The 115,343-nt window shown below is 69.7% G+C and carries 98 protein-coding genes, 1 tRNA gene and 1 other RNA gene (1 of these 100 cut by a window edge); 63 read left to right on the plus strand and 37 right to left on the minus strand.

All coding sequences use genetic code 11. The annotated features are described in order from the left end of the window. Nucleotides 1-1,416 carry the end of a preprotein translocase subunit SecA gene (secA, locus tag AB0J90_RS05205; RefSeq protein ID WP_363592359.1) on the plus strand. Its footprint begins 1,440 nt before the window's first position, so the window shows 1,416 of its 2,856 coding nt (coding positions 1,441-2,856); the start codon falls outside the window, past its left edge; the stop codon is at nucleotides 1,414-1,416. Between the two features lie 171 nt (nucleotides 1,417-1,587). Here the strand turns inward: secA and AB0J90_RS05210 are convergent, their stop codons facing one another. Both AB0J90_RS05210 and AB0J90_RS05215 read right to left on the minus strand, forming a co-directional pair. After that, nucleotides 1,588-2,205 carry an Rv3235 family protein gene (locus AB0J90_RS05210; protein WP_363592361.1) on the minus strand — a complete coding sequence of 206 codons (618 nt, stop codon included), beginning with the start codon at nucleotides 2,203-2,205 and terminating at the stop codon, nucleotides 1,588-1,590. 145 nt (nucleotides 2,206-2,350) lie between these two features. Continuing rightward, nucleotides 2,351-2,620 (minus strand): helix-turn-helix domain-containing protein, encoded by a 270-nt coding sequence (locus AB0J90_RS05215; RefSeq protein WP_363592363.1) that lies wholly within the window; start codon nucleotides 2,618-2,620, stop codon nucleotides 2,351-2,353. Between the two features lie 204 nt (nucleotides 2,621-2,824). Between AB0J90_RS05215 and AB0J90_RS05220 the strand changes: the two genes are divergently transcribed. Continuing rightward, entirely contained in the window at nucleotides 2,825-3,325 is a 501-nt protein-coding gene (locus tag AB0J90_RS05220; protein ID WP_363592365.1) for a hypothetical protein, read from the plus strand. Between the two features lie 111 nt (nucleotides 3,326-3,436). Here the strand turns inward: AB0J90_RS05220 and AB0J90_RS05225 are convergent, their stop codons facing one another. After that, nucleotides 3,437-4,621 carry a hypothetical protein gene (locus AB0J90_RS05225; protein ID WP_363592367.1) on the minus strand — a complete coding sequence of 395 codons (1,185 nt, stop codon included), beginning with the start codon at nucleotides 4,619-4,621 and terminating at the stop codon, nucleotides 3,437-3,439. A 317-nt stretch (nucleotides 4,622-4,938) separates the two neighbouring features. Here AB0J90_RS05225 and pruA point away from each other — a divergent pair, with 317 nt between their 5' ends. From pruA to AB0J90_RS05270, 9 genes are all read left to right on the plus strand, one after another. After that, a complete protein-coding gene (pruA, locus tag AB0J90_RS05230) occupies nucleotides 4,939-6,567 on the plus strand; it encodes an L-glutamate gamma-semialdehyde dehydrogenase (RefSeq protein WP_363592369.1) in 1,629 nt (542 codons plus the stop codon). Between the two features lie 436 nt (nucleotides 6,568-7,003). Continuing rightward, nucleotides 7,004-7,519 carry a PadR family transcriptional regulator gene (locus tag AB0J90_RS05235; RefSeq protein WP_326560839.1) on the plus strand — a complete coding sequence of 172 codons (516 nt, stop codon included), beginning with the start codon at nucleotides 7,004-7,006 and terminating at the stop codon, nucleotides 7,517-7,519. 67 nt (nucleotides 7,520-7,586) lie between these two features. Then, nucleotides 7,587-8,708: a peptide chain release factor 2 gene (gene prfB / locus AB0J90_RS05240; protein ID WP_363592371.1), complete on the plus strand. Its 1,122-nt coding sequence runs from the start codon at nucleotides 7,587-7,589 to the stop codon at nucleotides 8,706-8,708. A 119-nt stretch (nucleotides 8,709-8,827) separates the two neighbouring features. Continuing rightward, complete coding sequence (gene ftsE / locus AB0J90_RS05245; protein WP_326560837.1) at nucleotides 8,828-9,508, plus strand: cell division ATP-binding protein FtsE; 681 nt, start codon at nucleotides 8,828-8,830, stop codon at nucleotides 9,506-9,508. 78 nt (nucleotides 9,509-9,586) lie between these two features. Further along, nucleotides 9,587-10,462: a permease-like cell division protein FtsX gene (ftsX, locus tag AB0J90_RS05250; protein WP_326560836.1), complete on the plus strand. Its 876-nt coding sequence runs from the start codon at nucleotides 9,587-9,589 to the stop codon at nucleotides 10,460-10,462. Between the two features lie 161 nt (nucleotides 10,463-10,623). Next, on the plus strand, nucleotides 10,624-11,100 hold the full coding sequence (gene smpB, locus AB0J90_RS05255; RefSeq protein ID WP_326560835.1) for an SsrA-binding protein SmpB: 477 nt from the start codon (nucleotides 10,624-10,626) through the stop codon (nucleotides 11,098-11,100). A 99-nt stretch (nucleotides 11,101-11,199) separates the two neighbouring features. Next, nucleotides 11,200-11,575, plus strand: a transfer-messenger RNA (tmRNA) gene (ssrA, locus tag AB0J90_RS05260). Nucleotides 11,576-11,740: 165 nt separating this feature from the next. Beyond that, entirely contained in the window at nucleotides 11,741-12,220 is a 480-nt protein-coding gene (locus AB0J90_RS05265; RefSeq protein ID WP_363592373.1) for a hypothetical protein, read from the plus strand. Between the two features lie 83 nt (nucleotides 12,221-12,303). Further along, a complete protein-coding gene (locus AB0J90_RS05270) occupies nucleotides 12,304-13,251 on the plus strand; it encodes a hypothetical protein (protein WP_363592375.1) in 948 nt (315 codons plus the stop codon). An 81-nt stretch (nucleotides 13,252-13,332) separates the two neighbouring features. Here AB0J90_RS05270 and AB0J90_RS05275 read toward each other — a convergent pair whose 3' ends face one another. Beyond that, complete coding sequence (locus AB0J90_RS05275) at nucleotides 13,333-14,136, minus strand: S-methyl-5'-thioadenosine phosphorylase (RefSeq protein ID WP_363592377.1); 804 nt, start codon at nucleotides 14,134-14,136, stop codon at nucleotides 13,333-13,335. A gap of 285 nt (nucleotides 14,137-14,421) precedes the next feature. Between AB0J90_RS05275 and AB0J90_RS05280 the strand changes: the two genes are divergently transcribed. From AB0J90_RS05280 to AB0J90_RS05340, 13 genes are all read left to right on the plus strand, one after another. Next, nucleotides 14,422-15,021 carry a YqgE/AlgH family protein gene (locus tag AB0J90_RS05280; RefSeq protein ID WP_326560831.1) on the plus strand — a complete coding sequence of 200 codons (600 nt, stop codon included), beginning with the start codon at nucleotides 14,422-14,424 and terminating at the stop codon, nucleotides 15,019-15,021. Nucleotides 15,022-15,124: 103 nt separating this feature from the next. Continuing rightward, nucleotides 15,125-15,197 (plus strand) — tRNA-Ala (locus tag AB0J90_RS05285). An 803-nt stretch (nucleotides 15,198-16,000) separates the two neighbouring features. Further along, the gene (locus AB0J90_RS05290; RefSeq protein ID WP_363592379.1) at nucleotides 16,001-18,355 is read left to right on the plus strand and encodes a tetratricopeptide repeat protein; all 2,355 of its coding nucleotides are present in this window, start codon (nucleotides 16,001-16,003) and stop codon (nucleotides 18,353-18,355) included. Nucleotides 18,356-18,423: 68 nt separating this feature from the next. Then, the gene (locus AB0J90_RS05295) at nucleotides 18,424-20,280 is read left to right on the plus strand and encodes an MFS transporter (protein WP_363592381.1); all 1,857 of its coding nucleotides are present in this window, start codon (nucleotides 18,424-18,426) and stop codon (nucleotides 20,278-20,280) included. Next, a complete protein-coding gene (locus tag AB0J90_RS05300) occupies nucleotides 20,277-22,358 on the plus strand; it encodes a prolyl oligopeptidase family serine peptidase (RefSeq protein WP_363592383.1) in 2,082 nt (693 codons plus the stop codon). Before AB0J90_RS05295 ends, AB0J90_RS05300 begins: the two co-directional genes overlap by 4 nt. Nucleotides 22,359-22,415: 57 nt before the next feature. Next, on the plus strand, nucleotides 22,416-23,675 hold the full coding sequence (locus tag AB0J90_RS05305) for an ATP-grasp domain-containing protein (RefSeq protein WP_363592385.1): 1,260 nt from the start codon (nucleotides 22,416-22,418) through the stop codon (nucleotides 23,673-23,675). 626 nt (nucleotides 23,676-24,301) lie between these two features. Continuing rightward, nucleotides 24,302-24,760: an SRPBCC family protein gene (locus AB0J90_RS05310; RefSeq protein ID WP_363592387.1), complete on the plus strand. Its 459-nt coding sequence runs from the start codon at nucleotides 24,302-24,304 to the stop codon at nucleotides 24,758-24,760. After that, nucleotides 24,757-26,043, plus strand: coding sequence for an aspartate aminotransferase family protein (locus tag AB0J90_RS05315; RefSeq protein WP_363592389.1), 1,287 nt, complete (start codon nucleotides 24,757-24,759; stop codon nucleotides 26,041-26,043). Before AB0J90_RS05310 ends, AB0J90_RS05315 begins: the two co-directional genes overlap by 4 nt. After that, nucleotides 26,040-27,314 carry an acyl-CoA dehydrogenase family protein gene (locus tag AB0J90_RS05320; RefSeq protein ID WP_363592391.1) on the plus strand — a complete coding sequence of 425 codons (1,275 nt, stop codon included), beginning with the start codon at nucleotides 26,040-26,042 and terminating at the stop codon, nucleotides 27,312-27,314. The genes AB0J90_RS05315 and AB0J90_RS05320 overlap by 4 nt, the downstream gene beginning before the upstream one ends. A 7-nt stretch (nucleotides 27,315-27,321) precedes the next feature. Next, nucleotides 27,322-27,573 carry an acyl carrier protein gene (locus tag AB0J90_RS05325; RefSeq protein WP_363592393.1) on the plus strand — a complete coding sequence of 84 codons (252 nt, stop codon included), beginning with the start codon at nucleotides 27,322-27,324 and terminating at the stop codon, nucleotides 27,571-27,573. After that, nucleotides 27,570-28,796 carry a beta-ketoacyl-[acyl-carrier-protein] synthase family protein gene (locus AB0J90_RS05330; protein WP_363592395.1) on the plus strand — a complete coding sequence of 409 codons (1,227 nt, stop codon included), beginning with the start codon at nucleotides 27,570-27,572 and terminating at the stop codon, nucleotides 28,794-28,796. The genes AB0J90_RS05325 and AB0J90_RS05330 overlap by 4 nt, the downstream gene beginning before the upstream one ends. A 28-nt stretch (nucleotides 28,797-28,824) precedes the next feature. Then, nucleotides 28,825-29,844 carry an SDR family oxidoreductase gene (locus AB0J90_RS05335; RefSeq protein ID WP_363592397.1) on the plus strand — a complete coding sequence of 340 codons (1,020 nt, stop codon included), beginning with the start codon at nucleotides 28,825-28,827 and terminating at the stop codon, nucleotides 29,842-29,844. Nucleotides 29,845-29,856: 12 nt separating this feature from the next. Next, nucleotides 29,857-30,924, plus strand: coding sequence for an LLM class flavin-dependent oxidoreductase (locus AB0J90_RS05340; protein ID WP_363592399.1), 1,068 nt, complete (start codon nucleotides 29,857-29,859; stop codon nucleotides 30,922-30,924). Nucleotides 30,925-30,938: 14 nt separating this feature from the next. Here the strand turns inward: AB0J90_RS05340 and purF are convergent, their stop codons facing one another. From purF to AB0J90_RS05370, 6 genes are all read right to left on the minus strand, one after another. Continuing rightward, on the minus strand, nucleotides 30,939-32,390 hold the full coding sequence (gene purF / locus AB0J90_RS05345) for an amidophosphoribosyltransferase (RefSeq protein WP_363592401.1): 1,452 nt from the start codon (nucleotides 32,388-32,390) through the stop codon (nucleotides 30,939-30,941). Nucleotides 32,391-32,485: 95 nt separating this feature from the next. After that, nucleotides 32,486-33,331: a class I SAM-dependent methyltransferase gene (locus AB0J90_RS05350; protein ID WP_363592403.1), complete on the minus strand. Its 846-nt coding sequence runs from the start codon at nucleotides 33,329-33,331 to the stop codon at nucleotides 32,486-32,488. A 30-nt stretch (nucleotides 33,332-33,361) separates the two neighbouring features. Beyond that, nucleotides 33,362-34,333, minus strand: a complete 972-nt coding sequence (locus AB0J90_RS05355) for a hypothetical protein (protein ID WP_363592405.1) — start codon at nucleotides 34,331-34,333, stop codon at nucleotides 33,362-33,364. After that, nucleotides 34,330-35,334: a histidinol-phosphate transaminase gene (locus AB0J90_RS05360; RefSeq protein WP_363592407.1), complete on the minus strand. Its 1,005-nt coding sequence runs from the start codon at nucleotides 35,332-35,334 to the stop codon at nucleotides 34,330-34,332. Before AB0J90_RS05360 ends, AB0J90_RS05355 begins: the two co-directional genes overlap by 4 nt. Nucleotide 35,335: 1 nt before the next feature. Further along, nucleotides 35,336-36,430 (minus strand): radical SAM protein, encoded by a 1,095-nt coding sequence (locus AB0J90_RS05365; protein ID WP_363592409.1) that lies wholly within the window; start codon nucleotides 36,428-36,430, stop codon nucleotides 35,336-35,338. A gap of 3 nt (nucleotides 36,431-36,433) precedes the next feature. Further along, a complete protein-coding gene (locus tag AB0J90_RS05370) occupies nucleotides 36,434-38,011 on the minus strand; it encodes a radical SAM protein (RefSeq protein WP_363592411.1) in 1,578 nt (525 codons plus the stop codon). A gap of 131 nt (nucleotides 38,012-38,142) precedes the next feature. Here AB0J90_RS05370 and AB0J90_RS05375 point away from each other — a divergent pair, with 131 nt between their 5' ends. Genes AB0J90_RS05375 through AB0J90_RS05395 form a run of 5 tightly spaced genes read left to right on the plus strand, consistent with a single transcriptional unit; the run spans nucleotide 38,143 to nucleotide 42,238 of the window. Further along, on the plus strand, nucleotides 38,143-39,093 hold the full coding sequence (locus AB0J90_RS05375) for an NAD(P)-dependent oxidoreductase (protein ID WP_363592413.1): 951 nt from the start codon (nucleotides 38,143-38,145) through the stop codon (nucleotides 39,091-39,093). Further along, nucleotides 39,080-40,000 (plus strand): ABC transporter ATP-binding protein, encoded by a 921-nt coding sequence (locus AB0J90_RS05380; protein WP_363592415.1) that lies wholly within the window; start codon nucleotides 39,080-39,082, stop codon nucleotides 39,998-40,000. The genes AB0J90_RS05375 and AB0J90_RS05380 overlap by 14 nt, the downstream gene beginning before the upstream one ends. Nucleotides 40,001-40,029: 29 nt before the next feature. Beyond that, nucleotides 40,030-40,776 carry an ABC transporter permease gene (locus AB0J90_RS05385; RefSeq protein WP_363592943.1) on the plus strand — a complete coding sequence of 249 codons (747 nt, stop codon included), beginning with the start codon at nucleotides 40,030-40,032 and terminating at the stop codon, nucleotides 40,774-40,776. Beyond that, the gene (locus AB0J90_RS05390) at nucleotides 40,773-41,747 is read left to right on the plus strand and encodes a hypothetical protein (RefSeq protein WP_363592417.1); all 975 of its coding nucleotides are present in this window, start codon (nucleotides 40,773-40,775) and stop codon (nucleotides 41,745-41,747) included. The genes AB0J90_RS05385 and AB0J90_RS05390 overlap by 4 nt, the downstream gene beginning before the upstream one ends. Continuing rightward, the gene (locus AB0J90_RS05395) at nucleotides 41,738-42,238 is read left to right on the plus strand and encodes a hypothetical protein (RefSeq protein ID WP_363592419.1); all 501 of its coding nucleotides are present in this window, start codon (nucleotides 41,738-41,740) and stop codon (nucleotides 42,236-42,238) included. The genes AB0J90_RS05390 and AB0J90_RS05395 overlap by 10 nt, the downstream gene beginning before the upstream one ends. Here the strand turns inward: AB0J90_RS05395 and AB0J90_RS05400 are convergent. Both AB0J90_RS05400 and AB0J90_RS05405 read right to left on the minus strand, forming a co-directional pair. Further along, complete coding sequence (locus AB0J90_RS05400) at nucleotides 42,223-43,071, minus strand: hypothetical protein (protein ID WP_363592421.1); 849 nt, start codon at nucleotides 43,069-43,071, stop codon at nucleotides 42,223-42,225. The two genes, AB0J90_RS05395 and AB0J90_RS05400, sit on opposite strands and share 16 nt — an antisense overlap. 166 nt (nucleotides 43,072-43,237) lie before the next feature. After that, entirely contained in the window at nucleotides 43,238-43,816 is a 579-nt protein-coding gene (locus AB0J90_RS05405) for a thymidine kinase (protein WP_363592423.1), read from the minus strand. 115 nt (nucleotides 43,817-43,931) lie between these two features. Between AB0J90_RS05405 and AB0J90_RS05410 the strand changes: the two genes are divergently transcribed. After that, on the plus strand, nucleotides 43,932-45,212 hold the full coding sequence (locus AB0J90_RS05410) for a serine hydrolase domain-containing protein (RefSeq protein WP_363592425.1): 1,281 nt from the start codon (nucleotides 43,932-43,934) through the stop codon (nucleotides 45,210-45,212). Between the two features lie 102 nt (nucleotides 45,213-45,314). Here AB0J90_RS05410 and AB0J90_RS05415 read toward each other — a convergent pair whose 3' ends face one another. After that, a complete protein-coding gene (locus AB0J90_RS05415) occupies nucleotides 45,315-46,115 on the minus strand; it encodes a trypsin-like serine protease (RefSeq protein WP_363592427.1) in 801 nt (266 codons plus the stop codon). Nucleotides 46,116-46,540: 425 nt separating this feature from the next. Here AB0J90_RS05415 and mdlC point away from each other — a divergent pair, with 425 nt between their 5' ends. After that, nucleotides 46,541-48,136: a benzoylformate decarboxylase gene (mdlC, locus tag AB0J90_RS05420; protein WP_363592429.1), complete on the plus strand. Its 1,596-nt coding sequence runs from the start codon at nucleotides 46,541-46,543 to the stop codon at nucleotides 48,134-48,136. Nucleotides 48,137-48,154: 18 nt separating this feature from the next. Here mdlC and AB0J90_RS05425 read toward each other — a convergent pair whose 3' ends face one another. After that, the gene (locus AB0J90_RS05425; RefSeq protein ID WP_363592431.1) at nucleotides 48,155-48,673 is read right to left on the minus strand and encodes a DinB family protein; all 519 of its coding nucleotides are present in this window, start codon (nucleotides 48,671-48,673) and stop codon (nucleotides 48,155-48,157) included. A gap of 150 nt (nucleotides 48,674-48,823) precedes the next feature. Between AB0J90_RS05425 and AB0J90_RS05430 the strand changes: the two genes are divergently transcribed. The 5 genes from AB0J90_RS05430 to AB0J90_RS05450 all read left to right on the plus strand — a co-directional run bounded on the left by AB0J90_RS05430 (nucleotide 48,824) and on the right by AB0J90_RS05450 (nucleotide 54,254). Beyond that, nucleotides 48,824-49,432: an NAD(P)H-dependent oxidoreductase gene (locus tag AB0J90_RS05430; RefSeq protein WP_363592433.1), complete on the plus strand. Its 609-nt coding sequence runs from the start codon at nucleotides 48,824-48,826 to the stop codon at nucleotides 49,430-49,432. A 113-nt stretch (nucleotides 49,433-49,545) separates the two neighbouring features. Then, nucleotides 49,546-50,091: a hemerythrin domain-containing protein gene (locus AB0J90_RS05435; protein ID WP_363592435.1), complete on the plus strand. Its 546-nt coding sequence runs from the start codon at nucleotides 49,546-49,548 to the stop codon at nucleotides 50,089-50,091. Between the two features lie 81 nt (nucleotides 50,092-50,172). After that, on the plus strand, nucleotides 50,173-51,678 hold the full coding sequence (locus tag AB0J90_RS05440; protein WP_363592437.1) for a sigma 54-interacting transcriptional regulator: 1,506 nt from the start codon (nucleotides 50,173-50,175) through the stop codon (nucleotides 51,676-51,678). Nucleotides 51,679-51,681: 3 nt separating this feature from the next. Further along, a complete protein-coding gene (locus tag AB0J90_RS05445; protein ID WP_363592439.1) occupies nucleotides 51,682-53,658 on the plus strand; it encodes a hypothetical protein in 1,977 nt (658 codons plus the stop codon). Nucleotides 53,659-53,777: 119 nt separating this feature from the next. Further along, entirely contained in the window at nucleotides 53,778-54,254 is a 477-nt protein-coding gene (locus AB0J90_RS05450; RefSeq protein WP_363592945.1) for a hypothetical protein, read from the plus strand. 24 nt (nucleotides 54,255-54,278) lie between these two features. Here AB0J90_RS05450 and AB0J90_RS05455 read toward each other — a convergent pair whose 3' ends face one another. From AB0J90_RS05455 to AB0J90_RS05465, 3 genes are read right to left on the minus strand one after another with little or no spacing between them, the layout of a single operon-like run. Beyond that, a complete protein-coding gene (locus AB0J90_RS05455; protein ID WP_363592441.1) occupies nucleotides 54,279-54,683 on the minus strand; it encodes a hypothetical protein in 405 nt (134 codons plus the stop codon). After that, nucleotides 54,680-54,940, minus strand: a complete 261-nt coding sequence (locus AB0J90_RS05460) for a hypothetical protein (RefSeq protein ID WP_326560793.1) — start codon at nucleotides 54,938-54,940, stop codon at nucleotides 54,680-54,682. Before AB0J90_RS05460 ends, AB0J90_RS05455 begins: the two co-directional genes overlap by 4 nt. A gap of 15 nt (nucleotides 54,941-54,955) precedes the next feature. Continuing rightward, entirely contained in the window at nucleotides 54,956-55,666 is a 711-nt protein-coding gene (locus tag AB0J90_RS05465; RefSeq protein WP_363592443.1) for a hypothetical protein, read from the minus strand. A gap of 326 nt (nucleotides 55,667-55,992) precedes the next feature. Between AB0J90_RS05465 and AB0J90_RS05470 the strand changes: the two genes are divergently transcribed. Beyond that, entirely contained in the window at nucleotides 55,993-57,576 is a 1,584-nt protein-coding gene (locus tag AB0J90_RS05470; RefSeq protein WP_363592445.1) for a PQQ-dependent sugar dehydrogenase, read from the plus strand. A 45-nt stretch (nucleotides 57,577-57,621) separates the two neighbouring features. Here AB0J90_RS05470 and AB0J90_RS05475 read toward each other — a convergent pair whose 3' ends face one another. Continuing rightward, nucleotides 57,622-58,665 (minus strand): DJ-1/PfpI family protein, encoded by a 1,044-nt coding sequence (locus AB0J90_RS05475; RefSeq protein ID WP_363592447.1) that lies wholly within the window; start codon nucleotides 58,663-58,665, stop codon nucleotides 57,622-57,624. A 19-nt stretch (nucleotides 58,666-58,684) separates the two neighbouring features. On the opposite strand from AB0J90_RS05475, the gene AB0J90_RS05480 reads away from it, so the two are divergent. After that, the gene (locus tag AB0J90_RS05480; RefSeq protein ID WP_363592947.1) at nucleotides 58,685-60,061 is read left to right on the plus strand and encodes an MFS transporter; all 1,377 of its coding nucleotides are present in this window, start codon (nucleotides 58,685-58,687) and stop codon (nucleotides 60,059-60,061) included. A gap of 13 nt (nucleotides 60,062-60,074) precedes the next feature. On the opposite strand, the gene AB0J90_RS05485 is transcribed toward AB0J90_RS05480, so the two are convergent. Together AB0J90_RS05485 and AB0J90_RS05490 are read right to left on the minus strand one after the other, a co-directional pair. Continuing rightward, nucleotides 60,075-60,785: an RICIN domain-containing protein gene (locus AB0J90_RS05485; RefSeq protein WP_363592449.1), complete on the minus strand. Its 711-nt coding sequence runs from the start codon at nucleotides 60,783-60,785 to the stop codon at nucleotides 60,075-60,077. A gap of 158 nt (nucleotides 60,786-60,943) precedes the next feature. Continuing rightward, nucleotides 60,944-61,228: a DUF427 domain-containing protein gene (locus tag AB0J90_RS05490; RefSeq protein WP_363592451.1), complete on the minus strand. Its 285-nt coding sequence runs from the start codon at nucleotides 61,226-61,228 to the stop codon at nucleotides 60,944-60,946. Between the two features lie 112 nt (nucleotides 61,229-61,340). Here AB0J90_RS05490 and AB0J90_RS05495 point away from each other — a divergent pair, with 112 nt between their 5' ends. After that, a complete protein-coding gene (locus tag AB0J90_RS05495; RefSeq protein WP_363592453.1) occupies nucleotides 61,341-61,934 on the plus strand; it encodes a hypothetical protein in 594 nt (197 codons plus the stop codon). Then, nucleotides 61,924-64,377: a chaperonin GroEL gene (groEL, locus tag AB0J90_RS05500; RefSeq protein WP_363592455.1), complete on the plus strand. Its 2,454-nt coding sequence runs from the start codon at nucleotides 61,924-61,926 to the stop codon at nucleotides 64,375-64,377. The genes AB0J90_RS05495 and groEL overlap by 11 nt, the downstream gene beginning before the upstream one ends. Before the next feature lie 373 nt (nucleotides 64,378-64,750). Here the strand turns inward: groEL and AB0J90_RS05505 are convergent, their stop codons facing one another. Next, entirely contained in the window at nucleotides 64,751-65,506 is a 756-nt protein-coding gene (locus AB0J90_RS05505) for a class I SAM-dependent methyltransferase (RefSeq protein ID WP_363592457.1), read from the minus strand. Nucleotides 65,507-65,837: 331 nt separating this feature from the next. On the opposite strand from AB0J90_RS05505, the gene AB0J90_RS05510 reads away from it, so the two are divergent. After that, nucleotides 65,838-66,623: a hypothetical protein gene (locus tag AB0J90_RS05510; protein WP_363592459.1), complete on the plus strand. Its 786-nt coding sequence runs from the start codon at nucleotides 65,838-65,840 to the stop codon at nucleotides 66,621-66,623. Between the two features lie 107 nt (nucleotides 66,624-66,730). Here the strand turns inward: AB0J90_RS05510 and AB0J90_RS05515 are convergent, their stop codons facing one another. Continuing rightward, nucleotides 66,731-67,426, minus strand: coding sequence for a DUF4232 domain-containing protein (locus AB0J90_RS05515; protein WP_363592461.1), 696 nt, complete (start codon nucleotides 67,424-67,426; stop codon nucleotides 66,731-66,733). 129 nt (nucleotides 67,427-67,555) lie between these two features. On the opposite strand from AB0J90_RS05515, the gene AB0J90_RS05520 reads away from it, so the two are divergent. Continuing rightward, entirely contained in the window at nucleotides 67,556-68,746 is a 1,191-nt protein-coding gene (locus AB0J90_RS05520) for a hypothetical protein (protein WP_363592463.1), read from the plus strand. Continuing rightward, a complete protein-coding gene (locus tag AB0J90_RS05525; protein ID WP_363592465.1) occupies nucleotides 68,743-70,230 on the plus strand; it encodes a hypothetical protein in 1,488 nt (495 codons plus the stop codon). The genes AB0J90_RS05520 and AB0J90_RS05525 overlap by 4 nt, the downstream gene beginning before the upstream one ends. A 7-nt stretch (nucleotides 70,231-70,237) precedes the next feature. Here the strand turns inward: AB0J90_RS05525 and AB0J90_RS05530 are convergent, their stop codons facing one another. From AB0J90_RS05530 to AB0J90_RS05540, 3 genes are all read right to left on the minus strand, one after another. Then, complete coding sequence (locus AB0J90_RS05530) at nucleotides 70,238-71,314, minus strand: macro domain-containing protein (protein ID WP_363592467.1); 1,077 nt, start codon at nucleotides 71,312-71,314, stop codon at nucleotides 70,238-70,240. Further along, complete coding sequence (locus tag AB0J90_RS05535; protein ID WP_363592469.1) at nucleotides 71,311-72,000, minus strand: DUF4433 domain-containing protein; 690 nt, start codon at nucleotides 71,998-72,000, stop codon at nucleotides 71,311-71,313. Before AB0J90_RS05535 ends, AB0J90_RS05530 begins: the two co-directional genes overlap by 4 nt. Nucleotides 72,001-72,256: 256 nt before the next feature. Continuing rightward, nucleotides 72,257-73,597 carry an ice-binding family protein gene (locus AB0J90_RS05540; protein WP_363592471.1) on the minus strand — a complete coding sequence of 447 codons (1,341 nt, stop codon included), beginning with the start codon at nucleotides 73,595-73,597 and terminating at the stop codon, nucleotides 72,257-72,259. Between the two features lie 663 nt (nucleotides 73,598-74,260). Here AB0J90_RS05540 and AB0J90_RS05545 point away from each other — a divergent pair. From AB0J90_RS05545 to AB0J90_RS05560, 4 genes are all read left to right on the plus strand, one after another. Then, nucleotides 74,261-75,019 carry a MerR family transcriptional regulator gene (locus AB0J90_RS05545; protein ID WP_363592473.1) on the plus strand — a complete coding sequence of 253 codons (759 nt, stop codon included), beginning with the start codon at nucleotides 74,261-74,263 and terminating at the stop codon, nucleotides 75,017-75,019. Between the two features lie 207 nt (nucleotides 75,020-75,226). Then, nucleotides 75,227-76,186 carry a trypsin-like serine protease gene (locus AB0J90_RS05550; RefSeq protein ID WP_363592475.1) on the plus strand — a complete coding sequence of 320 codons (960 nt, stop codon included), beginning with the start codon at nucleotides 75,227-75,229 and terminating at the stop codon, nucleotides 76,184-76,186. A gap of 67 nt (nucleotides 76,187-76,253) precedes the next feature. After that, entirely contained in the window at nucleotides 76,254-76,652 is a 399-nt protein-coding gene (locus AB0J90_RS05555; protein WP_363592477.1) for a carboxypeptidase-like regulatory domain-containing protein, read from the plus strand. An 86-nt stretch (nucleotides 76,653-76,738) separates the two neighbouring features. Beyond that, nucleotides 76,739-77,404, plus strand: coding sequence for a GPP34 family phosphoprotein (locus tag AB0J90_RS05560; protein WP_363592479.1), 666 nt, complete (start codon nucleotides 76,739-76,741; stop codon nucleotides 77,402-77,404). Between the two features lie 79 nt (nucleotides 77,405-77,483). Here AB0J90_RS05560 and AB0J90_RS05565 read toward each other — a convergent pair whose 3' ends face one another. Further along, on the minus strand, nucleotides 77,484-78,236 hold the full coding sequence (locus AB0J90_RS05565) for a GNAT family N-acetyltransferase (RefSeq protein WP_363592481.1): 753 nt from the start codon (nucleotides 78,234-78,236) through the stop codon (nucleotides 77,484-77,486). Nucleotides 78,237-78,672: 436 nt separating this feature from the next. Here AB0J90_RS05565 and AB0J90_RS05570 point away from each other — a divergent pair, with 436 nt between their 5' ends. Then, nucleotides 78,673-79,647: a methyltransferase gene (locus tag AB0J90_RS05570; protein ID WP_363592483.1), complete on the plus strand. Its 975-nt coding sequence runs from the start codon at nucleotides 78,673-78,675 to the stop codon at nucleotides 79,645-79,647. Between the two features lie 187 nt (nucleotides 79,648-79,834). On the opposite strand, the gene AB0J90_RS05575 is transcribed toward AB0J90_RS05570, so the two are convergent. After that, the gene (locus AB0J90_RS05575; RefSeq protein ID WP_363592485.1) at nucleotides 79,835-81,001 is read right to left on the minus strand and encodes an epoxide hydrolase family protein; all 1,167 of its coding nucleotides are present in this window, start codon (nucleotides 80,999-81,001) and stop codon (nucleotides 79,835-79,837) included. 272 nt (nucleotides 81,002-81,273) lie between these two features. Between AB0J90_RS05575 and AB0J90_RS05580 the strand changes: the two genes are divergently transcribed. Continuing rightward, complete coding sequence (locus AB0J90_RS05580) at nucleotides 81,274-82,599, plus strand: FAD-binding monooxygenase (RefSeq protein ID WP_363592949.1); 1,326 nt, start codon at nucleotides 81,274-81,276, stop codon at nucleotides 82,597-82,599. A 330-nt stretch (nucleotides 82,600-82,929) separates the two neighbouring features. On the opposite strand, the gene AB0J90_RS05585 is transcribed toward AB0J90_RS05580, so the two are convergent. Then, on the minus strand, nucleotides 82,930-83,673 hold the full coding sequence (locus AB0J90_RS05585) for a methyltransferase domain-containing protein (RefSeq protein WP_363592487.1): 744 nt from the start codon (nucleotides 83,671-83,673) through the stop codon (nucleotides 82,930-82,932). A 298-nt stretch (nucleotides 83,674-83,971) separates the two neighbouring features. Between AB0J90_RS05585 and AB0J90_RS05590 the strand changes: the two genes are divergently transcribed. Further along, nucleotides 83,972-85,153: a bifunctional glycosyltransferase family 2/GtrA family protein gene (locus AB0J90_RS05590; RefSeq protein WP_363592489.1), complete on the plus strand. Its 1,182-nt coding sequence runs from the start codon at nucleotides 83,972-83,974 to the stop codon at nucleotides 85,151-85,153. Continuing rightward, nucleotides 85,150-85,998, plus strand: a complete 849-nt coding sequence (locus tag AB0J90_RS05595) for a ChbG/HpnK family deacetylase (protein WP_363592491.1) — start codon at nucleotides 85,150-85,152, stop codon at nucleotides 85,996-85,998. Before AB0J90_RS05590 ends, AB0J90_RS05595 begins: the two co-directional genes overlap by 4 nt. 93 nt (nucleotides 85,999-86,091) lie before the next feature. Here the strand turns inward: AB0J90_RS05595 and AB0J90_RS05600 are convergent, their stop codons facing one another. From AB0J90_RS05600 to AB0J90_RS05610, 3 genes are all read right to left on the minus strand, one after another. After that, entirely contained in the window at nucleotides 86,092-86,526 is a 435-nt protein-coding gene (locus tag AB0J90_RS05600) for an enediyne antibiotic chromoprotein (protein ID WP_363592493.1), read from the minus strand. Between the two features lie 232 nt (nucleotides 86,527-86,758). Further along, nucleotides 86,759-87,391 (minus strand): TetR/AcrR family transcriptional regulator, encoded by a 633-nt coding sequence (locus tag AB0J90_RS05605; RefSeq protein ID WP_363592495.1) that lies wholly within the window; start codon nucleotides 87,389-87,391, stop codon nucleotides 86,759-86,761. A gap of 116 nt (nucleotides 87,392-87,507) precedes the next feature. After that, on the minus strand, nucleotides 87,508-88,665 hold the full coding sequence (locus AB0J90_RS05610; protein WP_363592497.1) for an acyltransferase: 1,158 nt from the start codon (nucleotides 88,663-88,665) through the stop codon (nucleotides 87,508-87,510). 574 nt (nucleotides 88,666-89,239) lie between these two features. Here AB0J90_RS05610 and AB0J90_RS05615 point away from each other — a divergent pair. The 3 genes from AB0J90_RS05615 (at nucleotide 89,240) to AB0J90_RS05625 (ending at nucleotide 91,834) form a co-directional block, all read left to right on the plus strand. After that, nucleotides 89,240-89,626: a VOC family protein gene (locus AB0J90_RS05615; RefSeq protein WP_363592499.1), complete on the plus strand. Its 387-nt coding sequence runs from the start codon at nucleotides 89,240-89,242 to the stop codon at nucleotides 89,624-89,626. Between the two features lie 209 nt (nucleotides 89,627-89,835). After that, on the plus strand, nucleotides 89,836-91,344 hold the full coding sequence (locus AB0J90_RS05620; RefSeq protein ID WP_363592501.1) for an MFS transporter: 1,509 nt from the start codon (nucleotides 89,836-89,838) through the stop codon (nucleotides 91,342-91,344). A gap of 199 nt (nucleotides 91,345-91,543) precedes the next feature. Then, nucleotides 91,544-91,834, plus strand: coding sequence for a DUF1905 domain-containing protein (locus AB0J90_RS05625; RefSeq protein WP_363592503.1), 291 nt, complete (start codon nucleotides 91,544-91,546; stop codon nucleotides 91,832-91,834). A 116-nt stretch (nucleotides 91,835-91,950) separates the two neighbouring features. Here AB0J90_RS05625 and AB0J90_RS05630 read toward each other — a convergent pair whose 3' ends face one another. From AB0J90_RS05630 to AB0J90_RS05640, 3 genes are all read right to left on the minus strand, one after another. Continuing rightward, complete coding sequence (locus AB0J90_RS05630; RefSeq protein WP_363592505.1) at nucleotides 91,951-93,225, minus strand: cytochrome P450; 1,275 nt, start codon at nucleotides 93,223-93,225, stop codon at nucleotides 91,951-91,953. Between the two features lie 183 nt (nucleotides 93,226-93,408). Then, a complete protein-coding gene (locus AB0J90_RS05635; protein ID WP_363592507.1) occupies nucleotides 93,409-94,278 on the minus strand; it encodes an alpha/beta hydrolase in 870 nt (289 codons plus the stop codon). A 206-nt stretch (nucleotides 94,279-94,484) separates the two neighbouring features. Then, entirely contained in the window at nucleotides 94,485-95,726 is a 1,242-nt protein-coding gene (locus AB0J90_RS05640; RefSeq protein ID WP_363592509.1) for a cytochrome P450, read from the minus strand. A gap of 320 nt (nucleotides 95,727-96,046) precedes the next feature. Here AB0J90_RS05640 and AB0J90_RS05645 point away from each other — a divergent pair, with 320 nt between their 5' ends. The 9 genes from AB0J90_RS05645 to AB0J90_RS05685 all read left to right on the plus strand — a co-directional run bounded on the left by AB0J90_RS05645 (nucleotide 96,047) and on the right by AB0J90_RS05685 (nucleotide 111,176). Next, nucleotides 96,047-97,042 carry an SDR family NAD(P)-dependent oxidoreductase gene (locus AB0J90_RS05645; protein WP_363592511.1) on the plus strand — a complete coding sequence of 332 codons (996 nt, stop codon included), beginning with the start codon at nucleotides 96,047-96,049 and terminating at the stop codon, nucleotides 97,040-97,042. A gap of 13 nt (nucleotides 97,043-97,055) precedes the next feature. Then, nucleotides 97,056-97,769, plus strand: a complete 714-nt coding sequence (locus tag AB0J90_RS05650; RefSeq protein ID WP_363592513.1) for a sugar phosphate nucleotidyltransferase — start codon at nucleotides 97,056-97,058, stop codon at nucleotides 97,767-97,769. Further along, nucleotides 97,769-98,674 (plus strand): NAD(P)-dependent oxidoreductase, encoded by a 906-nt coding sequence (locus AB0J90_RS05655; protein ID WP_363592515.1) that lies wholly within the window; start codon nucleotides 97,769-97,771, stop codon nucleotides 98,672-98,674. The genes AB0J90_RS05650 and AB0J90_RS05655 overlap by 1 nt, the downstream gene beginning before the upstream one ends. A gap of 301 nt (nucleotides 98,675-98,975) precedes the next feature. Next, nucleotides 98,976-101,072, plus strand: a complete 2,097-nt coding sequence (locus tag AB0J90_RS05660) for a glycosyltransferase family 39 protein (RefSeq protein WP_363592516.1) — start codon at nucleotides 98,976-98,978, stop codon at nucleotides 101,070-101,072. Nucleotides 101,073-101,233: 161 nt separating this feature from the next. Continuing rightward, nucleotides 101,234-101,506 (plus strand): hypothetical protein, encoded by a 273-nt coding sequence (locus AB0J90_RS05665; protein ID WP_363592517.1) that lies wholly within the window; start codon nucleotides 101,234-101,236, stop codon nucleotides 101,504-101,506. Continuing rightward, nucleotides 101,503-102,855: an FAD-binding protein gene (locus tag AB0J90_RS05670; protein ID WP_363592519.1), complete on the plus strand. Its 1,353-nt coding sequence runs from the start codon at nucleotides 101,503-101,505 to the stop codon at nucleotides 102,853-102,855. The genes AB0J90_RS05665 and AB0J90_RS05670 overlap by 4 nt, the downstream gene beginning before the upstream one ends. Before the next feature lie 391 nt (nucleotides 102,856-103,246). Further along, complete coding sequence (locus tag AB0J90_RS05675; protein WP_363592521.1) at nucleotides 103,247-104,932, plus strand: AMP-binding protein; 1,686 nt, start codon at nucleotides 103,247-103,249, stop codon at nucleotides 104,930-104,932. A 415-nt stretch (nucleotides 104,933-105,347) separates the two neighbouring features. Then, nucleotides 105,348-110,621: a beta-ketoacyl synthase N-terminal-like domain-containing protein gene (locus tag AB0J90_RS05680; RefSeq protein WP_363592523.1), complete on the plus strand. Its 5,274-nt coding sequence runs from the start codon at nucleotides 105,348-105,350 to the stop codon at nucleotides 110,619-110,621. Nucleotides 110,622-110,756: 135 nt separating this feature from the next. Next, nucleotides 110,757-111,176, plus strand: a complete 420-nt coding sequence (locus AB0J90_RS05685; RefSeq protein WP_363592525.1) for an SgcJ/EcaC family oxidoreductase — start codon at nucleotides 110,757-110,759, stop codon at nucleotides 111,174-111,176. A gap of 87 nt (nucleotides 111,177-111,263) precedes the next feature. On the opposite strand, the gene AB0J90_RS05690 is transcribed toward AB0J90_RS05685, so the two are convergent. The 3 genes from AB0J90_RS05690 to AB0J90_RS05700 form a co-directional block, all read right to left on the minus strand. Further along, entirely contained in the window at nucleotides 111,264-112,199 is a 936-nt protein-coding gene (locus AB0J90_RS05690) for a hypothetical protein (protein ID WP_363592527.1), read from the minus strand. Between the two features lie 130 nt (nucleotides 112,200-112,329). Further along, nucleotides 112,330-113,367: an enediyne biosynthesis protein gene (locus AB0J90_RS05695; RefSeq protein WP_363592529.1), complete on the minus strand. Its 1,038-nt coding sequence runs from the start codon at nucleotides 113,365-113,367 to the stop codon at nucleotides 112,330-112,332. Continuing rightward, on the minus strand, nucleotides 113,364-115,337 hold the full coding sequence (locus tag AB0J90_RS05700; protein ID WP_363592531.1) for a CRTAC1 family protein: 1,974 nt from the start codon (nucleotides 115,335-115,337) through the stop codon (nucleotides 113,364-113,366). The genes AB0J90_RS05695 and AB0J90_RS05700 overlap by 4 nt, the downstream gene beginning before the upstream one ends. Between the last annotated feature and the right edge of the window lie 6 nt (nucleotides 115,338-115,343).

Here is a 115,343-nt window from a genome sequence, read left to right on the forward strand (position 1 = left end):
AAGGGCGGGGTCACCGTCGCGACCAACATGGCCGGCCGTGGTACGGACATCCTGCTCGGCGGTAACCCGGAATACCTCGCCGCGAACGAGCTGCGCCAGCGCGGTCTCGACCCGGTGGAGCACGAGGAGGAGTACGCCAAGGCGATGGAGGAGATCCTCCCGCGCTGGAAGCAGGCGTGCGACGACGAGGCCGACGAGGTCACCGACGCCGGTGGCCTCTACGTGCTCGGCACCGAGCGGCACGAGTCCCGCCGGATCGACAACCAGCTGCGTGGTCGTGCCGGCCGGCAGGGTGACCCGGGTGAGTCGCGCTTCTACCTCTCCCTCCAGGACGAGCTGATGCGGCGATTCCGGGCCGGTGCGGTCGAGGCGGTGATGGAGCGCTTCAACATCCCCGAGGACGTGCCGATCGAGTCGAAGATGGTCACCCGGCAGATCAAGAGCGCGCAGGCCCAGATCGAGGGTCAGAACGCCGAGGTCCGCAAGGACGTCCTGAAGTACGACGACGTGATGAACAAGCAGCGCCAGGTGGTCTACGCCGAGCGGCTGCGGGTGCTCAACGGCGAGGACCTGAGCGACCAGGTCCAGCACATGATCGAGGACACCGTCACCGCGTACGTGACCGGTGCGACCGCCGACGGCTACGCCGAGGACTGGGACCTCGACCAGCTCTGGTCCAGCCTCAAGCAGCTCTACCCGGTCGGCGTCACCATCGACGACCTGATCGACGAGGCCGGTGGCGAGCGCAACAACCTCGACGCCGACTTCCTGCTCTCCAAGGTCCGGGAGGACGCGCAGGCCGCGTACGCCCGGCGCGAGGAGGAGTTGGGCAGCGAGGCGATGCGCCAGCTCGAGCGGATGGTGCTGCTGCAGGTCATCGACCGGAAGTGGCGCGAGCACCTCTACGAGATGGACTACCTGCGCGAGGGCATCAACCTGCGGGCCTACGCCCAGCGTGACCCGGTGGTGGAGTACCAGCGCGAGGGCTTCGACATGTTCGCCACCATGATGGACGGCATCAAGGAGGAGACGGTCGGCTTCCTGTTCAACCTGGAGGTCCAGGTCGAGCAGGAAACCCCGCCGGCCGCCGCCGAGGTCGTACTCGACCAGGCGCCGGTGGAGATCCGGGCCAAGGGCCTGGCTCGCGCGCCGCGCCGGCAGGGGCTGCAATACTCCGCGCCGACCATCGACGGTGAGGCGGGCGCGGGCGGTGTGGTCCTGGAACGTCAGGAACCGCAGCCGCAGGCCCCGGCACTCGGTGTCGGGCGTCAGGGACCGCCTCCGCCCTCGGTCGCGCGGCGCACGCCGGCACCGGGTCAGGCGGTCGGCGGCGAGGGTCCGTCCCGTAACGCGCCCTGCCCGTGCGGCTCCGGCCGCAAGTACAAGCGCTGCCACGGCTCTCCGACGGGTTCCTGACCGACTCGGCCAGCACGCTCCGACTCGTAAGAGGCGCCGGCAGGCGACAGTCGATCCGGGTCCGGTTCCGACCACCGACAAAGGTGGCCGGGCCCGGACCCGGTTTGCGTTCCCGGTTGCTTCAGCGCGCCCCGTTCCCGGTTGCTTCAGCGCGCCCCGTTCCCGGCTGGTTCAGAGCACCCGGGCGTGGGTGCCGAGCCAGGCGCCGCGCCGTCGTTCCAGCCGGAACGCCATCGCCCAGCTCCGCTCGTCCGACCCGAGTACGGCGGCGGCCTCTGCGATCCCCTGTTGCGGCTCGCAGACCCGCAGCAGCCGCAGGCGTACGGTTGCGCGCCCCGCGTTCGCTCCGCGTGAGCGTACGACCGGTCGCTGGGCGCGTTGTTCGGCGAGTCGCCGGGTGGCGGCGACGAGCTGCTCGGTGATCGCGGTCGCCTCTGCGCCGACCGACAGCGGCCGGACGTGCGCGGCCGGTCGGTAGCCGTTCAGGATCTCCAGGGCGGTGCCCAGGAACCGGTAGGCCGCCTGTCGTGCCTCCGCGGAGGCCGTGGCCAGCGCCTCCGGTGGCAGGGCCGCTGGACCGGGTGCCACGGGTGTGGCGGGGGCCCGGTCGGTGGCCCCGGATCCACCGACCCTCGGCACCGGGACGGCCAGGGGCAGGGCGAGCTGCCCTTCGAGCCCGGCGACCCAGCCCGGCCCGGCCAGCTCGTCGTCGAACGGAGGGTCGAGCGGCGGCACCGGGCGCAGTCGTACGGCGGGGCGGGCGAGTGGCCTGGTCCGTACGGCGGGCATGAGGTTCCTTCCTTGATCTTGCGTTTGCTTTCGTTTGCCTCCGGCTGATCACATTTGTAGCGAACGATGGATTGCTCGTCAAGGCTTTCCGGGTAGCGCGAAGCGGGGTGCCACCCGCTGGTGACACCCCGCTCGATACGTTCGGCTACTCCGGGTCGCGCTCGATCAGCGGGTTGCTGCGTACCCAGTCCGCGGTTTCGGCGTACTTGTGCTGGATGTACTGTTCGAGCTGGGCCCGTTCGACCCGCCACTGGCCCCGGCCACCGATCTTGATCGCGGGCAGCTCTCCACTTCGCACCATGTGGTAGACCTGCGAGTCCGAGACGTTCAGTTCGGCGGCGACGTCGGACAGCAGCAGGAACCTGGGCTCCACGAGTGACTCCCGATGGTGGTCGTGTTTGCTTAAGTTTGCCATCGACTGCCGTTCTCGTCCGACCGCGGTTCCGTCCCGTCCGGGTACCCGCCGAGACGGCCCGGCCGGGTTGCTGATCGGCCACAGCCGGGAGGGGCACGCTTCCGGTTCGGTCCGGCGGGGTGTATGACAGGGACGGCGCCGGACGAGTCGGCGTCGTGGGGGCCAGCGCCGCCGGTGGCGTTGTCGAGTGGGGAGACGAGAACGGTGCGCGCAGAACTGGTCCGGGTGTACCTGCCGGCTACCGTGCCGATGCTGGCCGCCCTGCGCAAGCAGGGCGAGCTGCCCGCCACCGAGGCGCACGCGGTGACACCGATGCTGCGCGAGTGGTACGCCGAGGGCGACGAGGAGGAACTGGAGTACGTCGCCTTCACCCGCGCCGCCCAGGACGCGCTGCGGTTGCTCCGGGAGGATCCCGAGGCCCCTCGCCGCCGGGTGGTGGTCTCCGCCGACCTGCCGGCCGAGGCGGTGCAGCGGGCCGAGGTCGAGCTGGGATCCAGCACCGTACGCCTGGGCAAGCCGATCCCGGTGGCCTCGGTCGCCGCGATCCACCTCGACGACAACGAGGCGATCGAGGACGTGAGCGCGGCGGTCGCGGTGGTGACCGAGGCGCTCGCCGGTGACCCGGACGCGCAGTTCACCGTCGACGGCGTCGAGGATCACGAGCTGGCCTGGTACGACATCTCCGAGCTGGACGACCTCGGCTGACCAGACCGGCAGGGGGCTGACCGGGCCGACAGGGGCGACCTGCCGGTGCCGCCGCCGTACCTGGCCGGCAAGTGGACGGACGGTCGGGAGCGGGCGGTCAGGAGCGGGCGGTCAGGAGCGGGCGGTGTCCGGCTCCGGGCGGCGGTCGGCCGGTCGTTTGTTCGCGCCGCCCTCGTTGTCCCATTCGATCTCGTCGTCGTCCGGATCGGGCTCTTCGCCCGCCACCGGGTCCTCGCCCGAGATCCCGTCCTCGTCCGCTGCCCGGTCCTCGAACTCCACCTCGTCGGTGAACTCGGTCACGGTCTCGTCCTCCGGCTCCGCGCCGGCCGGGCGCAGGGTGCGTCCGAAGGCGATGAGCGCGGTGAGCGCGCCGACGAAGAGCACCCAGAGGGCCTGGTTCGACCGGTACTCGCTGAGCTGGTCCTGGAGCCCCCGGTCGACCTCGCTGAGCGATCCGGCGGCGGCCAGCAGCCGGGCACCGGCGGTCTGGGTGAGCAGTTCCGCGGCGAGCAGGAGCAGGCCGGGCCCGGCGCCCGCGACCAGGTACGCCGGCCAGCGCGGCAGGCTGGCCTGCGGGTTCAGGGCCGCGGTCCGGCGGCGGGCCAGGCCCAGGTAGAAGAAGACCAGCAGGCCGGCGACGAGCCCGCCACCGATCGAACCGGTACGGGAGAACCACTCCAGGGCGTTGGTCTGCGACTGGTCGGTGTCGCCGTAGCCGTAGAGCGAGAGCAGCGGGTCCTTGAAGATGTTCAGGGCCGTGTTGATCACGAACACGGTCAGCCCGGCGGCGACCACGGCTCCCACCACCGGCACCGCCCGTACGCCACCGGCGATCCCGCCGACGGTGGCCGCCGCGGCGACGGTGCCGGCCAGCACGGTGATCGAGTCGCCGTCACCGTAGCTGAGGGTCACGGTGAGCGCGGCCAGTAGTCCGACGAGCAGCCCGGCGCCGACCGCCGCGGCGAACCTGGGGGTGCTGCGGTGGACCCCGCGCCGGGTGAGCAGGTTCGCCACCACGACGGCCGCCGCGGCGCCACCGACCATGCTGGCCGAGATCAGGCCGGGCAGGGCGAGCGCGGCCATGGCGATCACGATCGAGTTGATGTCCGAGGAGGTGATCTCGGCCTGGCCGATCCAGAGCATCGCGGCGAGCCAGCCGAGCGCCAGCACGCCGAGGCCGAGTGCCGCGGGCGCGTACGCGGGCGGGGCGGTGCCGGCGTCGGGCGTCGGTGCGGCCGAGGTGGTGGCCGACCGGTCCGGGGGCGATACCGCGGTGCTGCCGGACTGTGTGCTCATCGTCTCCCCTTCAACGGGTACCCGCCCGCCGCGCCGCTGTGACGGCGGGAGGGGGCGCGGCGTGGTTGGGTCGCCGGGCCTCTCAGCGTACGTGGCGCACCGGTTCGGGCCGCGCGCCGCCTGCGCGGCACGGCCTCGCCGGGGCTGCTGGGGGTCGTGCCGTGATCGGTCCGGACAGCGGTGCGTGGGAGGATTGACCCAGGTCCCACCCCCGGATAACCGGCACCCCCGGTGAACGGGCCACGGCGACCGGCCGACCGGCCGGAACAGGTGGGTCCGATTTCGCCGACGTTGTCGAGATCGTTCAGGAGCATGCGATGGACGCCGTACTTTCCGTACCCGAGCCGCGTAACGAGCCGGTTCGCGACTACGCGCCGGGGAGCGCCGAGCGGGACAGCCTGCAGCGGCGGCTCGGCGAACTTGCCGCGGAGCGGCTGGACCTGCCGATGACGGTCGGCGGTCGGCAACGGATGGCTGCGGGTGCCGCGATCGACGTCGTACAGCCGCACCGGCACCAGCACGTGCTGGGGGTCACCCACAACGCAACCAACGCGGATGCTCAGGCCGCGGTGACGGCCGCCAAGGAAGCTGCCCCCATGTGGCGTGGTTTGTCCTTTGCCGACCGGGCTGCGGTGTTTCTCCGGGCGGCCGACCTGCTCGCCGGACCGTGGCGCGACACCCTCAACGCCGCGACCATGCTGGGCCAGTCGAAGACGGCGATCCAGGCCGAGATCGACGCCGCCTGTGAGCTGATCGATTTCCTCCGGTTCAACGTGCACTTCGCCCGCAAGCTCCTGGCCGAGCAGCCGAACTCGTCCGCCGGGGTGTGGAACCAGTTCGACCACCGGCCGCTGGAGGGCTTCGTCTACGCGGTCACCCCGTTCAACTTCACCGCGATCGCGGCGAACCTGCCGGCCGCGCCGGCGCTGCTGGGTAACACGGTGGTCTGGAAGCCGGCGCCGACGCAGCAGTTCGCGGCGCACTTCACCATGCAGTTGTTCGAGGCGGCCGGCCTGCCGCCGGGTGTGATCAACATGGTCACCGGGCACGGCGTGGAGGTCTCCGAGGTGGTCCTCGCCGACCCGGATCTCGCCGGCATCCACTTCACCGGTTCGACCAAGGTCTTCCAGCAGCTCTGGCGGACCGTGGGGGAGAACCTCGGCGGCTACCGGGGTTACCCGCGTCTGGTCGGGGAGACCGGCGGCAAGGACTTCGTGATCGCGCACAGCAGCGCAGACGTGGACGCGCTGCACACCGCATTGGTCCGCGGGGCGTACGAGTACCAGGGTCAGAAGTGTTCGGCGGCGTCCCGGGCGTACGTGCCCCGGTCGCTGTGGGAGGGCGGCCTGCGCGACCGGCTCGCCGCCACCGTGGAGTCGCTGACGTACGGCGACGTCACCGACTTCTCCAACTTCGGTGGCGCGGTGATCGACGCCAAGGCGTTCGCCCGGCACGCCACCGCGCTCGACATGATCAAGAATGCCGACAGTTGCCGGGTGCTGGCCGGTGGCACGGCCGACGACTCGGTCGGTTACTTCGTCCGCCCGACCCTGCTGGAGTGCGACGACCCGGGCCACGAGGTCTTCACCACCGAGTATTTCGGCCCGATCCTCGGCGTGCACGTCTTCGAGGACGCCCGGTTCGAGGAGGTTGTGGCCCAGGCCGAGTCGGTCGCACCGTACGCGTTGACCGGCTCGATCTTCGCCACCGACCGCCGGGTGCTGGACTGGGCGAGCGAGGCGCTGCGGTACGCCGCCGGCAACTTCTACCTCAACGACAAGCCGACCGGTGCGGTCGTCGGCCAGCAGCCGTTCGGCGGCGCACGGGCCAGCGGCACCAACGACAAGGCCGGTTCCTGGCACAACCTGGCCCGCTGGATCTCCCCCCGGACCATCAAGGAGACCTTCGTCCCGGCGACCGACCACCGTTACCCCCACATGGGCTGACCTTCCGCCGCACCCCGACTCGCGCCCGTCCGGTACGCGTTCCGGGGCGGACCCGTGCCCCTGGATCTTCGTCGGCACGCGTCCGCCCCGGTCCGCGGGAGCGACGAGCGGGGGTACGTGTGGAGGGTGTGCCGCGGCGGTCCGGGTGGATCTTCTGGGCCGGGTGGACGGATCTTCCGGCCACTTCCCGAAAGATTGTGCGAAATGCCCGAATTGTGGCGTACTCTACCCGGCAGCGCAGGTGCTCGATAGCGGTCTTCCCGCCCGGGCGTGGATCACCGTCACCCGAACGGGTGTCCCAGGGGCTCCGAATCGGCGACGATATCGAGCATCCTCACTGGACAGTCTGCCACGGACAGTGCACAGTGGAGTACAACCTGCCGCAGATCATGCCAAATCCTAGACGCGAAGGCGCCAAAGTGGCAGCGTAAGGGGCATGGCGGATTCAGGAATCAACCCAACGGCAGCAGCTCTACTGGGGCTGCTCCACGAAGGACCAATGACCGGCGGCCAGTTGATGGCCGCCGCCGAGCGGCGACTCGCACCGTACTGGTCGATGACCCGGAGCCAGGTCTACCGGGAACTCCCGGTGCTGGCCGACCAGGGTCTGGTCCGGCTCGGCAAGCCCGGCCCGCGCTCCAGTCAGCCGTACGCGATCACCGCGGCCGGAAAGCGGACATTCTCCCGCTGGCTGACGGACGTGCCGGGGCGCGACACGGTGCGCAACCCGACCGCGTTGCGGGTCGCCTTCGGCGAGCAGCACTCGGCGAACCAGCTGCGCAATCTCTACAGCGGGGCGAACGAGTACCACACCGAGGCCCTGGCGATGGCCCGGGAGCAGGCCAAGGACGCCAAGAAGGCCGGTGACTCGTACGGCGCCGCGGCGCTCGAGTTCGCGGTCCAGTACCACAAGGCGGCGCTCTCCTGGCTGAAGACGGCACCGGCCAGTTGATCACGTACGGGGAGCCGTCGCTGAGGGAGTGGGCCGCTTGCGCTGACGGTCGCTATTGTTGACAGTTGTGACCGCTGCCGATTACGCCGACCAGCTCAAAGACCTCGATGCCACGCTACGCAGCATCGAGGCAGTCCTCGATGTCGACCGGCTGCGCCAGGACAAGGTCAAGCTCGAAGAGGCGGCCTCCGCGCCCGACCTGTGGGACGACCAGGTCAAGGCCCAGGAGGTCACCTCCCAGCTCTCCTACGTCAACAGCGAGATCGAGCGGCTGGGCAGCCTGCGCAGCCGCCTCGACGACGCCTACGTCCTGCTGGAGCTGGCCGAGGCGGAGGACGACCCTGGCGTGCTCGGCGAGGTGGAGGCCGAGATCGGTGGGCTCGGCAAGGCCATCCAGGAGATGGAGGTCCGCACCCTGCTCTCCGGTGAGTACGACTCGCGTCAGGCGCTGGTCGCGATCCGGGCCGGTGCGGGCGGGGTGGACGCGGCCGACTTCGCCGAGATGCTGCTGCGCATGTACCTGCGCTGGGCGGAACGGCACGGGTACCCGACCGAGGTCTACGAGACGTCGTACGCCGAGGAGGCGGGGCTGAAGTCGGCCACCTTCGCGGTGAAGTTCCCGTACGCGTACGGCACTCTCAGTGTCGAGTCGGGCACTCACCGGCTGGTCCGGATCAGCCCGTTCGACAACCAGGGGCGGCGGCAGACCAGCTTCGCCGGTGTCGAGGTGCTACCGGTCACCGAGCAGACCGACCACATCGACATCGCCGAGAACGAGATCCGGGTCGACGTCTACCGGTCGTCCGGGCCAGGTGGACAGAGCGTGAACACGACCGACTCTGCGGTACGGATCACACACATCCCCACCGGCATCGTGGTCACCTGTCAGAACGAGAAGTCCCAACTGCAGAACAAGGCCTCCGCGATGCGGGTGCTGCAGTCGCGGCTGCTCGAACGCAAGCGCCAGGAGGAGCAGGCCCGGCTGGCCGGCCTGAAGACCGACGCGGCCGGCTCCTGGGGCGACCAGATGCGCTCCTACGTGCTGCACCCTTATCAGATGGTGAAGGATCTGCGAACTGAGCAGGAGACCGGCAATCCGACCGCGGTCTTCGACGGTGAGCTGGATGGCTTCATCGAGGCGGGAATCCGCTGGCGCAAGCAGCGTCAGCTCGCGGGCGAGGTGGCCTGAGCGATGGCCCGCCGAGGCGCACCCAGCGCCGACGGCGGGCCACTCCTTTCCGACATTGCGGGCCGATTGATGGCCCGTGGGGCTTGGACTTTTCGTTACACCGCGTAGACTCACGACCCGTGATTCAGCTTGAGCAAGTGACGAAGACGTACCCGAAGGCGTCCCGGCCATCGCTCGACGACGTGTCGGTCTCGATCGAGAAGGGTGAGTTCGTCTTCTTCATCGGTCCCTCCGGATCCGGCAAGTCGACGATCATCAAGCTGCTGCTGCATGAGGTGACTCCCAGTAAGGGGAAGGTCGTGGTCAACAGCCGCGACGTCACCGGTATGCGCTCCTGGAAGATCCCGAACTTCCGACGCTCGATCGGCTGCGTCTTCCAGGACTTCCGGCTGCTGCCCAACCGCACCGCGTACGAGAACGTTGCCTTCGCCCTCGAGGTGATCGGCAAGACCAAGGCGGTCGCCCGCCGGGTCGTGCCCGAGGTGCTGGAACTGGTCGGCCTCGGCGGCAAGGAGCACCGCTACCCGCACGAGTTGTCCGGTGGCGAGCAGCAGCGGGTGGCGGTGGCGCGGGCGTTCGTGAACCGGCCGCTGATCCTGCTGGCCGACGAGCCCACCGGAAACCTCGACCCCGACACGTCCATCGAGATCATGCGTCTGCTGGACCGGATCAACCGCACCGGTACCACGGTCGTGATGGTTACCCACGACTCCAACATCGTCAACCAGATGCGCCGCCGCGTCATCGAGATCGAGAGTGGTCGCATCGTGCGCGACCAGGCCCGTGGCGTCTACGGCTGAGCCCCGGCGCTCAGACGGCCGACCCGGCCCTGACCTGACGACGAACGACCCTCTGCGGAGATCCGGAAGGAACCCCCGATGCGCGTGAAATACGTCCTGTCCGAGGTGTTGGTCGGACTGTGGCGCAACGTGACGATGACCATCGCGATGATCATTACGATGGCCGTGTCGTTGACGATGCTGGGCGCCAGCGGCCTGATGTACCTCCAGGTCGACACCATGAAGGACTTCTACTACGACAAGATCGAAGTCGCGATCTTCCTCAAGGTCGACATCCCGGACGATCAGCGGCTGGGCCTCGAGGGCGAGCTGAAGAGCGACCCGCTGGTGGAAGAGGTCCTCTTCGAGTCGGGTGAGGACGCGTACAACAAGTTCCGGACCATGTTCCAGGACGCGCCCGACCTGGTGAACGCGGTCAAGCCGGAGCAGTTGCCCGAGTCGTTCCGGGTGAAGCTGAAGAACCCGGAGGAATACCAGGCCGTCTACGACAAGTACAAGGACACCGAGGGCGTCGACGAGATCGTCGACCAGCGGCGACTTCTCGACAAGATCTTCAACATCCTCAGCGCGGTGCAGAAGATGGGCCTGGTAGCCGCCTCGATCATGGCGATCGCCGCCCTGCTCCTGGTCGGCAACACGATCCAGGTCGCCGCGTACAGCAAGCGCCGCGAGGTCGCGGTCATGAAACTCGTCGGTGCGTCCAACTGGTTCATCCAGGCACCATTCGTGCTCGAGGCGGTGGTGGCCGGTCTTATCGGCTCCCTCATCGGCTTCGGCGCGCTGGTCCTGGGCAAGGTCTTCCTGCTGGACGGCTCGCTACGGGACCTGACCGACCTGCTCACCCCGATCGAGTGGAGCCGGGTGCTGCTGATGCTGCCGCTGATGGCCGGTGCCGGCTGCCTGGTCAGCGCGGTCACCGCCTGGGTCACCCTCCGCTTCTACCTGCGGGTCTAGCTTCCGGTACGGGTCGTTCGGCCCGTTCGGGGGTGTAATCGGACACAAGGGCCTTCGGTGGCGCGAAAAGCGCTAACCGGAGGCCCTTGTGCACGAGGTAGCATTGCGCGGCCGTCAACAGAGTCCGGCGGCCGTCAACGCAGCGGAGAGGGGTGGCGCGGATGCCACGGGAGAAGGGGCGCAAGGTCGTCGCCTCCAACCGGAAGGCGCGCCACGACTACGCCATTCTCGACACGTACGAGGCAGGCATGGCGTTGACCGGCACCGAGGTCAAGTCCCTGCGCGCCGGCCGTGCCTCACTGGTCGACGCCTTCGCCCAGGAGCGCAGCGGGGAGCTGTTCCTGCATGGGATGCACATCCCGGAGTACACCCAGGGCACCTGGACCAACCACGAGCCCCGCCGTACGCGCAAGCTGCTGCTCAACCGGATCGAGATCAACCGGCTGCTCGGCAAGCTGAAGGAGAGCGGCCTGACCCTGGTCCCGCTCTCGGTCTACTTCAACGACGGCTGGGCCAAGGTGGAGATCGGCCTCGCCCGGGGTAAGAAGTCGTACGACAAGCGCCAGGACCTGGCCAAGCGGGACGCCGACCGCGAGATCGCGAAGGCGGCCGGCCGGCGTGGCAAGGGCATGGACTGACCTGACCTGGGGCGACGCGCCGGGACGGGGATCCGGAATTAACCCGGTGGCGCGAGGCGTTAAGGTTGGGGTGGCTGCCACGTCAGGTGGCCCTGTCTAGGGGGTGACTGGTTTCGACTTCGTACGCTGCGTCAGGGGAAGCGAGCCGAGGAAGCCGACGTCGTCTCGAGAATCGGTCGTCGGAAACCAATAAGCGCCAAGCAAAATCGCGCTGACTTCGCTCTCGCCGCCTGAGGCGAGTAGCAAGTCTGTCGGCCTGGGAGTGCCTTCGTCCCAGTCTGCCGGCATCAGCTAGAAGGCTGGCCAATCGAACCCGGTCGCGGGGTTCGTGCGGCGAGATTAATCAGCGACTGGGCCCGTCACACCAACTCGCTCGCGTGATCGGTGGGGCCGAGTAGAGGCATAGCGAGCTGCGCTCGGAGAAGTCCTGACAATCCGACGAAGGACCCGGGTTCGATTCCCGGCACCTCCACCCAGCGCTCTGCGCCCCGGTCCTCGGACCGGGGCGCAGAGTCGTTTTAGCCGATCTGCGCCCCGGTGGGGGCCGACCGGGGACGGATCGGGCACCCCGAGGGCTGGACACCGGTGGGGTGGTGGACTCACCATCAGCTCAGGCGGTAGGCGCTCAAGGAGGTGCGTCATGGTGACCGGCCCGATCCAGCACCCGGTAGCGGCGTTTCCGACCGGCGACCCGATCGCCCTGCGCGCGGCACGGCGGCACCGGGTCACGCTGCTCCGCGAGATCCATGCCTTCGAGCAGGCCCTGGCCGGTCCGGCCGACGATCCGGACTGGCGAGCGCGGGTCACGCTTCGGCTGGACGGGCTGCGGGGTGAGTTCACCGAGCACGTCAGGCTGACCGAGGGCCGCTCCGGGCTCTACGCCGAACTGCTCGACCGGGCACCACGGCTGGCCCGGACCGTACACGTGCTGCTGCGCGAGCACGCCGCGGTGGCTGCCGTACTCGCCGCTCTGCAACGCCGGGCGCAACTGCCCGAGGCGACCACCGAGGAACTGCGTGGCTGGGCCGGTGACCTGCTTCGGGAACTGTCCCGGCACCGGCAGCGCGGTGCCGACCTGGTCTACCGGGCCTACGGCACCGACATCGGCCGCCCGAGCTGACCGAGCCGGCAGGATCGTGCCGGTCCGACGCGCCGACGATCGCCTGTACGGAACCCGACACCGCCCGCTGACGTCTGATCGACATGCGACGTTTTCCCGCCCCGCTGGGCCTCGCGATGCTGTTGACCCTCGCCGCATGTGCACAGCCGGACACCTCGACCGGCGCCGCGCCGGACCGCCGGTCCGACGCTTTCCAACAGCGGGCGACCGAGGTCGCAGCGGCCTGGCAGGCGGCCGTGCCACCGGACTGGCGCGGCGGGTACGTCCCCCTGCAGGATCCGACCGTGGTGCCGGCCGACGCCCGGCTCGGTGAGGACACCAAACAGGCCCTCGTCGCCGGCTGGTACCGGGAACGGGCTCCGCTGCCGGCCGCGGTGCCGGCCGACGGCACGATCACCTTCCCGGACGGCAAGCTCACCGTGCCACTGGTGAGCGCCGTCGACGCGTACCGCCAGCTCGACCAGGGTGACCCGCCGGCCTGTCCGAGGGGGCCCAAGCTGCCGCCGCCGCCCATGCCCGACGCCAGCGGGCCGGACGGCTCGGTCAGCGGGCCGGCGACGATCGCCTGTACCCCGCTCACCGTCACCAAGGTCGAGCTGGGCACGACCACCATCCGGACCAGCCGAGGCGAGGCCACGGTGCCGGCCTGGCTGTTCACGGTCGACGAGATCGGCGCCCGGGTCGCCCGGGTGGCGGTCGCCGCGAGCGCGACCGGGACCCTGCCGGAGCCGCCCGCGCCCGCGGGCGCCCCGGTCGAGGGTCTGGTCGGCGCGCAGGACCTGGTCGGGACCGACGGGTCCACGCTGACCTACCGGCTGGGCGTCGGCGCCTGCGACACCGAGGTCACCCCACTCGTACGGGAACAGGACGACCTGGTGCTGATCGGCGGTACGGCGGTCCGATCCGACGGCATCTGCACCGACCAACTGCTACTGCAACCGGTCACGGTGACCCTGGAGGCGCCGCTGGGCGCCCGTACCGTGCTCGACGCCGCCTCAGGACGGCCGCTGATCCTGACCACGGCCCGCTGATCCTCCTCGGCGGCCCGGTCCGGGCAGCCGCGCTCGCGCGGCGCGTCCTGATCCGCCGGCGGTCTCCCTGCCGCCGGCGGATCAGGGCAGTTCGATCGGCAGGGTGATCCCGTCCAGGCTGTGCGCGCAGGCGCAGGAGCGCTCCAGCGGCAGCGTCGCGACCGCGTCGAGCAGCAGCTCGCGCAGCCGTTCGGTGTTCTCGCCGAAGACCCGGAACACCTCTTCCTGGGTGACTCCCTCGCCACCCTCCACCCCGGCGTCCAGGTCGGTGACCAGGGCGATCGAGGTGTAGCAGAGTTCCAGCTCACGGGCGAGTACGGCTTCCGGGTGCCCGGTCATGTTGATCACCGAGCCGCCGATGGCGGTGTACCAGCGGGACTCGGCACGGGTGGAGAAGCGCGGACCCTCGACCACCACCATGGTCCCGCCGTCGCGGGCCTCGATGCCCTGCCGCTGCGCGGTGGTCAGCACCGCACGCCGACCGTGCGGGCAGTACGGGTCGGCGAACGACACGTGCACGGCACCGGTGTCGTAGTAGGTCTGCTCCCGGCCGCTGGTCCGGTCGACCAGCTGGTCCGGCACCACGAACGTGCCCGGCCCCAGTTCCGGCCGCAGGCCGCCGACCGCGCACGGGGCGAGGATCTGCCGTACGCCGAGGGAGCGCAGCGCCCACAGGTTGGCCCGGTACGGAATCCGGTGCGGCGGGTGCCGGTGATCGCGCCCGTGCCGGGGCAGGAAGGCCACCGGTCGGCCGGCGACCTCGGCGATCGTGATCGGGTCGGACGGATCGCCGTACGGAGTCCGTACGGCGTGCTCGGTGGCACCGTCCAGGAGGGCGTAGAGGCCGGAGCCTCCGATGACGGCAAGCTCTGCGTGTGCACTCACGGGCCTACCCTGCCATCCCCGCCCGCCCCGACGCCCGGTAGCCCCGGTCCACATCCGCCGGCCGCGCGCGGTCGCGGCAAGCGAGCGTCATCGGGATGATCCGGACGGTCCGGGTTATCGCCGGTTGCTCAACTCGCACTGGCCGTCCAGACCTTAGCCAGCGACAGTCGTGCAAGCTATGGTGCGAGGCATGGCGTTGACTGCGCGCATGGTCGCGTTTGACGGTGTGGATCCGGTATGGCCGACGATGTTCGGCCCTTCCCGTGACTGCGCCTCCGAGTAGAGATGTCCGGCGTACAGGGTGAGGGCCAGGCGATCGGGGGGCGCGCCATGGCGTCGATGACCGGGCAACTGCTGGTCGCGACCCCGTCACTGAAAGATCCCAACTTCGACCGTACGGTGGTGCTGCTGGTCGCGCACGAGCCCGGCGGCGCCCTGGGCGTGGTGCTCAACCGCGCCACCGAGGTGCCGGTCGCCGATGTGCTCGGTGCCTGGGGCAGCCTCGCCGGCGAGCCCGCGGTGCTGTTCGAGGGTGGGCCGGTGCAACCGGAGTCGGCGATCTGCCTGGCCCGGATGCGCACCCCGGTACGCCGGGTGAAGGGCTTCCATCAGGTCTCCGGCGCGGTGGGCACGGTGGACCTGTCCGTCGACCCGGAGCGGATCGGTGACGCCGTCTCCGGGATCCGGGTCTTCGCCGGCTACTCCGGTTGGTCACCGGGGCAACTGGAGGCGGAGATCGAGAGTGGGTCGTGGTTCGTCCTGGACGCCCTGCCCGGTGACGCGTTTGTCGACCGGCCGGACGACCTGTGGCCGATGGTGTTGCGTCGGCAGGGCGGCATGATGGCCGCGGTGGCGCACTTCCCGCCGGACGTGGCCCTGAACTAGCTGGTCGGGGGCGGGGTGCCGGAGTGCGACCCCTCGGAGATGACCTAGCGGCGGGGCATGTGTAATATTGCGCGAGTGCCCGAGAGATCGGGCAAGCAAGTAGGGGGCCGTGGCGCAGCTGGTAGCGCACCACACTGGCAGTGTGGGGGTCAGGGGTTCGAGTCCCCTCGGCTCCACCCCTAGGTAGTGGTTCGAGGGCTCGTTCGCCGATCGTGGCGGGCGGGCCCTCGGTCATTTGACCCCGACTCTTGGATCCCGGCCGGGGCGTCGTGGCTCGGCCCGACACGTCATGTGACGACCGTCACTCTCTGAGTTCTGTGTGGGCGGTGGGGCGGACGGATGGCGCGGCGCCGATGAGCGCTTGACCTTTGTTCTCAGGCGGGGCCGCTGATTGTGGTCGCCAGGTAGTCGTATTCGCTACGCACCGCCCCTCGTCTAGGCGGCTGGCCGGCGGTGCGTTTGATGCGGTTCGTGCTGATGACCTCGATGTACGCGCTGCGCCGCCGCCGGCCCGTGTCTGTCAGATTTGTGTGCTAGCCGTTACTCATCGTGGTGCTCCGTCTCTCCGCGGGGGGCGCGATCCCTCCGTGGCCCGTCGTTGGTCGACTCGCGCCGGTGGGCGCTCTGATCTGGAGGCGGGTAGATCTGTTGTCGTGATCGGCGGGTTGGATGCTCCCTTTCGGATCGACGGATCGCCGCTTACGGGGAGTGTTGATTTGTTGCGTGTACATGTCATTCGCGCTGACCATCAAAAGTCGTGGCCTTGACTCGGGCGTGCCGCCCTATCCATACTTGTGGAACTTATGCACTTCGATGTACAGCAGGAGGTGAAAGAAATGAAGGTCAAGGTTGCCGAGAAGCAGGAAACCGTCCGCACCACCACGCCGTACGTCGCTGGCTAGGTGAAATCGGTGGGGGCTCGTTAATTCGGGCCCCCACCTCCCCATGAGACATTCCGGCCCCTGGGAGAGAACCCTGCATGACCGCTCTTCACTCACGCGTCCGCCCCGCTTTCTTCTCGACTCTGGACGATGCCCGCAGGCGCCTGGATGCCGAGGGGACGGATACCCCCGTTTTCCTCCTGGTCACCGCTCCGGACGGCAGCGGCAAGGCTGACACGGTCCACGCCTGGCTCGACGCCGCGGGGAACGGGCAGTTGGCGGAGCGTGTGGTGTCGGGTAGCGGCGACAAGCTGACACATGGCTACTTCGCCGGCTTCCAACCTTTGGTGGACCATGCGCTGGCCCTCGCCGAGGTTGAGAATCCCGACCTGGTGGCGGCGGCAGAGCAGTCTCTCAAGCGATTCTTTCCGCATCGGGACTCGCCCGCCTACCGGGTGCCGAAGGACCTTACCGGAATTGCGAGCCGGGACGAGCGTACCCGGTTTTACTTCCATGACTACCAGGGCAAACTGCTAAACGGCGTGTATGAATTCCTGGACAGTTTCCTTGCCGCCTCCGAGCAGCCCTACACCCTGGTCATCGACAACGCCGAGCGCCTGTCGCCCACGGCTATGCAGTTTCTCGACATCGTCGCCCGTCGCCGGACCCTCTGCCGCCGCCTGACGATCGTCCTCCTGGTCAACGGTGAACCGGACATCACCCTCGCCGAGCACAGCGCGCAGGTCACCCTGCCGCCGCTGTCCAAGAGCGAGGCCCGGGAACTGGTCGAGACATGGGGATTCGAGCCGCTGGCACCCAAGCGACTCGACAGCCTGTGGCGGCTCGCGCAGGGCCGGCCCGCCCGGCTCTCGGCGCTGATGCGCTGTGTCGACCTGAACGTGGCGCTGCCCGGCTACCTGACCTTCGAGACGCACCTCGACCTCTACCTGAGCCTGCTCGGCGAGCGGGCCAGGTACGACCTGGTGGAGAAGCATGTCCGGGCACACTGCTCGGACGACGACCCGATCGCGGTACGGAACTACGACACCTTCGACGCCGGCACCCGGGAGCGCGCGCACCGTACGGTGATCGCCGGCCTTGCCGGGACGCCGGAGGAGATCTTCCATCCGATCCACCACAGCAGCCTGCAGAGTGCGTCCGACCGGATGGTGGCCCTGGCCCCACTGTCGATCTCCCTTCAGGAGATCGGGCTCTACAACACCTGGTTCGACCTGTTCTCCCGCTTCTGGGCGGACCCGCAGCTGCGTACCCTTCCCGGTGGCGGGCAGACGCACAACCTGGCCTACCTGCGGATGGCCTTCGTGTTGTACTCGCTCAAGCTGGCGCACGTCTCCATCCCGTACCTGGACGCGTTCTACCAGCACTTTCCGCAGAGCCTCTACACGCCCACCGTGCTGTACTCGCAGAGCATGGCGCACGGTCGGTACCAGACGCCGCCGGACCTCGTCACCGCGGAGCGTTTCGCGCTGCTCAATCTGGAGAAGATCAGCAGCGAGTTCCAGGACCATCCGAAGCACGAGTACATCAAGGTCTTCGCGGAGAACGCACTGGCCTACATCCGCGCCCGGCAGGGCCGGATGGACGAGGCGCTGAAGCTGTGCACCGAGGGCATGGACCGGATGCAGAGGATCTACGGCGACGAGAAGTACGCGCTACACCAGTCGATCCTCGTCTACAACACGGCGCAGATCTACGAGATGGTGAAGGACTTCCCGAAGGCGTACGAGGTCTACCAGCGGACCATCGGCCTCGACCCGAACTACGGCGAGTACGCCAACGACCTCGCGAACATGCTGCAGCGTACGGGGCGGTTCGAGGAGGCGCTGGAGTACTACGAGCGGGCCATGAAGTTGTGTCCGCCGTACTACGAGGCCCACCTCAACCGCGCCCGCCTCCACCTGCAGACCGGAGACACGGAAGCCGCCGAGCGAGACTTCCGGCGAGCGGCCGAGCTGAATCCCGAGGAGGCACGGGCGCACCTGGGACTCGGCACGCTCCAGCTCAAGCAGGGCCGGCCTGCCGAGGCCCTGGACAGCCTGGACGCGGCCGTTTACCACGATGCGTCGAATGCGCAGGCCTGGAGCAATCGGGGTCTGGCCCTGTCCGAACTCGGGCGCGCGGACGAGGCCGAAGAAAGCCTGCGGACCGCCGTGGCCCGCAACCCCAAGCTCGCCGAGGCGTGGAACAACCTCGCCCACGTCCTTCACGCGAGCGGGCGTGTGGAGCAGTCCCTGACGTCTCTGGACAACTCGGTACGGCTCTCCGACGACCCGGACTACGTCTACAATCGGGCACTGCTCCGGTTGGAGGTGGGTGACCTGGCCGGGGCTTCCGCGGACATCGACCTCGCCGCGGAGCGCGGCGCGGATGCCATCGAGTTGGCCGAGTTGCGTGCTCGACTGTCCAAGGTCTCGGGTGCTACTTCGAATTGACGTGTCCTCGGCGATCGGGCCGGGTTCGCAGAGACATGAGGATCACCGGCATCAACAAGGAGCATCTCGTGTCACCCGCTGAGCGCCGCGGACTGCCCGAGCAACGTTCCCTGCGTACGTTGCTGGCGGCGTACGCGGTGAGCCAGTTCGGCAACTGGCTGTTCCGTACGGCTGTCGTCTACTACGCCTACAACGAGAACCGTGGCTCCAACGCGGTGCTCACCACGGCGATCGTGCTGGTGTACCTACCCATCCTGTTCGGCTCGCGGCTACTCGCCCCGCTGGCCGACCGCACTGACACGCGGCGCACCCTGATCGGGTTGGACGTGCTGCGCGCCGTGGTGCTCGCGGTGCTGCTCATAGCCGTACTGGGCGGCATCACCTTCATCAGCGCGGCCACCATCGGCGTGCTGGCGATCCTCAGCCTGTTGACCCCGTTCTTCACCGCTTCGCAGACGGCCTACCTGCGACGTGTGCTGCCGACCGACCGCATCTCGCCGGCACTCGCGGCGGTGTCGAAGGTCGACTGGTGGATGTTCGTGCTGGGTACCGCGGCCGGGCCGCTGGTCTTGGTGGTCAGTGATCTGCCCACGTTGATCGCCCTGGACATCGCCACCTTCGTCGTGTCCGCGCTGCTGCTGGTACGCCTCATGCCGGCGCCCGTGCCGACCGCAGGTCGCAGTGGCGGCGCGGCTACCGGCTCGGGCCGGCCTCGGCTGAGCACGAGCAGCACCTGGATGCTGGTGAGTGTCTTCGCGCTCAACGTCGGCGCGGGACTGATCAACGTCTACCCGAACGTGGTCGCCCGGAACTACCTCGGCGACAGCGCCAGTTGGTTGAGTGTCATCAACCTGGCCAACGGCATCGGGGCGGTAATCGGTGCCACCCTGGTCGGACGACTCGGCAAGCGGTACGGTCTGCGGCCCGGAGTGCTCGCCGCCGTGGCCGTGTCCCTGTCGTTGGCGGGCATGACCTTCGTGACGACTCCCTGGGTCGCGGTTCTCACGAGTTCCACCATGTTGCTGGCCGGCCAGGTGTTCGCGGTGGTCCTCCAGACCCGGATCCTGGAGAACGAGCCGATCGCGGTCGCGGGGCGGGTCTCCGGCCTGTTCACCCTGGGGACCTTCGCCGGTGTCACGGTGAGCGTCGCGCTGTTCCTGGGTGTCACCAGCATCGCCCCGCTGCGGACCTCGCTCACCGTACTGCTGGTGGGCGGCGCCGTGGCGGCTCTGGGGTCGGCTCTCATCGGCGCTGCCGCGGCGCGGCGCTACGGGAACACCGCACCCGAGCCCGCCACGGAGGCGCAGGCCGGGCAGGAGGAACCCGGCACGGTCAACGGACGACTCCCGGACCTCGACGCGGAGGCGAACGCACTGTTGGTGCGGCAGGCGGGTCGGGCCTTCGCCACCGGGGTCGCGCTCGCGTCGACCGTCGACGCCGGCATCCCGCACGCCACCACGGTCAACTCCTTCGTGACCGTCTCACTCGACCCGGCGCTCGTGATGATCTGCGTGGAGCAGGGCTCGCGGCTGGAATCGATGCTCCACGAGGACTCACCGCTGGGTATCACGATCCTCTCGGCCGGGCAGCGCGACGCCGCCCGGTACTTCGCCAGAGCCGACAGACCGGTCGGTGAGAGTCAGTTCGAAGGGCACCCCTGGAAGCCGGGCAAGATCACCGGAGCCCCGCTGCTCGACCTCGGCACCGCGTCGCTCGAATGCCGGGTGCAGACTGTCGTCCCCGCCGGGGACCACGTGATCGTGCTGGCCAGGGTCCTGTCGTTCACCCCGATGGACCAGGACGGGCAGATGCCCCTGGTCTTCTTCGGCGGCAAGTTCCAGGCTCTGGACGCCAACCCCGGTACGCCCAGCGGGGAGACACCGACCGTCCCGGTCGGGGTCGGACGTGCCGGAGCGGAGCGGTGAGCATCGTGTACCCGCCGGCAAGCCGCGATCCGGGTTCGCAGAAGCTGCACGGGTACTCGGTCGCCGACCCGTACCGGTGGCTGGAAGACCCGGACAGCGAGGCGACCCGACGTTGGTCGGAGGCGCAGCGCGAGCTGTGCGACCGCGCGTTCGACGACCTGCCCGGTCGTGCCGCACTGCGTGAGCGCGTCGCCGAACTGCTGCGGACCGGAAGTGTGAGTGCCCCGGTCTGGAGAGGGTCGCGACAGTTCTTCACCCGTCGACTTCCCTCGCAGGAGCGCGCCGTCCTGCTCACCGTGGAACCCGGCGGGGAGGAACGGGTCCTGCTCGATCCGATGCGACTGGATCCGTCCGGTGCCACCACCCTCGACTCGTGGCATCCGGACCCGGAAGGGCGTCGACTCGCCTACAAGATCTCCCTGGGCGGCAACGAGGAGTCTCTTCTCCACGTGTTGGACATCGCGACCGGTGAGCTGCTGGAGGGCCCGATCCCACGGGTGCGTCATTCGGCGATCGCCTGGTTGCCCGGTCGCGACGCCTACTACTACGTCCGTCAGTTGCCGGTCGGCGACGGCGGGGCGACCGGTTCCGATTCGCCACGGAGGGTCTACCTGCATCGGGTCGGCACCGATCCGGCCACGGACGACGTCCTGGTCTTCGGCGACGGGCTCCCCGACACCTACGACTACGGCATCCTGGTCAGTGGCGACGGTCGCTGGCTGAGCCTCGGTGCGTCCCAGGGCACCGAGAACCGCAGCGACCTGTGGCTCGGTGACCTGTCGGCGGGTACGCCGGAGGCGCCGCAGTTCCGCCCGGTCCAGGTGGGCGTGGACGCCGACACCGGCCTGTACATGTGGCGCGACGGCCGGGCGTACCTGTTCACGGACCGCGACGCGCCACGCTCCCGGTTGTGCGTCGCCTCCCCGTCCGACCTTTCCTACACCGCCTGGCGGGATCTGGTCGCTGAGGACCCCGAGGCGGTGCTGTCGGACTTCGCCATTCTCGACGGACCCGAACTGGATCGGCCGCGCCTCCTGGTCGGCTGGACGCGTCACGCCGTCAACGAGGTCACGGTGCACGACCTGGAAACCGGCGAACGGCTCGACACGGTGCCGACGCCGGGAGTGGGAGCGATCGGGGGCCTGTTCGAGCGGCCGGAGGGCGGCCACGAGGCGTGGTTCTCGTACACCGACAGCACCTCGCCGGGGACGGTCCTGCGGTACGACGCCCGCTCCGGCACCACGGAGGTGTGGGCGGCCACGCCCGGCATGGTGGCCGTCCCGGAGGTGCGCAGCTCGCAGGTCAGCTACCGCTCCTGCGACGGTACGACCGTACGCATGCTGGTCGTCGAGCCACTGGACCGTACCGGGCCACGCCCCACGATTCTCTTCGGCTACGGCGGGTTCGGCTCGTCCCTGGTGCCCGCGTACGACCCGTCGATCCTGGCCTGGGTCGAGGCCGGCGGCGTCTACGCGGTGGCGAACCTGCGCGGCGGCGGCGAGGAGGGCGAGCAGTGGCACCGCGCCGGGATGCGGGAGCACAAGCAGAACGTCTTCGACGACTTCCACTCCGCGGCCGAGGCCCTGATCAGTGGGGGCTGGACCACCACGGAGCAACTCGGCACCTACGGCGGCTCCAACGGCGGCCTGCTGGTCGGCGCCGCACTCGTACAGCGGCCCGACCTCTACCGGGCCGTGGTGTGCGAGGCGCCGCTGCTGGACATGGTCCGGTATGAGCGTTTCGGCCTGGGGCGCCTGTGGGCCGGCGAGTACGGGTCGGCGGACGTTCCGGAGGAACTCGGCTGGCTGCTGGCCTATTCCCCGTACCACCACGTGCGGGAGGGGACGGAGTATCCGGCCGTCCTGTTCACCGTCTCCGACAACGACGCACGGGTTGACCCGATGCACGCTCGGAAGATGTGCGCGGCGCTCCAGCACGCGTCGAAGAGCGTTGCGCCGGTCCTGCTGCGCAGTGAGTCCGAGGTGGGGCACAAGGGAAGGTCGATGACCCGGGTGGCCGACCTGACGGCGGATACGCTCGCGTTTCTCGCCTGGCACACCGGCCTGCGTCTGCCCTGACGCCCGCGCGTGGATTCCGGTGGGAGGAGTCCTGATTCGATCAACAGTGGGGTTCGCATGAGTGAGATACCGGGCAGCACCCGTGTCGTGGCGATCGTCGACGCCTATTCCAGCGCCCGTTTCCTCGCGCCGATCTTCAGGGAGCAGGGATACGACTGCGTCCACGTGCGCAGCGCCGACGCCGTCAACCCGGCCTACCAGCGCAGCTACCGGGCGGGGGACTTCGTCGCGGAGATCGTGCATGCCGGTGACGTCGCGGAAACGGCGCAGGCGGTGGCGCGCTACGAACCGGTGTGCCTGATCCCGGGTATCGAAAGCGGCGTCGAACTGGCCGACGTGCTGAGCGAGACCCTGGGGCTGCGGACCAACGGTACGGAACTGAGCAGTGCCCGCCGCGACAAGTTCCGCATGATGGAGGCCGTCAAGGCCGCCGGTGTGCCCGCCACCGAACAGATCCTGGTGACCGATCTCGACGCGCTGCTCGACTGGCAAGGCAAGATCGACGGGCACGTGGTGCTGAAACCGGTCCGGAGCGCGGGCAACGACGGCATCCACTTCTGTGCCGACGCCCAGCAGGTACGTGCCGCGTTCCACGCGCTGATCGGCACCGACAGTGCGCTCGGCACGCAGAACCGGGCGGTGCTCGCCCAGGAGTACCTCGTCGGCGCCGAGTACATAGTGAACACCGTCAGCCTCGACGGCAGGCGCCACGTCACCGATGTCTGGAAGATGCACCACATCAGCGCGAACGGGGTACGCGACCTCGGCGCCAGCGCCCAACTGCTACCGCGGCACGGTCCCGAATCGGACCCATTGGTGGACTACACGTTCAAGGTGCTCGACGCGTTGGGCCTGCAACACGGCCCCGCGCACACCGAGCTCAAACTGACGCCGAACGGCCCGAGGCTGATCGAGACGGCCGCTCGTGCCTGTGGCGCGGACCTGCACATTCCCGTACAGGAGGCGCTCGGCGAGAGCCAGATGGAATGGACCGTCGACGCCTACGTGAATCCCGACCGGTTCCGCGAACGGTGGGAGGCCGGCTACGAACTGTCCAGACACGCCGGGCTCGTCAACATGATCTCGCCGTCGAGCGGGACGCTCCGCGGCTACCCGAAGATGGCCGAGTTGCGGGCGCTCGAAAGTTTCCAGGACATCCTGCTGAACGTCCAGCCCGGCGGCCGGATCCACCGCTCGGTGGACGACTGGACCTACCCGATGCGGGTGTACCTGGTGCACGAGACGGAAAGCACCGTGCTCCACGACATCCTGACCGCCCGCTACCTGGATGGCGACGGCTTCTACGACGTCGTGTGACGCGGTGGCGTCGGATGGGGCCGGGGCCCCCGGTGGTGCCGGCCATTCCGACCGACCCGCCGGTCACGATCGCGGTGTGGTTGTGGTCGAAGGTCGTGCTGTCAGGTTGGCGCGGGAAACTGTACGGAACCGCATCGCGGGCAGCAGTTCGGGCCGAATGCGCCGTACGACGGATCATCGCGCGGATTGGCCGGTGGCCAGCGGTGGGAACGGTTCGCACGCGGGTCCGCTCGTCCGGAGTTACCGCTATCTGATCGCTGGATACGGTTTGCCCGAACAGAATGAAGCTCGTCTACGCGTGCTACGGTGCTTGTCGCAGGCGCCCGGATCCGGAGCGCCTGTGCGAGTTCGCCTTCAAGGCCCACGGGGAAGTGGATGCCGAGTGCTGGACGGCCGCGGTGCGCGGCGAGCCGTAGTGTCCCGCCCGCCGTGCCCGGCGTCGTAACGGCCCGCCTCTGCCCCCCGTCGTACGCGCGGCTGTGCGCTGGTCGTCCGGATGTCGGCCGCGTCGGGCCAGCCAGCGGCCCCAACCCGTGCCGGCGCGGTCGCTGGCCAACCGGCGGGCCTGTCGGGGGTGCGGCCCCGGTACCAAGAGGGATTCCGACGGCGAGCAAGACGGAGGACGCATGCCGACCGTGACGACCAGCCACACCAGCGACCAAGACCCGGTGGATGTGTGGGCGGCCCTGCTGGACAGTGAGTCGTACGCCGCTTACATGGCCGAGGTGCGGGAAATCAAGGTGATCGAGTGGCAGGGTGATCGCCGGGTGAGCCGGTGGTCGGTGCTACTCAAGGGATCCGAGCTGGAATGGGTGGAAGAGGAGTTCATCGACCACGACCGTCGCCGTATCGAGTTTCGGCAGATAGATGGCGACCTTGCCTACTTCACCGGGCATTGGCAGGTCACCGTGGACGAGCGGGGTACCACGGCCGAGCTGGAGGTCGAATTCGACATCGGTATCCCGATGATGAGTGACATGCTCAACCCGGTGGCGGCGCGTGCTCTGGAGGACAACTCGCGTGCCATCCTCGAACAGCTCGAAAGCCGTGCTCGTGCGGCTTCCGCCACGCGGACGAAGCCGTGACCGAAGCCGTGACCGACGCCGATGCCACCATGGCCCGGACCACCTTCCGTAGGCTGCGCGCGCACATGTCACCCGCGCTCGCCCTGGCCGGTAAGTTCGCCGGGCAGGGTGAGGTGGAGACGTCGGCGCAGGGGTGCTGGGTCCGGCTCTCCGACGGTCGGCGGGTGCTGGACTTCGGGTCGTACGCGGTCACCCTCATCGGGCACCGACACCCCGAGGTGGTCGCGGCGGTCGCCGCCCAGCTGGGCACGATGCCGGTGTCCACTCGATCCCTGGGCAATCCGGTCGCCGCGGTCGCCGCCGAGGAACTGGTCGGCTACCTGGGCTCCTCCCTCCCGCGTGTCTACTTCGGAACGAACGGGGCGGACGCCGTCGAGGTCGCGGTGAAGCTGGCACGACTGGCCACCGGCCGCAAGACGGTGGTCGCGGTCCGCGGCGGCTATCACGGCAAGACGATGGGCGCGCTCGCGCTGACCTGGCACCCGAGGTTCCGGTACGGGCTGGAGGAACTGCTTGGCGGCGCCGTACACGCCGATCCGACGGACGAGGACGCGGTACGCCGGGTCGCGGCCGGCGGCGATCTCGCGGCCGTCATCTTCGAGCCGGTACAGGGCGAGAACGGAGTCGTGCCGTTGGATCCGCAGCTCCTGACCCGATGGACGGCCGACGCACGGGATGCCGGAGCGGCCGTGATCGCCGACGAGATCCAGGTCGGGTTACGACGCGGCGGGCCCCGGTCGATCGCCCTGGACAGCGGCCTGGACGTCGACGCGGTACTGCTCGGCAAGCCGCTCGGCGGCGGTGTCGTACCGGTGTCGGCGGCGGTCTGCTCGGACTGGCTCTACCGCCCGCTGGTGGATGATCCTTTCCGGCACACCGCCACCTTCGGCGCACAACCGCTCGGTATGGCGGCAGTCCCGGCGGCGCTGCGCGCCATCGAGGCCAGCGCCGACAACGGCGCCCTCGTCTCGGCCAGGATGGCCGCCGGACTCGCCGAACTGTCCGCCGGCAACCCCGACGTGGTGACCGAGGTCCGGGGCCGGGGACTGATCTGGGGCATCGACTTCGCGTCCGCGGAGCATGCCGGCGAGATCGTGCTCGACCTGGCTCGGCGCGGCCTGCTGACCTCACCGTGCCTGAGCCGACCCGAGACCCTCCGGCTGCTTCCGCCCATGGTCGCGAGTGAGGCCGAGGTATCGCATGCCCTGGAGGCCCTGACCGGCGCCGTCGCGTACGCCCGCGCGAATCTCGCCGGCCGGACCACCGCCGAGGTGGTGTCGTGACCGAAGCGGACGACCCCTTCGGTACGGGCTGGGGCGACGTCAGCGGCGACCTGCCCGCCGACGCGTTGGCCGAGATCGCCGCGCGCGCCGAGCAGGCCGATCGGCAGGGCCGGCCCTCCGGGCGCAGCCTGAGCCTGCTCCGCTCACTGAACTGGCCGGGCCTGGCCGTGCCGGAGAAGTTCCAGGGCGGCGGCGCCGGACTGATCCGCTGCTGCGCCGCGCAGCGCGCGCTCGCGGCGAGCGACCCGGCGCTGGCCATCGGGGTCAACATGCACCTGTTCTCCGTGGGCCTCATGGTCGAGCACTGGCGCCGCCGCACCGACACGTCCTGGCTGCTGATGGAGGCGATCGCCAGCCAGAACCGGCTGCTGGCGTCGGCCTTCGCCGAACCGCACCTCGGCGGCTCCACCACCAGGTCCACGCTGGTCGCCGAACCTGTGGCCAAGGGCTGGCGGGTGTCGGGCCGGAAGCGGCCATGCTCCTTGGCAGGTCAGGCGGACCTGGTGTGCCTACAGGTGCAGACGCCGGCCGATCCACCGACCGTGCTGGTCGCCCTGTTGCCGACCAGCGCGCCCGGACTTCGGGTGATCGAGGACTGGGACGCGATGGGCATGCGCGGCTCGGCTTCGGACACGCTGCTGCTCGAGGACTGTTTCATCCCGCGCGAGTTGGTGTTCTACGAGGCGCCGGCGGGCTCGGAACAGGACGACGTCTTCGCCGCGGGGGTCATCTGGTTCGCGCTCACCTCTACCGCGTGTTATCTCGGGCTGGCCCGAGCCGCACTGCGGCACGCGGGCGACATGCTGCGCGAATCGCACATTGCCCACCTCGGCTACAGCCGGGCCGAGCTACCCAGCTACCAGGCCGCGATCGGAGATCCCGTCGCGGATCTGCTGACCCTGGACGCGGCCTGTTTCGATGTCGCGCGACGCATGGACGAGGGCACCGACCCGAATCAGCTCGTCGGCGCGGCGCTGGCGGTCAAGCAGCAGGCGGTACGGGTGGTACCGGCGGCCGTATCCGCCTTTGCCGAGGCGTGCGGCGGTGCCTCGTACGCCCGTTCGCTGCCGTTGGAACGTCTCTGGCGTGACGCCCAGGCGATCCGCTTCCACCCGCCGACTCCCGTTGCCACCCGCCAGTACCTGGCCCGCCGGGCCCTGGGCATCGCCGCCTCGCTCGACCTCGACGAGGCGGCACCCGCGCTGCGCGCTGAGGTTGGGACACCGCCGACCGGAAACCGGTGGCCGCGAACGAGCGAATCGAGAGGATGAGGTGTACATGACCAGGGACGAACTGGCAGAGGTGGTACGGAGCCGGGTCGCGGAGGTTGTCGGCGTACCCACCGCCGAGATCACCGAGACCACCGATCTTCGCGCCGAGCACGACGTGGACAGCCTGGAGCTGATGGAAATCGGTACCCGGCTGGAGCAGGCGCTCGGCACCCGGATCGACGCGAGCAACCTGATGGACATGCGGAACGTGGGACACGCCGTCGACCTGCTTCACAGCCGCCTTCGGGAGCGGGTGTGACCCAACGGGTGGCCGTCACGGGCATCGGTCTGAAGACGCCCGCCGGCACCGGTGTCGAGCAGGTCCTCGACGCGCTCGCGGAAGGCCGCAGCACCGCGGCGGCCGTACCCGACCTCTGCGACAGAGGGCTGCCGGTCACCTTCGCCTGCCGGGTCCCGGACTTCGACACCACGCCCTACTTCTCCCTACGCGAGCTGCGGCAGGTCGACCGGGTGGCGATGCTGGCGGTCTCGGCGGCAGCCGACGCTTTCGCCGATGCCGGCCTCGGTCCTTTCGCCGACCCCGCGCGGGTCGGCATCACCGTGGGCACCGGGGTCGCCGCACTCAGCTTCGTCGAGCAGTTGGTGATGGAGTACGGCGGCAGCCCGGAACGGCTCCCCGCCTTCAGCGTCACCCGGGCGATGGCAAATTCGGCAGCCGCGCGACTGGCGATCCGGTACGGGATTCAGGGTCCGGCGCCGACCTACGCCATGGCCTGCGTCAGCGGCGCGGCCGCCATCGGCGAGGGCATGCTGAAGATCCGTTCGGGCCAGCTGGACGTCGTGCTCGCTGGCGGTGCCGACGCGCCCGTCTCGCCGGTCGTCGTGTCGTCGTTCGCGCGGATGGGTGCGATGTCGCGCCGCAACGACGACCCCGCCTCCGCCTCCCGTCCGTTCGACGACGAGCGCGACGGCTTCGTGATGGGTGAGGGCGCCGCGTTCCTGATACTGGAGAGTTGGGCGCACGCCGAGGCCAGGGGGGCGTCGATCATCGGCGAACTGCGGGGCTACGGCAGCAACTCCGACGCCCACCACATCGTCGCTCCCCGCGAGGACGGCAGCGCCGCCGCTCGGTGCATGCGGCTCGCGCTCGCCGACGCGGGTCTCGGCCCGGCGGACATCGGGCACGTGAACGCGCACGGCACCTCCACGGTCCAGAACGACCTGGCGGAGGCGCACGCGATCGTCGACTGCTTCGGCACCGCGAGCCCGCCCATCGCGGCGACCAAGGGCTCGCTGGGTCACTCGCTGGGCGCCTCGGGCGCTATCGAGGCGGTGGTGGCCCTGATGTCCGCGGTGAACGGGACGGTGCCCCCGGTGGCCAACTTCCGGTCTGGTCACGGCGGAACGAGCATGGTCGACGTCGTCTCGGGCGCCGTCCGGAAGATCCCTCCGCTGCCGGCGCTGAGCAACTCGTTCGGCTTCGGTGGGCACAACGTCTCGCTGGTGTTCGCACCATGCTGAGCCGGCGGGGGCTGCGCCTGGGGGCAGCGTGCGGGTCCTGATCACCGGGTCCACGGGCGTTGTCGGACAACAGGTCGTACGGGCCTTCGCCGACCTCGGGGTGCAGGTCGTACCGGTGACCCGCAACCCGGCCAGGCCGGGCGAGATTGCGTGGAACCTGGGCGTGGGACCCGCTCCGGAGTCGGTTCGGGGGCCATGGGACGTCGTGGTGCACACGGCCGCGTCCACCCGGTGGAGCATGGATCGCGACGAGGCCGTGGCGGCGAACGTCCGGCCCATGGAGGCGATCCTGAACCTGGTCGACCAGCGGACCCACCTCGTGCACGTGTCCACCGCGTACGCCGACGGCGTCGATTCCGACGAAAAGGCCACCACATCCTGGCCCGGCCGGTACCGCAACGGCTACGAGTGGTCGAAGGCGGAGTGCGAGCGGCTCGCCCGGGAGCGCCATCCCGGCCCGTTGACCGTCATCCGGCCGCCCCTGATCGTGGGCTCCCGGACCGACGGTTCGATCGGTCGGTTCACCGGTCCGTACACACTGGTGCAGACGGTCGTGTCCGGGCTGGCCGCGGCGATCGTCGGTGACCCCCTCGGTTACGCCGAGATCGCCCCGGTGGACCAGGTCGCCGACGTGATCGTGTCAGCGGCGGTGGGTACGCCGCCGACGTCCGTCCGCACTGAGACCGTCACCGGCGGCGGGAAGTGCCTGCGGCTCGGCGAACTGCTCGACATCGTCTGCGGCACGCTCAACCAGTGGCGGGGCGAACGTGGACTCGACCCGATAACGCCGCCGCCCTTCATCGCCAGCCGGCGCTGGCACCGATTCTTCCTGCCGCTGGCGGAGCGGCACCTGTCCGAAGTGCAGTTGCAGGTTGTCCAGCTACTGGGCATGTTCGAGAGCTATACCAGCCTCGACCGGCCGTTCGAGCCGACCCAACAGGTCGAGGATCCCGCCGAAACACTGGCCCGCTCGGTGCGCTGGTGGGCTGATCGCAAACCGCGCCTCGCCTCCAGGACGCCCGAGCCCTGGCGCATGATCGTTGATTGAGAGTCCACTGACATGAAGTTCTCGCTGTTCTTCGAAATGCAGATGCCGAACCCGACGCCGGCCGCCGAGCGACAGCTCTTCCACGACTGCGTCGAGCAGGCGGTGCTGGCCGATCGATTGGGGTACCACGCGGTCTGGGCGGTGGAGCATCACGGCCTCCGCGAATACGCGCAGAGTTCGGCTCCGGAGATCTTTCTCGCGTACGTGGCCGCCCGTACCACGAACGTGCGCATCGGCCACGGTGTGACGCTGACCCCCTATCGGTACAACCATCCGATCCGGATCGCGGAGCGGATCGCGACGCTCGACATCCTGTCGAACGGCCGCGTCAACTGGGGATCGGGCAAGAGCGGTACGCGTACCGAGCAGTTGGCCTTCGAGAGCGATCTTTCCTCGTTGGACTCGCAGTGGCTCGAGGCGCAGCGGATGATCCCACGGATGTGGCAGGACGACGTCTTCGAGTGGAAGGGCGAACACTTCACCATTCCACCCACGCAGGTATGCCCAAAGCCGGTGCAGCAGCCCCATCCGCCGATGTTTGCCGCCTGCAGCACGCCCTCCAGTTCGGTCAGGGCGGGCGCACTCGGCCTCGGCACCCTCAATTTCTCCGCGGGTACGCCGCGTAAGCTCGCCAAGCGCGTGCAGGACTACCGGGCGGCCGTGGCGGGAGCCGAACCGATCGCCGGGATCACCAACCATTACGCCTGTACGCCCATCAGCGTCGTGCTGGCTGACGATCGCAAGGCATGCGAGTACGGGTTCCGTGGTGGGCGCTACTTCTGGCAGTCGCAGTTGAGGTACTACGGCAGCGAGGAGCGCCCGGTCGGCCCCCTGGACGCCGACGCCGGCCCGTTGGGCGAGGACGACCTGCGCGCCGCGATGGACAACCGGCTGGCCCCCGACGCACCGCTGACCGGCGTGATCGGAGACCCCGGCGTGTGTCGGGAACAGGTCTTGCGATTCCAGGAGGCCGGTGTGGACGAGCTGATCCTGGTGATGCAGCTCGGGACCGTGCCGAACGAGATAGTGCTGGAGTCGATCCGTACCTTCGGCGAGCAGGTGCTGCCGGAATTCTCCTGACCGTGGGGTACGGGCTACTGCGCCGCCAGTCGCAGCGGTGCTGGCAGCGGCACCGGGTAGTTGCCGGTCAGGCAGGCGTCGCAGTACCCGCCCGGCCGGGATTCCGAGATCGATTTCTTGAGTCCTTCGAGGCTCAGGTAGGCCAGCGAGTCGGCGTTCAGATAATCCCGAATCCCATCCACCGGCAGGTTGGCCGCGATGAGCTTGGACCGATCGGACGTGTCCATGCCGAAGAAGCACGGCCACCGGTAGGGCGGGGAGAGGATGCGCAGGTGAACCTCGGACGCGCCCGCGTTCCGGAGCATCTTCACCGTCTCGCGGAGGGTGGTGGCCCGGACGATGGAATCCTCGATGACCACCAGGCGCTTGCCGGCCACCACACCCTTGATCGGGTTCAACTTGATCCGGACGGCTGCCTCGCGGAGCTCCTGGCTCGGTGCGATGAACGTCCGACCGATGTAGCGGTTCTTGACAAAACCATCGCCGTACGGGAGGCCGGACTCGCGGGCGTAGCCCTGGGCGCCGGGGATACTCGACTCCGGGACGGGGATGACCAGCTCGGCGTCGGCGGGTGCCTCCCGAGCAAGTTGTTCTCCCATGCGCTGACGGGCCAGATGAATGCTTTCGCCGTTCAGGTCACCATCGGGACGCGCGAAATACACAAATTCGAAGAGGCACAGGTGCGGATCTATCCGATGGTCGGGGAAGGGCCATTCGGATCGAATTCCCTCACCGTCAATGAAGATCACCTCGCCCGGCTCCACCTCACGGACGACCGTGGCGCCGATGATGTCCAGTGCCGGCGTCTCCGATGCCAGTACCCAGCCATCACCGAGTTTGCCGAGAAAGAGCGGGCGAAAGCCATTGGGATCCCGTACGCCAACCAGCCGGCTGTGGTCCAACATGACGAACGAGAACGCGCCCTGAAGCTGTGGGAGTGTGGTGAGCAGTGCTTTGTCGAAGGCTTCGGGGTCGGTGTCGATCGCCCCGTGTTCCGCTAACTGCTGGGCAAGCAGTTCTGCGACGACGTCACTGTCACTGCCAATGTCGCTTGCCGAGGCTCCGGTAGCCTCGATCAATTCGGCAGTATTGATGAGATTGCCATTGTGGGCGAGGGCGAACTGCGTCAGCGGGCCGCCGCGATACACCGGCTGGGCATTCACCCAGGTGCTGGAGCCGGTGGTCGAGTATCGCGTGTGACCGATGGCCGTGTGGCCGGTGAGGGCAGCCAGCCGGTGCTCGTTGAAGATCGACGAGACGAGGCCCATGCCCTTGTCGACCCACATCTGCTCACCGTTACTCACCGCAATCCCGGCGGACTCCTGGCCGCGGTGCTGCAATGCGTAGAGCGCGAGGTAGGTGAGATGCGAGGTCGGTTGACCAGGCTGTGCCCAAATCCCGAAGACGCCGCAGGCTTCTCCAACCGACTCGGACGGATCAAGTTCCGGGGGGTTCCAACCAGTCACGGCGGAACTATACCCGATATGCCCATCGGCGCCGGCCGTGCTGGACAGGCGGTACCCGGGCCCGCCGTCCGGGCCCCCGCCTACCGCTCGTCGCCTTACGTGTGGGGGTCCTCACGTTCGGCCACGAGTGCATATACCGTACGTTCCTGCGGTAACACGTCGAGTTGCGGCGCCAAGCCGTCGATCACGGCCGACACCACGGACGGTGGTACGTCGGGAAACACCTCCTGGGCGACGGCGGGGATCCGGAAGAAGGACAAACGCTCCTCGGGGGTTCGTCTCAGTCGCAGCATCGCACCGCACCGCACCTGCCACCCGTTGGCGCCGAACAGGTCCGCCAGCTCGACGTCGTCGAGGATCTCGCGATCCTCCTTCCGCTCCAGCACCTCGAAGCCCCGGGCCTGCAAGCCGGCCATTATCCGGAGGACGAGGTTGTCCTTCGCGCTGCGGGCGTACGGCCAGGCAACCGGGATACCCGGCCGGAACACCGATTCGTAGACGCTGAAAACGATGCGCCCCCGGGGATTCAGCAGCCGGCTGAACGCGTGTAGGAGCCGCTGCTTGTCGTCGACGTGGAAGAAGGAGTTGCTGCATACGATCTCGTCGAAACCGCCGGTCCACTGATCCGCGAAATCCGTGATGTCGGCGCACACGTAGCTCGCCCCGTGATTCGCGGCGGTGTTCTCCCTGGCCAAGCCGATCATCGACTTCGCCGAGTCGAGCCCGACGACACGTGCGGTCGGAAAAAGTCGACACAACAGCCGGGTGGAGTTGCCGGGACCGCAACCGAAGTCGAGAACATTCGCCGGGGTGCCGCCGTGCGCTGCGGCCAGCATGGTGGTGATCTGCCCGTGCGTCGGAAATCGCTGCACGTGCGCCAGATACGATGCGGCGCTTTCATCCCACAGTGTTTGCAGGCGAATCGTCCGTACGTCAGTCATCCCGTTTCCTTCTTGAGGGGCGGCGCGCATTCAACCGGGGTGTGACCCCGTGACAACCGGGGCCTGGCGGGCGTACAGGTCCTCGATCAACCGCACCCGGGTCTCGAGCGACGCGTCGGCGAAGGGCTCCGACGGCTCTGGTTGCGAGCCCCGGTCGATCTGGGCGAAGGAGCGGATGAAACGCTCACATACGGCGATCTTGCGCCGCATGTGGGATCGCTCCTCGGCGAAGTCGAGGATCTCGGCGGCCGTCGTCGCGGAGGCGGTCGGCTCGTCGCTGGCGTTGGCGTTTCGATACGTGGCCATCGAGTACCCCCCGATGTGGTGCAGCCACGGCGAATCATGGTAGGCGATCGGAAGCTGTAGGAACGAGTAGGCGATGTTGAGCAGTTTCGGCGGCACGTAGTCACGGCGGAGCAGGCCATGCTCGGCCAGGTACCGCTGAAAGGCCGGGGCGCAGTGGGTGACGTCCGTGTACTTGTCGGGCAGCACGTCGCACTCGCGGACCACCCGGTCCATGGTCTCGCGGCGATAGATACCGAAGTACGAACTGCCGAGCTGGACGCCGTCCGCGGTGACATTGTGCGGACCGGCCACCTCCTGCTGCGCGGGATGGAGCACCTGGTCGGATGGTGTGGCCCAGATCGGCGTTCCGGAGAACACCGCCTCGAATCTGTCGAGCAGGCCCTCGAACTCCGCTGCGATGTCACCCACGACCACGATGTCGGAGTCCATGAAGCCGAACGTGTCCTCCGGCGGCAACTCCCGGTAGAGGGCGCTCAGCGCCTTACCCAGCGGAATCACCTCGGTGGTGTGCAACTTCCGGAAGTCCAGCCGATCGTCGGACTCGGCCAGCGCACGCAGCGTCGCGTCCTCGCCCGCCGCGCAGTGGTTCGACACCAACCGGAACCGCCAGGGCGTGTTCGCCACCAGCAGTGGCACGAAGCGTGCCAGGGCGTGCACCGTACCGGCGGTGTAGATGATGTTCATGCAGATCGTCATGTCGCTCCCGTGAGGCTCGCAGACCGCAGCGCCGCCCGTACCCGACCAACCGTGGTGTGGTCGGAGATCAGCAACTGGACGTGGTCCGGCAGCCCCGGATGGTCCGACCGGACGTCACACCCCGCGGACCGGAGCGCGTCAGGAAGCGCCGGGCCGCGCTCCCGGCAGTCGATCAGGACCGACCCCGCGTGCCCGGCGACGACCCGGAAGCCCTGGGCACCAAGCAGTGCCGCGGCTTCCTCGACCGCCGCCGCCATCAGCCGTACGTTGCGCCGCATGCTCTCCTCGTCCTGCATGCTCGCGACCGCCGCGGCCTGGGCCGGGCCACTGACGTCGTACCGGAGCACCCGCGGACCGACCGCCCGCAGCAGTGACGGGGCGCCCAACAGGTAGCCGACCCGGAGCCCGAAGAGCTGGCGCGCCTTGGAGAACGACCGACAGATGACGATCGGCAGTCCGGACCCGATCGTCGAACCGAAATCGGATTCGATCCGCTCGGGCGCGTACTCGCCGTAGACGTTGTCGAAGACCAGCACGGCCCCTGCGGGCAGGCGCTGTGCCAGAGCCCGGACCTCGGGCAGGGAAATCGTGGTGCCCGTGACGTTGTTCGGTGAATCCACGAGGACGAGCCGGGTGTCCTGGGTGATCGCCGCACCGATCGCCGCGACGTCGTGCCGGTAGTCCCGCAGTGGCACGGCCCGGTGCGTCAGCCCGTACGCCTCGACCAGCCACCGGTACAGGAAGAAGGACGGCTCGGAGAAGACCACACTGCCACCGGCGGGCGCGTGCCGGGCAACGATGCCGTGCAGCAGACTCGCCGTCCCGGGGCCCACCAACACGGCGTCCCTCGGAAGGCCGTAGTACCGGCCGATCTCCCCGCACAGGCTCGCGGAGTCCGCCTCGGGCGGGCGGTTGACCTCGACGAATCGGTTCACTGCCTGAACCGCCCCGGGCGCGGCGGCGAGCCAGTCGCCGGGTGGGGGTGCGGTGCTGGAGGGCAATTCACACACCTGCGGCTTGGTTCGTGCCGATCCCGATCCCGATCAGCGGCAGGGTCTTCCGGGCCTGGGGCGACAGTCCGCGACGGTCGAGGAACTGCGCGAACGAGTCCTCGACGCGGTACGTGCCGAGCAGTTCGTCGACGAGCGGCCGCAGCCGCGCCATCGCCTCGTCCTGGTCGAGGTCGGGTTCCAGGTGGACCCCGAAGGTCTCCTGCCCCGTCGGGCACGGGGTCACCCAGCCCTCGACGGAGTGTTTGAGCCCGTACAGGCCCTCCTGGCAGTAGACCGGGCACTTCTCGCACCGGGCGCCGCGATACGTACTGCTGTGGCTGTTCTTCACCCGAACCTGCATGTCGTCGACGTCGAACCAGCCGATGTCGCAGCCCTTGCGGTCCTGGTGGTCGCCGCCGCCGGATCGACCGCGCAGCTCCCGCTCCAGGTCGCCGAGCGGCATGAACTCGTCGACCCAGAGGTCATGGGTCTCGTCCGTGTAGTACAGGTCGAGGATGCTCACGTAGAGCCGTCCGGAGCGACCGGCCCCCAGCTTGCGGGCCAGCGCGAGTATGCCGTCGATCTGATTGGCGTTGCGGCGCATGGCGACGACGTTGATGCCCACGGTGATCCCGGCGTCGAGCGCCATCGTGATGGCCCGTGCGGCGACCCCGTGATCGTCGCCCCGACCACGGACGATGTCGTGCGCCAGGGCCGGGTCGACGGCGTCCATCGAGACCTTCAGGACGTCCAGGTGCGGGGCCAACTGGTCGATCCGTCGCTGGAGGAACTTGCCGTTCGTGGTCATCTCCACGCGGTCGAACAGGGTGCGTGCGTGGGCGACGATTGTCGGCAGGTCGGCGTTGAGTGTCGGCTCCCCACCGGTGAAGGAGATGCCCTTGATCGCCCCCGTGGCGGCGATGTGCTCAAGGTTGCGACAGTACTGTTCGGCGGTCAGCCGGTGGTTGCGGTGCTGGGTGGGGACGAAGTTCTCCATCCCGCTGGCCTTCGGGCAGTAGACGCAGTTCAGGTTGCACCGGTTGGCGACAGAGGCTCGGAGGAACCGTAGCTCCTCGTCGGGTTTCGGGTCAGCTGCAGCATTCATCAGTCACGCATCCACGTAGGGGGAGAGTTCTGAATTCGCCTGCCGGATGATGTCGGTGTACCTGCTGTCGTGCAGCTCTGCGTACTGCGCCTGGTAGTAGTCGACGCGGGCCCACTCCTCCAGGGAGTCCGGATACGGAAAGCCCTTTCGGCGGAGCATGGTGTAAATGGGGGTACCCGGCCACGGTTCCAAAAAGTGGATCTTGCATTGGTGCTCGGACCAGAGCTCCCGAATGCGGTACGCCGCGTCGATGGTCTGCTGGTAGTGATCAGGAGCGGCACCGGGCCAACCGACGATGAATGTGAACATGCCCCGTACGCCGACCCTTGCGAGCCGGGTCGCCATCTCCGGGATGCGGCTTGGGTCGTACCGCTTTCCTGCCAGCTTCACGAGCTCCGGTACGGGAGTCTCCAGCCCCATCAGGACACGGCAGAGGCCGCTGTCGGCGGCCGCCGACAGAGCCCCGTCGGACATGTCGGTGAGATCGGCGGGATGAAGGCTCGCCGCCCAGGGAATCCCCACCTGCTCCGCCAGCAGATCCCCGAAGAGCTGCGCCCGCTCCCCGTCGTGGAAGAAGTTCGGATCGTGCAGCTTGAGCCCGCTGGCCGAGGCCCGGCCGACCATCTCGCGGATGCGATCGATCGCCAACTCGACCCGGCGGACGTACCACGAGTTTCCGGATGTCTGTGGTTCGGAGCAGAAGGTGCACCGCCGCAGGCATCCCTCCGACGTCACGTAGTTCAGCGTGCGAGGGGCGATCGCCAGGTCGGGATTGACGTACGGCTCCCAGTTCGAGATCAGGTCGAGGTCCGGCAGGTTGTCCGGGGCGGCCACCAGCCCGCCCGCGTCGCGGTTCGGGCTCTGCCGAAGAATGTTGAACATGCTGCTCGTCGGCGGTTCCTCGCCCTTTGCGAGCACGACCGGCGCCGACGCCGTGTGCGGCATCGGGACACCGGTCAGCCGGTGCAGGAGCAGACTGAGCCCCGCGTAGCCGAATCCCGGGATGACCGCGTCGGCGGGCGACTGTTCGAGTGTCTGGGCGGGAAACAACGTCACGTGCGGACCGCCCCAGACGACGTACGAGCCGTTGTCCCGGGCGACCGTCGAGGCCTTGATCGAGTCGGTGATCGCGGCGCCGGTCATGACGCTGACCGCGAGAATGTCCTCGGGTCCGAGGGTCCGTACGGTTGCCAGCCAGTCGCTGTCGACCCGGGCGTCGATGAGGTGCGGGGTCAGGCCCAGTGCGCGTGCCGCCGACGCCAGGTAGCAGGCGAACCAGGGAGTCCAGGTCTGTTCCTTGCCGGCCCCGTTCGAATAGTTGGCCTTTGCTTCGGTTCGCGGCTGGAAGAACCACACACGTTGACGCATCTCAAGCCCCCCGTCGTGCCGAACTCGCGCCTCCACCTGCCGGCTGCCCCGCTGATCGACCCGATACGTCGCCTTGTGAGAGCGCGACCTGCGGGGAGTATGGCGTACACAATCGACCGGCCGCAATGATTTTCCGCATCGCGGATGACAACGACGCACGTCAGCGGCAATAGATTCGTTCGCGGCATCCGTGCGTTGCGTCGCACAATCCACTGTGGCAGGCTCCTGAAGGCTGACGAGACGAGCCAGTCCGTGCCATTTTCGGACACGGACGCGTCGACCGACGGTTCCGTCCACTTCGGCCGCACCACCACGGGGATCTACGGAGGGATCGGTCGACGTATATGAGGGTGCTCGTCACCGGCGCCGGCGGCATGCTGGGCTCCGCGGTCGTCCCACAGTTCCGAGAAGCGGGGCACCAGGTGGTCGCCTCCGACATCAAGTCCGGCTGGACCCCCCTCGACGTCACCGATCCTGCGGCTTTCAGGCGAACTGTCGAGTCGGTGGCGCCGGACGCCATCATGCACCTGGCGGCGCGGACGAGCCTCGAAGACTGCGAACGCGATCCGGCGTCGGCCGCCGAGGTGAACGCGGCAGGCACCCGGATCGCCGCCGAACTGGCCGGCGCGAACGACATCCCGATCGTCTACGTCAGCACTGCCGGCGTCTTCGACGGTGCCAACCCGATGCCGTACGAGGAGACGGACCCCGCCAACCCCGTCAACGTGTACGGCCGCACCAAGCTGCTCGGCGAGGAGCACATCATCAGGCGGTGCACGAAGTTCTTCATCCTGCGCGCCGGCTGGATGATCGGCGGCGGCGCGTTGGACCACAAGTTCGTCGGGCAGCTCTGCCGTCAGCTCGCCGACGGCCGACGGACCCTCCACGCGGTCGGCGACAAGTTCGGCTCACCGACGTACACGGTGGATTTCGCGCACTGCATGCTCGCCCTGCTGGCCACCGACGGATACGGGCTGTACCACGCCACCTGTCAGGGCAGTCCGAGCCGTTACGAGGTCGCCGCCCACCTTCTCGACCGGCTCGGCCTGCGCCGGCACGTCTCCCTGGTGAAGGTCGATTCCGACCACTTCGCCGGCAGCTATCCCGCGCCCCGGCCGCGGTCCGAGGCAATGCGCAACCGGAAGCTCGAGCTGGCCGGCATCGACGTGATGAGGCCCTGGCGGGACGCGCTCGGGCACTACCTCGACCAGCGCTTCGGGCAGCTGCGGTCGATCGCGGCCGGAGCCGACCCGGCGGATCCGACGATTCACCACGAGCGGCATGCCGTCATCTGAGCCGGTCCTCGACATCGACGACGCCGTGGTCCGGTACGGCAACCGCCGTGTCCTGCACGGTGTGTCCCTACAGCTCCGGGCCGGTCAGGTCATCGGGCTTATCGGCCCGAACGGTGCCGGCAAGTCAACCCTGATCAAGGCCATCGCCGGCCTGGTCCCGATCGAGTCCGGGACGGTACGCGTCGGCGGCGTGCACGTCGCCCGGCATCCGGTCCGGGCACGCCGGCTGATGAGCGTGGCGACCCAGGAACTGGCGGTGTTCCCGCCGTTGACGGTCGCCGAGAACGTACGCGGCTGGGCCGCGCTCTGTGGCATTCCCCGGCCACAACGCCACCAGGCCGTGGCCGATGCGCTCGCCGCGATGCAGCTCGACGAGCTGCGTGATCGCAAGGTGGTGGAACTGTCGGGCGGCGAGCAACGCAGAACCCACTGTGCGATGGCGATCGTCGCACGACCACGACTGCTCATTCTCGACGAACCCACCTCGGGGGTGGATCCGGACACCCGGCGGGCGGTGCTGGAACACGTCCGGCGGATATCGGCCACCGGCACCGCGGTCCTGTACTCCACGCACTATCTGCAGGAAGTCGAGTATCTCGACGCCGACGTGCTGCTGCTGTCCAGCGGGAGGATCGTCGCCGCCGGCACGCCGAGTGAGCTCATCGCCCGGTACAGCACCGCCACCGTGGAGCTGACCATCCGGGACCGCCAGGCCGACGGTCTGGCGCAGCCCCGCCAGGAGCGCCGCCCGATCAGCGACCCGGTCACCGCGCTGCCGATGCTCCTCAAGGACCTGACCGAGGAATCGGGCGACGTCGTCGGCGTCGCCGTCCACCAGCCGAGCCTGGAGGACGTCTTCCTGCGTCTCACCCAGCGACAGCGGGGAGGGTCGTCATCAGTCGTCTGAGTCGTCTTTCTCTGCTCGCCACTTCGGTCATCGCCCACGAGTGGCGGCTGCAACGGCGTGACCTGTTGCCCATCGTCACCCGTACGGTGATGCCGGTGATCCTGATCGCGGTGCTGCTGCCGACCTACCGGGGAGCGTTGCAGCAGGCGGGCACGCTCCGGGACAACGCCACCGAGCATGCGGTACCCGGCTTCGCGGTCATGTTCGGGCTGATGCTGGTGTCCGACGCCGGTACGACCTTCTTCCGGGACCACAGCTGGCACACCTGGCTGCGGCTGCGCAGCCTGCCCGTGCCGATGCCACTCCTGGTGGGCGGCAAGCTGGTGGTTCCGTTCCTGCTGGTCCTCGCGCAGACCGGGGCGGTACTCGGCTTCGGCGTACTCCTGTTCGACATGCGGATCCGTGGCTCTGTCGGCGCTCTCGTGGTCCTCGCCGCGGTGTTCGCCGCGTTCGTGGTGTCGCTGACCTTCCTCAGCGTCGCCCTGTGCCAGACACTGCTCCAGCTGTCCGCCGTCGCGAACATCTTCAGCCTGGCCATAGCCGGGATCGGTGGCGCGCTCGTACCCGTGGCGCTGTTGCCACAGCCGCTGCCCGCGTTGGCACCGCTCACCCCGACCTACTGGGCGATGCGCGGGTTCGACGTCGTCATCAGCGACGGGGGCGGGCTGGCGGCGGTCAGCCCCATGGTCGGCATCCTGCTGGCGCAGACGGCGGTGCTCGGTGTGCTCGGTGCGGCGTTGTTCCGCCCGAGCCGGACGAAGGTGGGGTGGGCTTGAGCATGGCCGGCGTCCAGGTCGTTTCGGTCGAGCAGGCGCTCGGTGTCGTCGGGGTCGGCCTGGCGCAGTTGCGCACACACGCCGGGAGCGTCCTGGCCGACGGGCGCTCCTATCTCGTCGGCTCGCTTGCCGCGGGCTTCGGCAACCGGGGTAGCGACATCGACATCCACCTGTTCCGTTCGACCGGCGGCTACGCCCCGCCCTACCTCATGTTCGTCGGGGACGTGCCCGTGGACCTCGAACACTTCCCCGACCAGGCTGTCGGCGACCTCCTGGCACAGGTCACCGACCTGCCGGTCGCCGCGACACCGTTCGGTCCCGTGGCCCTGACGAACCCGCTCTCCGAGACGGACGAGCGTCGGCTCATCCGGTGGCTCACCGCCCTGCCCCTGGACCCCGAATCCGGGCCGGTCCTACCGCCGCAGGCGTCAGCAGACGGCTTCGCCGTCCTGCTACGGGCGGTAGTGGACCGGCTGGTGACGATGGTGGCGCTCGCCGAGTTGGCCGAGGAGGTGGCGGCGGAAGGTGCACCGTATCTCTGGGCCCGAGCCGGTCGGCTCGTCCTCGAAGTGACCTGTACGGGGCGCGGCAGCGCGGTGACGGGTGAGAAGTGGCTGCCCGCCCGTTTGGACGCCTGTGGCGTTCCGGTCGATACCGCGCGCCGCATGCTCTCCGTGACCAGTGGCGAGGAGTTCGCGGCGGCGACCGGGTCGCTGGGTCTGCCGGCGATCCGTGGCGTGGAGCTGACGACGGTGCGTCCCGACCCCGCCGCGCGCGAGGTGTCCGTGGGCCGACAACGCTTCCTGCTCACCAGGCACGAGCGTGTCTACCCCGAGTGGGTCGCCGCGGCCGGCGCGACCGCCGCCGTCCGGGACGACATCGGCGCCGCCCCCCTCCTGTCGGGGCTGCGAACCGGGCAGATCGTTCTCGACGTTTCCACCGACGCCCTACGGGACGCGCTGTGCCGGTAGACGGGAAGAGTTTCGACATCGGCTGGTTGCTGACTCACGGAGCGGGGGCGTCCTGGACGTTCGCGGTGTCCGTACAGAGCCATCTTGAGGACGCGGACGCGGCGTACGCCGCGGAGGACTGGCCGCTCTGCGTCGAGTCGTGCCTGCTGACGCTGCTCTGTGTGCGGTACTGCGATCTCGTCGTGGACGGCTACAGCCAACGGGCGAGCGAGGTGGAGCGGCATCTCGACGTCGCGTACGCCGGCACGGACGTGACCCGGGACATCCGCGGGCTACCCCCGTCGGTCGGCGCCACCCGCGAGGACGCGGTTGCTGCCCGGAAGGTGGTGGCGACCCACGTCGGGCGGCTGCGGGAGAGCCTGCCCGTCGACGTACCCGTGTTGCGCAGCGCCGGTGGCTTCTTTCCGACGGTGCGCCTGGGCACCGACATCGAGCGGCTCCGGGGCACGCACGGACTGCCACCGCTGGATTGGTATCAGTGGGATGTGTGAGCCTCGCGGCTTGCCACCACCCGACGCTCGATGATCTGCCCCGCCGCGCGCAGCCGTGCGGCCCAGCCCGCCACCTCGTCCTCGGTGCCGTAGGCGACCGTGAAGGGCTCCTGGGCGGCGCGAAGCACCGCGACGAGCGAGTCGCCGACGGACAACCGGGGAAAAACGGTGCACAACGACGAGACGGCATAGTCGATCGAGTTGACGTTGTCGTCGCACAGGAGCAACGCGGCCGGTCCGGCACCGATCGGTGTGTACGTCATACGGTCCCACCGTTCCGTACGCGCGCGACGGCGCACCGTTTCGGCGATATCGCGTAGGGTCTGCGCTTGCATCTCCGCGACGCGGCCGTACACACCCCGCCGGTCGGAAAGGACAGGGACCGGAGTACGAAGCCGGTCAGCGCGCGAAGAGCGCAGGAAACTCGCCTGCGCGTGCGACTCCGCGTCGTTGGCCGGGGTGTGGATGCAATTCGCAAAGGGCCCATAGCCGTAGCGCTGCCGGATTCGAAGCTTGATCGCGTTGCTGCGGGCCACCGCGTCGGTGCCCGTCACCGTCATGATCCGGCTCGGGGCGTTGGCCAGGTAACGGTCGAGCAGGTAGGAGGTCATCGGGCAGCGGACGTTGACGTGCTGGGGCCAGAGCCACTTCAGGTCGTCGTGGTTCAGTTCGACGTCCCATACCTCGGTGATGGCCAGTCCGGCGGCCCCGAGTGAATGGCGAATGTCGGCGAGAATGGCCGGATCAGCGACTCCGTCCGGCTTTACCATGACGAAGCCCACGTCGTCCCCCGTGGTGGTCGGTGCCGCAATTGCCGGAGCGATCCTGCCCATGTACGTCCCCGTCGTAGGTGGCCGGCCGAGTGTAGTCGACCTCCACCAAACCGACGAGCAGTGCTCGTCACGTAACCCGTTGCATCGTCACGTAACCCCGTTGCAAGTTTACCGGCGGCACATCGGGCCGGGTGTGGACGGCAGGGTCGGTGCGGGTGCCCGTCGGTCAGGCCGGGGTCGTGACCGGGATGCCGACCGGCAGCACGACACACTCCCGGCAGCGAGCCTCGTAGGTGTAGGTGCCGTCGTCGGGCAGTGCGGTGGACGGCGGGAGCGCCCGGATCATCGGCTCGCCGTGTTCGAGCACCTGGGTGTAGACGGCGGTGAACCGCCGGCAGATGTCACATACCGCCCGCCGATAGGTCACCGTCGCGGGGCCGAGTTCGAGCAGCGCGCGTACGGGAGCGAACATCTCCCCCCGGTGGTCCAGGTCGATGCCGGCCGCCACGACCGTGGTACCCCGCCGCAGCAGGGTCCGGACCACCGCGATGTCGTCGACGGTGAACATGTGCACCTCGTCGATGCCGACCACCTCCACCTCCTCGGACAGCGCGGCGGCGAGCGAGGTGGTCTTCACCGTCGCCAGCGCGGCACCGCTGCGGGAGACGACGCCGACGTCGCGTACGTGCCGGGCGCTCTGGTAGATCCGGTGCCGGACGTTGGTGTACTGCAGCGGCGAGAGCAGGCTGACGAGTTCGAGCGACTTTCCGCTCTTCATCGGGCCGAGGATGACGGTGAGATCCACGGCCCACACCGTAGCGCCCGACCTGCCGGACGAGAATTCGTCTCTCGGTTACCCTGACCCCCGTCGATGATCAAGACTCGACGATCAAGGCTCGATGATCACGGGGAGGACGGGCATGCGACGTACACGGGTGGACCGGCGGACCTTCGGCAAGCTGGTCGGAGCGGCAGGTGCCGGGGCGTTGACCGGGGGCGCCCTGGTCACGGCGCCCGCGCGGGCCGCCGCACCGACCTGGAAGGTCAGCGGTACGGCGGTGACCGCGCTGAAGAGCTTCGACGACACGATGAAGAGCTTCATGCAGGCCCGCAACATCTCCGCCGGCCAGTTGGCCGTCACGCACCAGGGCCGGCTGGTGCTCGCCCGCGGCTACAGCTACAGCGACGACCCGGCGCAGACGGTCGCGCCGACCTCGCTCTTCCGGATCGCCAGCCTCTCGAAGTCGGTGACCGCGGCCGCGCTGGCCCGCCTGGCCCAGGACGGTGCCGTGGCGCTGGGCACCCCGGTCGCCTCGCTGCTCGACCTCAGCCCGCCGGCCGGGCAGACCGCCGACCCCCGGCTGTCCCGGGTGACGCTCTGGCAACTGCTCCAACACACCGGGGGATGGGACCGGGCCCTCGCCTTCGACCCGAACTTCGCCGACCGGACGATATCCCGGGCGCTGGGCGTACCGATGGAGTTGTACCCCGCCGACGTGATCCGGTACATGGCCGGTCAGCCGCTGCAACACGACCCCGGTACGAAGGTCGCGTACAGCAACTTCGGCTACCAGTTGGCCGGACGGGTGATCGAGGCGGTCAGCGGCCTGCCCTACGCCACGTACGTGCAGCAGAAGCTCTTCGCCCCGCTGGGCATCACCCGGATGGCCCAGGGTTGGAGCATCGCCCCGCACGCCGGTGAGGTGCGTTACCGCTCCCAGTACACCGGTCCGACGGTGCTGAACGAGACCGGCGCGACCGTCGCCGCGCCGTACGGGACGTTCAGCATGCGGTTGCAGGACGCCAACGGCGGCTGGATCGGCTCGGCGGTGGACCTGGTGCGCTGGGCGTCCGCCTTCGACGCCGCCGGTCCGGTGCTCAACAGCACCTCGTTGGGGCGGGTCTGGGCGGTTCCCGGCGGGATCGGGGTCGACCCGGCCGGCTGGTACTACGGGCTGGGCTGGCAGGTCCGTCCGGTCACCACCGGCGGCACCGGCCGCAACACCTGGCACACCGGCAGCATGCCGGGGACGTACTCGCTGCTGGTCCGGACGTACCAGGGGCGGAGTTGGGCGGTGCTGTTCAACCAGCGCGACGATCCGTCGGGCCTGGCGTACCCCGAGATCGACCCGCTGCTGTGGGCAGCCGCCGCCAAGGTGACCACCTGGCCGACCACCAACCTCTACCCGACCTACTTCTGACCCTCGGGCACCTTGATCGTCAGTCGTCGCTGTGGCGCACGTCGTGCGTCGCCCCGGCGCGGCAACTGACGATCAAGGTGCACTGGGATCAGCTTGCTGGGATCAGCTTGCGGAGTATTCGTAGCCGGTGATGGCCCGGATCCAGTCGGTGATGTTGTCGATCCGGACGGTGGTCTCCTCCAGGGCGTGGGGGCAGGTGGGCCCGCCGCTCTCGATCGAGACGAGAGCGGTCCTGCCGCGCCGGTCCTCGCTGAAGTAGGGGGCGCCGGAGTCGTACGCGCAGGCGCTGGTGTCGGGGAACGGGGCCAGGCCGGTCATGCCGACCGTCGGCGCGACGACCGAGGTGATGGTGAACTGCCCGGTCCGCAGCTGGTTGGACGGGACCGGGTTGGCGCCCTGGGTGGAGCCGAACCCGGTGAGCCGGACCACGTCGCCGGGCTGCGGCACCCGGCGGCTCAGCGCGAGGGGTGTGATGGTGGTGACCAGGTGGTCGAGCCGGACCAGCGCCAGGTCCCGGTCGGGGTGCTGGCGCACCGCGACGACCTCCGCCTGCTCGCCGATCGGGGACGTCATGTCGGCCCGACCGACGGTGGCGAGTGTCTCGTCGGCCAGCGTGCGTTCCACCCGTACGCCGTTGAGGTCGCGGAAGCAGTGGCCGGCGGTGACGATCCACTCCCGGTGGATCAGCGCGCCCGAGCAGGCGCTGTTGCGGCGCCCGCCGTCGGCGGTCGGGATGCCGGTCATGGTCAGCTTGACAGCGAACCGGTACCGACCGTTCGGCACGTCCACGCCGTTGGCGACCGCGTTGGCCGGCCCGGCGGGGACGACGGCCAGACCGGCGACCAGCACCGGCGCGAGCAGCAGCAATATCGACCGGAATCGACGCTTGCGTGACACAGGCACCACACATCCTTCGGTTGGTTGCTTGTGTCTGGATTATGGCTCAGTGGCGGGGCCGTGTGGGTGCTGCGAGCCCGTCCGTCCACACTCGACCGCTCGCGGGAGTCCTGGTCGGACCGGCCGGGCGGTACCGCTTCGGCGGTGATCGTCGTCGATCCCCGAAAGTGGGTCCGGGTGCGCCGGCTGCCGAGATGTGCCTGGCCGGCTCCTTACCAAGCAAGATCGATTCGTCCTGTTCGTGCAGGTGGCGATGGTACGCGGGGTCGATCTTCGCCACCGGTGCCGAGTCGTCCGGCCGGAGGTGCCCGTGCTCCCGGTACGGGCGAGTCCCGTACGCGCGGCGGGGCGGGCGCCGGGAAGGGCCTCATCCGGCCGGGATAAAAGCCGTGATCGTGGGTAGACCCGCTCAGACGGGGGGAGGTTCGTCCATGGCGACGGTCCGGGAGACGACGTACGACCTGCTGCGCCAGCTCGGGCTGACCACTGTCTTCGGCAACCCCGGTTCGACCGAGGAACCGTTCCTCGGCCACTTCCCGGACGACTTCAGCTACGTACTCGCGCTGCAGGAGGCGTCCGCGGTGGCGATGGCCGACGGGTACGCCCAGGCGACCGGCGAACCGGCGCACGTCAACCTGCACACCGCCCCCGGCACCGGCAACGCCATGGGCAACCTGATCACCGCCTGGCACAACAAGACCCCGTTGATCGTCACCGCTGGTCAGCAGGCCCGCGAGATGCTGCTGATCGAGCCCAGACTGACCAGCGTGCGCGCGGCCGAACTGGCCCAGCCGTACGTGAAGTGGGCCTACGAGCCGGTCCGCGCCCAGGACATCCCGGCGGCGCTGATGCGTGCGTACAGCACGGCGATCCAGCCGCCGGCCGGGCCGGTGTTCCTCTCCCTGCCGCTCGACGACTGGCACCAGACGGCCGACCCGCCGCCGCAGCTACGGCAGGTCAGCCGGCGGTTCGCCGCCGACCCGCAACGGCTGGCCCATTTCGCCGACCTGCTCGCCGACAGTGCCAACCCGGTCCTGGTGCTCGGCGGCGGCGTGGACCGCAGCGGTGGCTGGCCGGCCGCGGTCGCGCTGGCCGAGCGGACCCGCGCTCCGGTCTGGTCCGCGCCCGCACCCGAGCGGATCGGCTTTCCGGAGGACCATCCGCAGTACCAGGGCATCCTGCCGTTCGCCATCGGACCGCTCGGCGAACGGCTGGGCGGCCACGACACCATCCTGGTGATCGGGGCCCCGGTCTTCCGCTACTACCCGCACGTCCCCGGCGACTACCTGCCACCGGGCGCGCAACTGCTGCACATCACCGACGACCCGGCCGAGGCGGCCCGCGCCCCGGTGGGGGAGAGCCTGCTCGGTGACCCCGGCCTGGCCTGTGCGGCGCTCGCGGCGCTGGTGCCGGTCGCGCAGCGACCGCTGCCGCCGGTACGGTCGGCCCCGCCGGAGCCGGAGGTCGGCAACCCGCTCGCCCCGGCGGCGCTGTTCGCCGTACTGGCCCGGCACTGGCCGGCTGACGGGATCCTGGTCACCGAGACCCCGTCGAACCTGAGCATCCTGCGCCGCCACCTGCCGATCACCCGTCCCGGTTCGTACTTCACCACGGCCAGCGGTGGACTCGGTTTCGGACTGCCGGCCGCGGTCGGCGTCGCGCTCGCCCAGCGGGTCACCGGTCAGCGGCGACCGGTGATCGCGGTGATCGGCGACGGTTCGTTCCAGTATTCGGTGCAGGCCCTCTGGACCGCCGCCCAGCAGCGGCTGCCCGTCGTGTTCGTGGTGCCGGTCAACCGCCAGTACGGCATCCTCAAGGCGTTCGCCGAGTTCAAGGAGACCGCCGGGGTACCCGGCCTGGACCTGCCCGATCTCGACATCCCCGCGGTGGCCGCCGGCTTCGGCTGCCACGCGCCCCGGCTCACGACGTCGGACGAGTTCGTGGACGCATTCCGGGCGGCACTCGGCGCGAGTGGTCCGACCGTGCTGGCGGTGCCGATCACCGCCGACGTACCGCCGATCCTGTGACCGCTGCCGGTTGGGCGCTCAGGCGCCGGTGACGCCGTCGACGCCCTGGCGGATCAGGTCGGCGTGGCCGTTGTGCCGGGCGTACTCGGCGATCATGTGGACGAAGACCAGGCGCAGCGAGATCTCCTCGCCGTCCGCGCCGACGAAGGTGGCGTCGAGCGGGGCGTCCGCGACCGCCTGCCGGGCCGCCTCCTGCTCGGCCAGCAGTTGGGCGTACTCGGCCTCGGCGCGCGTCGGGTCGAGGTCCTCGAAGTCGGCGTCCTTCCACTGCGGGGTGGAGTAGAGCATCTCGATCGACTCACCCCGGAACCGGCGCCGGAACCAGATCCGCTCCACCTTCGCCAGATGCCGGACCAGGCCGAGCAGGGACAGGTTCGACCCGGCGACGGTCGCCCGCGCCAGTTGCTCGCCGGTGAGCCCGGCGCATTTGAGCAGCAGCGTCGTCCGGTGCCAGTCGAGCAGCCCGCGCAGCAGTTCCGGCTCCGGTGCGTTCAACGCCCCACCACTTCGCGCCACCTCGGGCGCCGTCCACGTCATCGCGCCAGGATGTCACGCGCCGTCGGCAGGGCTTCTTCCCGCTGTCCCGGTTGGGTGAGGGGCCCTTCCCGACGGAGGTGTCGGTGAGGCGGGGGTGAGGGTTACGCTACTAACCCGATCGGAATTAGAGGTAATGCGAGGAGCCTGCCGATGACCACCAATCCCGCCATCCCGGTGCAGACCGAGCCCGCCAACGCAGAGTCGCCCACCAGCGCCGACGTCGTGGTGCTGGTCGGCAACCCGCGTCCGGGTTCCCGTAGCCGTACGCTCGCCGAGGCGGCGACCGAGGCGCTGGTCGCCGGCCTGGCACGGTCCGCCACCGTACTGCGCGGTGTGCAGGTGCTGGAGTTGGCCACGCTCGTCGGGGTGAGCTTCGACGCCGAACCGGCGCGGGGTTCGGCCGAGGTCGCCGACCCGTTCGAGGTGGTCCGCTCGGCCCGGCTGCTGATCGTCGTGACCCCCACCTACAAGGGCAGTTACACCGGACTGTTGAAGATCTTCCTGGACCAGTTCGGCCACCGGGGACTGGCCGGCGTGGTCGCCGTACCGGTGACCATCGCGGCCTCGGACGCCCACCTGCGCGCGGTGACCAACAACCTGACCGACCTGCTGGCCGAACTCGGCGCCACCCTGCCGGTCGAGCCGCTCGCCGTGCTGGAGGCGCAACTCGGCGCCGGGACCGACCTGGTCGCGGCGTGGGTCGACCGGCAGGTGGGGCTGGTCGGCGGCGCCCTGGCAGACCAGCGGGTCCGGGCGTAAGCCGGGCGGACGGGGCCCGGCCGGGTTAGCGTGGTTCGGCGTGTTGCCGCGCCCGACCCGCGCCGGGCAACTCGTCCCGGCCGCAGACAGCAACCCCGTGAAGGACGAGCGTCATGGACGACATCACCGCGCTGATCCTGGACGACCACCACGCCTTCCGCCGGGGCTTCGCCCGGCTCGACGACGCCCGCGACGAGGCCGAGATCCGGGCCGTCTGGGAGGCGCTCGCCCTGCACCTGGACATCCACGCCGAGGCGGAGGAGTCGATCCTCTACCCGTACCTGGTCCGGCACGGTGACGACGGTGCTGACGAGACCGACGACGCGATCGGTGACCACAACAAGATCCGGGACGCGATCGCCGAGGCGAAGAACCACGTGCTCGGCACCGACGAGTGGTGGGCGGCGGTCTGGCGGGCCCGCAAGGAGAACAGCGAGCACCTGGCCGAGGAGGAGGACGGGGCGCTGGCCGACTTCCGGCGGCACGCCGGCACCGAACTGCGCGCCGAACTCGGGGCCCGCTGGCTCACCTTCTACGGCGAGCACCCGGGTGGCAAGGGACTCATGTTCCGCGACAGGACCCGAAGCAGTACATCGAGGCACATCGCTGACACTCCGGTCAAACCGGCGACCCTGGTGGCGATCTTCGTCACCCCGTAGCGGCCCGGTGACCCACACGTTCACCACGGTTCGTCAGATGATCAACGTCGGCACTGACGGCCGGGGTCGTAGCGAGCTAGCGTGTTCCAGGTGACGGAGATATCCCAGTTGCCGCCCAACCCGCCGGCCGACCTGCCACGCACGCTCGGGGAGCTGCGCGCGGCGGGCCACCGCTACCGCACCGTGAAGCAGGAACTTCGGGAGAACCTCCTGGCCCGGATGCGATCCGGCGAGGACCGGTTCCCCGGCATCGTCGGCTACCAGGACACCGTGCTGCCCGAGGTGGAACGCGCCCTGCTCGCCGGCCATGACCTGGTGCTGCTCGGTGAGCGCGGGCAGGGCAAGACCCGGCTGATCCGGGGACTCGTCCAGCTCCTCGACGAGTGGACCCCGGTACTGCCCGGCTCGGCCCTCAACGAGCACCCGATGCACCCGCTGACCCCGGCCGCCCGCCGGCTCGCCGCCGAGGCCGGCGACGACCTGCCGGTGGCCTGGCTGCACCGCTCCCTGCGGTACGGCGAGAAGCTCGCCACCCCCGACACCAGCGTCGGCGACCTGATCGGCGACGTGGACCCGATCCGGATCGCCGAAGGTCGCACCCTCGGTGACCCGGAGACGATCCACTTCGGGTTGGTGCCGCGTACGAACCGGGGCATCTTCGCCGTCAACGAACTGCCCGACCTGGCCGAACGGATCCAGGTCTCGCTGCTCAACGTGCTCGAAGAACGCGACATCCAGGTACGCGGCTACCAGCTCCGGCTGCCGCTGGACCTGCTCCTGGTGGCCAGCGCCAACCCGGAGGACTACACCAACCGGGGCCGGATCATTACCCCGCTCAAGGACCGGTTCGGCGCCGAGGTCCGTACCCACTACCCGCTCGAACTGGAGCTGGAGCTGGAACTGATCCGGCAGGAGGCGGCCCTGGTCGCCGCCGTACCGGAGCACGTGCTGGAGGTGCTCGCCCGATTCGCCCGCGCCGTACGCGAGTCGCCGTCGGTCGATCCCCGCTCGGGTGTCTCGGCCCGGTTCGCCATCGCCGCCGCCGAAACCGTGGCCGCCGCCGCACTGCGCCGGGGCAGCCTGCTCGGCGAGGAAACCGAGGGGACCGGCGCACCGGTCGCCCGGGTCGGTGACGCCGTGTCGGTCACCAGCACCCTGCGCGGCAAGGTCGAGTTCGAGAGCGGCGAGGAGGGCCGCGAGGTGGAGATCCTCGGCCACCTGCTGCGTACCGCCACCGCCGAGACGTTCCGGGACCGGCTCGCCGGGCTGGACCTCTCCGGGTTCATCAACCTGGTCGCCGAGGGCGCGGTGATCGAGACCGGCGAGCTGGTCGGCACGGCCGACCTGCTGCGCCAGGTGGGCACCGTACCGGGGCTGGCCAAGGCGCTGGACCGGCTCGGGCTCGGCGACGCGCCCACGCCGGGTGAGGCCGCCGCCGGGATCGAGTTCGTGCTGGAGGGGCTGCACCTGACCCGCCGGTTGGCCAAGGACGTGACCGAGGACGGTCGGACCCGCTACGGCGGCCGCAGCCCCGAGGGCGGGCGATCCGCCGGGGGCGGCCGACCGTCGGACGGTGGCCGGGGCTAACCGATGAGCCGCATGGACGTACCCGGCGGAAACCGGTTCCGGTACGGCTCCTGGCGTGGCGGCCCGGACCCGCTCGCCCCGCCGTACGACGTGCGTGCCGCGGTCGACTCGGTCGGCGCCGAGGTGCTGGCCGGCGGCAGCCTCCGGGACGCGCTGCGGGCCCTGCTCCGGCAGGGCCCGGTCGGTGGCGCCGGCCTGGACGAACTGCTCGCCCGGGCAAGGCGGATGCGTCGCGAGGCGATGCGCCGGGGCAACCTCGACGGTGCGGTCACCCGGGCGCAGGCACTGCTGGACCAGGCGCTCGCCGCCGAACGCGACGAGTTGCGGGGGCGCGACGACGACGCGGCCCGGTTCGCCGAGGCGGTGCTGGACAACCTGCCGAACTCCACCGCCCGTGCGGTCGAGGAGTTGGGCGGTTACCAGTGGGCCAGCGACGAGGCCCGGCAGGCGTACCAGCAGATTCTCGACGGGCTGCGCCGTGACGTACTGGAGCAGCGGTTCTCCGGGCTGCGGGACGCGCTGCGTTCGTCGGCCGCCGATCCGGCCGCCCAGCAGCGGCTCGGCGAGATGATGCACGACCTGAACGACCTGCTTGCCCGGCACGGTCGGGGCGAGGACACCACCGACGCGTTCGCCGAGTTCATGCGCCGGCACGGCGAGTTCTTCCCGGAGCAGCCGGGTTCGACCGACGAGCTGGTGGACGTACTGGCCCGGCGGGCGGCGGCGGGGGAGCGGCTGATGCGTTCGCTGTCCGACCGGCAGCGGGCGGAGCTGGCCCAGCTGATGGAGTCGGCGCTCGGCCCCGACCTGGCGGCCGAGATGGCCGCGCTCGACGGCAACCTGCGCGGCCTGCGGCCGGACCTGGCCTGGGACCGGCGCGAGCGGGTCCGGGGCGACCAGCCGCTCGACTACGGCCAGGCGACCGGGGCGCTGGGCGAGATCGCCGAGCTGGACGACCTGCTCGACCAACTCGGCCAGGAGCATCCGGGCGCGACGCTGGACGAGGTGGACGTCGAGGCGGTCCGCCGCAACCTGGGCCGGGACGCCGCCGACGACGTACGTCGGTTGCGTGACCTGGAGCGGGAGCTGCGCCGGCAGGGTTGGGTGACCCGGGGTGCCGACGGCCTGACGTTGAGCCCGAAGGCGCTGCGCCGGCTCGGCGGCACCGCGCTGCGTCGGGTTTTCGCCGATCTGGGGTCGGGCCGGCGTGGGGAGCACGACCTGCGCGCGGCCGGCGCGGCCGGCGAGGTCACCGGGGCGTCCAGACCCTGGGAGTACGGCGACGAGCAGCCGCTCGACGTGGTGCGCACGGTCGCCCGCGCGGTACGCCGTGGTGGTGGCGGGGTGCCGGTGGCGCTGGCGGTCGAGGACTTCGAGGTGGTGGAGACCGAGCGGCGTGCCTCGGCGGCGGTGGCGCTCTGTGTCGACCTCTCGTTCTCGATGGTCTCCGAGGGGCGTTGGGGCCCGATGAAGCAGACCGCGCTGGCCCTGTCGCACCTGGTCGCGACGAAGTTCCCGCAGGACGCGTTGCAGATCATCGGCTTCGGCCGGGAGGCGGCGGCGCTGTCCCGGGAGGAGTTGGCGGCGGTGGAGCCGGAGATGGTGCAGGGCACCAACCTGCAGCACGCGTTGCGGCTGGCCGGTCGGCACCTGCGTCGGCACGCCGGCAGCGAGCCGGTGGTGCTGGTGGTGACCGACGGGGAGCCGACCGCGCACCTGGACCCGGAGGACGGCGTCGGGGTGTTCAACTGGCCGCCGCTGCGGGAGACGATCGAGGCCACCGTGGTCGAGGTCGACGCCCTGACCCGCTACGGCGCCACGATGAACCTGTTCATGCTGGGTGAGGACCCGGGCCTGCGCCGCTTCGTCGACGCCGTGGCCAAGCGCTCCGGCGGCCGCGTCTTCACCCCCTCCGCCGACGACCTGGGCCAGTACGTCGTCTCCGACTACCTGCGCGCCCGCCGAGGCCGCCGCCGCTGACCCAAGCCATCGTCGATCTTGCAGTTGTGGTGCCTCGCGAAGCTCGCGAAACGGGGCGGAACGGGTGCCACAACTGCAAGATCAACGGGCTGGGGCGGGGTTAGGGTCGGGGGGTGGAGGTGGAGGTGGAGGGGTTGCGGGGGGCTTATGGGGCGTTGTTCGCCGAGATCGAGGGGGCGGGGGCGTTTCGGGGGGCGGTTGGCGAGGAGTTGAGTGCGGAGCAGTTGCTCGCGCACCTGGTGGCGAACGACGAGCTGCTGATCAACGCCACCGAGGCGGTGCTCGCCGGCTCGCCGTACGCGTACTACGAGCTGGACACCATCCACCGCCCGCAGCTCGACGAGCTCGCGCGCCAGTACGGCGGCCTCGACGGGCTGACGAGCCGGTTGCGTACCACCAGCGGACAGCTCTGCGGGCTGACCGAGCGGCTGCTCGACAAGACCGACGCCCTGGTGCAGACCCGGGTACGGGAGGCTCCCCGGCTCGACATCGACGAGGCGCTGCCCTGGGGGCGGGCCCTGGACATCCACCGCCGGGTCCACCTGCCCGCCCACACCGACGACCTGCGCGCCCTGCATACCCCGGCCGCCGGTTGACGGTGTCCCCGCGAGGGGGCAGGTTCAGCGGGCGTCGGTGACGACGTGTGAGCAGGCGGGGCAGGCGGCCGGTCCCTGTTCGGCGTACCAGCGGCAGGTGCGCCGGATCGCACAGCGGGGCAGCGAGGCCTCGTCCGGTACGGCCGTCTCCCGGTACGACTCGACCAGGCGGGCGCCGAGGCCACAGTGGTCACCGGTCCAGAACCCGCAGGACGAGGTGACGCACGGCCCGGCCAGCCGGTACTGCGACTCCGCCGGTCCGGACTGGTCCGGCAGACCCGACAGGGCCACCTCGGCCGGCATCGCCGGGGTGACGTACGCGACCCGCCCCGCCGGAGTGATCATCCCCAGGAACACCGTGGCGTTGGCCTTCGGTGTACTCGGGCACATCCGCTCCGGCGGATCCGGCCGTAGGGGAACCTCGGTCACCGTTGGATCCAGAAACCGATATCGTTGATCTTCGTGCCGAGGTCGTCGGCCAGCGGGCCGTCCAGCACCCAGAGGCCGTACCACTCGGGACGGAGCTTGATGTTTCCGTGGCCGATGGTGAGCGGATTGGACAATTTCGCCGATACGTTGTGCAGTGCGTTCAGTCCGGCTTTTTGTATCTCACCGGCGATCCGCGCCTTCTGTGCCTCGTCCAGCTCGACTCCGTCGACGACGAACCGGAATTCGCTACGTGCCATTCCTGCCTCCTTTTTCTAGTACGACTCGGTGTCCAACCCGAGTCGCAGGCTTGTCCTGGTGAATGTCGACCAACCCGCGTGGGAGGCGATGTCGGCCGGCTGCCCGGCACGGCGCAGTGCCCGGTTGGCGGCGCCCTGCCAGTCGGCGGTGGAGGCGGCCCGGTATCCCCACAACTCCCGGAGCGCCGAGGCGGCGAAGGCGACCTGCTCGGGTGATCCGGTGAAGGCCGCGGCTCCGCCGGTGATCCGTACGCCGCCGCCGGTCGGCTCGACGAGCGCGAAATGGTGGTGCAGGCTGGCCAGCGTGGCCCAGTAGGCGCGGTCGGTCCGCCCAGCCGTGAACCCGTCGCGTACCTGGTCGTCGTGGCGGTGGCGGAGCCCGGTCAGGGTGAACGTGGCACCGGAGGAGTCGGTGCGTCCGGCCACCTCCACCGGCTCCTGCCAGTTCGACGGTGAGTTGGCCGACCAGAACGCCAGCCAGGCGCCCAGCCGGTCGTGCAGGTCCACCTGGAACGGCCAGCCGGCCAGACCGCCGCCCGGGGAGCGGATGACGGCGGTGGCGATGCGGTCCCGGGTGACGGTGACCGCGGTGGCCGCGGGGACGGCGGTGGGTGCCCCGGGTGGGGCGCCGAGTGCGGGCGTCGCGCCGGCGACGGTGACCGCGGAGGCGGTTGCCGCGGTGACCAGTAATCCCCGGCGGGAGAACCCAAATGGTGTGTCGCTCATCGTTCACCTTTCCGGTGCGACGACCTTTGCCGAGAGCGTAGCGACCAAATGATCGTTATCAATACAGTAAACTGTCGTAACTGCGACGCGAATTGGTCGGAAACCTGGTGGCGTTCGTTGGTGATTCCGATTTCGGTTTACTTGTGGTGCTGGCCCGCGATGTCCGGTCGGGCTGGAATACCACTTTGCTCAGCTAGGTGACCGAGGGTCTGAAGCGGGTGAATCCAGGCATCTCGCCGCGAGCGTGGGAGCGTTCCCATGTTCTGGGACGGTCGGTTCGGAACCCCGTTGTGGCGTTACGTTCCTGTAAACCGATGGGAGTAAATATGTTGCGACGTCAATCACTTGGCCGGTTCGGCGCGGCCGCGACCATCGCCGTACTCATGCCGCTCGCCCTCACCGGGGCGCCCGCCGCCGCCCACGACGAGACCCGGACCGGGCCGTCGGCGGCGGTCGCGCCGGCCACGATCCAGGCGGCCGCCGTACCACTGGACCGGCTGACCGTCAGCACCACCCAGGTCGCCTCGGGGCTGCAACGGCCGACCGCGATCTTCGCACCGGACGACGGCAGCGGCCGGCTTCTGATCACCGAGAAGGTCGGCACCGTACGGGTCTACCACCCGAACACCGGACTCGCCGAGGCGCCGCTGCTCGACATCACCGACCGGGTCTCCACCGCCGGCAACGAGCGCGGCCTGCTCGGCATCGTCACCTCGACCAACTTCGCCACCAGCCGAGCCCTGTACGTCGCCTACACCAGCCTGCCGTCCGGCACCCTGACGCTGTCCCGGTTCACCCTGGACCAGGCCAACCAGCAGCCGATACCGGCCGCCCGCGAGCAGATCCTGCTCACCCAGCCACACGCCGAGTACGGCAACCACAACGGCGGGCAGCTCGCCTTCGGCCCGGACGGCTACCTCTACTGGAGCCTGGGCGACGGCGGCGGCGCGGACGACGTACTCAACAGCGGGCAGAACCTGACCACCCTGCTCGGCAAGATCCTCCGGCTGGACGTCAGCCGGGCCTGCGCGCCACTGTCGTACTGCGTACCGGCGGGCAACCCGTTCGTCGGTGTCGCGAACGCCCGCCCGGAGATCTGGGCGTACGGGCTGCGTAACCCGTGGCGGTTCTCGTTCGACCCGGCCGACGGATCGCTCTGGATCGCCGACGTCGGCCAGGGCACCTTCGAGGAGGTCGACCACCTGCCGGCCGGCCGAGCCGGAGCGAACCTCGGCTGGTCCTGCCGGGAGGGCACCCAGGTGTTCAACCAGGCACGTTGCCCGGCGGGCGCCACCTTCGTCGAACCGGTCTTCACGTACCGCACCTCGGTCGACGGCTGCGCCATCATCGGCGGGCACGTCTACCGGGGCCAGCAGTACGCCGACATCGCGGCCGGCACGTACCTCGCCACCGACTACTGCTCCGGCACCGGCTTCGCCATCCGACCGAGCGGCGCCGCGTACGCCACCCGGGCGCTCGGTGAGCTGACCATCCAGCCGACCACCCTCGGGGTGGACGCGGCCGGGGAGATCTACCTCGCCAACGACCTGCCCGGCCAACTGCACAAGGTCGCCTTCGCGGCGCTCCCGCCGCCGGTCGCCTGCACCGTCGCCTACCGGGTGGATTCCCAGTGGGGAACCGGTTTCACCGCCACCCTGACCCTCACCAACACCGGCACCCAACCGATCAACGGCTGGACGGTCGGCTGGACCTTCCCCGGCACCCAACGGGCCGGCACGTTCTGGAACTCCAGCGGCAGCCAGCAGGGCGCGGCGGTGACCGCCCGCAACGCCAACTGGAACGGCACCATAGCCCCCGGCGCCTCGGTCACCTTCGGCTTCCTCGGCAGCAGCACCGGAGCCAACCCCCCACCCACCACCTTCACCCTCAACAACACCCCCTGCGCCTAACCTCGCCTCACCCCCGCCCCCGCCCCTAATACAGAGAATGAGTGGTTATTCCGCGTCGGATAGCCACTCTTTCTCTGTATTAGCGCGGTCGAGAGGGGGAGAGGGAGGGAGAGGGGTGGCGGGGTGGCGGAAGGTGCGGCGGTAGGTCGTGGGGGGTACGCCGATGCTCTGGTGTAGTTGTTGGCGTAGGGCGGCGGCGGTGCCGAAGCCGGAGCGCTGGGCCACCTGGTCTACCGGTAGGTCGGTGGTCTCCAGTAGCAGGCGGGCGTGGTCGGTGCGGTGCTGCAACAGCCACCGGGCGGGACTGAGCCCGGTCTCGGCCCGGAACCGCCGGGTGAACGTCCGTACGCTCATGCTGGCGTGACCCGCCAACTGCCGCAGGGTCAGCGGCTCGTGCAGGCGGTGCTGGGCCCACTGCCGGGTCGCCGCGGTGCTGGCGTCGCTCGGGTGGGGCACCGGCCGTTCGATGAACTGCGCCTGACCACCGTCCCGCCACGGCGGGACCACGCACCGGCGGGCCGACCGGTTCGCCACCGCGCTGCCGTGGTCGGTGCGGATGACGTGCAGGCAGAGGTCGATGCCGGCAGCCACACCGGCCGAGGTGAGCACGTTGCCGTCATCGACGAAGAGGACCCCGGGGTCCAGCCGTACGTTCGGGTGCCGGCGCCGGAACCGTTCCGCGTACGCCCAGTGGGTGGTCGCCGGGCGCCCGTCGAGCAGCCCGGCGGCGGCGAGCACGAACGCGCCGGTGCAGATGGACATGATCCTGGCGCCTCGCTCGTACGCCGCGTTGAGCGCCTTGTGCACCTCCGGGTCGAGTATCGCCCGGTCGTCCAGCGACGCCCCGTGCACGCCGGGCACGATCACCGTGTCGGCCCGGTCCAGCAACTCCAGCCCGTGGTCCGGTACCACCTGGAAGCCGGCGCTGCTGCGTACGGGCCGGCGGCCGGGGGTGCAGGTGTCGACGGTGTAGAGGTGCTCGTTCGTGGTGCTGCGGGCGGTGCTGAAGATTTGTGATGGAGTGCCCAGATCGAGCCCGACCACCTGGTCCAGGGCGAGTACGGCGATCCGGTGCGGGCGCGACGTCATGGCCCGATTGTTGCGCATGATGGCTCTCCGGCCACTCGTCGCGGACCCAGGTGTGACCGAGACTTCGAGCGTGAAGACTCAGCGCCTGTTCCATCCCGCCTGGGCCGTCGCCGCCGTCGCCTTCGTGGCGCTGGTCGGTGCCGCCGGGTTCCGGGCCACGCCGTCGGTCCTGCTGCACCCGCTGCACGAGGAGTTCGGCTGGCCGCTGGCCACCATCTCCGCCGCGGTCTCGGTCAACCTGATCCTGTACGGGCTCACCGCGCCGTTCGCCGCCGCGCTGATGGAGCGGTTCGGCATCCGCCGGGTGGTGGTCGCCGCCCTGCTGCTGGTCGCCGCCGGCAGTGGCCTGACCGTGTTCATGAACGCGAGCTGGCAGCTCATCGCCTGCTGGGGCGTGCTGGTGGGGTTGGGCACCGGGTCGATGGCGCTCGCCTTCGTGGCGACGGTCACCGGGCGCTGGTTCGTCAAGCGCCGGGGACTGGTGACCGGGGTGCTCACCGCCGGTGGCGCCGCCGGGCAGCTCGTCTTCCTACCCGTGCTGGCCAACCTGGTGCAGGCGTACGACTGGAAGGTGGCGGCGCTGGTCGTGGCGGCGGCGGCGCTGCTGGTCGTACCGCTGGTGGTGTTCTTCCTCCGCGAGCACCCGGCGGACCTGGGCCTGCCGTTGTACGGCGGCACCGAGGTCGTACGCCCGCAGCCGTTGCCCGGCGGCGCGGGCGGCGCGGCGGCGCGAGCGCTGACCGGGTTGCGGATGGCCGCCCGGACCCGCGCGTTCTGGCTGCTCGCGGGTGGTTTCGCGATCTGCGGGGCGACCACCAACGGTCTGGTCGGAACCCATTTCATCCCGGCCGCGCACGACCACGGGGTGGCCGAGACGACCGCCGCGAGCCTGCTCGCCCTGGTGGGTCTCTTCGACATCGTCGGCACGATCGCGTCCGGCTGGCTGACCGACCGGGTGGACAGCCGGTTACTGCTGGCCGGCTACTACGCGCTGCGCGGGCTCTCCCTGCTGGTGCTGCCGAGCCTCTTCGTGAACACCACCGGGCCGACCATGCTGGTGTTCATCGTCTTCTACGGGCTGGACTGGGTGGCCACGGTGCCGCCGACGGTCGCCCTGTGCCGGGAGCACTTCGGTGACCGGGGACCGGTGGTGTTCGGCTGGGTGTTCGCCTCGCACCAGGTCGGCGCGGCGATCGCCGCCACCGGTGCCGGCCTGGTCCGGGACCAGCTCGGCGAGTACACCATGGCCTGGTACGCCGCCGGAGTGCTGGCCCTCGGTGCGGCGGTGCTCTCGCTGATGCTGCGCCGACGCGAGCCCGAGCCGGTGCCGGTGGTCGAGCCGGAGCCGGTCGCCACCGCCCCGCGTGCCTGGCGCCTACGCCCCACCGACGGCTAGCGGGTAGATCCGGCTACCGGGCCCACTGCTGGTTGGCGCGGCCGTGGCAGGCCCACTGTTGCAGGCTGGTGTCCGGGCTGGTGAGAGTGTTCTCGGGTACGTCCGCGCAGCGCCCACTGTTGAGGTTGACCAGCGACACCTGCCCGGTGTCGAGCCCGGCCAGTCGCCAGCGCTGTTCGACGGTACGGTCGCAGACCGCGATGTGCAGCCGGGCGCCGTCGTCCTTGTTGCCGTCGGCCGCCTCCAGGCAGCCGCCGGTGCCGGCGTTGACCAGGCTGAACTCGTCACCGACGACGGGCGTGGGGCGCCACTGCTGGGTCAGGTCGCCAGTGCAGACCCGCTGCTGCACCTGGGCGCCGTCCGGATTGTCGTTCGTGTTGAGCGCGAGGCAGAACGACGAAGCCACGGAGCGGAAGATCCGGGTGGGGATCTCCGCCGGGGTCGGGCTCGGCGGAGGGGCCGGCTCGGTGCTGCCCGCCGCCACGCCGCTCGGGGCGGGCGGCGCGGCGCCGCCGGAGACGCCGGCCGGTGCCGGCACCGCTGCCCGGTCGACGTTGCCGTCACCTGCGAAGATCCCGGTCGCGAAGAGCACCCCGATCAGTACGCCCACACCGCCGGTCGCGAGCGCGGCCGTCATCAGCCGGTCGCGGCCGGGTCGGGCCGGGGCGGGAGCGCCGTAGACGGTGCCGCCCGGCGGTCGTCGTCGCGGGTCGGAGGTGGGCATCCCCAGATAGTGACTCAGCGGCCGGGCCCAGGACCAACCGGCCCGCCGCACCCCACCCGGCATTTTCTGGTACGGGTGTCGCGCGGCGAGCACGATCGGTCGGCGTGTCGGCGTGTCGGCGTGTCGGCGTGTCGGCGTACCGGCGGGACGCCGGGCGCTCAGTCGACGACCTTGACGTCCTTCCAGAAGGCGACCCGGTCGCGGATCTGCTCGGCCGCCGGGAGCGGATCGGGGTAGTACCAGACCGCGTCCTGGCTCTCGTTGCCGTCCAGGGCGAGGGAGTAGTAGGAGGCCTGTCCCTTCCAGGGGCAGATGGTGTGAGTGTCGGATTCCCGAATCACGTCGTCCCGCAGCGCGGTGCGCGGAAAGTAGTGGTTGCCCTCGACAACCACGGTGTCGGTGCTCTCTGCGATGACCTGGTTGTTCCACATGGCTTTCGGCACGTTTTCCAGCGTATGCCGGGCTGGACGGGGCGGCCACGCCTAGCGCGATCTTCCCGGAACGGCAAGCCGTCGCCCCCTATCGGATCACTGATAGTTACGAGATAATTACTGTATGTGGAACGTGTCACCGGAGCGGGAGCTGTTCCTGCAGGTCAGCGGCCCTATGGTGGACAGCGAGCGGGCCGACGCTGCCGCCACTACCGCCCTGCTCCGGGAGTTGCGAACCGGGGCGGGTCTAGGGGTCAGTCGACCCTCGCCCGGCCCGGATCCCCGAGCCGGCTCCGACCCGCGACCGGACACTGACCCCCTGACCGGCCGCAAGGCCGGCGAGGCGGTGTCGCTCGCCGAACTCGTCATCACGGGTGCCTTCTCGGCCACCACCCTCGCCGCCCTGACCCAGATCGTGGTCGCCTTCGTCCGGCGGGGCGCCGCCCGGCGGATCGTGCTGCGGGACGGGGACCGGAGCCTCACCATCGTCGACCCGTCGGCACGTACCGAGCAGGCGGTCGCGCGCTGGCTCACCGCGCCCGAGCGGCCCGGCCCGCCGGTCGAGTTGCCCGACGTGCCCGACACCGTCCCGGTGCCCGAGACCGGGCCGGTGCCGCAGACGGGTGTACTGCCGGAGGCAAAGGGGGCAACTGGGGCGCTGCCGAACGTGAAGGCGGCGCCGCAGGAGCGGCGGGGTGTCGGGTCCGGTGGCGACTAGGTCACCGGCCGGCCGGTACGCGCTGCTGATCGCGACCGGCGAGTACGCCGACCCCTCCCTCGACCGGCTGCGCGCACCGCAGCAGGACGTGGCGCGGTTGGGTGCCGTACTGGCGGATCCGGCGATCGGCAACTTCCACGTGCGTACGCTGCGCGACGCCCCGGAACGGGAGGTACGCGCGGCGATCGAGGACCTGCTGACGGACAGGGTCGACAGCGACCTCGTGCTGCTCTACTTCTCCTGCCACGGCATCGTCGACCCCTACCACCGGCTGTACTTCGCCGCCGCCGACACCGTCCGTACCCGCCCGGCGAGCACGGCCATCTCCCGTTCCTTCGTCAACGAGCAGTTCGAGGCGTGCCGTGCCGCGGCCAAGGTGCTGATCCTGGACTGCTGCTTCGCCGGCGCGTTCGCCGAGGGCTTCAAGGGTGCGCCGCAGGGCGCGCTGGAGTGGCAGGTGGGCCGGGGGTACGTCGTACTGAGCGCCTGCGACAGCTACGAGTACGCGTTCGAGTCCGACCAACTGGTCGCCTCGGCGCCGCGCGGCTCGATCTTCACCGACGTACTGATCGAGGGGTTGGTCTCCGGCGCGGCCGACCTCGACGGTGACGGCCGGGTCGGCGTCGACGAGTTGTTCCGTTACGTGCACGACGGGGTGGTCCGGCGCCGGCCGGAGCAGCAGCCGAAGTACAGCGCCTACAACGCCGAGCCGCACATCTACCTGGCCACCGTGCCGGTGCCGGGCGCCATCGTGCCGGCGGTGGGCGGATCGGACGGCGAAGGTCCGGACGGCACCACCGTCGGTTCCGCCGTGGCCGGCCCGACCATCCAGTTGCCGACCACCTACAACCAGCACCAGGCGATCGTGGCGCGCGGCTTCCGTACGGGTGCGGACCTGATCCGGCGCACCTACGGGCCGTTCGGCCGGCGGATGCTGGTGCAGGACGAGCAGGGCGGGTACCACGAGATGGCCGACGCGGCCGGCATCGTCCGGCTGTTGGCCGGCGGCGACCCCCGCGACGCGCTCGGCACCGGTTACCTGCGGGAACTGGTGGAGGGGATTCGGCACCGGGTTGGCGACGGCGCCACCACCGGCGTGGTGCTCGCCCAGGCCATGCTGGACGCCGCCTCGGTCGCGCTGCGGGCCGGTGCGAACCCGGTGGCGCTGCGCCGGGGGATCTCGACCGCCGTACGGGACGTCGCCGTCGAACTCGCCGGCCTCGCGGTGCCCGTACGCACCAGAGCGGAACTGCGTGCGCTGGCGACCGTCGCCTCCGGTGACGAACTCGTCGGTGACCTGGTCGCCGAGGCAGTGGACCGGGTCGGCCGGGACGGGGTGATCCGGGTCGAGGCGAGCAACCTGTTCGGCCTCGAACTGGAACTCACCGAGGGGATGAGCCTGCGGGCCGGGCACATGTCACCGGCGTTCGTGACCGACGAGGAGGAGGCGGAGGCGGTGCTCGACGAGCCGTACGTGCTCCTCGTCGACGAGCGGATCGGTACCGCCGAGGAACTGCTGCGGCTGCTCGGCGCGGTGGAACGGGAGGGCAGGCCGCTGGCGGTGTTCGCGCCGGAGATCCGTGACCCGGCGCTGGCCGCGCTGGTCCTGGCGAAAGCCCGGCAACTGCTCAGCCCGGTCGCGGTGACCCTGCCGTGGCCGCCCGGCCAACGTCGGGACGCGCTGGCGGAACTGGCCGCGCTCACCGGCGCGACGGTCCTCGGCGGCGAGTCGGGTGTCGACCTCGCACACGCGACCCTGGCCGAGTTGGGCCGGGCCCGGCGGGTGGTCACCACCCGCAGCGAGTCGGTGGTGCTGGCCGGAGTCGGTGATCCGGACCCGATCGTGCGCCGCTACCAGCGGCTGCGCACCGTGCGCACCCGCGACGACCCGCGCCGCGGCGACCCGCGCGGGGACGGCAGGCGGCGGGCCGAGTCGCGGTACGGCGAGCCGCTGCGGGTGTCGGCGGAGCGGATGTCCCGGGTGGCCGGCGGGGTGGCGGTGATCAAGGTGGGTGAGGTGACGCCGGAGCAGCAGCGGGTCCGGCGGCGCCAGATCGACGACGCGGTACGCAACGCCAAGGCGGCGGTCGAGTGGGGTCTGGTCGCAGGTGGCGGTGCGGCGCTGCTCGGGGTGCACGCGCGGCTGCAGGGTCGGCCTACCGCACCTGTGCCGAGGCAGCGGGGAGACGACGAGGCGCTCGGGTACGCGGTTGTCGTCGACGCGCTGCCGGCGCCGTTCGAGGAGTTGCTGCGCAGCGCCGGGCGTGAGCCGGACGGGGTGCCCGAGGACCTGTGGTACCGGGGCCCGGGTGTCACCTTCGACCTGGTCAGCGGGCGGTACGTGGTGGCGCGGGACGCCGGCATCGTCGACGCCGCCGCGACCGTACGCGAGGCGGTGAGCGCGGCCGCGAGCGTGGTGACCCGCTACCTCATGCTCGGCTGAGCGGTGCCGTGCCGTCAGGTCTGCGGCCGGGGCCGGTACGGGTCGGGCTGCGGTGGCCGGCACCGGTTGCCCGGTGCCGGCCACCGCCCGTGCTGCGACGTGGTGCCGACGTGCAGCAGGTCATCGGGTGCGAAATTGCGGCAGTGCGGCGCCGCTAGGCGCGCACCGCGGCGCAAATTGCACTCGCCGGGACAACTATCCGCCAGTGCCGGTGGCTGAAGGTCAGCCCGAGCGGCAAAGAAGACGCGCGGCATGTCGGATGTGCGTTGCCAGGATGTCTGCCGTCCTAACCGTCCCAACACGAAGAGTGATGTGTCACCCTTCGCTGGCGCAGGCCGGTACGCGGTGTCGTCCCGTCCGTGTCGGTGCCGGGCTAGCGGCCCGGGGCGAGCGTCGGCCGGAGTACGAAGACGCCCCAGCCGAAGTAGCGGCGACCGTACTCGAGGTGCCAGCGGCGGGACAGGTCCCGGAACTCGCGTACCTGCTGGGCACGCGGGTCGTGCGGGTACGCGCGCAACCACTCGGTCAGCGTCCACCACTGCTGTGCCACGTACCGGTCCCAGCTATCGGCGTCGGCCAGCACTACCTCGACCAGGTCGGTGCCGGCCGCCTCGAACCGGTCCAGGGTCCCGCCGAGCGAGGTGAAGTCGTCCAGCCCGAAGCCGTACGCCGCGTACGCCCCCGGCGGCGGCGGATCGATCCAGTACGGCTCGCCGACCAGCAGCAGCCCGTTGGGGCGGACCGCCCGCCGCATGAGTTCGATGGTGCCGGCCAGCCCGCCGCCGATCCAGGTCGCGCCGAGGCAGGAGACGACGTCGTAACCGGCGGGCTCGGCCCGGTACTCGGCGGCGTCGCCGTACTGGAAGCTGACCCGGTCGCTGACCCCGAGTTCGGCCGCGCGTTTGCTGGCGGCGGTCAGGAACACCTCGCTGATGTCCACCCCGTGCCCACGGATGCCGTAGCCCTGGGCCCAGCGGGCGAGCAGTTCACCCTTACCGCACGCGAGATCGAGCACCCTGGTCTGCGGGCCGACCCGACTGGCCGCCCCGAGCAGCATCAGCTTCTCGTGGGTGAACGGGTTGAGGATGCGGTGCTCCGCCTCCGACAGCTCGTGCAACCAAAGCGACATCGGGCCAGGATTACCCGTTTTCCCGATCGTGTCGAGCCCCACTTTTCGGCCCAAGATCCGGTCCGCCGGACAGGCGTGCGTCCGGGGTCGGTATCCGACCTGTCCCGGTCCGCCGCGGGCACCGGCCGCCCGCGTCGTTTGCGCAGCTCAGGCCCGGAAAAATGAGTGTGTCGAGTGGACACACGAGCCGACCGTGAATCGCACAGACTAGACCGCCTTCGATTCATGGAGGCCGAAACCGCGCCGGCCGGTGCCGCGTGGTGGGAAAGTTCACGGCGAGGGGCGGGGAACGGGTCGACAACGACCTCCCCGGTCGGGCAGTCTGGCCGCCGTGCAGCCCGAGGTATTCATCGCCATCGGATCGGCGGCCGTCTCCCTCCTCAGTGTTCTGTTCACCACGCTCTCCGCACGCCGGGTGACCGTGTTGCAGTACCAACTGGAGGAGCAGCGGCACCGGCAAAGCAAGGCGGAGTTGGCCGAGCAGTTGCTCAGTCGCTACCGGGAACCGCTGCTCTGGTCGGCGCACGCGTTGCAGGGGCGGATGTTCAACGCCGTACGGCCGGGTTTCCTCTCCTCGTACCTGCACTGCGGCGACCCGGACGACGAGCGCTACACCCGCGACTACACCGTCTACGTGCTGGCCGAGTACCTCTGCTGGGTGGAGATCATCCGACGGGACCAGCAGTTCCTCGACCTCGGCGACGTCGAGCGGAACAAGCGCTTCTTCGGCCATCTCGACCGGCTGACCCAGATCGTCGCCGCGCTCGGCCCCCCGCCGCCGCTGCGCCTGTTCCGGGGTCAGCAGCGCGCGATCGGCGAACTGCTGCTGGTACGCGTCGAGGACAGCGCCGGCACCCGGTACGAGTCGATGGGCTACGCCGACTTCTGCGAACGGCTCGACACCGATCCCCGTTTCGCGTCCTGGTTCACCCGGCTCCGGGCCGACGTGGACGTGATCGCGACCGCCGACTACGACGGCAACGCCCGCCTGGTGCGGATGCAGCACGAGCTGATTGCCCTGATCGACTTCCTGGATCCGGACCAGGCCCGGTTGGCCACCCCGAACCGGGCGCTGGTGGACCGAGACAAGATCGGCAAACTCCCCGACGCGACCTGAGCCCCGGCGCGACCTGAGCCCCCGGCGCCGGAATCCGCGGGGGCCTGACCCCGCTGACTCCGCGACGTGCTTCCGGTTTGCGGTGATCCGGAGCATCCCACGGCCCGTCAGCGCACGGCCCAGGCGTGCACCTCCAGCCGGCCGGTGGTGCCCAGGTCCAGGCGCTTCGCCACGATCTGGGTCGGCCGCCCGGCGGCCGGGGCGACCTCCAGGTACTCGCCCTGCGCCGGATCCCCGTCGGTGACCGTGTTCCGCCAGCGCACCGAGGCGTGCGCGGTGCCGCCCGGATACACCGTGATCTCCTTCGGGCCGGGGTCCTCACCGGTCGACCGGGATCCGTTCTCGACCCGTACCGGGAGCGGGTCGTGCCCCGCGTCGAGTACCCGTACGACCGGGTAGCCGTACAGCGGCAAGGGTTCGGTGCCGCAGTTGAACAGCACGATGCCCATCCCGCGCAGCCCCATCGCCGCGTCGGTCGCACTGGTGCTGATCAGCACCCCCGACGCCGGACAGTTGGCGGCCTCCGGCGAACCACCGATCGCCGTCGGCACGGGCGAACCGGTGGCGGAACCGCTCGGGGCGCCCTGCGCTGGCACGTCGGCGGGTCGGCCGCTCTCGCCGGGAGTCGGAGCCGTCCACGCCTCGGGGGAGGGCGCGGGCGGGGTCGGCGCCGGCAGCACGATCGGCTGGCCGGGCATCGGACCGGTGCAGCCGGCACCGAACAGCAGCGCCACGGAGACCGAGGTGGCCAGGCGGCCGAGCCGGCGCAGGGCGGGCCGGCGACGAGCGGGGTACGTCTGCACCCGGCGATCCTCCTACACCGGTCGCTCCGGCCGGGAACCGTCGGCCGGTGCCGTGGAGACAATGTGTGCGACCGGTGAACGTGGGTGGCGGTCAGCCTCGATCCCACAGCGAGCTTGTACGCTGCGTCGATGCCGGATGCCAGTCTGATGCGGGATTCCACCGAGCGCTGGTTGGAGCGCCTGCGGGGCGCGGTTGCTCCCCGGCGGCACAACGCCCGTACGATCGCCGCCCTGACCGGCAATCCGGGCTGTCACCGGCGGGCGGTGCTGGACGCGGCCGGGGTGGACAAGCCCCGGCTGGCCGAGCACGTCGGCTTCCCCGCCCGGTTCGGTCAGTCCCGGTTCGCCATCACCCGTGGCAACTCGTTCGAGCGGCAGGTCAAGGCGGACGGCGGGGTCGAGTTGCTCCGGCTGCTGCGCGAGCGGCTCGGGCTGCCGATCCCGGACGCGGCCTACACCGACCTCGACGGCGGCGCCCCGGACAGGACCACGGATGCAGCGGACGCCGATGACGATCCGGCCCGACCGGCCGAGAGCAACGAGGAACGCTACGAGCGGTCCCGGCGGCTGCTCGGCGAGGCGGCAGGGGCGCCCGCGTCCGGCGACGCGCTGATCTTCGACCATCCACTGCTGCGGCTGGAGGTCGCCGGCCAGCCGGTCTACCTGGAGCCGGACCTGATCGCGTTCCGGGTGGACGGCCGGTTCCACGTCGTGGAGATCAAGTCGTTCCCGGTGATCGACGGGCAGGGCGACCCGAGCAAGGTCTCCGCCGCTGCGGTCCAGGCGGCGGTCTACGTACTCGCCATGCGGGAACTGCTGACCGAGGCGGGGCACGATCCGGCCGTCGTCTCGCACGACGTACTGCTGGTCTGCCCGCGCGACTTCACCAACGAGCCGGTGGCCGCGCTGATCGACGTACGCAAACAGTTGTCGACCCTGCGCCGGCAACTGACCCGGATGGCGCGGGTCGAAGAGCTGGTGGCCGCGCTGCCCGCGGATCTGACCTTCGACTTGGCGCCCGACCGGGCCGGTCGGCCGAGCCGGTCGCCGGCCGCGCTGACCACCGCACTGCGCGTGGTCGAGGCGCGTTACGCACCGGACTGCCTGGCAAGCTGCGAGCTGGCCTTCTTCTGCCGGCACGAGGCACGCGGCCAGACCGGCAGCCTGGGCAAGTCCGTCCGCGAGGAACTCGGCGGCGTCGAACGGGTACCGACCGTGCTCGCGCTGGCCAGCGGCGAACTGGCGCCGGCCGACGGCCAGGCCGAGGCCGCCGCGATGCTCCAGGCCGCGGCACGGCTGCGGGCCGAGGCCCTGTCATGAGTACGCTCACCGCGCTCGCCCGAGCACAGGCGCTCGCCGCCGGGCGGGCCCAGCCGACCGCCACCGTGCGCCACCTGCACCTCGCCCGGCGGCCACTGGTCCTGGTGCCGCTGACCATGGCCGGCGAGGCGAACGCACCGCTCGCCGTGCTGGTCGGCACGACCCCGCAACAGCCGACGCTGCTGGTGGTGCCGCAGCCCCGCAACCGGGACCAGCGGCTCGACTTCGTCACCGCGCTCGGCACCGTGCTGCTGCCCTATCTGGACGGTCACCGGGGCGTGTCGGAGTCGGTGCCGGTCGACCGAGGGCGCGACGTGCGCTACCGGTACGTCGAGGCGCCGCAACTGGTCGTGCCAAACTCGGGTGGGATCACCTTCCTGCGGTTGCTCGGCCGCAACACCCGGTTCCGGCGTACCGACGGTGACTATCCGGTCGACGCGTCGGTACCGCTGGTCGGGCGGTGGCTGACCTTCCTCGCCGAACGGGCCGAACACCCCGGATCGTCGCTGCTGGTGGCGCTGACCGAGGCGCTGGGGCTGCACTGGGCGACCGGGCAGAGTTCGGTGGAGGACCTGAACCTGGCGGCCCAACTCGGCTGGATCGACCCGCCGCCGGGGGTGCCCGGTCCGGTGGCCGCCGCCGAGGCGGAGGACCCGTCGATCTGGCCGCCGGCCGGACCGGCCACCGACCCGGAGTTCGACAACGACGTACTCGCCCCGGTGATGGCGGCGTACCAGGCTGCGGTGGCGGCGGACGACGAGCCGGCCCGGCAGCGGGCGTACGCGACCATGGCCGAGGCGCTGCGCGGCCAGTTGGAGCCGACCTGGCGGCTGATGTGGCGGGGACTGTCGTTGCTGCAGGCCCTGCCGCCGGGGGCCCGGGTGGCAGGACGCTGGGACGCCGACCGGGACGCGTTCACCGACTACGCCGGTTACACCGACGAGGGCGGCCAGCCGCAGCCCCGCCGGGACGGGGCGGTCGCCGCCGCACAGCGCCTGCACCGGCTCGAACGCGCCCTCAGCTCGTACGCCGTCCAGCGCGCCTACGACGACCCACTGGTGATGGCCGACCACCGGCTGACCGGGGAGGCCTTCGTCGGCGAGGTGACCCTGGCCGATCCGGCGCGGGTCGACGACACCGGCAAGCGGCCGGTGCTGCGTCCCCGGATCATGGTGGTGACCACCGATCCGGTGCTGGTCCAACCCGGCGCTTCACTCACCTCGCCGGCTCGGCCGGGGCAGAAGGCGAGGGTCGTGTTCGTGACCCGGACCGGTGACGGGTCGAAGACCGAGGTGGTGTTGGAGTTGTCCGGCGGGATGGGGCGGGGGCTGACCGCCCCGCCGGGCACCGTGCCGGAGGTGGGGGAGCGGCTCTGCTACACGACCCTGACCGACGGTTACGCCCCGCCCGGCACGTTCCCGTCCCGCGAGGACACTCCCTGGACCCACGGCGGCCCACCCACCGACGAGAGGCCGGCGGCCTGAGCTGGCGTTAGCTGGTCAGCAGAGGTAGCAGTCCCGAGGATCGGAGTCTGTCATAAGCCATCGTTACGTGAGCGGGGGTGAAGAGCCGAGCCTTACGGCCACTCCATGTTTGAACCCTCTCGATCAACTGCCCGAGGTCGTCGGCCGGTGGGTCCAATGCGGCGGCATAGTGCACGGTGGCGAGCAGTTCGAGACTGTACGGGGTCTCGAAACCGTCGACGAGTTGGGCAAGTCGCGTGAGGGATGCCTCGGCGACGTTGCCGTTCGCCTCGAACCACGTCGAAACCGTCTCGGCAGTTCCAGGGGTCAGGTTGATCGGGCGTAGCTCCTCTACCCGGGCGGACCGATCCCCGTAGCCGAGAAGGTAATGCCCTTCCAGTCGGTCGAGAACCTGGTTCAACCGCTCTGCGTACGGTCCGCACCGGCCGCGGGCGAAAGTGAGCTGGAGCGGTTCGCCCAAGGCCTGGAGGAAGTACGCGATTTTCTGGATTTCGAGTGTGGTTACTCCGTCCCGGGGCTCCAATGCATTCGAGCGCTCCAGGTAACGGTCCACCGCACGGAGCAGGGTGGCCCGCCCCGGAGTCAAGGGGGGCTTCTCGGTAGCGACTGGCATGTCGCCCGGGTCGGGGGCGCCCTCGGGTGGGAAGAGCAGCACTCGTACGTCTGGTAGCTCGGCGAAGGCCCGGGTGATTTCGGGGCGGATCTCCTCCCAGTCGAGGCCACCGTTCCCGCAACCGAGCGCGGGCATCGCTACGGAGCTGATCTGGTGCTCGCGGACCACCCGGACAAGGTCCGCGAGCCCTGCCCGAATGTCGGTCAACTTGGATCGGGCGCGCCAGTGCCCTTTGGTGGGAAAGTTGATGACGTAGCGACGAGGGCCGAGGCGCCCGGAGTCGAACACGAACATCTCGCCCAGCTTGACCTGTCCTGCCGCGCACGCTGTTCGATAGGCCGTGTAGTTCGGCGGGTAGGCGCGCTTGAACTGCAGTGCGATCCCCTTGCCCATCACGCCAACCGTGTTGACCGTGTTGACCAGGGCCTCCGCATCCGCCGTCAGGAGGTTGCCGTGGCTGATGATGATCACTTCCGCACCTCCCCTCGTGAGTATCCGTAGTACCAGCCCGGTCTGACAGCAACGTACCGGTCGATGATGCCAGTCGTGCGTAGGGCGTGCTCAAGTTCGGTCTTCCGGTCTTCCGTCCGGACGGCGTAACCCGTGATCAGGCTGAGTGGGACCTCGCGATGGACCAGGAATTCCGCCATCCTGCGCCGAACACGGTCTTGGTCCTCTGGCACGTCTTTCCAGATTCGTTCCCTCATGAGCGGCCAGTCGACCAAATCATCCAGATCCCGGATCATGGGCGTAAATCGGGTGAGGTGGGCCGCGCAGTTGCCGTCGCTGGCGACCCAGGTCGCCCCTGCCGCGGCTATCTTGTCGACCGAGCTGACCAGGTAAATCAAGGGGTCATCCCCGCCGGGATATCGGTCCGACCGACCGTCGCGGTGTTCGCAGGCTATCCGGTACATCATCGGCGAGCGGGGGGCGAAGTAGAACGGAACGTAATCGGCTACAACTCCACCGGGTGCACACGGAACCGTTCTTCGGCGACGGCTCGCCTTGATGTCAGCCGCGCCGACGTCGGTAATCAGTCGCGAGCGGACTGCGCTGTCGGCGACAAGCTTTCCGGCGGACAGGATCGATGGAAAGTTGTCGATGTGCGTGAAATGCATGATCAGAGCCCGCCCCGGTGGACGGATCGGGTTGGTCACTGGTCAATCGTCCTAAGGGGTTCGAGGGGTCGAGATCGATACCATAGCCATCAATGTCAGACCCCGTGACCCTGTGTCGCCTGCTCCTCCGCATGAGTGACCGTCAGGAGGGCCATGGCTAGGCTCAATGGACCGAGTGGGCGGGCCCCACGGCGGCCCACCCACCGACGGGTCGGCCGAGTCCTAGAGACCTGGCCGGCCCGTCGGCGCCCGCGTCCGGTTCGAACCGACCGTGTGCGGTCCGAACCCGACGCGCTCAGTCCGAGGCGCCCGCACTACGGACTGAGTGCCTTCCTGCCGCGAGCACGTCGCCGCTCGGGGCGGTGATGGTGTTGCTGTCGAGGGTGACGGCGGCGTTGCGGGCGAGTGCGCGGCCGTCGATGGTGACGCCGGTGGTGACGGTGATGGAGGCGAGGGCGAGGATGTTGCCGCGCAGGATGGAGTAGGTGCCGAGGGTCGCCGAGCTGCCGACCAGCCAGAAGACGTTGGCGGCTCGTGCGCCGTTGACGAGGTCGACGCTGCTGGCTGATGCGGTGATCAGGGTGGACGCGGCCTTGAAGACGAAAACCGCGTCGGGGTCGCCCTGGGCGTCGAGGGTCAGTGCCCCGGTGATGCCGAAGGTGCCCGCGAGTGATTCGTACACGCCGGGAGTTTTTGTGGTCCCGCCGAGTTCCACCGGGGTGGTGGTGCTCGCGCGTGCCGCCGCGTCGTCGTACGCGGTCACCAGGTCGGTTTTCGCCTGCGCGGCCACCGCGTCGGCGACGTGTTGGGTACCGGTGACGACACCCGGCGGGAAGCCGGTCACCGAGGTGCCGGGACTCAGCCCGAGGTCGCCGGTGACGGTGGTGGGGCCGGTGTTGGTGACCGTCGACGCGGCGAGGACCGCGAACTGGGCCGCCGTACCCAGGGCCACCGGTTGGGGGTCGGTGGGTACGGGCGGGTCGTCGCTGGTGACGGCGGTGATGGTGTTGCTGTCGAGGGTGACGGCGGCGTTGCGGGCGAGTGCGCGGCCGTCGATGGTGACGCCGGTGGTGACGGTGATGGAGGCGAGGGCGAGGATGTTGCCGCGCAGGATGGAGTAGGTGCCGAGGGTCGCCGAGCTGCCGACCAGCCAGAAGACGTTGGCGGCTCGTGCGCCGTTGACGAGGTCGACGCTGCTGGCTGATGCGGTGATCAGGGTGGACGCGGCCTTGAAGACGAAAACCGCGTCGGGGTCGCCCTGGGCGTCGAGGGTCAGTGCCCCGGTGATGCCGAAGGTGCCCGCCGGCGATTCGTACACGCCGGGAGTCCTGGTGGTGCCGCCGAGTTCGACCGGGATGGTGGTGGTGCTCGGCCGTCCAGCCAGATCGTCGTACGCGGCGGCCAGGTCGTTTTTCGCCTGCGCGGCGACGGCGTCGGCGACGTGTTGGGTGCCGTTGACCTGTCCTGGTGGGAAGCCGGTGACCGAGGTGCCGGGGCTGAGCCCGAGGTCGCCGGTGATCCGGGTGGGGCCGGTGTTGGTGACCGTCGACGCGGCGAGGACCGCGAACTGGGCGGCCGTACCCAACGACACCGCTGCTGTGGCCGCGCTCGTACCGCTGTCTGTTGTCGTGCTCATGGCGTTTCCTCTCGTGGAGATCCTGGCGGGATTGGATCTGCCCATGGTGGAGACCGGGACGTCCCGAGCCGGGCACGTCCTGCGGCTGTGGTGGCCATCGCATCCGAGGTGCCCGCTCACGCTGGCCACGGGCCGGAGCGGTCGGATGACCCGCAACCAGCCGGAGATCAGCGCTCGGCGTGGCCGGCGGTCGGAGCAGAGTGGAGGGACCAGGAGAGAACCCCTGGGATTCGTACCGGAAAGCCGACGCTTCGACTCTAGTCACGTAGCGTAGTTGCCTCTGCCCGACTCTGTCGAGGCGTGGACTGCTGATTGGCACACATCGTATTCACAGCTCAGAATGGCAATGTGCGCGCTGCTGCGACCCCTCGGTCGCCGCCGGACGGCCGTCGCCGTCCACGACAGATGTGACGATCAGTAGCGTGGCCGCCGACCAGAAGGTGATCTACACCCGGCGCCCGGCGGCCCGCCTGACGGACAGGTTCGCCACCGGGTCACCGAGGTCACCGGGGAGAGGGTGGCGATCTCGGTCTACGTCCGCGGGCGGTGACGACCCGGCATCATCTCCGGTGACGGCGTCGCCGACGCGCAGGGCGGCGGGCAACCGGCTTGACCCTCACGTAGCGGCAGGCGGGAGTCTGGTTCTCGGAAGGGAGGGAACCCGTGGAGTACCCGGTGGGCAAGGTGGCGCGGATAGCCGGCGTGACCGTACGGACGCTGCACCACTACGACGAGATCGGCCTGCTCTCGCCGAGCGGTCGTACGGGTGCCGGCTACCGCCGGTACGACGACGCCGACCTGGAGCGGTTGCAGCAGATCCTGTTCTACCGGGAACTGGGGTTCCCACTCGAAGAGATCAACGCGATCGTCGACGACCCGGAGTCGAATCCGACCGAGCATCTGCGCCGGCAGCACGAACTGCTGACCGGGCGGATACGGCGGCTGCGGGAGATTGTCACCGTGATCGAGTTCGCGATGGAGGCGAAGAAGATGGGCATCCAACTGACGCCGGAGGAGCGGTTCGAGGTCTTCGGCGACTTCGACCCGGACGAGCACGCGGCCGAGGCCGAGCAGCGCTGGGGCGACACCGACGCGTACCGGGAGTCGAACCGGCGTACGTCGCAGTACGGCAAGGACGACTGGCTGCGGAACAAGGCGGAGAACGCCGAGTGGGGCCGGCGGTTCGTGGCGCTGATGGACACGGGCGCACCGGCCGACAGCCCGGCCGCGATGGCGCTCGCCGAGGAGCACCGCCAGTTGATCAGCCGCTGGTTCTACGAGTGCACGTACGAGATCCACACCGGGCTGGCCGACATGTACCTGGCCGACCCGAGGTTCACCGCGTACTACGAGAACATCGAACCGGGCATGACGGCCTACCTGTGCGAGGCCATCCACGCCAACGCGATCACTCGCGCCTAGTTATCGCGTACGGGGCCGGCGGCGATGTTTCCGCCGGTGGTGTACGTGTGTCGGAAGTGAGACGATCCGCTGATCTGTCCTGTAATTCACACTGTCCGGATTTCTGGTCACCCTACCTCCTACTGTCTGCCTGTCCGCGAATTATCAATTGACGTCCGCGGATGGGGAGAAGCGATCTCCCGGTCAATATCGAGGTGGGGAGGCCTTATGGAAACTGTGTCTCGGGGGCGAAGGTGGGGCAGCGGTCTGATCGCCGCGGCCCTACTGTCCTCGGCGGTCCTGGTGGGCGCCGCCAACCCGGCCGCCGCCGATCCGGCGACCGGGTCCGGGTCGGTCGCGGCGGACGCCGGTGCGGTCACGATGGTCAACGGCGAGGGGCGCCGGGTGACCATCCCGTCGTCGCTGGCCGCGTCCCTGGCGAGCCGGTCCGCGGCGGGTGCCGCCGGCAGCCGGGCCGCTGCCGGTGTCGCCGCCACCACCAAGTCCCGTGGCGCGGGTACGAACGCGGTCATCGGTACGGACGACCGCACCCCGGAGTACGACCCGCTGGGTTACCCGTGGGGTGCGATCGTCTACCTGAGCACCAACCAGGGCCAGTGCACCGGGTTCATGCTGAGTCGGGACGTCGTGGTCACCGCCGGCCACTGCGTCTACTCGGGCGGCTGGGTGACCTCGTACCGAGCCGTGCCCGGCAAGAACGGCACCAGTGAGCCGTTCGGCTCGTGCAGCGGCGGCATCGCCGACGTGTGGACCAACTCGACCTGGATCAGCAACGGCTCGGCCGACGCCGACTACGGACTGGTCAAGCTCACCTGCGACATCGGGTACACGGTCGGTTGGTTCGGCTGGTGGTACAGCACCGGGGAGAACCTGGTCGGTACGTCGATGTACATCGAGGGTTACCCGGGTGACAAGCCGTTCGCGACGATGTGGTGGGACAGCGACCCGATCGCCAGCCAGTCCGCGACCCGACTCTTCCATTCCATCGACACCGCCGGTGGACAGAGCGGGGCACCGATCTACCACTACAATTCGACGGTCGCCGGGCTCTGCTCCGGTTGGTGTGTGACCGGCATTCACAAGGGTGCGGTCGGCAGCCAGAACCACGGTACCCGCTTCAACCCGACCGTCATGTCGTTCATCAACTACTGGATCGGTCAGCCGTAAGCGTACGGAACCGGAATGTGTCGTACGGCGTCCTATTTTCCGGAACAGAGTGCACCTGGAGGATGCCGTGCGACACGTCCGATCCGTACTTGGCCTGATAGTCATCGTCGGCCTGCTGTCGGCGTGCGGGGTGTCGGCCGACGGGCCGGACCGATCCTCGAACCCCGGTGATCCCACGCCGTCGAAGTCTGACGGGCCGGTGGTGTGGGGGACGGTCGTCGGCACCGTACGCGGCCCCGCCGGTCAACCCGTGGCGGGTGTGCTGGTGGTGCCCGGCGCGGTGGACCCGACGCTGGAGGTGCCGGAGATCGCCGTCACCACCGACCAGGACGGCCGCTACGTCTGGCAGTTGCTGCCGGGGCGCTACGAGCTGACCGGTCGGCACGACCGGCGTACGTCCCCGGCGGCGGCGGTCACCGTGGTCGCCGGGGAACGGTCGACCGTCGACCTGACCCTGACCGGCTGAGTCGCACGGGTGCATCGGCGGGCACCCGCGCGAGTGCGGACGGTGGCTACCGTGGGCGCGTCCCGCCACCGAACGTAGGGAAACACGTGCCCGCTCTCGCCGAAGACCTGATGCAACTCCTGCTCGACGACGACACCGGTCGGTCGATCGTCGACCACACCCGCCTCGACCTGGCGATCGCCGGTGCGGTGCTGCTCGAACTGGTCCAGGTCGGCCGGGTGTCGCCGGCCGGGCCCGACGACGACGCGAAGCCCGGCTACACCGTCGTACGGGACGCCTCACCCACCGGGGACCCGGTGCTGGACGAGGCGCTGTCGCGACTCGTCCACCGCCCGCTGAAGTTCCGGAAGGCGACCGAGGTGCTGGTCAAGGGAGTCAGGGTGGCCGTGCTCGACCGGCTGGTGGAGCGTGGTCTGCTGCGCCGCGACGAGACGAAGGTGCTGGGTATCTTCCGGGTGAAGACCTGGCCGGCGGCGGATGCCGCGCACGAGGCCGAGGTGCGGGCTCGGCTGGAGGCGGCGCTGCTGCACGGCGAGGCACCGGGCGAGCGGACCGCCGCCATCGTCGCCCTGCTGCAGGCGATCGACACCGTGCCGAAGCTGGTACGCGGCGACCGGGCCCAGCTGACCGCCCGGGCCGACGAGATCGTGGCCGGCGACCTGGTCAACCAGGCGGTACGTCAGGCGGTCCGGGACATCCACGCGGCGATCGTGGTGATGCTCGCCGCCACCGTCGTCGCCGCGGCGAGCTGACCGGGAGCCGCGCCTCCCGGCCAACCGACCGGGAGGCGCGGCTGCGGCCGGCTCAGCCGAGCACGACGTACGCGATGTGTCAGCCGAGGGCGATGTAGAGGCGCCGCCCGGTCGGGACGTAACCCACCCGCTGGTAGACGCGCCAGGAGTCGTCGCCGCCCGCCTCCAGCCACGCGGCGGACACACCGGTGTCGAAGGCCCGCGCGGTGATCGCCGAGGTGAGCGCCGCCGCGATCCCGCGGCGCCGGAACCCCGGCCGTACGCCGATCCCGGCGACCTCGCTGATGCCGGCGCCGGGCGGCGACGACTGGCCGCCACCGACGTACGTGCCGTCGTCCGCGCGGGCGACCATCACCACCCCGCCGCTGTCCTGCGTACGCCGCACCCGGGCGACGTCCGCCGGGGTGGCCGTCGGGTCACCGCCGAACGCCTCGTTCTGCGCGGCGAGGCCACCGGCCCGCGCCTCGTCGGTGGTCGGCTCGACGATCTCGAACCCGCTCGGCGGGACCGCCGGGGCGAGCGACTCCGGCGAGCAGACCAGGTACTGGTGGCGTGCCTCGACGGTGAAGCCGGCTTCGAGCAGTTGCCGTTCGAGTCCGGGAGCGCAACTGGTGACGTACTCCAGGCGCGGGACGCGGTTGATCCGCCGGAAGGCCGCCACCAGTTCGGTCACGTCCGCGGCGGTGATGGTCGTGTCGGGTCGCGGGGTGGCGTAACTGATGAAACGGCTGTCGCTGGTCGGATCCCAGCCGATCACGAATGGGCCGACCTCGACCGTACGGGGGCGCTGGGCGAGTAGGGCGACGACAGAATTCTGGACCTGTGAATCCATGGTGAGCTGACCTCATGTCAGTAAGGGAAGATCTGCGGATGAGCGAATGTGGGGCCGCCGCAGAACAATGAGGTACCCGACGTGGACCGGACTTACCGGTCGGACGTCGGGGTGCACTCGGCGGCCGATCGGGTCGCCGTAACCATGGACTTCGTTCCCTAGAACCTGGCCGCGCCGGGCGCGCGTCGTCGACAGAGGCTCCCACCGGGCCCTCCGGCTGTCAACCCGATATCCGCAGCGCCTACGCGGGTGCCGCCGTCCCGCCGTCGGCGGTCCTGACCAACTCCGACGATGCGCTTATCGGAGTCGATTTCGATCGTCGCGCGAGAGGCTTTTACGAATAAGTCGAGAGCTATTGTGCGCACCTACAATGTCCACATGCGAAGGGAGAGCGCAGATGGCGGACGATAATGCACGGCGCCCCGGACTGAGGGCGATGGCTGACCTCGCTACTCCGATGGCGATACGGGTGGCGGCGACACTGCGGTTGGCCGACCACGTCGCGGACGGTCGGCGTACGGCCGGCGAGATCGCCGAGGCGGCCGGCGTGCATCCGGACTCGCTGGACCGGGTCATGCGACACCTGGTCACCGCCGGCCTGTTCACCAGGGACGACTCGGGCGCCTACACGGTCACCGGGATCGGCGAGCAGTTGCGCGAGGAGCACCCCGGCGGGCGGCGGAAGTGGCTCGACATCAACGGCGGCGTCGGCCGGGGGGATCTCAGCTTCGTGGATCTGGAGCACTCGGTGCGGACCGGCGAGCCGTCCTACCCGGTGCGGTACGGAGTTCCGTTCTGGGACGACCTGGACGCGAATCCCGTACTCTCGGCGTCTTTCGACGCACTGATGAGCCATCACATCGAACTGGACAATCGCGGAATCGTCGGTGCCTACGACTGGGCGAGCCTGGGGCACGTGGTGGACGTGGGCGGCGGCAGCGGCGCGATGCTCGGTGCGCTGCTGGCCGGGCACCCGGAGGTACGGGGCACGCTGGTCGACCTGGCGGGTCCGGCGGCGAACGCCCGCCAGCGGTTCCTGGCGCAGGGGTTGTCCGACCGCGTGCAGGTGGTGACGGGGAGCTTCTTCGACCCGTTGCCGGCCGGTGCGGGCGGCTACGTGCTGTCCGCGATCATCCACGACTGGGACGACGAGCCGGCGATCTCGATCCTGCGCCGCTGCGCGGAAGCGGCCGGGGACTCGGGTGTGGTGCTGGTGATCGAAGCGGTCGGCGCGGACGGTGAGTCCCCGGACACCGCGATGGACCTGCGCATGCTCACCTACTGCGGTGGCCGGGAGCGCGGCGTGGGCGAGCTTCGCACCCTTGCCGCGAAGGCGGGACTCGACCTGCGCGCGGTGCACCCGGTCGGCCACAAGTCGTTCATGTCGATCATCGAGCTGGTCCGGGCCTGACCGCCGTCGCCGAAGCCGTACGTCACGTGCGGCTTCGGTTCGGTCTGTCCAGGGCGGTCAGGTCGCACGACGAACCGCCCCGGGTCCGCCGCCCCTCTCCCACCTGCCGGCGGGATGACGGGCGGCTTCGGACCCGAGACGGTCCACCGAGCACTTCGGCGCACAGGGGCGCGGTCGTCCCGTCCGGTTACCCCGCGGAGCGCAGCGTACGGACGAACGCCTGCAGGTCCGCGACGAACAGGTCCGGTTCCTCCATGGCGGCGAAGTGGCCACCGCGTTCGAGTTCGGTCCAGTGCACGATGTTCGGGAAACCACGGTCCGCGAACTTCCGGATCGGCTGCGCGGAGTCGCCGGGGTAGACCGCGACACCGAACGGGGTCGGCAGCGGCGGCGGCGCGGCGGGCGGGGTCGGCGCGGTCGGCAGGATGTCCGCGATCTCGTAGTAGAAGTTCGCGGTCGAGCCCGCCGTCGCGGTCAGCCAGTAGATCATGACGTTGGTCAGCAGTTGGTCACGGTCCACCGCGTCCTCGGGGACCTTCTCCGAGTCCGACCACTCCTTGAACTTCTCGACGATCCAGGCGAGCTGCCCCACCGGCGAGTCCGTCAGCCCGTACGCCAGCGTCTGCGGCCGGGTCGACTGGATCTTCATGTAGCCGGAGCCCTCCGCGCCGAACGCGGTCAGCAGGTTCAACCGGGCGAAGTCCGACTCGGTCAGGTCGGCGAAGTCGGAGGGGTCACCGGACGGGGGCGTGATCAGGAAGTTCACGTGCGTACCGATGACGTGCTCGTGGTCGACTCCGGCGAGCATCTGGCTCACCCAGGCACCCATGTCGCCGCCCTGGGTCACGTACCTGTCGTAGCCGAGGCGCTGCATCAGTTCCGCCCACGCGCGGGCGATCCGGAACAGGTCCCAGCCGGTCTCGTTGATGGGTCCGGAGAAGCCGAAGCCGGGAAGGGACGGGATGACCAGGTGGAACGCGTCGGCCGGGTCGCCGCCGTGGGCGCGCGGGTCGGTGAGCGGTTCGATGACGTTGAGGAACTCCACCATCCCGCCGGGCCAACCGTGGGTGATGATCAGCGGCGTCGCGTCGGGCTCGGGCGAGCGGACGTGGATGAAATGGATGTTCGTGCCGTCGATGGTCGTGGTGAACTGCGGGTACGAGTTCAGCCGCGCCTCGGCGTCGCGCCAGTTGTAGCTGGTGCGCCAGTAGTTGGTGAGCTCTTTCAGATATTCCAGCGGTACGCCGCGGTTCCAGCCCACCTCGGGTAGCTCGCTCGGCCAACGGGTGTTCTCGAGCCGTCTCTGCAGGTCGTCGAGGTCGGCCTGCGGAATCTCGATACGGAAGGGCTCCATCAACCGCTCCTTTGCACGATCTTGCCTGTCAGAGTGACAACTTCGTGGACACGTGCAGAAAGATGCTCCGACCGAGTGTGACCATTGGTGATGCCGCGATCAGGGCGGCCGGAGTTTCTTGTGCAGCATGCTATCGAGGTGATCGGCAGGTCGGAAAGAGTAACGCGGGAAGTGAGCATTCTGGAAGAACGATATCGCGCGCGTACTCGATATCGTGGCACTTGGGTTGAGTTGGGTCCAGGGTGTTCCGCGCCGATTCGGAGGTTCACACAATGGTTAATTATATTGGCGATCACGCGGTGGTGCTCGGTGGCAGCATAGCGGGATCGCTTGCCGCGCGCATGCTCTCCGACGCCTATCGTGAAGTGACAATTATCGAGCGCGACGAGGTTACCGGCGTCAGTGGCCCCCGGCGAGCAATTCCACAGGGTCACCACATTCACGCATTGTTGGCCCGCGGAAAGCAGATTCTCGACGAGGTGTTTCCCGGGTTCACCGACGAACTCGTCTCCATCGGCGTACCGGTCGGTGATTTCGGCACCAGCCTGAGTTGGTATTTCAACGGAGAGATGATCAGGAAGACGGAGACCGGGCTGACCTGCGTCGCCGCCGGTCGGCCACTGCTGGAGGATCGGATCCGTCGCCGGATCGGCGCGCTGCCCAACGTCACCATCCGGGAACGTACCGACGTGATCGGGCTGGTCGCCTCGGCGGACCGGCGCCGGATCGTCGGTGCGCGGGTGCAGTCGCGCGACGAGGGTGGCGTCGAGGAGGTGCTCGAAGCGGACCTCGTCGTCGACACGACCGGGCGTGGCTCGCGTACGCCGCGGTGGCTGGAGGAACTGGGCTATCCGCGGGTCGAGGAGGAGCAGGTCAAGATGGACCTGACCTACACCACCTGCGACTTCCGTGGTCCGCTGCCGTACGACCCGATCGGCGACGACATCGCCCTGATCCCGGTCGCCACTCCGGCGATCCCGCGCGGTGCGATCTTCGCGCGGCTGCCCGACCGGTACGCGGTGTCGCTCACCGGCGTACTCGGTGACCGTCCGCCCACCGACCACAAGGGCTTCCTCGCGTACGTCGAGTCCCTGCCCGTGCCCGAGATCCACAAGGCGGTACGGGACGCCGAGCCGCTCGGCCCCGCGATGTCGTTCCACTTTCCCGCGAGCATCCGGCGGCACTATGAGCGCCTTTCCAGCCAGCCCGACGGCTTGCTGGTGATGGGTGACGCGGCCTGCATCTTCAACCCGGTCTACGGCCAGGGCATGACGGTCGCCGCCATCGAGTCACTGGTCCTGCGCCAGCATCTCGAACAGGGCGAGCCGCAGCCGCGCGCGTTCTTCCGCGACCTGTCCAAGGTGATCGACGGGCCGTGGGACATGTCGGCGGGTGCGGACCTCGGTTTCCCGGGGGTCCAGGGGCGCCGGACGATGAAGGTGCGGATGGGTAACGCGTACATCCCGCGCCTGCAGGCCGCCGCCGCGACCGACGACGGCACCCTGTCGAACGCCTTCCTGCGGGCGGCCGGGCTGGTCGACCCGCCGACGGCGCTGATGCGGCCGTGGGTGATCTCGCGGGTGCTGCGGGCCAAGTGACCTGCTACACCAGCTCGCTCCGAGCGGCGGTGCCCCTCGGGGCGGGTGGCGACGGGTAAGCCGGAAAAGTCTCCGGGTCGTGTTCCGCGACCCGGAGACAACCGTTGTGCGGAATGGCCGCCGACCGCTTGGCCGAGCCTCGACCACGGCCGGCCCCCGCGCCGCGGGCGCACTACGCCGAGCCGGAAACCGGTGGAATCGACCAAAGCGGCGGAGTCGACTAAGGCCGGGCAGACGACCAAGGCCGGGGAGTCGATCGAGGCCGGAGAGTCGATCGAGGCCGGGGGAGTCGATCGGACTGGCGGAGTCGACTGAGGCGGGGGAGTCGACCTAACCGGGGGAGTCGGCGGTGCCGGTGGGTGTGCCGGTGCGCCGGGCGACGAACGCCCAGCGGGTCTGGTTGTTGCCGAGGTTGGGACGCAGCCGCTGACCGGTGAGGCCGGCCCGGCGGGCGTGTGCCGCCATCTCGTGCTCGGTCAGCCGGCGCAGCCCGTGCTGTCGGCGCAGGCGCGCGTACGGCGACACCGCGATGCGTACCAGGGCCCGTACGGTGTCCACGAGGAAGCCTCCGCGCAACGCGAACCGCAGCAGGTCCACGGTGTCGGAGACCAGCCCCACCTGCGGCGGTACGAGGTCACCGACGACGAGCCGACCGTCGTCGGCCAGCAGCCGGTGCGCGTCCAGCAGGAGGTTGTCCAACTCCTCGGGGGTGAGGTACTGCACCACCGAGTGCACCACCATGAGGTCGATCGAGCCCGGCGCGAGTGCGGCGAGTCCGACGGGGCCGATCACCGACACCTTCGGATGGCCGTCGAACCGGGCCGTGAGACGAGCCCGGATGCTGTCCGCCGCCTCGCAGAGGATCACTTCGCCGGATGCCTCGGCGACCCGGTCGGCGAACAACGCCTCGCCCGGCCCGTAGTCCAGGACGCGGGCCGGGCGGGCCGGGAGCAGCCGGATGATGCTCTCCGCCACCTCCCCGAAGTGACGGTCCCGGTGCCGGTCGCTGACGTACGTGTCCTGCCCGCGGTTCCACTCGTCCAGCCAGGTCGACCCGGTGGCGGCTCCCGACACGGTGACTCCTCCCCGGTGCGGCCCGCTCCGGACGGCGGGACGAGGTGCTGCCGGCCCAGTGTCGCCGATCCGGAGCCCGGCCGTCCCCTCCGTGGTTGCGGGCCCTCGCCGCCGACGCCGCAGAGTTCGCCGGATGGCGCGAGGAGATGGCGCGAGTAGATGGCGCAAGGAGGAGGATGCCAGGAACTGCCTGCTCAGCCGACTCTAGTGCTACACCGTCCGACCGCGTGTGCACGTACGACCGCGGCACGAGCGAGAGGCAGCGCCAATGACCGCGACCGCGGAAGAGTCAGTCCAGTTGACGCGGACTCTCCTGACCGAGATCGTCATCCCGGTCCGCAACGAGGCGAGGGTCCTCGCGGCGAGTGTCCACCGGCTGCACGACTACCTCGTCCGGAACTTCCCGTACCCGTTCGTGATCACCATTGCGGAGAGCGGCAGCACCGACGCGACGCCGGAGATCGGCGCGGCGTTGGCCCGGGAGCTGCCCGAGGTCCGCCTGGTACGGATCGAGGCGAGAGGGCGCGGCCTGGCCCTGAGGCAGGTGTGGAGTACGAGCGAGGCCGACGTGGTCAGTTACATGGACGCGGACCTCTCGATCGACCTCGACGGGTTCCTGCCGCTGATCGCCCCGCTGGCCTCGGGCCACAGCGACCTGTCGATCGGCACCCGGCACGCCCGCGATTCGAGCGTGCACCGGTCGCTGCTGCGCGCGGTGCTCTCCCGTACCTACAACTTCCTGCTCCGGGTCCTGCTCGGGGTCAGCTTCTCCGACGCGCAGTGCGGGTTCAAGGCCGGTCGGCGGGAGATCGTGCAGGTCCTGCTGCCGGCGGTCCAGGACGACAAGTGGTTCTTCGACACCGAGTTGCTGTGTGTGGCGCAGCGGCACGGCCTGCGCATCCACGAGGTTCCGATCGACTGCCTGGACGATCCCAACAGCTCGGTCGACATCGGCCGGACCGTGCTGGAGATGCTGCGGGGCATGGTCAAGGTGAGCCGCCGCCGGGCCAGCGGGGCGTTGAACGTGGCCCTGCCGGAGCACCTGCGGCGGGCGAAGCTGCCGACCGGCCTGGCCCACCAGTTCCTCCGCTTCGCGGTGGTGGGCGCGGCGACCGGCGTGGTGCACGTGGGTCTCTTCCTGGCCTTCCGGACCCTGATGCCGGCGCTGGCCGCGAACGCGCTCAGCCTGTTCCTCGCCGTCGTGCTCAACACCGCGATGAACCGGCGGATCACCTTCGGCGTACGCGGGCGCGGGGGCGCGCTGCGCCAGCAGCTCGAAGGTGGTGCCGCGTTCCTGCTCAGCCTGGTGTTCACCAGCGGAAGCCTGCTGGCGGTCGGCTCGGGCATCAGCCGGGTCGCCGAGCTCGCCGTACTGCTCGTCGGTGATGCCCTCGCCACCCTCTTCCGCTTCACGCTGCTGCGACACTGGGTCTTCTCGCCGTCGCGGGTACGGCGTGAAAACGAGGAGTTGCCCCGATGACCCGTCTGCTCATCGTCAACGCCGACGACTACGGGCTCAGCGAGGCGATCTCCCGGGGCATCCTGCGCGGTTACGACGAGGGCGTGGTGACGAGCACCTCGGTGCTCGCCGTCGGTCCGGCGGTGGTCCGGTCGGCGGCCTGGCTGCGGGACCGGCCCGGTCTGGAGGTCGGCGCCCACCTGGCGGTGGTGGGCGAGGACCCGCCATTGCTGAGCGCCCGCGAGATCCCCACGCTGGTCGACCGGCGCGGCGGGTTCCGGCTGAGTTGGCGCTCGTTCATGGTCGCGGCGGTCGCGGGCCGCGTCGACCCGGCGGACGTACGCCGGGAGTACGCGGCCCAGCTCGAACGGCTGGTACGCGACCTCGGACTGGAACTGACCCATGTCGACACCCACCAGCACCTGCACCTGTTCCCACCGGTGGCGCGGATCGTCGCGGAACTGGCCGAGAGCCACGGCATCCGGGCCGTACGGCTTCCCACGAGCGCCGCGCGCGGGCCACGGGGTTTCGGCGTACGCCGTTGGAGCCGGGCCCTGTCGGCCCGGCTCACGGATTCGGGGCTGGTCTTCCCCGCTGCCTACGGCGGCCTCGACGAGGCCGGCAGTCTCACCCTGAGCCGCACCCAGCAGTTGCTCGAACGGCTTGCCCGCGGCCCGGCCGAGACCATCGAGGTGAACTTTCATCCGGGTGAGCCCACCGCCGAGGACCGGGCCCGCTACGCCTGGGGTTACCGGTGGGAGGAGGAACTCGCCGGCCTGACCGACCCTGCGCTGCGCGAGACGCTCCAGCGCCTGGACCTGAAGCTCGGCGGCTTCGCCGACCTGGTCAACCGCGCGGACGATTAGCGGGGCCGGGATCGGGGGACCGGCGGCGATCGGCGGTGGGACGCGCATTGGCTCGGGTCGCGGCGGGGCGACCCGAGCCAATGCTGCTGGGAACTACTGGAACGAGATCGCTACCGGGGCGGGGCCGGTGCCGGTGGCGTCCGAGAGCCCGACCGAACACGGCGTGGTCGTGCAGTCGACGGTGCCCCACGGGGTGCCGTCGTGGAGCACACCCGCATAGCTGGCGCGTACGGTCAGCGGCGTGGTCGCCGTACCGGCGGCGTCCGCCGTCACCTGGGTGAAGTCCGCCGGGTTGCAGACCAGGTCACCGGTGGGCACGAAGGCGCACTGGCCGACGTCGTAGGTGGATCCGGCCGTCAGTCCGTCGGCGTCGACCTGCACCACGGCCCCGTCGGTCAGTCCGGTCGACGGAGTCACCGTGGCCGTCGCCGCCGAGGCCGACGCGGGAGCCTGGAGGGCCACGGCCAATCCAAGTGCCGCCGCGGTTCCGGCGAGCATTCTGACCACGGCGTTTCTTTTCACGGACATGTAACCACTCCTCCATCTGGGGACTTATGACGCTCAAGGGCCATATTTTCGATATAGCCTTTGAGTTCCTTCAATGTCCACATTAACCAGAAGCGCTGAGGAGTGGCAATCATTTTCAATAGCAATCTCGAAGTAGCTTTTCGCGCTTTGGGGCATATATCCTGCCGCCCGCGCAATTGCAGCATTCACCCGTTCGGAGGGGGTGCACGGAGGGGCGGGGCCGGACCTCGGGCTACGGCTGCAGGCCGCTGATGATGGTGTCCACCACGTGCGCCGCGAGCCGGTCCATGACGGCGGGCTCGAGCCCCTGCAGGGGCCCTCGGGTGGCCAGGTCGGCGAAGCCGTGGACCGTCGACCAGCAGGCCCATTCGGCGTCCGTACGCCGGGCCGGGGTCAGGATGCCGGCGTCCACCATCCCGTCCAGCGCGTCCAGCAGGAGCTGGTACGGCGGCGCCACCCGATCCTCGACGGTGGGCGGCGGTTCGCCGTCACCGGGCTCGTCCTGGGTCAGGATGGCAAGTTCGAACCAGCCGGGTTCCGATATCGCGAAGTGGATGTAGCCCAGGCCGACCCCACGCAGGCGCTGCAACGCCCGCTCGGCGGGATTCGCGTCGTCGGGCACGGCGTTCATCCGGTCGAGCATTGCGTGGGCGAGCCGATCCTGCGCCGCCGCCGCGACGGCGAGTACGAGCGCCCGCCGGTCGGCGAAGTGACGGTAGGCGGCGTTCGGCGTGACCCCGACCGAGCGGGTGAGTTCCCGTAGCCCCAGCGCGGCGGCCCCGCCCTCTCGTGCGAGCCGCAGCCCGGCCTCGACCAAGGCGGCACGCAGGTCCCCGTGGTGGTACGCGCGCGTCTCGCCACCCACGATCGCACCCACCTCTCCGCCGGTTGCCGCCGCACGACCGACGTGGGCAGCGTAAACACCGACGTGGGCAGCGTAAATGACGGCGGGCGGACACGATCATGCCCCCGCGTGGAGGGTCAGGTCACGGTGGTGGTGGCCGGTACCCGGGCTCGGGACTTCGACCAGCGGCGTACGGCGGGCCGTTCGACGAACCGGTACAGGGCCGCGGACACCACGATGGTGACCGCCAGGTCGGCCAGCAGGATGAGCAGGCTCACCGGGGTCGAGTAGAGACCCGGGCCGAGCGAGAAGCGCAGGGCCAGGTACACCAGCAACTGCACCAGGTAGAAGGCGTACGAGATGTTGCCGAGCCAGACCATCACCCGGTTGCGCAGCAGGGTGAACCGGCCCGCGATGTCGGCGTTGGCGGCGGCCGCGATCAGCAGCGCGATCGGGACGATGCTCACCGCGCGGAGGCCGTAGAGGAAAGGTACGAACATCGCGAGCACGTAGCTGGCGATCAGCAGCGCTCCCGACCAGAGCATCCCGATGTCACGCCAACGACCGGTCATCACCGCGCGGGCGACCAGGATGCCGACGGCGAAGTCCAGCAGCCGCGACGGCGGGAAGATGTACGCGAAGAAGAGCTGCAACTCGGAGACCGGACCGGACTCGACCCACGGTGTCGACGGTAGCGACAGGTAGAGGATGGCGGGGATGGCGAAGCTGCCGGCGACCGCCGCGGCGAGCCAATACTTCAGCCGGCTGGGCTCGATCCGCCGGATCAGCAGGTAGAGCAGCGGGAAGCAGGCGTAGAACAGCGCCTCGACCCCGACCGACCAACTCGGCATGTCCACGCTGAAGAAGACGTTGACGTCCGGCACCCACGGCTGCAACATCACCACGTTCACCACGGTGATCCAGGCGGGGGTCATCCACATCGCGAACATGAGCATGGCCAGCAGCCAGGTGACCAGGTAGTTGGGGTAGATCTTGACGAACCGGCGGCGCCAGAAGGCCTTGACGGTGTCGTTCGGTCGCGCCGACCAGGTCAGCACGAATCCACTGAGCACGAAGAACACCTGGACGCCCAGGCCGCCGGCCGGCTGGGAGATCGCCTGGAGGTGGTTGTTCACGGTGACGTCCCGGAAGAGCGTGAGTTCCGGGACGTTCTGGAACGAGTGGTAGACCCAGACGCCGAACGCCGCAACCCACCGCAGGCCGGTCAGCGACGGGAGCCGTGAGGCGAGTTGTTCCGGCGCGAGACCGCGTGGCGGCGCGAGCGTCCCCGTCATGACTTGCTCCTTCGGAGGTGAGGGATCCAGCGCGAGCGTGCGGGAAGTACCTGCCTCTCCCGGTGCAGGACCGCATGATCGTCAAATCGCCATCGGCCAGGGTCGCGATTAACGGGGCGATCCGGCCCGATATGTGATAGTCATCGTTTGGGGTCTCTTGTCGGCCACCGGCAGTGGTCGACTTCTGTTGACAGGCTTCACCCATCGCGGCCGTGCGGCATCTTCCCCGTTGCTGTATTCCTGTCAGTGTTTTGTCCGTACGACGCGGACGCGTACGGCGACATCTCGGTGACACCACGTCCGTCAATACTGTTCGCGCTGTCCGTGGCGATTCATTGTGGGTGGCTCGGGGCGCTGACGCAGGGTTGCCGGCGGGCTGAGCGGGGTCGATCGGGCAGACCGCGGGACTTGTCCCGTACTTGGCGCAAAACACCAGGTCCGCCCCGGTTCAACGGTTCGACGGATGCGCCGATTCGACGGTGTTTTCGAGCCCGTACGACGCCCGAACTATGTTACGGGCCGTAGTTAAAGGACCGTGTTGCGCCACCGTGAGGCCCCGGTGTACGATCCAGACATGGCTGATGTAGACGGTGTAGACTTTAATTCGGACCGGCCCACTAATGTGCCCGGCTGGTTCGACATCTCCACTCCCGACTCCGAGCGGACGCGAGCTTTCTACAAGGAGTTGCTCGGGTGGACGGTGCATGTCCTGGACGACAACTACGCGCTCGTGATCGGCGCGAACGGTGAACCGACGGGCGGGATCGGCCAGGCCGGACCCGGCAGCCCCTACACGGGTTTCGTCACCTATTTCCCGGTCGACGACGTCGAGGCCGCCCTCGATCAGGCGGAGAAACTCGGTGGCACCCGGGTGCTGGAGCCGCAATCCATCCCCGGCCGCGGACGCATTGCCGTCTTCGCCGACCCCGACGGCAACAACGTCGGTCTGCTGAGTTCCTGACCCGGCCGCCGGGTTTCGCCGAAAGCGATTCACGGCCGTGATCCGAAGCAACACCATAACGCCCCGTCCCCGGCGGGATGGCGCTACCGAGGCCCACTCTTTCCCGCCTTTCGGCGCGTGCCGCGCTCGAAGCGTGCCGTGACCTGATTCCGCCGGCCCGGCGAAATGCCCCGCCGACCTCATGAAAACAATCGTCAAGGGAGACGCGCGTGTCCACGGTAGATTCGAGTACGGCCTCGGAGGGCGCCGGGGGCCCGCAGGCCGATGCTCCACCCAAGAAACTGGATCCCCGGCGGTGGTGGGCGCTCGCCCTGGTCTGTGGCCTGCAGTTCATGATCCTGCTGGACATGACCATCGTGAACGTCGCACTGCCGCGGATCCAGGAGTCCCTCGGGTTCAAGGAAGCCGGACTCGCCTGGGTCGTGAACGGCTACCTGCTGATGTCCGGCGGGCTGCTGCTGCTCGGTGGCCGGTTGGCGGACATGTTCGGTCGACGGCTGCTGCTGCTGACCGGCGTGGTCATCTTCGCGGTGTCCTCGGCCGTCTGCGGTGCCGCCGTCTCCCAGGGCATGATGATCGCGGGCCGGTTCGGTCAGGGGATCGCCGAGGCGATCGCCGCCCCCGCGTCGCTCGGCCTGATCGCACTGCTGTTCACCGAGCCGAAGGAACGCACCAAGGCCCTGGGCATCTGGGGCGGCCTGGTGGCGCTCGGCGGCACCCTGGGGTACGTCATCTCCGGGGTGCTGACCGACCTGGCGTCCTGGCGCTGGATCTTCTACATCAATCTCCCGGTCGCCCTGCTGGTCTTCCTGCTCCTGCCCCGACTCGTCGCCGAGAGCAAGATGGTGCGGGAGAAGGGTGCGAGCCTGGACGTCACGGGCGCGGTCACCTCGACCGCCGGTCTCTTCGCCATCGTCTACGGGTTGTTGCAGGCGGCTGAGCACCCGTGGGGATCGGCGCGGGTGATGCTCCCGCTCATCGCCGGAGTCTCCCTGCTGGGGGCGATGCTCATCGTCGAGCGGCGGGCGAGCAACCCGCTCATCCCACTGGAGTTCTTCGCCAACCGCACCAGGTCGGTCATCAACGTCACCTCGCTGTTCTTCATGGCGTCGTTCATCTCGTACACCTTCATGCTGACCCTGTTCGAGCAGCACGTGTTGGGCTACTCCCCGCTCGAGGGTGGGCTGGCCTGGCTGCCGCTCGGCTTCTCGATCGGGGCCGGCATCGGCCTGGGCACCGCGCTGACCCCGCGCTTCGGGGTGAAGGTGGTGGCCGCGGTCGGATTCATCGGCGCCGGTCTGGGTCTGCTCCTGACCAGCATGATCGACACCGACACCTCCTACGTCAGCGGAATCCTGCCCGGGATGATCGTGTTCGGGGTGTTCGCGGGCACGACCATGCCGGCCGCGACCAACGCCGCGCTGCACGGGGTCACCGTCCAGGACTCGGGCCTGGCCTCGGGTGTGCAGAGCACCTCGCAGCAGGTCGGTTCCGCGCTCGGTCTCGCCGTGCTCGCCACCCTCGCGCTCCGGTACGCCGGCGAGGAGATGCAGCGCGGCGTGGCTCCGGAGGTCGCCGTGACCTCCGGCTACGCCCTGGCCTTCCGGATCGGTGCCGGGCTGATGGTGCTCGGCGGCGTACTCATCCTGGCGCTGTTCGAGCGGGTCAACCCGGAACTGCGGGACCCGACGGCCGAGATGTTCGAGAAGACCGCCTGACCGGATGCTCCGGTCGGGTGCCACGAACGTGAGTCGAGGACCTGCGGTCGCCGTACGCGGCTCGCAGGTCCTCGGCGTTCCGCTCTGCGATACTGGAAGGAGCTAGCAGCCGAGCGACCGGGAGCCTCGCTTCGTTTCCAGATGCGACGAGCCAAGGGTCGAATCAGCCATCCCCCACCACAATCAGGAGGACAGGACCATGCCTGCTGCCGAGAAGCCCGCACAGAAGATCGACAAGACTTTCAAGTCGAAAATCCAATCGGATGGTGCATTCCCCACCTTCATCGAGTTGGCGGGTTCCGCCGAACTCTTCGGAACGCGGCGGCCCGTCAAGGTTGGTGGGACGATCGACGGACACCCGTTCACCGCCACCCTGATGCCGTCGGGCGAGGGCCCGCACTGGCTTCCGGTGAAGGCGGCACTGCGCAAGCTGGTGGACAAGGACACGGGCGCCGAGGTCACCGTCCACCTCCAGGAACGCCTGAGCTGACACCACATAGGCAACGGTCGACCGCGAACCGGGCGCCCGGTTCGACGGAGAACAGCCACCATGATTCGGGCCCGACCAACTCCGGTGTTGGTCGGGCCCGAATCATGGTGCCGGTGTCACCAGGTCACCGGCAGGCTCCGCAGTGCGTACACGGTGGTGTCGTCGGTGAATTCGAGTTCGGACTCGGGTACGGCGAGGCGGAGGTTGGGGAAGCGGTTGAGTAGCGCGGGGAACGCCTCACGCAACTCCAACCGTGCCAGCGGGGCGCCGATGCAGAAATGCACACCGTGACCGAAGGCCAGGTGACTCGTCGGAGGCCGGGTCACGTCCAACCGGTCGCCGTCCTCCAGCAGGTTCGGATCGCGATTCGCCGCGGCCAGCGCCGGTACGACAAGTTCGCCGGCCCGGATCTTGTGGTCGCCCAGCACGGTGTCCTTGGTGGCCATGCGGATGAAACCGCCGTGCAGTACGCCGATGTAACGCAGCAACTCCTCGACCGCCCCGGCGACGGCCTCGGGATTGTCGCGTACCAGGGCGAGCTGTTCGGGGTGGCGCAGCAGGGCCAGGGTGCCCAGGGAGAGCATCTGGGTGGTGGTCTCGTGCCCGGCGATGAGCAGGGCATTGGCGAGGCCGACCAGTTCGTCGTCGGTGATGTCGTTGGCCTCGCTGCCGGGGCCGTGCTCCCGCAGGAGCATGCCGATCACGTCGTCGCTGGGACGTTCCCGGCGATATGCGATCAGCTCGGGCGTGACCCAGCCGGCCTCGCCGAGTCGGCGCAGTTCACCCAGGGGGGTGGACGGAATCGACGGGTCGTTGCCCCGCGAGGCGCGGCGGCGTACGCTCTCCCGCTCTGCCTCGGGCACCCCGAGCAGTTCGCAGATCACCATCACCGGCACGGTCTTCGCGAACATCGACACCAGGTCGACCGGGGGACCGGCCTCCTCCATCGCGTCCAGCGCCGCGTTGATGATCTCGACCACCCGGGGCCGGCTGCGTTCGATCCGGCGGCTGGTGAACCAGGAGGTGACCATCTTCCGCAACCGGGTGTGCTCCGGTGGGTCCATCATGATCAGGTTGCCGACGAGGCGTCGTCGGCGGACATTCTCGGTGTCGAAGCCCGCGTCGATCAGCACCTGCGGTGAGGGGACGGGACCAACCTGGAAACCCTCGGTGTCGGCGAGCTGGGCCCGTACCTCGTCGTAACGACTGATCATCGTGGCCTCTTGGCCGAATGCCGTCGTCACGCGGGCAAGCTGCCCCGAGTCGCGCAAATGAGTTACTTCCTTGGCGATGTCAAGCCCGACGCGGGTGCCCGTCAGCGACATCGGGCACCCGCTGACCTGCTCGTTCAGAGCCCCGTCGCCGTCGGTGGCGTCTTGGTGATGAGTCATGCCGCCCATTGTGTGCGCCCCCATTCGTCAGATTTGTCTTGTCCTGTGCTCTCTTTTCGCACAGGACAGCGGTGACTCCGGGACCCACCGCGTCAGCGATACGCCCATGAGATCACCGTCGCGGAGCCTCGGCTCCGCGACGGTGTCAGCGGTACGGTCTGGCGCCATCCGGCGCCGGCACCGTCACGACCCGAAGAACTCCACCATCAACGGCGCCCCGGTCTTCTGGTTGAACAGATGGCCCTCGCCCTCCAGGGTGATCAGACGGGCACCGGGGATCTCCTCGGAGAGGGTGAGGCAGGCATCCTTGATCGGCGCGGAACTGTCCTCGCCACGCACGATGAGCGTGGGCACCTTGACCTGCGGCAGCGATTCGAGCGGGATCGAGTTGTGTTCGGTGCTGATCACGGTGTCGTAGATGGTCGACGGCGACATCGACACGAAGGCCTGCCACGCCGGGTGCTGCTTGAAGTGGTCCAGGGTCTCGTCGTTCATGAACCGGACGATGTCCTTGGCGAAGAGCGTCACCGTCTCGTCCCGCCGGTCCTCCGCGATCAGCTCCTTGAGCTGGGTCACCTGCTCCGGGGTGGCCTTCGGCGAGTTGTACGGAGGCTCGTACAGCCCCAGCTTCGACATAGGTACGCCCGCGGCAGCCGCCCGGATGGCGATCATCCCCCCGGTGCAGTTGGCGAAGACCGCGGTCGGCTCACCGGTCGCCTCGATCACCGCGGCCAGGTCCTCGACCTCGCGGTCGATGGTGTACTGCTCCGGGTCGCCGTACTCGCTGTCGCCGCGGCCACGGCGGTCGTAGTTGAAGACCGTGAAGTGCTCGGACAGGATGCTGGCGAACGGGGTGAACATCGCCCGGTCGTTGAGCCCTCCGCCGATCACGACAACGGCCGGTCCGCTTCCGGACCTCTCGAACGCGATCGCGGTACCGTCCGCCGACAACACCTTCTCGACCGGCAGGTTGCGCGGTCCGGCGTAGTCGTCGTCGAGCGGAAGCCCTTCGGGGGCGACTCCGTGGTCGTCCACCACTGCTGGATCTACCATCGACAGTCTCCTTGGCTGAAAGTCCGCGCCGCGCGGATGCCGTACGCGGGAGAGGTGGGGATGCGGGAAAGGCGGCGGCGCGACACCGGGTGACGCGACCGCCGCACGGTTCGGCGCGGTCCCTCGACGTCCCGGGCGCCCGCTGCGAAAGAGCCAGCGGTACGCCCGGAACGGTCGAGAACCGCACCGATGAGTGCTGTCGGGGCCTAGACGAGGCTCGGAACCTTGCCCTTCAGGTACACCGGCAGGCTGGCGTGCCCGTTGACCACGAAGCTGCCCTGGCCGACCAGCTCGTCGCGGCTGACCGCGAGCTGCAGGTCGGGGAAGCGGGCGAACAGGGCGGGGATACCGATGATCCACGCCTCCTTCGCCAGCCGGGCGCCGAGGCAGTAGTGCACACCGTGCCCGAACGACAGGTGCGTCTTGTCCTCCCGCAGCGCGTTGAACTCGTCGGCGTCGGCGCCGTGGATCGCCGGGTCACGACCGATGCCGGCGAAGTCGATGAGGACCGCGTCACCCTTGGCGATCGAGACGCCGCCGATCTCGAAGTCCTCGGTGGCGTAGCGGAACGGCAGGTGGGCGACGGGCGACTCCACCCGGAGCGTCTCCTCCCACACGTTCTCCCAGGGAATCTCCCCGGAGACCACCTTCTGCCGCAGGTCGGGGTCGGTCAGCAGAGCCAGCGAAGAATGGGCGAGCGCGTTCACCAGCGTCTCGGAACCGGCGCCGAGCAGAAGGTGCAGAGTTCCGATCATCTCGGAATCGCTCAGCCGCGAGCCGTCCTCTTCCTTGGCCGCGATCATCCCACTGGTGAGGTCGTCACCGGGGTTGGCGCGCTTGTATTCGACCAGGTCGGAAATGGCCTTCTGCCACTGTCCGAGATTCGCCTCGGCGACCTCGGCCGAAATGCGGGTGTCGATGTTCTTGTGGCCACCTTCCAGTACCTCCGCGCGGGACTCCTCGGGTACGCCGAAAAGGTCGCACATCAGTCGGGTCGGCAGTTCCGCGTGGAACATCGCCTTCAGGTCGACGGTTTCGGTGCCGGCCGCCGCCATGTTGTCGAGGAGGTCGTTGACGGTCTTGTGGATGTGCGGCTTCATGTCTTCGACGCGCCGCTGGGTGAACGCCTTCAGGAGCAGTTTGCGCAGGCGGGCGTGGTCGACACCGTCCTGGGTGGCCATGGTGTCCATGGCGACCCAGGTGATCAGCGGCCAGCCGTCCGAGATCTCGCCGTTGATGTACGCGGGCCAGTTACGACGCGGATTCTTCGAAAACCGCTCGTCGCCCATAATCTGCTTGGCGACCTCGTAACCGTGCACTGACCAGGCGAGTACGCCGTCCGGGAGTTCGACCCGTGCGATCGGGCCCTGCTCGCGCAGACGGGCAGTTTCCCCATGGGTGTCAGCGCCTTCGGGATCGAGGACGTACGGGCACACAGCTTCTGACATGGGACACGACCTCCAACAGGGGTCCGTTGTGGTGACCAGATGTCGAGTAGGCCGGCATCGACGGAACCTTGTGTTATTGCCCATCAGTGGACCACTGGCGCCGATACCGGAAAGCTCGATCGCTTCCTCACGCTATCCCCCGTACTGCGCTCCGCCTTCTTCCTGATTGCGGGACCGGCAGGCCCGGCAGATCCTCGCCCAGGGCAGCAATATCGGAGAAGCCGAAGCGGATCGTCGCGTGTGACCGTATGGGGGCCATCGATCAACGGAGATCGTGGATGGCTGACGAAACTTCGGCACGGGGACACCACGGAGGGGCGATGTCGGAGCTCGTAGCGGTCACCGGGGCAGAGGGATTCATCGGGTCCCACCTGGTCGAGGCGCTGGTACGCCGCGGGCACCGGGTGCGGGCGATGGTGCTGTACAACTCGTTCGGCTCGTGGGGCTGGCTGGACCGCCTGGACGCCGACGTACTGGCCCAGGTGGAGGTGCAGCCGGGCGACGTACGTGACCCGGCGTCGACCCGGGCACTGGTGGAACGGGCCGAGGTGGTCTACCACCTGGCGGCGCTGATCGCGATCCCGTACTCGTACCAGGCGCCCCGGTCCTATGTGGAAACGAACGTGGTGGGCACGTTGAACGTACTCGAAGCGGTGCGGGCCTGCGGCACACCGAGACTCGTGCACACCTCGACCAGCGAGACCTACGGGACGGCACTGACCGTACCGATCGGCGAGGCGCACCCGTTGCAGGCGCAGTCGCCGTACGCGGCGACGAAGGTTGCCGCGGACAAGCTGGTCGAGTCGTACCACCTGAGCTTCGGGGTTCCCGCGGTGACGCTGCGGCCGTTCAACACCTTCGGCCCGCGCCAGTCGGCCCGTGCGGTCATCCCGACCATCATCAGCCAGCTCGCCGCCGGCTCGCGGGAGATCAGCCTCGGTGCGCTCGACCCGACCCGCGACTTCACCTTCGTCACCGACACCGCCAACGCCTTCGTGGCGGTGGGCACCGCACCGGCGTCGGCGGTGCTCGGTGAGGTGTTCAACGCCGGCACCGGGGTGGAGGTGTCGATCGGTGAACTCGCCACCGACATCGTCCGGCTGATGGACGCCGACGCCGTGGTCACCGAGGACGTACGGCGCAGACGCCCGAAGGACTCCGAGGTGATGCGGCTGGTCTGCGACGCCGGCAGGCTGCGCGAGCGTACGGGATGGAGCCAGGCGTTCGACCGCGACGCCGGCCTGCGGCAGACGATCGAGTGGTTCCGTGACCCGACCAACCTGGCGGCCTACCGCCCGGGCCGGTACGAGCAGTGAGGGGGCACCTGCCATGCACGCGGTGATCCTGGCCGGCGGCAAGGGGATCCGGCTGCGCCCCTACACCAGCCGGCTGCCGAAACCGCTGGTGCCGATCGGCGACGAGTTCTCCATCCTGGAGATCGTGCTGAGCCAGCTCTCGCAGCGGGGCTTCTCCAGCGCCACCCTGGCCATCGGCTACCTCGGGCACCTGATCCGGGCGTTCGTCGGCGACGGCAGCCGCTGGAACATGGACATCGAGTACGTGACCGAGGACGTACCGCTGGGCACCATGGGCCCGGTACGCGGAATGCTCGACCGGCTGCCCGAGCACTTCCTGGTCATGAACGGCGACATCCTCACCGACATCGACTACGCCGACGTGCTCCGGCACCACAGCGCGCACGGTGCGCCGCTGACCGTGGCCACGTACCGGCGGGAGGTGCGCATCGACTTCGGGGTGCTGTCTACCAGGAACAAGCAGGTGGTCCACTTCGTCGAGAAGCCGACCATCGACTACCAGGTCAGCATGGGCATCTACGGCCTGAGCCGCAGCACGCTGGAGCGCTACACCGTCGGTGTGCCGTTCGGCTTCGACGATTTGGTGCTCGACCTGCTCGGGCGCAACACCCCGCCGGCCGAGTACCCGTTCGACGGGTACTGGCTGGACATCGGTCGCCCCGACGACTACGACCGCGCGAACACCGAGTTCGACTCGATCAAGGGAACGCTGCTGAAGGGGGCGTGATGCGCGTCGTACTGGCCGGGGCGAGCGGTTTCGTCGGTCGGCACGTGTGGCGGGAGCTGACCGACACCGGGGCCCGGGTCACCACCGTCGGCCGGCGCGTACCACCGTGGTCGGACCGGCACGAGTGCCTCGACCTGACCGGGCCGGACGGTGCCGGTCTGGTCGCGCTGCTCACCGGCGACGGCAGCCCGGTCGTGCTGGTCAACTGTGCCGGTGCGACCGGTTCCGACCTGCCCGCCCTCGCCGAGGCGAACGTCGCGCTGCCGGCGGCGCTGGTGGCCGCGGCGGCGCGGGTCGCGACACCGGTCCGGCTCGTGCACCTCGGCTCCGCCGCCGAGTACGGCCCGGTCGAGCCGGGACACGCGAGCGCGGAGGGGGACCCGGCCCGTCCGGTCGGCGGCTACGGGCTGAGCAAGCTCGCCGGCACCCACGTCGTCGGCTCGGCCCGCGCGTTCGGTCTCGACGCCGTTGTCCTGCGACTCACCAACCCGGTCGGTGCGGGCGCACCGGCGAGCAGCCTGCCGGGCCGGCTCGCCGCCGAGCTGCGCCGGGCGCGCGGCGGGCCCGGCCCGGTCCGGATCGGCGCGGTGGACGCGGTCCGGGACTTCGTCGACGTACGGGACGTGGCTCGGGCGGTGGTCGCCGCGGCGCGGGTGCCGGCGCTGGACGTACCGGTGCTCAACATCGGCAGTGGCCGGGCGACCGTGGTGAAGGAACTGGTGGACGCCCTGGTCGAGGTGAGCGGCTACCGCGGCGAGATCCGCCACGACGGCGACGGCTCGACACGTTCCGCCTCCGTGCCCTGGCAGCGGGCCGACATCACCGCCGCCGCGAAGGTGCTGGGCTGGCAACCCCGGTCCGAGCTGCGGACCATGCTGACCAGCCTGTGGCGGGACCCGGCATGACGCGGCTGCCGACGTACCCCTGCCTTGCCGTGGCCCACCGCGAACCGCGCCCGTGGACCGCGTGGTCGCGCGCCCCCGGACCCTGCCGTGCCACCCGAGGGCCCACCGGTCGGCGGCACGGCCGGCATTTTGCTCGCTTTCCACAGCTCCGCCGCTGGGTCTCACCCGACAGTTTCGGAAAGGACATTCCATGACCTCCGTCACGCACGGTCCACCGCCGACGACCGGCATAGGGGAGCGCAGTCGGGATCAGCAACGGATTGGGTCGCCGGCACCCGTGGCGGCCGTTCGCGGGAACTGGATGCAGGGCCTGGCGCTCGCCGCGATCTGCGTGCTGGCGGGTCTGCTCTACGCCTGGCTGATCGGCTCCAGCGACTACGGCAACTCCTACTATTCGGCCGCGGCCAAGTCGATGACCGAGAGCCTGAGCAACTTCCTCTTCGGCGCCGCCGACCCGTACGGCGTCGTCTCGGTCGACAAGCCGCCGCTGGCGCTCTGGCCACAGGCGATCTCGGTGATGATCTTCGGCTTCCACAGCTGGTCGCTGCTGCTGCCCCAGGTGGTCGAGGGCGTGCTGGCAGTGTTCCTGCTGCACCGAGCCGTACGCCTGTGGGCGGGGGAGAACGTGGCGCTGCTCGCGGCGCTGATCCTCGCCCTGACCCCGATCACGGTCGCCATCAACCGCGACAACAACATGGACTCCCTGCTGGTGCTCGTGCTGGTGGCCGCCGCGTACGCACTCACCCGGTCGGTCTACAGCCCCGACGGTCGGGGACGGACCCGTTGGCTGCTGCTGACCGCCTTCTTTGTCGGCTGCGGCTTCAACGCCAAGATGTTGCAGGCGTGGATCATCGTGCCGGTGTTCGCGCTCGCCTTCCTGGTGAGCGTCGCCGGCCCGATCAAGCGCCGGATCACCGATCTGCTCGCGGCAGGCGGCGTACTGGTGGTGTCGTCGTTCTGGTGGCCGGTGCTGCACGACCTCTGGCCGGGCGACAAGCCGTACATGGGTGGCAGCACCAACGGCAGCGCGCTGGAACTCGTCTTCGGTTACAACGGCTTCGGCGCGCTCTTCGGCTACGGCCAGCGACCCGGTGGGTCGGGCATCAACGTCCCGCTCGCCATGGTCGGGCTCTCCGGTGGCAGTCCCGGCATCTCCCGGATGTTCTCCCCCGAGGTCGGCGGCCAGATCTCCTGGCTGCTCCCGCTCGCCCTGCTGACCCTGTTGGTCGTCGGGGCGGCCGGGTACCGGCGGTTGTGGTTCGAGCAGCGGGGCGACCCCGCGCAACGGGCCGGCTGGTTCCTCTGGGGCGGCTGGCTCCTGATCACCTTCGCCGTCTTCAGCTTCACCGAGGGCATCTTCAACACGTACTACACGGTCATGTTGGCGCCGGCGATCGCCGCGGTCTGCGCCGCCGGCATCGCGGTGCTCTGGCGGAAGTACCGCGACGCCGACGGGTACGGCTGGCTCCTGCTCCCGCTGGCGGTCGCGCTCACCGCGGTCTGGGCGTTCCGGGTGGTGTCCCGGGACCTGCCGTGGAACGGCTGGAGCCGGTGGGCCGTACTCGCCACCGCCGCGGTCGCGGTCGCGGGGCTGGTACTGGGCGGGCTGTCGGTGGGGCAGCGGCGGGCACTGGGGCGTCCCGCGCTCGTACTCGGCGTGGTGTCGGCGCTGATCGCACCGGCCGCATGGTCCGTGGGTACGGCATCCGTAGCACCGACCAACGGCGGCTTCCCCGCCGCCGGCCCACCGAACGAGGCGTTCTCCGCACTGCTGCGCGGCGAGATCCCGGCCGTGATGCGGGCGGTCATGACCGGAGTCTTCCCGCCCGGCATGGAGATGCCGCCGGGGCTGATGCCGCCTCCGGGGATGCCGCCGCCCGGCGCGGAGCCGCCGGCCGGGATGCCCCCGCCCATGCCTACGTTCAAGCCGGAGGAACTGCCCGTCGGCCCGCAGCGCGGCGGCGGGTTCGGCGGCACCGAACTCTTCGAGGAGAACCGCAAGGTCGTCGAGTACGCCCAGAAGAACTCGGCCGGCGCGGGGATCACCCTCGCGGTCGAGGGCGGTGGACTCACGTCGGCGCCGTTCATCATCCACACCGACGCGACAGTCGTCGGGCTGGGCGGGTATCTCGGTGCCGACAACGCGCCCACGGTCGACCAGCTCCAGCGCTGGGTGGACGAGGGCGAGCTGAAGTTCGTCTACACCGCTCGTCCGGAGGGCCCGCAACCGGGCGGCATCGCGAGCATGGGCGGCGAGGTGCAGCGGGAGCGGCTGGCCTGGACCGAACGCACCTGCACGGTCGTCGACCCCGCCGTCTACGGCGGTACGCCGTCCGTGCCGATCGGGAAGCTGCCCACACCGGGCTTCCGGGACGCGACGCTCTATCGCTGCGGATAGCCGTCCCACGGGTACGGGTCAACCGTTTGTCACCGTTGCCGAACGCGTTGCATCCGTCACCACCAAAGCGTAATGTGCGACACATTGGGAAATGTCATCGCGGTGCGTACCGCATATTCCTGGAGGCCGTCTTGAGCAAGGCATTTGTCGTTCGCTACGAAATGCAAGCGGACACCGCCGAGGAGAACCAGGCCCTGATCCAGAACGTTTTCGCGGAATTGGCGGAGAAGGCCCCCGAGGGTATTCGCTACGCCTCGTTCCGGCTGGCCGACGGGGTGACGTTCGTGCACGTCGGGGTCATGGACGACGACGCCGGTGCGCTGACCGACTTCGCCGCGTTCCAGGAGTTCCAGAAGGGCTTCGGTGAGCGGGTCGCCGGAAGCCCGGTGGCGAGCGGCGCGGAGCTGGTGGGATCGTACGGGTTCATCCCGTGATCGGATTCCGTCGCGGCACCCGCGAATGGTCGACCGTGCCGGGGCCCGACGTCGTGGCCGTGCCGGAGTTGGTGGGGACGCTCGGCACGGGTGCGCGCGAACTTGCCGACGCGGCCGTCGACTTCGGACACCAGGTGCACCGCCGCCCGCTGGCGGTGCTCCGTCCGGGCAACGCGGCCGACGTCGCGGCGATCGTACGGTTCGGCCGGGAGAACGGGCTGACCGTGGTGCCGCGGGGCGAGGGTCACTCGGTCGACGGCCAGGCGCAGGTCCGCGACGGAATCGTGGTCGACATGTCCGCGCTCGCCGAGATCGGTGAGCGCGGACCGGACCGGATCAGTGTGGCCGCCGGTGCCCGGTGGAGTGCGGTGCTGGGCGCGACCCTGCCGTACGGCACCGCGCCGCCGGTGGTCGTGGACTACCTGGAGATGTCCGTCGGTGGCACGCTCTCCGTCGGCGGCTTCAGCGGCGCCACCCACCGTCACGGCTGCCAGGCCGACAACGTGCACGACCTCGACGTGGTCACCCCCGACGGTGAGCTGCTGACCTGTTCGCCGAAGCGCGACGCCGACCTCTTCGACGCCGTCCGGGGCAGCCAGGGCCAGTACGGCATCATCACCCGGGCCACGCTCGCCCTGGCGCCGGCCGCCAGTACCGCCCGTCGTTACCTGCTCACCTACCACGATCTCGGCCCGTTCCTGGCCGACCAGCGGCGGCTCGTCGACGACCGGCGGTTCGACTACGTCGGCGGCCAGGTCCGGTACGTCGACGGCGAGGGTTGGCGTTACCTGCTGGAGGCCGTCTCCACCTTCGATCCGCCGGCCGAGCCGGACGACCGGGCGCTGCTCGGGGATCTCGGGTACGACCGCGACACCGCCGAGATCGACACCGGGTCCTACGGCGACTTCCTGCGCCGGGCCGCCGCGATGGAGGCGGCGATGCGTTCGGCCGGTTCCTGGCAACGCGACCCGCACCCGAGGTGCAACCTGCTGCTGCCGGGTCGGCACGCCGAGGCGGTCATCGGTGACGTGCTCGGTTCGCTCGGGCCGCAGGACATCGGTACGGGCGGCGGTGTCATGGTCTACCCGTTCCCGACCGCTCGGATCGTCGCGCCCAACGTGGCGCGGGCGCAGGATCCGGTGACCGTCCTGTTCGGGGTGCAGCGGACCGCGCCGCCCGACGACCCGCAGACGCTGGACCGGATGCGCCGGGCCAACGCGGTCCTGCGGGCGAGGGTCACCGAACTGGGTGGCGCGGCCTACGCGTACCCGACCGCGTTCCACGACGCGCGGGAGGCGGCGTCCGGTCGTCCCGCGCCCGAGGCGGCCGCCGCGCTCCCGACCGCCTGACCGCCGGGTCCGCCCCCGTCGGGCGCCCTTTCAGCGGTACGCGGATGCCGGCCGCCACTGCCGCGGCCGGCATCGCAAATCTCGGCCAATGATCTCCGCTCGGGTATTACGCGCGAATGCGTCGCGTAATTCCGGGACGGATCCGCGTACCCAATGGTCCAGCAACGTGAGAGAAACCGGCACCGGTCCGGACGGCTAGTATGAGCTGGTGATTGGGTGATATGGAATTCGTTGTAGCGACTGACGATCTTCAACTGAGTCGGCTCGTCGACTGATCCAGCGGGTTTGTTTCCGCAGTTCCGGCGCCCGCAGGATTTCCGCCACCCGCCCCACTGTCCACACACCCGATGGCCGGGTGCGGATGCCGGCCCGTCAAACCTCAGGAGCAACCATGCCCGAGACAGCGGTAAGGCCGACCCGTACCGGGTTCGTCCCCTGGCCCGAGGATGCGGCCGCCCGGTACGTCGCCGAGGGCTACTGGGAGGGACGTTCGCTCGGGTCGCACCTGGCAGACGCCGCCCGCAAGGCCCCGGATGCGATCTGTCTGGTCGACGGCGACATGCGCCTGACCTACCGGGAGTTCCTGGCCCGGGTCGACGGGGCCGCCTCCCGGATGGGCGCGCTCGGGCTGCGGGCCGACGACCGGGTGGTGGTGCAACTGCCGAACTGCTGGGAGTTCGTCATCGTGACCGTGGCGTGCCTGCGCCTCGGTGCGGTGCCGGTGTGGATGCTGCCGCAGCACCGCCAGTACGAGATCGGCGGCGTCACGGCCCACGCCGAGGCCAGGATGATCGTGGTGCCGGACACGTACCGGGACTTCGACCTCCAGGCGATGGCGCACGAGGTGGTGCGCGACGTGCCCAGCGCCGAGCACGTCCTGGTCGTCGGCGCCGACGTCCGGCCGGGCAGCGTCGACTTCCGGGCGCTGTGCGAACCGATCGAGCACGCCGAAGCGGTGGCCGCGGAGTTCGACGCGGCCGCCCCGGGCGGTGACGCGGTGGCGATGCTCATCCCGTCCGGCGGGACGACCGGGATCCCGAAGCTCATTCCCCGTACGCACAACGACCTCACGTACATGATCAAGCGGGCGATCGAGGTGTGCGAGTTCGGCCGGGACAGCGTCTACCTCGCGGTCCTGCCGCTGGGCCACGGGTTCCCCAACACCGGCCCGGGGGTGCTCGGCACGCTGCTGGCCGGTGGCCGGGTAGTGGTCGCCGCCTCACCCGCACCGGAACTGGCGATGCGGACTATCGAACGGGAGCGGGTGACCGCGACCTCCGTGGTGCCGGCGATCGTGCAGCGCTGGCTCGACCACCGCGACGCCGAGCCGGGCATCGACCTCAGCTCGTTGCGGTTGTTGCAGGTCGGCGCCTCGCGCCTGCCCGTCGCCATGGCCGAGCAGATCGGTCCCAAGCTCGGCTGCGGGCTCCAGCAGGTGTTCGGGATGGCCGAGGGGCTGCTCTGCCAGACCCGCCTCGACGATCCGGCCGAGGTTGTCAACCACACCCAGGGGCGGCCGATCTGCCCGGACGACGAGATCCGCATCGTCGACGAACGGGGCGAGCCGGTGCCGTACGGGGAGCCGGGGGTGCTGCTCACCCGAGGGCCCTACACGCTGCGGGGTTACTACCGGTCGCCGGAGCTGAACGCGCACGCGTTCGTCGACGGCTGGTACCGCACCGGTGACGTGGTACGGCAGACGAGCGACGGCAACCTGGTCGTGGTGGGCCGGGACAAGGACGTCATCAACCGGGGCGGGGAGAAGATCGCCGCCGAGGAGTTGGAGGTCTTCGCGTACCGGGTGGACGGGGTTGTCGCGGCCGCCGCGGTGGCGATGCCGGATGCCGTACTCGGCGAGGCGGTGTGTCTCTATGTCGTGCCGGCCCCCGGGAAGCGGGTCGAGGTCGCCGACGTCCGGACGGCGATGCTCGATGCCGGAGTCGCCCGTTTCAAACTCCCGGAGCGCCTGGTGCTGGTCGATTCTTTTCCGATGATCGGGGTAGGAAAGGTCGACAAGAAAGCATTGCGAGCGGACATCGCCCGGCGACTGGAAACAGAAGACGCCCCGTCCTCCTGATCCGTCCACGGTAATCAGTCGCGCGTCACCGGAGCCCCTGGCTACCGGTGCGCGCGTGTTTCCGCCTGGCTTCGCGGTGCCGATGACAAGGGTATATGCCCTGGTCAGCGGGCGTTCCAAGAGGCTTGTCGGTAATTTGTGAGCGGCAAATATCTTGGCAATTCAAATGGTGTGGTCGTGCGCTTGATAAGCGTACCGGAATACGGATATTCCAAACCGCACGTAAGGAGATGTTGCGGAGAGCCGCGACGGGCAGAATCTGTGGTAGCGAGGCAACCCGCCGGCGCGGGAATCCCTCCTGCGGCTCAGGCAAAGGACCGGAACATCGCCGCAGGCGCGCATGGCGTGCCGGGGTGACCACCCGGCCGGTGAATGTGAGTCGTGTGCGGTCGGTGAATTGAGGAGGAGCGAAGCCTTGAGCGAGAATGCAGCATCCGACGAAGCGATTGCCATTATTGGTATGAGTTGCAGGTTCGCTCCTGACCTCAACTCGCTGGAGAAGTTCTGGCAGTTCCTCTCCGAGGGCCGCAGCGCCGTCGGCGACATGCCGGAGAAACGCTGGAAGCCGTACGCCTCCAGCAGCCCGCAGGCGACCGCGATCATCCGGGACACCACCCTCCGTGGCTCGTACCTCGACGACATCGAGGGTTTCGACGCCGAGTTCTTCGGGATCACGCCCCGCGAGGCCGAGTACCTCGACCCGCAGCAGCGGTTCATGCTGGAACTCGCCTGGGAGGCGCTGGCGGACGCCGGTGTCCCGCCGTTGTCGCTGCGCGGCACCGATGCCGGCGTGTACGTCGCCGCGAACTCGAACGACTACGGCCGCCGGCTGCTGGAGGACATCCCCCGCACCGGCGCGTACGCGGTCAACGGCACGACCTTCTACGGCATCGCGAACCGGGTCTCGTACTTCCTCGACCTGCGCGGGCCGAGCATGGCGGTCGACACCGCCTGCGCCGGCTCCCTCACCGCGTTGCACCTGGCCAGCCAGAGCCTGCGGGCCGGTGAGACGCCGCTGGCGATCGTCGGCGGGGTCAACCTGATGGCCTCGCCCACCCTCAACGTCGCCCTCCAGGGCGCCGGGGCATTGTCGCCCGACGGGCGGAGCAAGGCCTTCGACAAGGAGGCCGACGGTTACGGCCGAGGTGAGGGCGCGGGTGTGGTGGTGCTCAAGCGCCTCTCCGACGCCCGCCGCGACGGCGACCCGGTGCAGGCGGTCATCATCGGCACGGTGGTGTTCCAGGACGGGCGCTCCGACGGCATGATGGCGCCGAACGCCGACGCGCAGGAACACATGCTGCGGGAGGCGTACGACCGGGTCGGCGTCGCGCCGGTCACCGTCGACTACGTCGAGGCACACGGCACGGGTACGCCGACCGGCGACGGCAAGGAGGTCGAAGCCCTCGCCAAGGTCTTCGGACCCGGCCGGTCGCCGGAGAACCCGTGCCTGGTCGGCTCGGTGAAGCCGAACATCGGCCACGTCGAGGGCGGCTCGGGCATCGCGGGCCTGATCAAGACCGTGCTCGCCCTGCGGCACGAGCAGCTTCCGCCCAGCCTGCACTCCGAACCCAACCCGGACGTCGACTGGGATGCCTCCGGGCTGCGCCTGGTGGGCGAGACCACGCCCTGGCCGGCGGGGGAGCGGACCCGCCGGGCCGGCATCTCCAGCTACGGCGTCGGCGGCACGATCGCCCACCTGATCCTGGAGGAGAGCCCCACCGGCTCCTCCACCCAGGCACCCGAGTCGACGCAGGACGCGCCGAGCCGGATTCCCGCGGTGTTCCCGGTCTCCGCTATGTCCGAGGCCGGACTGCGCGCGCTGGCCGGCTCGGTCGCGGACTGGTTGACCGAGCACCCCGGCGTACCGCTGTCGTCGGTGGGGCACACGCTGGCCAGCCGCCGTTCGCACCTGTCCGCCCGGGCGGCGATCGTCGCGAACTCCGCCGAGCAGCTCACCGAGCGACTCCGTACGTTCTCCGACGGCCGCACCGCGCCCGGCATCGCCTCCGCGCGTACCGGGGTGGGCCAGGAGGGCGAGGTCGTCTGGGTGTTCTCCGGCCACGGTGCGCAGTGGTCCGGCATGGGTCAGCAGCTGCTGGCCGAGGATCCGACGTTCGCCGGCACGATCGACGCGCTCGCCGACGTGTTCCGCGAGGAACTCGGCTGGACCCCGCGCGAGGCGCTGGAGCAGGGCGGGCCGTGGACGGCCGCGCACGTACAGGCGCTGACCTTCGCCATCCAGGTCGCCCTCGCCGAGGTGTGGCGCAGCCACGGCGTCGAACCGGGCGCGGTCATCGGGCACTCGGTGGGCGAGATTGCGGCCGCGGTCGCCGCCGGCTCCCTCGACCTCGAACCGGCCGCCCGCTTCGCCTGTCGGCGGGCGGCGGCGCTGCAACGCCTCGAGGGTCGGGGTGGCATGGCCATGGCCAGCCTGTCGTTCGAGGAAACCCGGCAGCGGCTGGCCGGGCGGGGCGACGTCGAGGCGGCGATCTCCGCCAGCCCGCACTCGACCGTCGTCTCCGGCGACAAGGAGGCGGTCGACGAACTCGTCACGCAGTGGCGCGAGGCGGGTGTGGAGATGCGGGTCGTCGACTCGGGCATCGCCTTCCACAGCGCCCACGTGGACGCGGTGATCGCCGAGGTCGAGGCCGCGGCCCGCGAGCTGTCCCCGCGTACGCCGTCGATCACGCTCTACAGCACGGCGATGGACCAGCCCCGGTCCGCCGCCGCCCGCGACAGTGCCTACTGGGCGGCGAACCTGCGCAAGCCGGTCCGGTTCGCCGAGGCGGTCGAGGCCGCGATCGTGGACGGGCACCGGCTGTTCGTCGAGATCTCCTCGCACACCGTGGTGGCGCACTCGATCAGCGAGGTGATCCACCACCTCGACGTCGACGACGCGGTGGTGACCGGCACGCTGCGGCGCGGCGCCGACGAGGTCGAGACGCTGCTCGGCAACCTGGCCAAGGTGCAGTCGCACGGCGGCGCGGTCGAGTGGTCCCGCGGGCACTCCGGCGGCTCGCTGGTCTCGCTGCCGGGCGCGGCGTGGCAGCACCGGCCGTACTGGATCTTCCCGGAGACCACCGGGGACGTGGGCCTCGGCGGCGGGCACGACCCGGAGAGCCACAGCCTGCTCGGCGGTCGGATGACGGTCAGCGGTGCACCGTCCCGGCAGGTCTGGCAGACGCGGCTCGACCTGTCCAGCCGCCCGTACCCGCTCAGCCACGAACTGGTCGGGGTGGAGGTCACCCCGGCGGCGTCGATCCTGAACACCTTCGCCGCCGCCGCGCAGCAGGCCACCCCGCCCGCGCTGACCGACATCGTGCTCCGTACGCCGCTCGCGGTGGTGCCGCCACGGGTGGTGCAGATCGTCCGTGAGGGCCGGTCGATCGCGCTCGCGACCCGGGTCTCCAACGACAGCGGCGAGGACGACGGCGACGAGTGGATCACCCACACCACGGCCAACATCGACTCGACCGCGACGCCGCCGTCCGGCCGGATCGACCACGAGCCGATCCGGGCCCGGCTGCCGCTGGACACCCGGTCCAAGGTGGACGAGATGTTCCGCCGGATGGGTGTCGGTGGTTACGCCTTCCCGTGGGATCTCGACGAGCTGCGCCGCGACGGGCAGGAGCAGCTCGCCATCCTGACCATCGTGCCGCCGCCGGCGAAGCTGGCGACGAGCTGGGCGCACGTCATCGACGGCGCGCTGACGGTCAGCGCCGCGGTCGTGTCGCCCGGCGACGCCACCGTGCTCTGGATGTCGCGGTCGATCGAGAAGGTCGCCTTCCACGGCGAACCGCCGGCACGGGTCATCGTGCACAGCACCCGCTCACCACGTTCGCCCCACGACACGGTGGACGTGCTGGTGGCGAACGAGGCCGGCGAGGTCGTCTGCGAGGTGACCGGCCTGCGGTTCGCCGCGGTCGAGCACCTCGGCAGCGAGGTGCTGCCCCGGGACCTGGTGCACGAGATCGTGTGGCGGCCACTGCCGATCGAGGAGCGGGACGCCACCACCGACCTGGAACAGGTCGTCCTCGTCGGCGACCCGGATGTCACCGCTTCGCTGGCGGCGCAGATCGAGGCGGCCGGCGTGCACTGCGTACAGCTGCCGGCCGAGCCGGACACGAACGGCTACACCGTGGACCTGCGCCCGGAGCTGCTCACCCGGCCCGGGGCGATCGTCGTCGCGCCGCCGCTGGAGGACGAGCAACTGGAGAAGTCGACCGAGCGGGCCGCCTGGACACTCATCCGTACCGTCCAGCGGGTCATCGAACTCGGCGCGGCGTCGACCGGACTGGCCGCACCGCAGCGGGTCTGGTGTCTGACCCGCGGCGTACGGGACGCGCGCGACGAACGGTCGGTGGCACACGGCCCGCTGTGGGGCATCTCGCGGATCGTCGCCGGGGAGCACCCGGAGCTGTGGGGCGGCGCGGTCGACCTCGACGGCCTGGACGGCGACACCGGCGCACGGCTGCTCGACGTGATGCGGGGCGCGGCGGGTGCCGAGGACGTGATCTCGCTGACCGCCGACGGCCCGCAGGCGGCCAGGTTGAGCACCATCGAACGCAGTGCGGACGGTACGCCGTTGCAGTGCTCGCCGTCGGGCACCGTCCTCATCACCGGTGGTCTCGGCGCACTCGGGCTCGAGGTCGGTCGGTGGCTGGTCGAGCGGGGCGCCCGCCGGCTGCTGCTCGCCGGCCGGCGCGGGCTGCCGCCGCGGATCGAGTGGGACACCGTCACCGACCCGGAGGTCCGGCGGCAGATCGACAGCGTGCTCGCGCTGGAGGCGCTGGGGGTGACCGTCGGCGTGGTCGCGCTCGACATCACCGACCAGGCCCAGGTCGCCGCGGCGCTGGCTCCGGGTGCGCTCGGCCTACCGCCGGTACGCGGCATCGTGCACGCGGCCGGTGTGGTCAACGACGACCTGGTGGACAAGGTCGGGCTGGACGGGCTGCGGGACGTACTCGCCCCCAAGGCCAACGGTGCGTTGGTGCTGCACCGGCTCTTCCCGCCGGGCAGCCTCGACTTCTTCGTCATGTTCTCCTCCTGCGGCCAGTTCGCCCGGCTCTCCGGGCAGACCAGCTACGCGGCGGCCAACTCGTTCCTCGACGCGCTGGCCGCGCACCGCAACGCGGGGGGACACACCGAGACGATCAGCCTCGGCTGGACCGCCTGGCGGGGTGTCGGGCTGTCGAAGGACATCGCCACCACGATGTTCGAGGCCAACTCGCGGGGTCTGGAGGCCGTCTCGGTGGCCGAGGCGTTCCGGGCCTGGTCGTTCGGCGACCGGTTCCAGGCCGACTACCAGGCCATCCTGCGGGTGCTGCCGACGCCGCCGCACCTGCCGAGGCTGCCGATGTTCCGCGAGCTGACCGCTCCGGACGAGGCCGTCGCCGACACCGGGGGCCAGCGGTTCACCGTCGACCTCAACGAACTCGCCGACGAGGAGGCACGCGAACGGGTGACCGCCGACGTACGTGACCAGGTGGCCGCCGAGCTCAACCTGGAGGCGGTGAACCTGGAACTGAAGCGCCCACTGGTCGAACTCGGTGTCGACTCGGTGATGACCGTGGCCCTGCGGGTACGGCTCCAGCGCCGGTACGGACTCGACCTTCCGCCGACGATCCTCTGGGCCAAGCCGAACGTGGCCGCCCTGTCCGAGCACGTCCTCGAAAGCTTGCGTTCGTAGCGCGAGTTCCCGGCGCGGCGGCGGGCCTGCCCCGGTCCGTCGCCGCGACGGGGAGTACGCCCCCGCGCCCCGTGGTCCGTCGACGGGGCCGGGGGAGAAGTCGTCACCATCACTCGAACGGAAAGGACCGACACGATGGCGATCACCGACCAGACAACCTCGGCGGTTACCGAGGCGGACACCGCCGAGGTCGCCGGGCTCACCCAGCGAATCGTCGCGGCATGGGCCGCCCACGACGCGGACGCGTTCGCGGGCGTCTTCGTCGAGGACGGCACGATGATCCTGCCGGGCGTCTTCCAGAAGGGCCGGGACCAGATCCGGGCGTTCATGGCCGCGGCGTTCGAGGGCCCGTACAAGGGCACCCAGGTCACCGGTCAGCCGTTCGACCTGCGGTTCCTCGGCTCCGACGTGGCCGTGCTGCTGACCAAGGGCGGGGTCCTGGCGCCGGGCGAGACCGAGGTGCCCGAGGAGCGGGGCATCCGCGCCACCTGGCTGGCGGCGAAGCAGGACGGCCAGTGGCTGCTGGCCGCGTACCAGAACACGCCGTTGAACTGACCGTCCGGGGTGGGGGAAATACCGCTGGGCCCGGTCGACCGAGGTCGACCGGGCCCAGCGGGGCTCGGACCGGAAGAGGTACGGGGCTCAGTTGTTGTACGGCAGGGTCGGGAACCAGCCGAAGCCGAACATCGCCGGCACCCGGATGTCCCAGTAGACGACGGTGAACACGCCGAGTGCGATCAGCAGGCTGCCGGTGATGACGGCCATCCGTACCGGGTCGCGGGACAACCAGCTCAGGAAGCGGCCCCGGGTGCCGGCGACGACGAGCGTGAACAGCAGCGCGACGATCACGATGTTGCCCAGTGACTGGAGCACGAACGCCGCGGCGCCGTAGAGCGGGTTGCCCGAGTCGACCGCCCAGTGGAACAGCTTGTTGAACAGCGGGTACGGCCGCCCGATGAGGAAGCCGCCGACCAGGGCACCCAGGACGACCACCCGGGCCACGGGGCGGGTCGCGAACGGGTCGGGCAGCACCCCGAGCGCCGCGAGCCCGAGGTAGGCCAGCGCCAGCCCGATCACGCCGAAGACCACCGACGACTGCAGGATGCGTACCGGCATGTCGCCGACGAGCTCGGTGGAGAGCTGCGGGAGGCGGTCGCCGAGCAGGACGCCGACGAAGCCGTAGACCGCGGACACGGTCACCATGCCGAGGGCCAGCCAGCCGACCGGCCGCAGCAGCGTACGCAGGGCGCCGCTGGTGCCGCCGGTCGCGCCGGCCTGGCTCATCGGCCCGATCGCCGCGGCCATGGCGATGTTGCAGGCGGTGAACGTGCCGGCGAGCCCGGACACGAAGGCGAACAGCAGGCCGGCCGCGGTGCCGGCGATGGCGGTGGCCTTGGCGTCGTGGCCGAGCAGGGTGTTGGCGACGTTGTCTCCGATGACCGCGTCGACGAAGTGGTACGACCAGACCAGGGCGAGCAGTACGCCGGCCAGCGTGCTGAGCACGACGACACGACCGGTACGGGGCCGCCGGTGGGTGGGAACGGGCGGCGCCGTGACGAACCGGGGTGAGACGCTCACGGGTACTCCCTTTCACGGGTACGGAAAACGGTTGAGAAGGGCCCCTGCAACGCACCGGGCCCTTCCTTCGGGGACACACCGAAGGGCCGGTACGGGTCCCGGCTCACCGAAACCCGTACCGGCCCTTTCGTCAGGCGGTTGCGGGTTGTACCGCTGCCGGCGCCGGGGCGGTGACGCCCTCCTGCCGGCGTTCACGCAGCCACCTGCTCCACCACCAGAGCCCGCGGGCCAGGCAGACGATGGTGACGGCGAAGAAGAGGGTGTAGACGATGTTGAACACCATCAGCACCCCGTAGACGGTGGCGACGCTGGCACCGAACATGAACTGGTCGCGGAACCGGCTCGGGGTGGTTCCCGGGTCGGTCACCATGTAGTTGGTGAAGAGGATGAAGGCCACACCGGTCATCGGCACCAGCGCGCCCCACAGCGACACGTCCCAGATCCAGTGTCTGACCAGGGCCTGGAGTACGAACCCGCCGGCCCAGCCCATGATCAGGCCGACTTTCTTGGTCAGCGCGGCGTTGAGCACCGTTCCGGCCGCGAGGATCACCACCGGGATCACGATCCGGATCACGTCCGGCACGTTCTCCGTGAAGTGGTACGGCGGCGCGATGTTCACCCAGGAGAAGGCGAGCAGGGTGATCGTGATGCCGAAGTTGGAGGGGTTCATGAAGTGCCGGAACCGCCCCTTGATCGGCGCCCGCAGCACGTACTTCTGACCGACCGAGACGACGACGGCGAAGGCGATCGGCCAGAACATGTCGTTGGCGTAGAGCAGCATGTTCGCCGCGAGCGACGTGATGTGCGTCGGTAGCAGGAACGTGAAGACGCCCCAGGCGCCGTTGCCGGCGTACTCCGCGGGCCGGTTCCCGGCCCAGGCCGCGATCGTCTCGCAGACGAACTCGGTGGTGTAGCCGACGGCGAGGGCGAACAGCGGCCACGTCCACGGCTGCTCGAAGCCGAACACCGAGTAACCGAGGATGTTGAAGATGCTCATCGAGATGGCGAAGTTGCGCAGCGCGAGATAGCGCGGGTCGCTGCCGCTGATCCGGTTGGGCCGGGGCGGTGCCCCGGTCGCGGTGGCGACCGCCTGGTCGGTCCGGGCCGGCGTGGCGACCGGGGTACGGACGCCGACACCGGCGGTACTGATGCGTTCGACGTGGGTCATGAGCCCGCCACCTCCTGGGCCTGGCTGGTGAGCATGAAGTCGTGCCAACCGGGACTCAGGTCGAGTTTCTGCTTCTGCATCGTCCCGCTGAGGTCCAGCCAGCAGAGTTCGGCCGAGACCGGCTTGTTCGCGCTGTCGCCGAGCCCGAAGAACACGTCGAAGCTGCGCTTGCCGGAGTGACCGCTGCCGCCGTCGAGCTGGGCGACCTGCGTACGCCCGTCCGCGGTCGTGATCTTCACCTGGGCCCCGTACGCCGGGGTGCCGATCGGGCCGGCCGCGCCCGGCGTCGCGCCGGTTGCCGGCCGGTGCAGCCGCAGGCCGAGGAAGTTGCCCTCGGCGGGCTTGGTGTTGCGGTAGTAGGCCGGCGGGCCCCACTGCCGGGCGACGGCGAAGTCCTGGCTGCCGTCGGCGTTGACGTCGGCGACCGCGACCCCGCGCGACGGGGTGGTGTCGGTCATCCCCAGGTCCTCGTTGAGGTTGACGTACCGTCCGTTGTCCTCGCGCACCCAGAAGGCGAACGGCGACGAGCCGGAGATGTCGTCACCGGGTTCGGCGTTCGGCCACATGTGCGGCTCGGCCAGCATCAGGTCGTTGGCCATGGCGAGTTCCTGGAGCCAGTTCCACCGGTTGATGTGGCCCTTCACGAAGCCGGTGGTCTGTACCACGCTGAGCTGGCCGCTGTTGTCGAAGTCGGCCATCTTGGAGTCCCAGCCCCAGCCGACCCAGGCGATGTTCGCGTCCGCGGCCTTGTTGTCGAACGGGGCGACGCCGCGGCTGAGCTTCTCCCGCGCCTCTTCGACGTTGTCCGCGGTGTTCTTCCAGAGGAAGTTGCTTTCCTCGATGCCCCAGCTGGTGGTGATGTTGCTGACGAACATGTCGAACCGGCCGGTGGAGTTCAGGTCGCCGAACTCGATCGACATGCCCTTGAAGGAGTCGTGCCCGACCACCAGCGACTTCGGGGTGAAGGCGCCCCGGCGTCCCTCGGCGAGGTTGAACTTGATCTTGCCCGGGGTGGAGACGTTGTGGAAGAACCGGTCGTTGCCGAAGTCGTTGGCGACGTACAGCTCGGGGAGCAGGTCGCCGTCGATGTCGGCCGAGCCTGCACCGAGGGTCCAACCGGTGGCCAGGTGCGGCTCGATGGCCTTCTGCTCCTCGTACGTCACCGACGGGGTGGCGCCGACGGTGGCGGACTTCCAGTGCATGATGTGCGCCCCACCGGCGTTCTGGGCCCGGGACATGGAGTGGTTCATCGTCACGCCCTTGAGCCCGTCCGGGTCGAGCACGGCGGTGTCCGGGAAGTAGTTGAACACCCCGATGTCGGGGTGCCCGTCACCGTCGAAGTCGGCGATGTTCACCGCGTTGGTGTTCCACAGTGGGCCGTGGTAGAGCCCGTCGGGTGCGGTGCCGTACTGGATCAGCTCCATCGGGAGGTAGGAGGCCAGGCTCAGCGGCGCGGAGGTGCCGCGCTGCATGAACAGCACCGGGGTACGACCCCAGTAGTAGACCAGCAGGTCGGTCCAGCCGTCCTGGTTGAAGTCGCCGGGGGCACAGCCCATCGGCGCCATCGTCGGGTTCGTCGGCAGCGGGGCGGGGTTGAGTACGAACGGCGGGTAGCTGCCGCCGCTCTCCGGCGCCGGTGTCACGATCGCCGAGTCGCTGCGCGTGTCCACCAGGCAGAGGTCGTTGGCGACCCCACCGCCGTCCAGGTCGTTGACGGCGATCGCCGCGCCGACCGAGGAAACCCAGGACTTGATGTGCTCGTATTCGGGGTTCACCTCGCGGACGGTCCGCATCGGCAGCCCCTCGGGCAGCGCGATGGGCAGCTCGACGAACCGGAAGCGCGAGGCCATCGATGCGCGATCTTCGGCCGACGCCTCCGGTAGTTGAGCGGCCACGAACAGGGTGCCCGTCAGGACGAGCACGAACAGGGCCGGGGTTAACCGGCGCAGGACGCCGGGTTTCGATGGCATCGTTTT

The sequence above is a fragment of the Micromonospora sp. NPDC049523 genome (assembly GCF_040676775.1).
Taxonomy (GTDB): domain Bacteria; phylum Actinomycetota; class Actinomycetes; order Mycobacteriales; family Micromonosporaceae; genus Micromonospora_G.

Coding starts and splice junctions, on each gene's coding strand:
- AB0J90_RS05695 (WP_363592529.1), bottom strand. CDS start 113,367: ATGACCCACGTCGAACGCATCAGTACCGCCGGTGTCGGCGTCCGTACC.
- AB0J90_RS05570 (WP_363592483.1), top strand. CDS start 78,673: ATGGCTGACCTCGCTACTCCGATGGCGATACGGGTGGCGGCGACACTG.
- AB0J90_RS05610 (WP_363592497.1), bottom strand. CDS start 88,665: ATGACGGGGACGCTCGCGCCGCCACGCGGTCTCGCGCCGGAACAACTC.
- AB0J90_RS05640 (WP_363592509.1), bottom strand. CDS start 95,726: ATGTCAGAAGCTGTGTGCCCGTACGTCCTCGATCCCGAAGGCGCTGAC.
- AB0J90_RS05485 (WP_363592449.1), bottom strand. CDS start 60,785: ATGCCCACCTCCGACCCGCGACGACGACCGCCGGGCGGCACCGTCTAC.
- AB0J90_RS05675 (WP_363592521.1), top strand. CDS start 103,247: ATGCCCGAGACAGCGGTAAGGCCGACCCGTACCGGGTTCGTCCCCTGG.
- AB0J90_RS05645 (WP_363592511.1), top strand. CDS start 96,047: ATGTCGGAGCTCGTAGCGGTCACCGGGGCAGAGGGATTCATCGGGTCC.
- AB0J90_RS05540 (WP_363592471.1), bottom strand. CDS start 73,597: ATGAGCACGACAACAGACAGCGGTACGAGCGCGGCCACAGCAGCGGTG.
- AB0J90_RS05650 (WP_363592513.1), top strand. CDS start 97,056: ATGCACGCGGTGATCCTGGCCGGCGGCAAGGGGATCCGGCTGCGCCCC.
- AB0J90_RS05495 (WP_363592453.1), top strand. CDS start 61,341: ATGTGGAACGTGTCACCGGAGCGGGAGCTGTTCCTGCAGGTCAGCGGC.
- AB0J90_RS05435 (WP_363592435.1), top strand. CDS start 49,546: ATGGACGACATCACCGCGCTGATCCTGGACGACCACCACGCCTTCCGC.
- AB0J90_RS05615 (WP_363592499.1), top strand. CDS start 89,240: ATGGCTGATGTAGACGGTGTAGACTTTAATTCGGACCGGCCCACTAAT.
- AB0J90_RS05290 (WP_363592379.1), top strand. CDS start 16,001: ATGACCGCTCTTCACTCACGCGTCCGCCCCGCTTTCTTCTCGACTCTG.
- AB0J90_RS05215 (WP_363592363.1), bottom strand. CDS start 2,620: ATGGCAAACTTAAGCAAACACGACCACCATCGGGAGTCACTCGTGGAG.
- AB0J90_RS05270 (WP_363592375.1), top strand. CDS start 12,304: ATGCGACGTTTTCCCGCCCCGCTGGGCCTCGCGATGCTGTTGACCCTC.
- AB0J90_RS05575 (WP_363592485.1), bottom strand. CDS start 81,001: ATGGAGCCCTTCCGTATCGAGATTCCGCAGGCCGACCTCGACGACCTG.
- AB0J90_RS05550 (WP_363592475.1), top strand. CDS start 75,227: ATGGAAACTGTGTCTCGGGGGCGAAGGTGGGGCAGCGGTCTGATCGCC.
- AB0J90_RS05365 (WP_363592409.1), bottom strand. CDS start 36,430: ATGAATGCTGCAGCTGACCCGAAACCCGACGAGGAGCTACGGTTCCTC.
- AB0J90_RS05400 (WP_363592421.1), bottom strand. CDS start 43,071: ATGGGCAGGATCGCTCCGGCAATTGCGGCACCGACCACCACGGGGGAC.
- AB0J90_RS05600 (WP_363592493.1), bottom strand. CDS start 86,526: ATGTCCGTGAAAAGAAACGCCGTGGTCAGAATGCTCGCCGGAACCGCG.
- AB0J90_RS05210 (WP_363592361.1), bottom strand. CDS start 2,205: ATGCCCGCCGTACGGACCAGGCCACTCGCCCGCCCCGCCGTACGACTG.
- AB0J90_RS05635 (WP_363592507.1), bottom strand. CDS start 94,278: ATGGTAGATCCAGCAGTGGTGGACGACCACGGAGTCGCCCCCGAAGGG.
- AB0J90_RS05565 (WP_363592481.1), bottom strand. CDS start 78,236: ATGGATTCACAGGTCCAGAATTCTGTCGTCGCCCTACTCGCCCAGCGC.
- AB0J90_RS05665 (WP_363592517.1), top strand. CDS start 101,234: ATGCAAGCGGACACCGCCGAGGAGAACCAGGCCCTGATCCAGAACGTT.
- AB0J90_RS05375 (WP_363592413.1), top strand. CDS start 38,143: ATGAGGGTGCTCGTCACCGGCGCCGGCGGCATGCTGGGCTCCGCGGTC.
- AB0J90_RS05225 (WP_363592367.1), bottom strand. CDS start 4,621: ATGAGCACACAGTCCGGCAGCACCGCGGTATCGCCCCCGGACCGGTCG.
- AB0J90_RS05475 (WP_363592447.1), bottom strand. CDS start 58,665: ATGACGTCGCGCCCGCACCGGATCGCCGTACTCGCCCTGGACCAGGTG.
- AB0J90_RS05355 (WP_363592405.1), bottom strand. CDS start 34,333: ATGACGATCTGCATGAACATCATCTACACCGCCGGTACGGTGCACGCC.
- mdlC (WP_363592429.1), top strand. CDS start 46,541: ATGGCGACGGTCCGGGAGACGACGTACGACCTGCTGCGCCAGCTCGGG.
- AB0J90_RS05310 (WP_363592387.1), top strand. CDS start 24,302: ATGCCGACCGTGACGACCAGCCACACCAGCGACCAAGACCCGGTGGAT.
- AB0J90_RS05685 (WP_363592525.1), top strand. CDS start 110,757: ATGGCGATCACCGACCAGACAACCTCGGCGGTTACCGAGGCGGACACC.
- AB0J90_RS05425 (WP_363592431.1), bottom strand. CDS start 48,673: ATGACGTGGACGGCGCCCGAGGTGGCGCGAAGTGGTGGGGCGTTGAAC.
- AB0J90_RS05325 (WP_363592393.1), top strand. CDS start 27,322: ATGACCAGGGACGAACTGGCAGAGGTGGTACGGAGCCGGGTCGCGGAG.
- AB0J90_RS05700 (WP_363592531.1), bottom strand. CDS start 115,337: ATGCCATCGAAACCCGGCGTCCTGCGCCGGTTAACCCCGGCCCTGTTC.
- AB0J90_RS05505 (WP_363592457.1), bottom strand. CDS start 65,506: ATGTCGCTTTGGTTGCACGAGCTGTCGGAGGCGGAGCACCGCATCCTC.
- AB0J90_RS05630 (WP_363592505.1), bottom strand. CDS start 93,225: ATGACTCATCACCAAGACGCCACCGACGGCGACGGGGCTCTGAACGAG.
- ftsX (WP_326560836.1), top strand. CDS start 9,587: ATGCGCGTGAAATACGTCCTGTCCGAGGTGTTGGTCGGACTGTGGCGC.
- AB0J90_RS05470 (WP_363592445.1), top strand. CDS start 55,993: ATGTTGCGACGTCAATCACTTGGCCGGTTCGGCGCGGCCGCGACCATC.
- AB0J90_RS05410 (WP_363592425.1), top strand. CDS start 43,932: ATGCGACGTACACGGGTGGACCGGCGGACCTTCGGCAAGCTGGTCGGA.
- AB0J90_RS05235 (WP_326560839.1), top strand. CDS start 7,004: ATGGCGGATTCAGGAATCAACCCAACGGCAGCAGCTCTACTGGGGCTG.
- AB0J90_RS05280 (WP_326560831.1), top strand. CDS start 14,422: ATGTCCGGCGTACAGGGTGAGGGCCAGGCGATCGGGGGGCGCGCCATG.
- AB0J90_RS05305 (WP_363592385.1), top strand. CDS start 22,416: ATGAGTGAGATACCGGGCAGCACCCGTGTCGTGGCGATCGTCGACGCC.
- AB0J90_RS05520 (WP_363592463.1), top strand. CDS start 67,556: ATGCCGGATGCCAGTCTGATGCGGGATTCCACCGAGCGCTGGTTGGAG.
- AB0J90_RS05480 (WP_363592947.1), top strand. CDS start 58,685: ATGGCTCTCCGGCCACTCGTCGCGGACCCAGGTGTGACCGAGACTTCG.
- AB0J90_RS05625 (WP_363592503.1), top strand. CDS start 91,544: ATGCCTGCTGCCGAGAAGCCCGCACAGAAGATCGACAAGACTTTCAAG.
- smpB (WP_326560835.1), top strand. CDS start 10,624: ATGCCACGGGAGAAGGGGCGCAAGGTCGTCGCCTCCAACCGGAAGGCG.
- AB0J90_RS05580 (WP_363592949.1), top strand. CDS start 81,274: ATGGTTAATTATATTGGCGATCACGCGGTGGTGCTCGGTGGCAGCATA.
- pruA (WP_363592369.1), top strand. CDS start 4,939: ATGGACGCCGTACTTTCCGTACCCGAGCCGCGTAACGAGCCGGTTCGC.
- AB0J90_RS05340 (WP_363592399.1), top strand. CDS start 29,857: ATGAAGTTCTCGCTGTTCTTCGAAATGCAGATGCCGAACCCGACGCCG.
- AB0J90_RS05465 (WP_363592443.1), bottom strand. CDS start 55,666: ATGAGCGACACACCATTTGGGTTCTCCCGCCGGGGATTACTGGTCACC.
- AB0J90_RS05265 (WP_363592373.1), top strand. CDS start 11,741: ATGGTGACCGGCCCGATCCAGCACCCGGTAGCGGCGTTTCCGACCGGC.
- AB0J90_RS05595 (WP_363592491.1), top strand. CDS start 85,150: ATGACCCGTCTGCTCATCGTCAACGCCGACGACTACGGGCTCAGCGAG.
- AB0J90_RS05350 (WP_363592403.1), bottom strand. CDS start 33,331: ATGACTGACGTACGGACGATTCGCCTGCAAACACTGTGGGATGAAAGC.
- AB0J90_RS05380 (WP_363592415.1), top strand. CDS start 39,080: ATGCCGTCATCTGAGCCGGTCCTCGACATCGACGACGCCGTGGTCCGG.
- AB0J90_RS05445 (WP_363592439.1), top strand. CDS start 51,682: ATGAGCCGCATGGACGTACCCGGCGGAAACCGGTTCCGGTACGGCTCC.
- AB0J90_RS05460 (WP_326560793.1), bottom strand. CDS start 54,940: ATGGCACGTAGCGAATTCCGGTTCGTCGTCGACGGAGTCGAGCTGGAC.
- AB0J90_RS05430 (WP_363592433.1), top strand. CDS start 48,824: ATGACCACCAATCCCGCCATCCCGGTGCAGACCGAGCCCGCCAACGCA.
- AB0J90_RS05660 (WP_363592516.1), top strand. CDS start 98,976: ATGCAGGGCCTGGCGCTCGCCGCGATCTGCGTGCTGGCGGGTCTGCTC.
- AB0J90_RS05655 (WP_363592515.1), top strand. CDS start 97,769: ATGCGCGTCGTACTGGCCGGGGCGAGCGGTTTCGTCGGTCGGCACGTG.
- AB0J90_RS05525 (WP_363592465.1), top strand. CDS start 68,743: ATGAGTACGCTCACCGCGCTCGCCCGAGCACAGGCGCTCGCCGCCGGG.